The following is a 115,343-nucleotide window of genomic DNA, read 5'->3' on the forward strand; positions in this document are numbered from 1 at the left end:
CTTCCTGTAAACTCATTATTTTATATATTTAAAATAGTCTTTTAAAACTGTATCATTCTCTTTACTTGGCGTAAAGATTTCTAATATTTTTGGTTGATGAGATTCATTAAAGAATCCATTTAATTCGCTTGCAACTATTTCTGTGGCAAATGCTTTATTATACTCAAAACCATAGGTTTTTGCCAAATGTTCTGCCGTTAAACAATGTGGTGTTTCAAAATAGCTTAAAGCATTTGTTGTTTTTGGACCAGGAATTATTTTAAAAATTCCGCCTCCAGAATTGTTAATTAGTACAATTCTAAAATTCTTAGGAATATTTGCATTCCATAATGCATTAGAATCATAGAAAAAACTTAAATCGCCTGTAATTAAAAGGGTTTGGTTTTTACTAGCAAAAGCAGCACCAATTGCAGTGCTTGTGCTACCATCTATACCACTTGTGCCTCTGTTACAAAATACTTGTATGCTATTTTTTATGGTAAATAACTGTGCATAACGTATTATGGCGCTATTGCTAATTTGCAGTTGCGTATTTGCTGGCACTGCATTTAAAACTTGTTCAAAAACCTTAAAATCAGAGTGTTTTAAATCTGCAAAATAACTGGCATGTTTTTTTCTTCTGTAATCTCTAATACTTAACCATTTAGCTTGGTAATTACTTGTAATAGGTGTTACAAATTTATTAAAATTACGAAAAAAATCTACAGGTGTTGTTTGTATAAATTCTGATAAACAGAAAAATGTATTGGTTGCTTTTCTGGCATCAATATTCCAATGATGTTTGGGTTGGTAATCTCTTAAAAAACGTTTGATTCTTTTAGAAACAATCATACCACCAAACGTAACCAAAACATCTGGTTGTAAAGCTTTAAATTCTGCATCTTCTAAAGAAAAAATTAATTGATCTATAGCATTTACAGCTTTATTGTGATGCAGGTTAGAAGTAGTTTCTGTAAGTATTAAAACAGATTCATCTTCTGCATACAAATCTATTAAATTGTGTAACTCTTCATCTGGATAATTTACACCAACAACAATCATTTTTTTTGATGCTGCAGACCAAATACTTGCTAATTTCTGATAGTTGATATGAGAATTGTCTAAAGAACTCAAAGAAATATTCGGGAAATTAAATTCCTGCAATTCAGACACAGTTTCATACAAAGGTTCATCAAAAGGTACGTTTACATGCACAGGACCTTGTTGAGATGTTGCTATTTGTAATGCCTCGCCAATTAATTGGCCGTTTCTGGTTTTAAATTTTGGATTTTCCACCAAATTTGCAGAAAACAAAATATGATTTGCAAATACGTTTTCTTGACGAATGGTTTGTCCATCGCCAATATCTATTAAATGTTTGGGTCTGTCTGCAGAAATAACTACAAGTGGTATATTACTGTAAAACGCTTCTGCAATTGCAGGATAATAATTTAACAATGCAGAACCAGATGTACATAAAACTGCTACAGGTTTTTGGGTTTGTTGTGCAATTCCTAAAGCAAAAAACGCTGCACAACGCTCATCTACAACGCTTAAGGTTTCTATTTCTGGATGATTAGAAAAACCTATAGTTAAGGGTGCATTTCTAGATCCTGGAGAAATAACAACGGTTTCTATATGAAATTGTGTACAGGCAGAAATTACCAGTTGTGCTAGTTCTTTTGCTGGAAAAAAAGCCGTTCCTAACCTCTCTAAAGAAGAGGAATTCTCACTTGATTGAAAATTGCTTTTTTTATTCATTTAGAAAAGAAGATTCCTAATTATTTTAAAAAAAACTCCAAACTTTATGCAATTTGGAGTTTCTGTAATCTATTATTTTGCTATTTGCTGGCAGAAAGGCTTAGCCCTGATTGAGTGGCCTGTTTGAACTCTTTTTTGCTTTTTCTGCAAAAAAAGTGAGTAACGAAAGCAGGAAATAGCTTCTTATTATTGTTAATTTTTAAATTACTAATGTTTCATTTTATGCAAATACTAAAAACCAAACACTAATTACTAAAAACTATTTAGTTTCCTTTTTGGTAATCTGCTAAAAACTTAGCCAAACCACTATCTGTTAAAGGGTGTTTTAACAAACCTTCTATAGCGCTTAATGGTCCTGTCATTACATCAGATCCTAATTTTGCACAATCTATAATATGCATTGTATGACGCACAGATGCTGCTAAAATTTCTGTTGCAAAACCATAATTGTCATAAATCTGACGAATTTCTGCAATAAGGTTTAAACCATCTGTAGAAATATCATCTAAACGCCCAATAAATGGCGAAACATAAGTTGCACCTGCTTTTGCAGCCAATAAAGCCTGACCCGCAGAGAACACTAAAGTTACGTTGGTTTTAATACCTTTAGAAGAAAAATATTTACACGCTTTTACACCATCTTTTATCATTGGTAATTTTACCACAATTTGCGGATTTAAAGCAGCCAAAGCTTCTCCTTCTTTTACCATTCCATCAAAATCTGTAGCAATTACTTCTGCAGAAACATCACCATCTACCAACTCGCAAATTGCTTTATAATGGTTAATAATATTTGCTGCGCCTGTAATGCCTTCTTTGGCCATTAAAGATGGGTTTGTTGTTACTCCATCTAAAATTCCCATGGCTTGGGCTTCTTCAATTTGAGCTAAATTTGCTGTGTCTATAAAAAATTTCATTGTTCTATTTTAATTTGATTTTTTTTTTGGGCGTTTTAACGGGCTTTACACTATATCTTTTTGCTGTTTCCTGAATTGCATTCAGGAAACAGTAAAAAGGATGTCGTTTCAATCCCTAACGCAAAGATAGTTAGTTCTTAACAATTTTAAGAAATTAAACCACACTATTTTAAGCTTACAAGCAAAGCCATAAAATAAAGCGTATTATTACAAAATTACATTTTATAATGCTTCATTAATAACCTTTGGTACCAAATATCTGGCAACAGTCGTTTTAAAACAATCGAAAATTTTTCCATAAAAGCCCCTACTTTGTAGTGAATTTTCGGATTTTTAGTATGTATAATTTTATAAACCGCTTTTGCCATAACTAACGGATTCATCCCAGAATCTACATGAGCATCCATTAAATCTAAGTTTTTTTGATAATTCTCTTTATATGCAGAATTTTCAAAAACAGGTGTATGGTACCTGCCAGCAGCAATATTGGTAGCAAAATCTCCTGGAGCAATATTTACAACGTTTATTCCAAAATTTTGCACTTCCATATTTGTGGCTTCTGTAACAGTTTCTAATGCACCTTTAGAGGCAGAATAAATACCTCTAAAAGGCAAACCCATATAACCTGCAATAGAAGTTACATTTATAATTTTTCCAGATTTTTGCTTTCGCATTTGCGGCAAAACTGCTTTCATAACATTTATAGCACCAAAAAAATTGGTATCAAAAACAGCTTTCATTTTTTCTACAGGTGTATCTTCTATAGCGCCAGTAATGCCCATACCTGCATTATTTACCAAAACATCTAAACGTTTTTCTTTTTTAAGCACAAAAGCTACTGCAGTTGCAATGGTGTCTTCCTTTAAAACATCTAAAGCAATTAAATTAAAATTGTAATTTTCTTGATTTTTAGGATTTCTACTTGTGCCATATACTATATTTCCTTTTTCAGTTAAAAAGGTAGCAATAGCTTTTCCTATTCCAGAAGATGCACCAGTAATTAAAACAATTTTAGACATACCATTAAGTTTAAAGTAAAACTGTAAAGTTAAAAAGTTAAAGTGAAAGAAATAGTTTTGATAACGAAACTTTAGGGCACAAAAAATGGCAAGCTACCTACATCACACTGCTACAACCTAATACCTTTGCTGCATTCCTGCCCTGGAGGATTCAAAGGGAGCTAGTTGTGTAGAACTTGCCGCTGCAAATTTACAATCTTATTTGATTTAAACAATTAAAAAAAGATTAATTTTTTTGTAACATTTTTAATTTATTGAATACTAATATTTTGTTTTGGATAGCTTTCTAAAAAAGTTAAAAAAAAATATGCTATCTCAACGAAATGAATATATTTGTATAACTAACTAAAATTTTATTAAAATGGAAAATCAAGCTAATAGTAAAAGTATTATTTTAAACTACGGATTGTATTTAGGGTTGGCAGTAGTAATAATATCTCTTGTTAAATATGCAATGGGTGCTTTATACACGCAAGAATATTATTCTGGCATTATAGGTTTTGCACTAATGATTGCTTTTGTAGTGCTTGGTATTAAAAAATTTAAAACAGACAATGGCGGCTTTCTTTCTTTTGGACAAGCTGTAAAAGTTGGTATAGGAGTTGCTATGATTGCAGCTGTAATAAATGTGGTGTATATTTATTTATTAGCTAACTTTATAGAACCAGATTTTGCTGTAAACACCGTAGAGGCACAAAAAACAATGATGGCAGATTCTTTTGGCATGACAGAAGGACAAATTGAAGAAGCAACTAAAAGTTCTTTAGAAAATTTTAATTTAAGTTTACTAGGCGGCGCTTTAATTGGGAATCTTTTTATTGGCGGTGTTATATCTTTAATTGCTGGCGCAATTATGAAAAAATCTGAAGAAGAAACCTACTAAAAAGAAAGTTTAAAAGTTTTAAAAACAAAAAGTTTTATTAGTACTTAAGCACTTTGTAATTAAAAACTTTACAACTTAAAATAATATGGATATTTCAATTGTAATTCCGCTTTTAAACGAGGCAGAATCTTTACAAGAATTACACGATTGGATTGCAAAAGTTATGCAATCCAATCGTTATTTATATGAAATTATTTTTATTGATGATGGTAGTACAGATACTTCTTGGCAAGTTATTGAAAAACTATCGCAAAAAAACAACTCCGTAAAAGGCATTCGTTTTCAAAGAAACTTTGGTAAATCACAAGCTTTAGATGCAGGTTTTGCCATGGCAAAAGGTGCTGTAGTAATTACTATGGATGCAGATTTGCAAGACAATCCAGAGGAAATACCAGAACTATACGATTTAATTATCAAAGATAATTTCGACTTAATTTCTGGCTGGAAAAAGAAAAGATATGACAATGTTATTACTAAAAACATACCGTCTAAACTATTTAACGCTGCTGCCAGAAAAACATCTGGTTTAAAATTGCACGATTTTAATTGTGGTTTAAAAGCCTATAAAAACCAAGTAATTAAAGCCGTAAAAGTTAGCGGAGAAATGCACAGATACATTCCTGTTTTAGCTAAAAACGAAGGCTACACAAAAATAGGAGAAAAAGTAGTGCAACACCAAGCAAGAAAATACGGAGAAACTAAATTTGGTATGGATCGTTTTGTAAACGGTTTTCTAGATTTAATTACCATTTCTTTTTTATCTAAATTTGGTAAAAGACCTATGCATTTCTTTGGCCTTTGGGGTACTTTTATGTTTTTATTTGGTACATTTTCTGCTCTTTATATTGGTATTCTAAAACTGTATAAAGTTTACAATGGCATAAAAACAATATTGGTTACAGACAATCCTTGGTTTTATATTGCATTAACTTCTATGATTTTAGGTACTTTATTGTTTTTAGCCGGTTTTATAGGTGAACTTATTATTAAAACCAAAAACAGTGAAAAACACTACAGTATTAAAGAAAAACTAAACTTGTAAATTATATCTTTGTATCTTGAGAGAAAATTATAATAAACTTTTATCAAACTAAAAAAATGAGCGAAATTTTAGACAAAGCAAAACAGTGGCTATCCCCAACTTTTGATGCAGAAACGCAACAAGAAGTACAGCAATTAATTAATGAAAACTCCGCAGATTTAGCTGATAGATTTTATAAAGATATGGAGTTTGGTACTGGTGGTATGCGTGGCATTATGGGCGCAGGAACCAATAGAATTAATAAATATACTTTAGGAAGAGCAACACAAGGTTTGTCTAATTACTTGTTAGAAAATGTAGAAAAAGCACAAAAAAGTGTTGTAATTGCTTATGATTGCAGACATAATAGCAAATCATTTGCAAAAGTTGTAGCAAATATATTATCTGCAAATGGTATAAAAGTTTTTTTGTTTGATGATTTAAGAGCTACACCAGAATTATCTTTTGCTGTTCGTTACTTAAAGTGTGATGCTGGTATCGTTTTAACTGCCTCTCACAATCCGCCAGAATATAATGGTTATAAAGTGTATTGGGCAGATGGCGGACAAATTGTGCCACCACACGACCATGGAATTATTAGCAAAGTAAATACTTTAGATTTTTCTGAAATTAACTTTAATGCCAATGAAGATTTAATAGAAATAATTGGTGCAGATGTAGATAAAGCTTTTATAGCTGCTTCTGTTAAAAATGGCTCTTTATCAGATAAAATTGAACGTAAAAACTTAAAAATTGTATTTACTTCTTTACACGGAACATCTATTATGTCTGTGCCAGATGCTTTAAAAAATGCAGGTTATACAGATGTGCATATTGTAGAAGAACAAAGCAAGCCAAATGGCGATTTTCCTACAGTAAAATCTCCAAATCCAGAAGAACCAGAAGCTTTAGAAATGGCTACAAATTTAGCTCATAAAATTGGAGCAGATATTGTAATTGGTACAGATCCAGATTGTGATAGATTAGGTGTTGCTGTTAGAGATTTAGATGGCAATATGAAGTTAATGAACGGGAACCAAACCATGGTGGTTATGACCAATTTTTTACTAAAAAAATGGCAAGAAGAAAATAAATTAAACGGAAAACAATTTGTTGGTTCTACAATAGTTTCTACAGAATTGGTAAATGAAGTTGCTGCAAGCTACAACGTACAAACCAAAGTAGGTTTAACAGGTTTTAAATGGATTGCTAAAATGGTAAGAGATTTTCCTGAATTAAATTTTATTGGCGGTGGAGAAGAAAGTTTTGGATACATGGTTGGCGATTTTGTGAGAGATAAAGATGCAGTTACTGCTACTTTATTGGCTTGTGAAGTAGCCGCTTATGCAAAACAAAGCGGAAGTTCTTTTTATGAGGAATTGTTACAAATTTACACGAGAAATAATTTTTATAAAGAACATTTAATTTCTATTACCAAAAAAGGAATGGATGGTGCTGCAGAAATACAACAAATGTTAAGCGATATGCGTAACAATCCTATTACAGAAATTGATGGAGAAAAAATAGCAACTCTTTCTGACTACAATAGTTCTATGAAAAGAAATTTAATTACTGGTGAAGAAAGTAATATAGATTTACCTAAGTCTAATGTGTTAATCTATCAGACAGAAAAAGGTACAAGAATTGCAGCAAGACCAAGTGGAACAGAACCAAAAATTAAATTCTATTTTAGCGTTAATACAGCTTTAGACACTAAAGAAAATGCTCTAAAAGTTGAAGCCGAATTAGATGCTAAAATTCAGCGAATTATTAAAGAAATGAAATTGAATTAATGGGCTATTTTAAAGATATTTTAAAATATGAAAGGAAGTATAGAAAATTTACAGTTTTAAATATTGGCTTTAATATATTGTACGCTGTATTTAATGTACTTTCCGTTTTAGCATTTATACCCGTTTTAAATATTCTTTTTGGAAAATCAGAAAAAGTTACGCAAAAACCAATTTACCAAGGAATTAGTGATATTGGAGAGTATTTAGAAGGCAATTTTAATTATTTTATTTCTAATAAAATTACAGAAGAAGGAGAAATAAATGTGCTTCTATTTGTTTGTTTGCTATCACTTTCCTTATTTTTTTTAAAAAATCTTTTTAGATATTTAGCCTCTTATGTAATTACATTTTTAAGAACAGGTATTGTAAGAGATTTAAGAAACAATCTGTATCATAAAATTGTTAGACTACCTATTTCTTACTTTTCAGAAAAAAGAAAAGGAGACATTATTGCGCGCATGACTGCAGATGTGCAAGAAGTAGAAAGTAGTATTTTAACAGCCATAGAAACTTTAGTTAGAGAACCGTTAACGGTTATTATTTCTATATCTATTATGCTATTTATAAGTGTAAAACTAACACTCTTTGTTTTTATATTATTACCCGTTTCTGGTTTTATTATCTCATCAATCAGTAAAAAATTAAAATCTAATTCCGTAAAAGCACAAAAAGAAACAGGTAACTTTTTATCATTTATAGAAGAAACTTTAACAGGTTTAAGAATTATAAAAGGATTTAATGCTGAAAAAATTATTGAGAAAAAATTTAATGACTCTACAGAGAATTTTAAAAAACTAACCAATAATGTTTTCCTAAGACAAAAATTAGCTTCGCCCATGAGCGAATTTTTAGGTTCAGCTACCATAATTACCATTCTTTGGTTTGGAGGTACAGATGTTTTAGAAAATACAAGTTCTTTAAAAGCTGGTAAATTTATGGGGTACATTGTACTATTTTATACCGTTTTAAACCCAATAAAGTTAATTACCACAACTTTTTACAACATACAAAAAGGAGAAGCTTCTGCAGAACGAATTATGGAAGTTTTAAATACACAAAATGATATTGAAGAGAAAGAAAATGCGATTGTAAAAAAAGAGTTTAACCAACAAATTACCTTTAAAAACATTTCTTTTAAATATAAAGATGATTACGTTTTAAAAGATTTTTCTTTAACAATTAATAAAGGAGAAACTGTTGCATTAGTCGGGCAATCTGGTAGTGGAAAATCTACTTTAGCAAACTTAATTACGCGTTTTTACGATGTGAATAAAGGTGAAGTATTAATTGATGGCGAAAACATTAAAAATATTACAAAAACATCTTTACGAGATTTAATGGGTATTGTTTCTCAAGATTCTATTTTATTTAATGATAGTATTGCAAATAATATAAAATTAGGATCGCAAAATGCCAGTGACAATGCTGTTTTAGAAGCATCTAAAATTGCTAATGCAGATGAGTTTATTCAGAATTTACCAGAAAAATATAATTCTAATATTGGAGATAGTGGTAATACTCTTTCTGGCGGACAAAAACAGCGTTTATCTATTGCCAGAGCAGTGCTCAAAAATCCACCAATAATGATTCTTGACGAGGCAACCTCTGCATTAGACACAGAATCTGAACAATTGGTGCAAATTGCTTTAGAAAAGATGATGCTAAACAGAACTTCTTTAGTTATTGCGCATAGATTATCTACCATACAAAAAGCAGATAAAATTATTGTAATGCAAAAAGGTAAAATTGTAGAACAAGGCAAGCATGATGAATTATTGGCTAAAAAAGGCGAATACTTTAAGCTAGTTAACATGCAATCTTTAAGTTAATAGACGTAACTTATCAATATATAATAAAACTAAAATAAGCTTGTAAAAGTTTTATTTTACACAAAATAAAGAAACAAAAAAACGGTTTATTGCATTCGATATGGAATACAATAAACCGTTTTTTAATTAAAAGTTATTTTATTTTCAGCTATTAAAAAGTTCTAGAAAGGTTAAATCCTAAATGAATATCTCCGCCAAAGAAATCTCCAGTAGTTTCTGTAATAAAAGCTTTTTCTACCATTCTTCTAGAATTGGCTAAAATAATCTGAAAAACATGACCACCTGTTTCAATATCAATACCAAAAGCCAAAGAATTTGTAGCATCTATAGATTTTAACTTATCAAATTGAGGAAAATATTCTGCATTTAAAGAAACTCTTTTATTTAATTTGACTCTAGTACCAATACCCAAAGCAAAAATATCATGAGGATCATCAAAAATAGCAGTTAAGTTTCTATGCACATATGTTGGTGTTAATTGAAAAGATAACGAAGAATTTATTTTTTTTGCAATTAAAACCTGTGCAGTGTAAAACAAACTCTCTACAAAACTACGCTCAAAACCTGGTATTGCTTTTTGACTTTTAGCTGCAATACTACCAAATAAAGAAACTGCAACGGGAAAAGAATTTGCCCCAGTTTTTTGCTTTAATAAACTATATTTTAAAAAACCTTCATACGTTTTCTCTACACTTGCTCTACTTAAACCTGCCGTTAAATTATCTGACAAACCATACTCAAAAGAAAAACGAATATTAGAAATATCTAAACCAAATAAGTCTTCTATACCTGTGTTTATTGCACCAAACCTATGTGCAATAATAAATTCTAATTCTTTGTTTTTACGGTTTTCTACAGAATGACCGTTTACAATTCTGGTGCCTTTAAAAGTTGCGGTTACAACATTTTCTGTCTCTGGTGTTTCTGCATCTAGAAGATCTAATAAATCGTCTTGTGCTGCTAGGTGGTAACTAAATAAAGTTAAAAAAGTAAAGGTTAGTATTTTTTTCATGTGTTATTTTTTAAAAGGTTGATGATTGAAGTTAAAGCTTATTTTGATTTGTTTTGCAATGTTTTTTTCTACTACACTTGGTATTTCTACACCAAAATCAGACAAAGTAATAAAGAAACTTCCTTTCATATAAATTGCATCGTCTTTTTTCTTGGCCAATGTTTCTACCGTAAGCTCTTTGGTAACACCATGTATGGTTATTTTACCTTTTACCTGCACTTTAGATTCTGTATTAGAAATTGTTTCAAAATTTAAAATTTTACCTCTAAAAGTTGCTTTAGGATATTTGTCTGACTCTACATAGTTTTCATTAAAATGTTCTTGCATTAATGCTTTTTCAAACATAAAAGATTTCATTAAAATAGAAATTGCCATTTGTTTTTTAGATGCATCTACAATACTTAAAACCTGATTGTTTTTTGCTTCTATATTTTCTAAAGGCGACTCAGAAAAAAAGGTTATTTGTCCACTTTTGGTTAAATATCTTTCTTGCGCATTTATTACAAAGACTGTAAATAGACATAAGAATACTGTATATAAATTTTTCATTACTTTTTTTGTTTTAATTAGTTATTACGCATTTTACAAGTACTACATCCATTAAAAAACCAGTACAAATTCCTTTTAAAGTTATTTGTCGCCCTTTTTTAATTTTAGAAATATTTTTAGTTTCCTGTGGTGTTAAATGACATAAAATAGTTGCAAAATCGTCATTTGTTTGCAAAATTATTATACCTGTGTTATTTTCTATCTTGGTTTCTGAAACAATACCTTTTACTTGTATTATTTTTTCTAAATATTTAGCATTTGCAACAGCTTCATCAGTTGTAAAATCTGCAAGTATTTGGTCTGCAGAAAGTACGACATCTGCCTTTTCTGTTGCAACATTAACATGAGGTTTATTGTAAATTTTATAGCCTATAAATGCTCCAAGAAAAGCTAAAATTAATGCAGAAATTATAATTTTCTTTAGTTTCATATTTACCTTTTAGTTATCTAATGCGCCTTGGCTAACCCAATCTACTATTAATTGCATTTGAGCATTTGGTAAAGGACCTCCTTGAGGCATTGTACCATTACCTACTCTAGTACTTACTCTTTCTGCTCTTGCTTTTACTTCTTCAAAATTTCTTAAATTGGGAAAAATACTTCTTGTAGCTGGAGAATGGCAAACCACACATCTGGCATCAATAATAGGTTTTACATCATCTGCAAAAGAAATTACTGGAGCCATATTTGGGTCTACAACTTCTCCTTCTTCTGCTGGTTCTATTACCATTCTTTCTTCTTCTACATTAGAAACACAAGATGCTATAAAAAGGCCTAAACCAAAAATTATAAATACTCTTTTCAAATTCCACTCATTTTTCATTTTAATATGTTTTAAAAGTTAATATTACAAAGTAACTATATAATGGTCTAATGTTTTCTATTTTACTTACTCAAGAGGAAAATAAAATGTTAAAAAGGAAAAAAAGCACTTAAATATTTTAGAAAAACAACTTATTGCTACATATTTAACCATTGTTTAAACTCGGCCGCCTTATTTTTACTGATAATTATTTCTTCTGAAGTTTTAGACTGTAATAAAATTTTAAGTTGACTATTACCATATTTAATAATTTTATCTATTGCAGTAATGCTAATTATAAATTGTCTATTCGCCCTAAAGAATAATGTATTATTTAAATTGGTATACATGTCATCTAAACTAGCGTTTGTAGTAGATCTTTTTCCACTAAAACATACTACATAAGTAATGGTGTTTTCTGTATAAATATATGCAATTTCTTTAATTGGTATGGGCACCAACTCATTTCTAACATAAGTTAAAATACGTTGTTTTTCTTTTTCTAAAACCTCTTCTGTACCTTCATTCTCGTTCGTATTTTCAATTTCCGTTTGCTCCTCTTCTATTATTTTATCTTTATAAGATAACAAATCTGTATTTAGCTTAGATAAGTTTACAACTTCTGATGTTAACGAGGAGTTTTGAAGCTCTAACTGTTTTTCATATCTACTTCCTATAAAACGTACGGCTACAAAAGACAAACCAATAACCAATATTCCCATAATTAAAAAAATGAGATAAAAATTACTTTTTAAGGTATTCATTTGCTCTGAAATAAGATTCATATTTACATGTGCAGCTACTAATAAATCTACTTTTTTTAAAGGTGCAATATGTATAATTTCTGAAGTTTCTTTTTCTTTTACATTTCTATTTACAAAAATTTCATATAAATCTTCTGAATTATTTTTACCTTCTAAAGATGCCAATAAACTTTGGTTAGAGTTTACATTTTGCCCAATTTTAGTAATATCTGGATGAGCCACCTCTTTACCACTCCAATTAAAAACACTTAAAAACCAACCATCTTTACTGCTTTCTGTAATAATTTCTTGTATATTTTTTACAATATCTTCTTTAGAAACACCTTTGGCAAGTTGATAGTCTAACAAACTTGCTACTTCTTTTGCCTCTCTTCTACTAGATTCTACTTGAACTTCTATAAGCTGATTGGCACTCGCCTTAATAAAATATTGAACTGATATAGAAGCTACAACTAAAAAAACAATAGCTATTGCAATAAAGGTTAAAAAATAAAGTCTATCTTTTTTCATGTATTTTAGTAAAATTGAAAGATAATAATAATCTTTTTAGTTTAAAAACTTCCGCTTAAAATGATTTTTTTCCTTTTGGTAGTAATTATGCGTTTTATTAGCTAAAATTTTGTTTAATTTGACATGATTAAATGAAAACCTTTAAAAAAATACTCTTATTTGTTTCCTTAATAACTCTTATTATTTGGAGTTTTTGGGCTACTTTATCCGTGAATAAATCATCAGAAAAAAATTTAGAAAAAATAAATTCTGATTATAACCTAGATTCAAATGATTTAGTTGCTAATTTTGTAAATAATACTGCCAAAGCAAATGGTAATTATGTAGGCAAAATTATAGAAGTTACGGGTTATGTCAAGCAAATAAGTTTTCTTAATAATAGAAAAACAGTAATTTTATACACTAAAAACCAAAACTATGGTGTTATTTGCGATGTAAGCAATAACCAATTAGATAAGTTAAAAACCTTAAAAAAACATCAAAAAATAACCGTTAAAGGCACTTGCAAAGGATTTTTAATGGATGTAATTTTACTAAACTGTTATATAGATTTAAAAACAAATGAATAAAATAGCGTTTCTTTTATTACTTTTTACAATTTTTAATCCTTCCAAAGAAAATAATAAGCAACAATATATTGCAAGGCAAGGACAAGTTACTTTTTTCTCCTATACTTCTGTAGAAAATATAGAGGCAAAAAACAATCAGGTTTTAAGTATCATAGATTTAGAAAAAAAAGAAATTGCAGTAAGCATGTTAATGCGTGCCTTTGTCTTTAAAAAAGATTTAATGTATGAACATTTTAATGAAAGTTATATAGAATCTGACCTATATCCACAAGCAAATTTTAAAGGAAAACTTGTAGATTTTGATGTAAATTTAGCCAAACAAACTAGTACTATAAAAGGTACTTTAACCATACATGGAATAGCCAAAGAAGTTGCCATAAAAACAATGATAGAAAACAAAAATAATAACTATAAGTTAACGGGAGAATTTATTGCTGCTGTAAAAGATTTTAACATAAAAATACCTGCAATACTTTCTAGTAATATTGCAAAAACAATTAATTTAAAATTTAGATTTCAATACCAGCCTTATGAAAACTAAACACTTCTTTAAAATTTTAAGTCTATTCTTAATCATCTCTGTGAATGTAAATGGGCAAGATTTATTAAAGCAATTGCAAAAAGAGTTACCCAATACTTACCATAAAACCATTGGTACTTTTAAAAGTACCAGAATTGGTTTAGGACACTCTGTAGAAACTAGAAAAAAAGGCGCTTTACAACTTTCTTTATATAACAGATATTGGAACAAACCAACTGCTACCAGTCAGCGTTTTTTGGCAGACGAAGTTACCACACGTTATGGTTTAGACTATGCTTTTACAGATAAATTTACTGCAGGTATAGGTTACACAAATTTTGATAAAATTACAGACGGATTTTTGAAATACAATTTATTTCAACAAACAAAAGGAATTAAAAAAATGCCCATAAGCATTACGCTTGTGCAAACATTTTCTCACATATCTTTAATAAACGCAAATAATGATAATTTTTATGATAGCAATGCTAGCGAAAAGTATGGTTTTGCTAGTCAGCTATTAATTGCTAGAAAAATAAATCGTCTTTTTTCACTTCAAATTGCACCAACATTGGTTTACAGAACAGAAACATCTGTAGCTTCCAATGATCCTGGTACTCATTTTGCTTTAGTTTTTGCTGGTAGACATAAAATTGGTAAACACACAAGTATTGTTTCAGAATATGGTTACGTGGCAAATCCTATTAAATCTGTAGATACTTTTAATACATTTATGGCTGGTATTAATTGGGAAATTGGAGATATAATGGCACAATTTCATGTAACTAATGCTAGAAATTATGCAGAAGATGTGTTTTTAACACAAACGGCAAATAACTTTAATTTTAAGGATCCTAATTTACATTTTGGTGTAAATGTTACCTATATTTTACATACCAAAAAGAACAAAGTGAAATAGTTACACTATAATACCGCAAATAACAAAGCATCCAAATATTATTTGGATGCTTTTTTTAGTTGAATTAACCATATTACTATTTACTCAAATACATTTTTCTTCTAGAATATAAATCGTAAAATTCATCATCTTTTAAACTATCTATAAACAAGATACTTTCTCCTGTAGATTTCATTTCTGGTCCTAAACGCTTATCTACATTAGGAAATTTATTGAAAGAAAATACAGGTTGCTTAATTGCAAAACCATCTAATTGTGGGTTAAATGTAAAGTCTGTTACTTTTTTCTCTCCTAACATTACTTTAGTTGCATAATTTACATATGGCTCTTTATACGCTTTTGCAATAAAAGGCACTGTTCTAGATGCTCTTGGGTTTGCTTCAATAATATAAACGGTATCATCTTTAATAGCAAATTGTATGTTTATTAAACCAACCGTTTTTAATTCTCTAGCAATAGTATGTGTATGATCTTTAATTTGTTGCATTACAAATTCACCCAAATTAAAGGCTGGTAAAGTTGCGTTAGAATCTCCAGAATGAATTCCACAAGGTTCTATATGCTCCATAATACCAATAATGTACACATTTCCATCAGCATCACAAATTGCATCTGCTTCTGCCTCAATTGCACCGTCTAAATAATGGTCTAATAGTAATTTATTTCCTGGCATTCTGCCTAATAAATCAACTACATGTTCTACCAATTCTTCTTTATTGATTACAATTTTCATTCCTTGACCACCTAAAACATAAGAAGGTCTTACCAAGATTGGGAAATTTAATTCATCTGCTAAAGCTAAAGCTTCGTCTGCAGTTTCTGCGATACCAAATTCTGGATAAGGAATTTTATTGTCTTTTAACATTGCAGAAAATCTACCTCTATCTTCTGCAATATCTAGTGCTTCAAAAGAAGTACCAATAATTTTAATACCGTATTTGGTTAATTTTTCTGCTAATTTTAGTGCGGTTTGCCCTCCCAATTGTACAATAACTCCTTCTGGTTTTTCATGACGAATGATATCATAAATATGTTCCCAAAAAACAGGCTCAAAGTATAATTTATCTGCAGTATCAAAATCTGTAGAAACCGTTTCTGGATTACAATTAATCATAATGGTTTCATAACCACATTCTGCAGCCGCTAAAACTCCATGCACACAACAGTAATCAAATTCTATACCTTGTCCAATTCGGTTTGGTCCAGAACCCAATACTATAATTTTTTTCTTATCGGTAACAATACTTTCATTTGCAATGGTAATTTCTCCGTTTGCAGATTCAATTTCGTTTTCGAAAGTTGAGTAATAATAAGGTGTTTTTGCCGTAAATTCTGCAGCACAAGTATCTACTAATTTAAAAACACGTTGTATTTTTAATGTTTCTCTTTTTGTATATACTTCAGATTCTAAACAATCTAGCATGTGTGCTATTTGTCTGTCTCCATATCCTTTTTGTTTTGCTTCTAACAATAAATCTCTTTCTATAGTATCTATTGTATAGGTAGCAATTTCTTTTTGAAGTTGAAACAGCTCTTCATATTGCTTTAAATACCACATGTCTATTTTTGTGATATCGTATATTTTACTTAGCGGAATTCCAATAGCAATGGCATCATAAATCGCAAAAACCCTGTCCCAACTTGCGTGGGTTAATTTATCTATAATTTGGTTGTAATCTGTATAGCCTTTTCCGTCTGCACCTAAACCATTACGTTTAATTTCTAAAGATTGTGTTGCTTTGTGGAGTGCTTCTTGAAAACAACGCCCAATTCCCATTACTTCTCCAACGGCTTTCATTTGTAAACCTAAAGTTCTATCAGATCCTTCAAATTTATCAAAATTCCAACGAGGTATTTTTACAATTACATAATCTAAAGTTGGCTCAAATAAAGCAGATGTAGATTTTGTAATTCCGTTTTCTAATTCGTCTAAAGAATAACCAATTGCTAATTTTGTTGCTACTTTGGCAATAGGATATCCAGTTGCTTTACTAGCTAAAGCTGATGATCTAGAAACACGTGGATTAATTTCAATTGCAATAATTTCTTCTTTTTCGTCTGGCGAAACTGCAAATTGTACATTACAACCACCTTCAAAATCTCCAATAGAACGCATCATATGAATTGCCATATCACGCATTTTTTGGTAAGTTTTATCAGAAAGTGTCATTGCTGGTGCAACTGTTATAGAATCTCCTGTATGAATTCCCATAGGATCCATATTTTCTATAGAACAGATAATTACAACGTTATCATTTTTATCACGCAATAATTCTAGTTCATATTCTTTCCATCCCATCATTGCTTTATCAATCATCACCTCATGTATTGGTGATGCTTCTAAACCTCTTCTTAACAATTCGTCAAAATCTTCTGGATCATATACAATTGATGCCCCTGCACCACCTAATGTATAAGAAGAACGAATTACTAATGGAAAACCAAACTCTTGTGCAATTTCTTTACCTTTTAAGAAAGATGTTGCTGTTGCTTGTGGTGCCATTGGCACGCCAATTTTAAGCATTAATTCTCTAAATTGTTCTCTATCTTCTGTAACATTAATTGCATCAATATCTACACCAATTAATTTTACATCAAAATCTTTCCAAATACCTTTATCATCTGCTTCTATACATAAGTTTAATGCAGTTTGCCCACCCATTGTTGGTAAAACGGCATCAATTTGCGGATGTTCTTTTAAAATCTGAATGATAGATTTTGTAGTTAAAGGCAACAAATACACATGATCTGCCATAGACGGATCTGTCATTATTGTTGCTGGATTAGAATTGATTAAAATAGTTTCTATACCGTCTTCTCTTAAAGATCGTAAAGATTGAGAGCCCGAATAATCAAATTCACAGGCTTGTCCTATTACAATCGGTCCAGATCCTATAATTAATATTGATTTTAAATCTTCTCTTTTTGGCATGATAAATTGTTGTATTATATGAGTTTGTAAAAATAATTATCTGTTAAGTATAAAAAAAGGTGTTACTAAAAATAGCAACACCTTAATTATTAACAAATTGTTAATCATTATATTATCTTTTATGTCTAGATTCTGAAGACACAGAAATTTTCTTTCTTCCTTTAGCTCTTCTTCTAGCTAAAACTTTTCTTCCATTTGCAGAAGCCATTCTTTCTCTGAAACCATGTTTGTTTCTTCTCTTTCTTTTAGATGGCTGGTAAGTTCTTTTCGGCATTATATGTATTTTTAAATGACTTCTTTAATTATTTTAATGCGTGTGCATTATGCTCTTTAAAAGCGTGTGCAAATATACAACTGTTTTTATTTTAGACAAACACTAATTGAAAAAAAATGAAATTATTTTTTATTTCTAATTTATTAAGAATAAATCGCCTGTTTTTTACGAAAGAAACCCAACAAACCAAGCAATAAATTATTGCAATGTAAAGTATAATTTCAAATATAAACCTACGTTTCTAATTTAAAATAACAAATGTTTAGTTTTTATGCATTCATAATCTTAAAAATCTTTTCTACTTTTTTTATTTGACAGAATTTTTAGAGTTAGTACTTTTGCGCAAACCTAAAAACACCATGAGTAATACTAAATACGTTTTTGTAACAGGAGGCGTAACATCTTCACTAGGAAAAGGAATTATTGCAGCATCTTTAGCCAAACTTTTACAAGAAAGAGGTTTTTCTGTAACCATTCAAAAACTAGATCCTTACATTAATATAGATCCAGGAACTTTAAATCCGTACGAACATGGTGAATGTTATGTAACAGATGATGGCGCAGAAACCGATTTAGATTTGGGCCATTATGAACGTTATTTAAACATACCAACTTCTCAAGCAAACAATGTTACCACAGGTAGAATTTATCAATCTGTAATAAATAAAGAGCGTAAAGGTGAGTTTTTAGGAAAAACAGTACAAGTAATACCACATATTACAGATGAAATTAAACGTAGAATTCAGCTTTTAGGTGAAACAGGAGATTACGATATTGTAATAACAGAAATTGGTGGAACCGTTGGTGATATAGAATCTTTACCTTACGTAGAATCTGTAAGACAAATGTTGTGGGAAAAAGGCGAAGAAAATGCCATTGTAATTCACTTAACATTAGTGCCTTTTTTAGCTGCTGCTGGAGAATTAAAAACAAAACCAACACAGCACTCTGTAAAAATGTTAATGCAAAGTGGTGTAAGTCCAGATATTTTAGTGTGTAGAACAGAGCATGATATTTCTGATGATATCAAACGTAAATTAGCCTTATTTTGTAATGTTAAAAAAGAAGACGTTATACAATCTATAGATGCAGAAACTATATATGACGTACCTAATTTAATGTTAGAAGAAGGTTTAGATACTGTAGTTTTAAAGAAATTACAATTAGAATCTACAAAAGAACCTGAGTTAAAGGTTTGGAATCAGTTTTTACAAAAGCATAAGAATCCTATTTCTGAGGTAGAAATTGCCTTAATTGGTAAATATATAGAGTTACACGATTCTTACAAATCTATTACAGAAGCTTTTATACATGCAGGCTCTTCTAATGAAACCAAAGTAAAAGTACGTTGGGTGCATTCTGAAAGTTTAACGCCTAAAAACTTTGAGAAAAAATTACAAGGCGTAAATGGTATTTTAGTAGCACCTGGTTTTGGAGATAGAGGTATTGAAGGTAAAATTAGAGCTGTAAAATATGCAAGAGAAAATAATATTCCGTTTTTTGGTATATGTTTGGGTATGCAAATGGCAGTAATTGAATTTGCAAGAAATGTATTAAATCTTGAAGGTGCTTCTTCTACAGAAATGAACAAAAGCACCAAACACCCTGTGATTAACTTAATGGAAAGTCAAGAAAAAGTAACCGAAAAAGGTGGTACAATGCGTTTGGGTGCTTGGGATTGTAAATTAAACACAAAATCTAACGTATATAAAGCGTATAATTCTGAATTCATAAGCGAAAGGCACAGACATCGTTTTGAATTTAATAACGATTATTTAACACAAATAGAAAAAGCTGGAATGAAGGCTGCTGGTACCAATCCTAAAACAGGTTTGGTAGAAGTGGTAGAAATACCAAAACATCCTTGGTTTGTTGGTGTGCAATATCACCCAGAATATAAAAGTACGGTTTTAAAACCACATCCTTTATTTGTAAACTTTATTAAAGCTTCTTTAAAATACTCAAAAAAAGTATCAAACTAAAAAAGAAATTTAAAGTAACTTTTTAGGAACACTATTTGAACGATTAAGGAGAGTAATAACAAATACAGCAAAATCTACTAATTAGAACAACCTTTTGCTACATTTGTCCGTTTTTATTTCAAAAAAGAAATATTTAATGACAAATTGACAATTTAAAATAACACATGGAACAAAAAAAATTCGATTTAAATTCTTTTATAGGAATGATTCTTTTAGGAGGAATTGTTTTCTGGTGGATGAGTACAAATCAACCAGAAGAAACTTCTACAACAGCGCAAACTGCTGCACCTATAAATAACAACAATGCTTCAACAAATACAGCAATAAGTGAAACTGCTTTTGCAAATGATTCTATAAAACAAGTTGCATTACAAAATAAGTTGGGTGCATTTGCTCAAAGTGCAATTACCGCTTCAGAAGGTGTTTCTATTTTAGAAAACGAAGTTTTAAAATTAACAGTAAGCAACAAAGGTGGCCAAATTATAGAGGCATTAATAAAAAATTACCAAACTTATAATGCTTTACCTTTAAAATTAATTAAAAATAATAACGCATCTTTTAATATTAATTTTGGCACAACAGACAATCGTATATTAAATACTAAAGATTTATACTTTACGCCAACAATTACTAAAAACGGAGCAAATACTGTAGTTTCTTTAAAATTAAAGGTTTCTGAATCGCAATTTTTAGAATACCGTTACGAAATGAAACCTAATAATTATATGGTAGATTTTGCCATAAGATCTCAAGGTTTAAGCAACGTAATTAACGCATCTAACCCTATTAATTTAGATTGGTCTTTAAAAGGTTACAGAAACGAAAAAAGTTTAAAAACAGAAAACACCATGTACTCTCACTTATACTATAAAGATAGTGATGATGTAGATGATATAAGTGCTGGAAAATCTGAGGTTTTAAATGATGTGGATTGGGTTGCTTACAAACAACACTTTTTTACCTCTAACTTATTAACCAACAAACCTTTTAAAAACGCTACAATTACTTCTACAGATTTAGTTCTTAATGAAGAAATAGACACCGTTTTTACTAAAAAATACGAGTTAAAAACTCCTTTAGAATTAGCAAACGGCGAGTTAAATTATGAAATGCAATGGTTTTACGGACCAAGTGATTATAATTTATTTAGCAAAGACCAATTTGCAGGCACAGACTTAGATAAAACAGCAGATTTAGGTTGGGGAATTTTCGGTTTTTTAAACAGAACTATTTTTTACCCTGTTTTTAATTTCTTAAAAGGATTTTTATCTAACTACGGATTAATTATTATATTAATGACAATTGTTGTTCGATTAATAATGTCTCCTTTAGTTTACAAATCTTATTTGTCTAGTGCAAAAATGAAAGTTATTCGTCCGGAATTAACAGCTTTAAATGAGAAATATCCTGGTAAAGAAAACGCTATGAAACGCCAGCAAGAAACCATGGCAATACAGCGTAAAGCAGGCGTTAGTATGTTATCTGGTTGTATACCAGCCTTATTGCAAATGCCAGTTTTCTTTGCGTTATTTAAGTTTTTTCCAACCAACTTATCTTTAAGACAAGAAAGTTTTTTATGGGCACCAGATTTATCTTCTTATGATACTATTTTTAAACTTCCGTTTTCAATTCCTTTTTATGGAGATCATGTTAGTTTATTCCCAATTTTAGCTTCTGTTGCTATTTTCTTTTACATGAAAATGAACCAGAGTCAGCAAGCAAATATGCAAGCGCCAACGCAAGAAGGTATGCCAGATATGAGTAAGATGATGAAGTATATGATTTACTTCTCTCCTATTATGATGTTATTCTTCTTTAACAATTATGCAAGTTCTTTAAGTTTGTATTACTTTATTTCTAACTTACTAACCATAGCAATAATGTTAGTAATTAAGAATTTTGTTATTGATGAAGATAAAATTCACGCACAAATAGAAGAAAATAAAAAGCGACCAGAAAAGAAAAAGTCTAAATTTAGACAACGAATAGATGACGCTATGAAGCAAGCGCAAGAGCAACAAGCACAGCAAAAAAAGAGAAAATAATTACTTTATATAAAGCAACTAAAAGCGTTAATATTTTAAAATATTAACGCTTTTTTTATTGGTTTTTTAATTTTATTCAGAAAAATAATAACTAAATAAACATTTAATGAGTTCAATACTAATTTTATTGTAAATTAATTTTCTGATTTAATTGCCTATTCTTTTTTAACCACAAAGTCTTCTATAAAAAAACCAAATATTTTACCTAACAAAGCTATTGTTTTGGTTTAATTGATTGAATTGTAAGGTTAAATACTAATTATTTAACGGCAATCATACTAATTTCTACATTTACAAATTTTGGCAAATTTGCAACTTCTACAGTTTCTCTAGCTGGTGCAGTATCATCATTAAAATAAGTACCATAAACTGCATTTATTTTTGAAAAATTGTGCATATCAGCAATAAAAATAGAAGATTTAATAACGTTCTCAAAAGTCATTTCTGCAGCTAACAAAACTTGTTTCATGTTTTCCATTACTTGCTTTGTCTCCTCCTCTATGTTATCTAAAACTAATTCTCCTGTTTCTGGATGTATTGCTATTTGTCCTGAAGTATATAAAGTTGTTCCACTTAAAACGGCTTGATTATATGGACCTATTGGCGCAGGCGCCTTATCTGTTTTAATTATTGTTTTTTTCATTGGTCTTTTTATTAAAAAATTAATATGTATAACACCATTAAAATAATCTTCTATCTGGCGGTCTATTTTTATCCCACTTTAAATCTTGTAAAACAGAAGACTTTACACCAATAAAAAAGGTGTAAGAAGAATTTGTACCAAAAGGAACCCAATTAAAATTAAAATTCCAACTATCTAAATCTCTAGAAAAATTAAATCTAGAAAAAGTAAAAGCTCCATTTTTAATATCATAACCAGAAGAATACCCCAAACTCCATTTAGGAGACAAGCTTATATTACCACTAAAAGCTAAACTGTGCACACCAATTTCACCAGGGTCTATACCATTATTTCTATAATTTGTAGAATACGCTAAGTTTATAGACCAAGGTATATCTGCATTATATAATTTGGCTGTTTTATCTTTATCTTGATTGTTGCTATTTTGTGTTTGTTGTTGATTTCCGTTACCAAAACGATTTGTAGGATCTATAACTGCACCAATAACATCTGCAGTATTATTGGGATCTCTATTTTTATCCTTTTCACTATCGCCTTCTTTGTCTTTCTTAAAATCTTCACTAGAAATAGAATAATTTGCACTTAAATTAGCATTACTTAATCTAAAAATACTCGAGTTAAATTTATTTATACGAATAGGACTACCAGAGCTAGAAGCTACCACTTGATATGGATCTAAAGAGCCATTTAAATTCACTGATAATTTATTATTAAAAAGACGTGTTCCTGCAGAAAATGAAACTGGAGCCAAACGCAAACTGTCTGATGCTATATTATAACTAGTGTTAAAATTTAAATTATTAAGTATGCTAATTTTTTCATCTTCAGCATCACTATCAGGATCTTTTGGTGCCAATTTTGCCTCTAAAACATTGTTTAATGAAATTCCTATAGAATTGCTAAGACCAGCTCCTGGAGCACCAAAAATACCATTATCAAATGGTGTATATTCTTCAAAATCATCTGGTGCATTTCCGTTTCTTACCCGTTGTATAAATTTTTCTTCAAAATCTGGTCTATAACCGTAAGATATAGATGGTCTAAATGTATGTCTTATACCTCTTAACCTACCTGTTTTTATTGGAAAAGTACCATAAATATTAGTAGATAAACTTACACCTGCACTATATTCTCCAAATCTTTTAAAACCATTTAAAGTTTCTGTAACTACCTCATCATTAACAGCATCGTATTGTTTTTGAATAAAATCAAACTGCCATACTTCTTCATAATTTATACTAGGAGAAACCGTAAAATATCTAAAAGCCTTAAAGTTGGTATTCGTTCCTGTACGATGTTGCATACCAGACCTAGCACCTTCAAACATTTTTGATGTTAAAAAATCTTCATCTGTAGTATTTATTAAATATTGGCCATCTAACGTATAATTAAAACCAAGTTTTTGAAATGCATTTTTTTGAATTCCGTCTTTTCCCACAAAAGGATAAATTCTATTCATATTTAAATTTAAAGACGGCAAAGTCATTGTAATTACTTGTGTGTTTGTGTTTTGTTGATGAGTGGCCGTAATATTCATATTAAACGGTGTACCCACAAAAGTTTTGCTATAATTTACAGAAGAGTTAAAAGTATTTGTTTGTGTTTGAGAAATGTTAAATTGATTTTGAGATTCTCTAAAAAACCGACTACTACCTAAATTAACCGATGCCGAAAATCTAGAATTTGGGCTTGCCTTTGCATCTTGATTATGTGTCCATCTTATATTAAAATTATTGGTTTTGTTAAAAGTATCAAAACCTCTAATTCCGCTAATATTATTCTCAAAATTAAAATTAAATACTCCGTTAAAGCGGTATCTTTTGCTGTAATTAGAGTTTGCTCTAACACCCCAGCTTCCATTAGAAAAAACATCTGCAGTTAAAGATAAATCTACATAATTATTAATTGCAAAATAATAACCACCGTTTTGTAAACCTATACCTCTAGCGCTACTTCCTGTATCAAAAGTAGGCATTAAAAAACCTGAAACACTAGTTTGTGTAATGGGAAAATAAGCAAAAGGCAAAAATAAAGGTGTAGGCACATCTGCTAAATACATTTGGCTACCACCCACAATAATTTTTTTACCTGGTACAATTTTGGCTTTATTTGTACCTATATAGTAATCTGGATTGTCTTTTTCTGAGGTAGTAAACCTAATTTTACGCACATAAATAGTAGAATCGTTTACCCGTTTGGTTTTTTCGCCATAAGTAAACATTTCTCCTTGTTTGGTTTTTAAACCATAAATTATTGCTTTTTTACTTTTAAAATTATAAATAATAGAATCTTGTTCAGACTCTTCATTACCTTGTTTAAAAATAGGTTTTTGCACATAGCCAGTACTATCTTTAATTCCTCTTGCAAATAGCGTATTATTGGTGTAATCTATTATAATTTCTCCTGCTTTTAAATCAATATCTGTATAAATAATATTTGCCTCATTATACAATGTTACTTTTTTGGTTTTGGCGTTTTGCTTTGTATAATCTGTTGCTACATGTTTTATAACACCTTCTAGCGTTTCTTTTGGCTTAATAGAGTCTTTTACAATAGAATCTGTTTTTTTTCTTAAAATTGTATCTAACTTTTTTGTAAGAATTGTATCTTTTTTATTAACTCTTGAAGAATCTTTTTTAGAAACAGGAAGTACTATTCTTTTTTTAGGTTTAATATCTTGAGTATAAACCAACTTAATTAAAAAGAAGCAACAAAATAAAAGTATGTATGATCGATTTGTTTGCAATGTTAGAAATACTATTTTTGTATATTGAATAAATTATGGCTTAATATTTGAAAGCCTTAAATCAAATATCAAAATTAGTTAAATTTTATTGATGCAATCCCAACAAACACATAAAAATACAAATCTTTTTTTACGAGGTTTATTCTTCGTTTTATTTTTATTACCTTTTGCAATATTTGCTCAAAAGGAATATACCGTTGTTCTAGATGCTGGCCATGGTGGGAAAGATCCTGGTAATACAGGAAACGGTTATATAGAAAAAAATATTGCCTTAAAAGTGGCAAAAAAAGTAGGCGCAAAACTTCAAAAACACAAAGAAGTAAAAGTTATTTTCACTAGAAAAACAGATGTTTTTATAGATCTTTGGAAAAGAGGAGATATTGCAAATAATGCCAAAGCAGATTTATTTGTTTCTATTCATTGCGATTCTTATACACCAAAACCGTACGTTCATGGTGCAGGAACTTTTGTTTTAGGGCTTAGAGGAAATAAAAAAAATCTTGAAATTGCAAAAAGAGAAAATGCTTCTATTTTATTAGAAGATAATTTTGAGAAGCGATATCGGGGTTTTGATCCAAATTCTGCAGAATCTGTAATAGGACTATCTTTATTACAGGAAGAAAACTTAGACAAAAGCTTATCTTTAGCAAGCACTATACAAAATAACTTTTCGTATCAATTAAAAAGAAACGACCGTAAAGTTAAACAAGATAATTTTCAGGTTTTAAGAGAAACCATTATGCCAAGTGTACTTGTAGAACTAGGTTTTTTAACAAATAAAAAAGAAGGTAGATTTTTAAACTCTAAAACGGGTCAAGAACATATGGCTACAGCAATAGCCAATGCTATTTACAAATACATTAAAAATTTACAATTAAATACGGTTCCTGAGCAAGAAAACACAAAAACCATTACCAAAGAACTTGTAATTTATAAAGTACAAATTGCTTCTAGCAAAAACAAGCTAGCTACAAAACCCTATAATTTTAAAGGCCTAAAAAATATTGAAAGAGTTTTAGTAGGAGATTATTACAAATATTATTTGGGCAATTCTACTTCTTACCAAAAAATTAAACTGACACAAAAAGAAGCAAAAAACAAAGGTTTTAATTCTGCATTTATTGTTGCTTTCAAAGAAGGAAAAAAAATAAGCATAAAAGAAGCTTTAAAATTGAAATAATATTAGCGCTTTCTAAAATAAAATATTAGTAATTTTGTGTTTAATATAAACCATAAGTATGAGTAAAGAGTTAAAAACAGGTATTGTAGTAGTAATTATAATTATTGGTGTTATTTGGGGTTTTAATTTTCTAAAAGGACAAAATTTATTTGATACAGGCACCCGTGTTTTTCAAGTAGAATACCCAAAAATTGGTGGCTTATCTACAGCTAGCTTTGTTACTATAAATGGTTTAAAAGTTGGTAAAGTAGATAAAATAGAATTTGATACCGCTGCAGAAACAAGAGGTCATTTAATTGTAACTTTTATAATACAAAACGATTTTCAATTCTCTAAAAATAGTACTGTAAAAATTTACTCTCCAAATCCATTAGCGGGTTCTAATTTAGCAATTGTACCTAATTATGATGGTGAAATGGCAGTTTCTGGAGATTTACTTCAAGGAGAAATGGAAGAAAGTTTATTCACATCTATTGGTGAACGTTTAGATCCGCTGCAATATAAATTAGAAAAAGTAATTGTAAGTGCAGATTCTCTATTTACCAGCGTAAATAAAATATTAAATGAAAAAGCAGTAAATGATATTGATACTTCTATAGCAGATTTATCTGAAACCATAAAACAACTAAAAAAGGCAATTATTTCTGTAAACGTTATGGTAAATGACAATAGCCAAAATTTAAAAACGGCCATTAATAATACCAAAAACATAACCGAAAACGTAGATAAATTAACAGATAGTATTGCCACAGTAGATTTCAAAAAAATTATTACAAAGGCAGAAAATGCAGTTGACAATTTTAATGTGATATCTCAAAAAATTAATAACGGAAAAGGTACTGTTGGTAAACTTATCAATGATGAGAAAATGTATGATAATTTAGAAGCCGCAACAAAAGAGCTGGAAGAATTACTAAGAGATATTAAATTAAACCCTAAAAGATTTATACATTTCTCTATATTTGGTAAAAAAGCCACACCTTTTGAAGAAACCGTAAAAGACTAATTTTATAACTTTAAAATAAAAATGCAATATTTACCTAACATTCTTTTTGCCATTGCCTTAATTTTTGGTGTTGGTTTCTTTGTTCTTAATATTCGTAAACTATCTAGAAATATAAAGCTAGGTAAAGATGTTAATCGCACAGACAACAAACCCGCACGTTTAAAAAACATGCTAAAAATTGCTTTAGGGCAATACAAAATGGTTAGAAGACCACTTTCTGGTATTTTACATGTTATTGTTTATGTTGGTTTTGTTATTATAAATATAGAAGTTTTAGAAATTATAGTAGATGGATTATTTGGTACTCATCGAGTTTTTCAAGGATTTATTGGCAATGCGTTTTATGGATTTTTAATAGGTACTTTCGAAATTTTAGCGGCTTTAGTTTTTATAACCGTTGTTATTTTCTGGACCAGAAGAAACGTAGCTAATATTAAACGTTTTTTAAGCGCAGAAATGAAAGGTTGGCCAAAGAAAGATGGAAATTTGATTCTGTATTTCGAAATGGTTTTAATGACCTTATTTATTGTAATGAATGCCACAGATGTACCTTTTCAAGAAGCTGGTGTTGGTAATCCTATTAGTCAATTTGTTGCTCCTATTTTTAATAATTTCTCTGCAGAAAGTATACATTTAATTGAAAGAACCTCATGGTGGATTCATATTTTAGGAATTTTAGTTTTCTTAAACTATTTATATTACTCTAAACATTTACATATACTATTAGCTTTTCCAAACACCTATTTTGCGAATTTGAATGCAAAGGGACAGTTAAATAACCTAGATTCTGTAACCAATGAAGTAAAATTAATGATGGATCCAGATGCAGATCCTTATGCCACCCCAGAAGCTGGAGCTGAAGAAGAAGTGCCAGAAAAATTTGGAGCATCTGAAGTTACAGATTTAAGTTGGGTGCAATTAATGAATGCTTATACTTGTACAGAATGTGGTAGATGTACCTCTGCCTGTCCTGCAAATTTAACTGGTAAAAAATTATCTCCAAGAAAGATAATGATGGATACCAGAGATCGTTTAGAAGAAGTTGGAAGAAATATAGATGAAAATAAAGGTACTTTTAAAGATGATGGTAAACAACTGCTAAACGATTATATAACACCAGAAGAATTGTGGGCTTGTACAAGTTGTAATGCTTGTGTAGAAGAGTGCCCTGTAAACATAGATCCATTATCTATTATTATGGATATGCGTAGATATTTAGTAATGGAACAAAGTGCAGCTCCTCAAGAATTAAATGCAATGATGAGTAATATTGAAAACAATGGCGCTCCTTGGCAATACAATCAACAAGACAGATTAAATTGGGCAAATGAAGAATAAACAATTTTTTAATTCACAATTATTAATTACGAATTCAAACAATTCGCAATCTATAATTTTAAATTTGTAAATTATGATAGTACCAACAATGGCAGATATGATGGCGCAAGGCAAACAACCAGAAATATTATTTTGGGTTGGTGCTGCCGGAAGTTATGATGATAGAGCAAAAAAAATAAGTAGAGCTTTTGTAAAAATTTTACATCAAGCAAAAGTAGATTTTGCGGTTTTAGGAACCGAAGAATCTTCTACTGGAGATGCTGCAAAAAGAGCTGGAAATGAATTCTTATTCCAAATGCAAGCGTTAATGAATATTGAAGTTTTAAACGGTTACGAAGTAAAAAAAATTGTTACTTGTGATCCACATTCTTTCAATACCTTAAAAAACGAATATCCAAGTTTGGGTGGCAAATATAAGGTTTTACATCATACACAATTCATACAAAATTTAATTGCAGAAGGTCGTTTAGAAATAGACAACCAAAACTTGCAAGGAAAAAGAGTTACATTTCACGATCCTTGCTACTTAGGAAGGGCAAATGAGGTGTATGAATCTCCAAGAGATTTAATTCGTAGATTAGGTGTTAATTTAACAGAAATGAAACGCCATAAAAGAACTGCACTTTGTTGTGGTGCTGGTGGCGCACAAATGTTTAAAGATGCAGAAGCTGGTGATAAAGAAGTAAATATTTTAAGAACAGAAGATGCTTTAGAAACCAAACCAGATATTATTGCTACAGGTTGCCCATATTGCAATACAATGATGACAGACGGAATTAAATTTAAAGAAAAAGAAGACAGCGTTATTGTAAGAGATATTGCAGAATTAATTGCGCAAGCAAATAAATTATAATTATTAATAATGAAGTATTTACTCATATCACTTTTTATTTGTGCTAGTTATTTTACAAGTGCCAAAAACAATATATCAATCCATAAAATAAAGCAAAATACTAAAGATAGTATTCCTAGTTTTAAAACAGATTTACAACAAAAACCATTGGAATACAAAGTGCAAATAGGTGCTTTTAAAACAAGAAATAAAGCTTTAGAAAAATTGAGAAATATTTCTATTTATATAGATGAAAATCTATATAAGTATAGACTTGGAGAATTTAAAACATATAAAGCAGCCAATGCTTATAAAAATGTTGTAAAAAAGCACTATCCAACAGCATTTGTGCAAGCTTTAAAAGGTGGCTTCGAAATTAAAATTTTAGATGCTCTTAAACAAGAAAAGGGTATATGACCAATTTATTTCAAAATAATGTAGTATCTACTTTTCCAGACATCACTAAAATCGATTTTATAAAAATCAATAAGAAATACTTAAAAGTAATTCTTTTAAACATTTCTTTATATTTCTTACTGCTTTTGATAGGTTTAATTCTTTGGGATATTTATTTTTTAAATGAGCAAATACCAAACCAAAAGATTTACATATATCTTTGTTTAATTCTAGTATTTTTATTTCTATACACTGTATTTATTATTGGCTTTTCAAAAAGAAAATATGCAGTAAGAGAAAAAGACATCTCTTACAAAAGTGGTATTTTATTTAAAAAAACAACAACTGTACCTTACAATAGAGTACAACACATAGAAATAGATCAAGGTCCATTTTCTCGCATATTTAAATTGGCTGCTATAAGTGTTTATACAGCTGGAGACTCTAGTGACGATTTAAAAATTAGTGGAATTTTAAAAGAAGACGCCATACAGATAAAAGAATTCATCAGTAATAAAATAGATGGGTAATACAACTGATTTTAAACATTTTACAAAACAATCTAAAAAAGGAATTCTTGTAATATATATCAATTTACTTTACAAGGTTTTTAAAGCGATTTGGGTATTATTATTTTTATTCATTCAAAAGTTTTCTAAAATATCAGAAGATAAACTGGTTTATATTTATGGGTTTATTGCATTCATTTTGCTCTTTTTTTTAATAAGAGCTTATTTAATCTTCAAAAACTTTCAATTTAAAATAGACAAAGAATATTTTGTTTTAAAACAAGGTATTTTTAAAAAAACAAATACTGAAATACCTTTTGATAGAATTCAGAACATTAACTTTAAACAAAATATAATTCAGCAAATTATAAATGTACATGAAGTTAATATAGAAACTGCAGGTTCTACAAAAGCAGAAATTTCTATAAAAGCACTAGCTTTTAATGATGCAAAAGCACTAAAAAATGCCATTACAATTTATGATAAAAAAGAAACAATTGTAGAAAAGGTTACCAAAGAAAAACCATTTTTAAAAATTGGTTTTTTAGAATTATTAAAAGTAAGCTTAACGGAAAATCATTTACAAAGTTTATTATTATTGTTTGCAGTTTTAGTAGGTTTTTTTCAACAAATTAACGATCTTTTTGATGGTCTAGGACAAAAAGAAACTATAGATAAATACATTTCTGAAAATACATCTGCCTTAGAAACAAGTGTTTTTTTAATTGTAGGTTTTCTTATTTTACTAACAATTACGGCGGTTTTAAGTTCTGTAGTTCGTGTAGTTTTTAAGCATTTTAATTTAACAGTTTACATAAAAAATAATGCTTTAGAAATTTACCAAGGTTTAACTACTAAAAAATCGGTTATTTTAAAACGAAACAAAATACAACATATTACAATTGCAACAAATCCTATAAAAAAAATATTAGGCATTTCGTTTATCACTTTTAAACAAGCTATTAGTGGCAAAGTTGCTGGTAAAAAACAAAAAGATAAAATTATAAGAATTGTAGGTTGTAAAACTGAACAAATTAATCAGATTAAAAAATTACTTGCAATTCATACACAATTGGAAGAAATTCCATTTCAGAAATCAAATAAATATTTAAAAATTAGAAATTACATTCGTTCGCTTTTCTTTTTTATTCCTTTAAATCTGTTGTTTTATTTTGGAATGGAAGAATACAATGCGTTTTGGATTAATATTTTAGTTATACCTATGTATTTAATCAGCGTTCATTTTTTCTACAAAAAAAGAATATTTAAATTTTCTGAAGATGTTTTATGTATTGGCTTTGGCATTTTAGAAACACATAACACTTACTTACCTTTTTATAAGGTTCAAAATATAAAGTTGAAACAAACCATTTTTCAGGAAAGAAAAAACGTAGCAGATTTAATTTTTCAAACTGCTTCTGGTAAATTAAAAATACCTTGTATAGATTTAGAAAAAGCTATGTTTATTTACAATTACACATTATTTAAAGTTGAAAGCAGTACAAAATCATGGATGTAAAAAGTTACATAAAAGCAGCCCGTTTAAGAACTTTACCTTTGTCTGTTTCTGGCATAATTATAGGTAGTTTCTTAGGGAATCATCAACTTAAAACAGCAGATTCTATTTTAACTTCAAGCCTTTTTTGGCTTGCCATTTTAACCACAATTGGTTTTCAAGTACTTTCTAATTTTGCCAATGATTATGGCGATTTTAAAAAAGGTGCAGACAAAAATAGAACCGGAGAAGCACGAATGGTTTCTTCTGGAAAAATAACACCAAAACAAATGAAAATAGCAATGATAATTACTACAATTATCACCTTAACAATTGCTTTAAATTTAATTTATGTAGCTTTTGGTAGCGATAATTTTGGATATTCAATCTTATTTTTTGTGTTGGGCATTACCTCAATAATAGCAGCAATAAAATATACTGTTGGCAACTCTGCTTATGGTTATAGCGGCTTTGGAGATGTATTTGTGTTTCTGTTTTTTGGTTTACTCAGTGTTGCTGGTAGTTACTTCTTGTTTACCAAAAACATAAACTTTCAAATATTTTTACCTGCAATAGCTGTTGGTTTGCTAAGTACAGCTGTTTTAAATTTAAATAATTTAAGAGATCATCAAGAAGACAAAAACAATAACAAAAACACATTGGTTGTAAAATTAGGCTTTTCTAAAGCTAAAAAATATCATTATTTTTTAATTATTGCTGCCCTTATAACGGCTTTAGTTTATCTAATGCTTAACTTTAAATCAATTTATCAATTGGTATTTTTAATTGCATTTATACCTTTATTTAAAAATATTATTACCGTTTCTAAAAATACAATTCCAGCAAAATTAGACGGTGAGCTCAAAAAAGTTGCACTTAGCACTTTTCTATTCGCAATTTTATTTGGAGTTCTAAATACCATCTTTTAAAATTAGAAAAATGAAAACAATAAAAATTATCTTAATTATTATTTCTTTATGTATTGTTACTTTTTTAGCCACAGGTTTAATTGTTAAAGAAACCAATTACACGGCTTCTATTACGATTGATAAATCTATAGAAAAAGTGTTTCATAATTTTATGAAAATAGACAGTACTAAAAACTGGATTCCAGAAATACAAACCATAGAAACTGTGGTTAAAAATCCAAGCATAACAGGCAGTACCTATAATATTGTGATTTTAAATAATGAACAAACCTTTAAAATGACACAAAAAATTATGGCCTACATACCCAATGAAAAAGCTACATTTTTTTACGATGCAGAAAATATGCTGAAAAAAGACGATTTTGTGTTTACGCAAGAAAACAATAAAACCACCATTACTTTAAATGCCAATTGCCAAAGCGATTCTTATATTATGGCCTGTATTTTCCCTTATTTTAAAGGTACTTTTAAAGAGCAAAGCGAATTGCATTTAAGTAATTTTAAAACGTATATTGAAGGTCTTTAGGTGAGCCTTATAAGTTTAGAATATTGTAAAAAATAATTTTAAACATACAAAACAACTCACTTATAGCCTTTTTCTGCTCTAAAAAAAATAAAACTATAAAAATGATAAAAGCGAGCTATAAAAAATACTTACTTAATTTTAAAAACCCCAGTGGCACATCTCGTGGCGTTTTAAGAAAAAAAGAAACCTGGTTTATCATTTTAGAAAAAAACGGTAAAATTGGTATAGGAGAAACCGGTTTATTTAGAGGTTTAAGTGCAGATGATGTAGAAAATTATGAAGAGCAATTAATTTACGCTTGTAAAAACATTAACAAAGGACTTGATTTTTTATTAAACGAATTCTTAAAGTTTCCTTCTATTCAATTTGGCTTAGAACAAGCTTTTTTATCATTAGAAAGTAACAATAAATTCGAATTATTTCCATCTGATTTTACCCAAAACAACAAACCAATTGCCATTAATGGTTTAGTTTGGATGGGAGACAAAGCATTTATGAAATCTCAAATTAAAGAAAAATTAAAAACAGGTTTTTCTTGTATAAAAATGAAAATTGGGGCTATAGATTTTGATACAGAAATTGATTTATTAAAGTCTATTCGTAAAGAATTTTCTGCTAATGAAATTGAACTGCGAGTAGATGCAAACGGAGCTTTTCAACCAGAAAATGCATTAGAAAAATTAGAAATTTTATCTAAATTAGATTTGCATTCTATAGAGCAACCTATAAAGCAAGGGCAATTGCAAGAAATGGCAAAATTGTGCGCACAAACACCACTGCCTATTGCTTTAGATGAAGAATTAATTGGCGTTTTTAGTTCGGAAGAAAAAAAGAAAATAATAACAACCGTAAAACCACAATATGTAATTTTAAAACCCAGTTTAGTAGGTGGTTTTCAAGGAAGCAAAACGTGGATAAATATTGCTAAAAAACACCATATTAATTGGTGGATAACTTCTGCACTAGAAAGTAATATTGGTTTAAACGCCATTGCACAATTTACGTTTAGTTTACAAAATAAATTACCACAAGGTTTGGGCACAGGTGGTTTATTTACCAATAATTTTAGCAGTCCTTTAGAAGTAGCTAATGGAACTTTAAAATATAACAATTCCAAAAAATGGAATTTCAATTTAATATAAATGAATTACATACAACAAGTTTTTAAAGGTAAAAACGAATGGTATCATTGGTTAATAACTGTTTGTTTGGTATTATTTGGCTGGCAAATTTTAGGAGCAATTCCTTTAATAATAGTAGCATTAAGTAAAACGGAAAACCTTGCTGAATTTACACGTTTAGCAGAAAATAATTTTACCACGGCTGGTTTAAACAAAAATTTCTTGCTTTTTTTAATGTTATTTATGTTTGCTGTAGGCTTAGTTTTTCTGTGCATTGGTGTAAAATATATTCATAAAAGAAGTATAAAATCTTTAATTACAAGTAGAAAAAAAATAGATTGGCAACGCTTTTTATTTGGTTTTATAGTTTGGGGTATTATTGCCTTTACCATGTCTTATTGCAGTATTTTATTAGCACCAGAAAATTTTATTTGGAATTTTAATGCAAAACACTTTTTTATTTTAGTAGCAATCTCTTTTATTTTTATTCCGTTACAAACCAGTTTCGAAGAACTACTTTTTAGAGGATATTTTATGCAAGGAATAGGCGCTGCAACCACAAAATCTAAATTTCCATTATATTTTATTACGTTACTAATTTCCATAATAATAATTTCTATTTTAAATTTAATGTACGGTTACAATATTTTTAGTATGATAATTGTTTTAGGAATTATAGTTTTTTTAAGTCATTTTGTAATAAGTGAAAAATTAATGAATTCTCTTTTAAATTCCAACTTGAATAAAACCTTGTTTGGCTATTTAAATACGAAGTTAACACCACTTTTAATAACCTCTTTAATTTTTGGTTTATTGCATGGTGCAAATCCAGAAGTTGCCAAATTAGGCCAAATTACAATGGTTTTTTATATTGGTACAGGACTTTTTTTTGGTATTGTAACCTTAATGGACGAAGGTACAGAACTTGCTTTGGGCTTACATGCTATTAACAATATTTCTGCAGCTTTTTTAATCACTACAGATTGGACGGTTTTTCAAACAGATGCATTGTATATTGATACATCAGAACCTTCTGTAACTTGGGAAATGTTTATACCTGTTTTTGTGTTTTATCCATTAATGTTGCTTCTATTTTCTAAAAAATATGGCTGGCAAAACTGGAAAGAAAAACTAGCTGAAAAAATTGAAATGCCCACTAAAATAGATGCTAATTATAAAAATCTAGACGAAATTGGCACCACATAAATTTCATAAAAACTTTACATTAAACAGTTTTTCATTTACTTGTGTTGATGAGCTTCTCTCCTATTCTAAAAATTTAGCTACAGAAAACCAAGAGTTTTTAAAAGCATGGTTTGCGCCAGAACCTTTTCTTATTGTGCAAACATCTGGCTCTACTGGAAAACCAAAACCAATAAAAATTTTAAAGCAACAAATGATAAATTCTGCCTTGGCAACAGGAGAATTTTTCAATTTAAAACCAAAAACAACGGCTTTATTGTGTTTGCCTACAAAATATATTGCTGGTAAAATGATGCTGGTAAGAGCATTAACTTTGGGTTGGCATTTAGATATTATAAACGCAAATACCAAACCTTTAAAAAACAATAATAAAATCTATGATTTCTCTGCAATGGTGCCATTGCAAGTAGAAAATTCTTTAGAAAAATTAAATGCAATAAAACAATTAATAGTTGGTGGTGGCTTAGTTTCTTGTCAATTACAAAAAAAATTACAAAATTGTAGTACAAAAGTTTTTGCCACTTATGGCATGACGGAAACCATAACCCATATTGCTGTAAAGCAGTTAAATAATTTTAATACCATTTATAAAACGGCCTTTTATAAAACGTTACCCAACACAACTATTTATGTTGATGAAAGAAGTTGTTTGGTTATAAAAAATGAAAAAGTTACTAATACAGTTATTTTTACAAATGATGTAGTGCAGCTTACTTCAAATAATCAATTTGAATGGCTTGGACGCTATGACAATGTAATTAATTCTGGCGGAATCAAGCTTCAACCTGAAAAAATAGAAGAAAAATTAAGTGAAATTATACAACACCGCTTTTTTGTTGCAGGTATTAAAGATGCTATTCTTGGCGAAAAATTAATTCTGATTATTGAAAGTGCTGTTGCTAACTTACCAAAAAACATAAAAGATAAAATTAGCGCAGCAAATATACTTTCTAAATTCGAAATTCCTAAAGCAATTTATTTTATCAATACTTTTATTGAAACTGAAACCGGTAAAATTCAACGTAAGGCGACACTTGAACAAATTAAAACTAATTCAACAAGTTAGTTTACTTCAAATTTATATAGGTTAACTCATTCCCTATTTTTAAAATAGAATATCAAACGTAATTTTATAGCAACTTTTAAAACCTATAAAACTATGAAATCATTACTATTTTTTTCTTTAATATGTAACTTATTCTTTTTAAACGCCCAAGAAAAAGAAATTACAGGAACAGTTTCTAGTGCTTCTGAAAGTTTACCTGGAGTTTCTATTCTTGTAAAAGGAACTACAACTGGCACAACAACAGATTTTGATGGAAAATATAAGATAAAAGCAAATATTGGAGATCAATTAATTTTCACCTATTTGGGCTATAAAAAAGTTGTTAAAACTATAGGAAATTCAGCAATTATAAACGTTGTAATGGCCGAAGATGATAGTGTGTTAGAAGAAATTGTTGTTGTGGGTTATGGAATATCAAGAAAAAGTTATACCACTGGGGCAATTTCTTTATTTAAATCAAAAAAACAAACTAATCCTTTACATGCTCAGATATCAAATACGTTAAAAGGCACATTATCAGGATTAAAAAGCAGAAACCAACATCAAAAAAATATTAGAATCAAAGGAGTATCAACAAACAGAAAAAAGCCATTATACATTGTAGATGGAGTTCCTATTAGCAATACCTATAGCAGTTTAGCAGAAAAATTAGACGTTAAAAATATTGAAAAAATAAATATTTACAAATCACAAAAAGCAAAGAAATTATTCGGAATTTCTGCCAAAAACGGCTGTATCGTTATTACTACAAAAAAAGGAAATTACAGAGTAGAAAACGACGAATCTTATGCGCAAATTCATGAAAACAAGTTTAAACATGTACACTTAAATCCGTTTTCTACATTTTCTATTGATGTAGACAAGGCGTCTTACAGTAACGTTAGAAGAATGATTAATAATGGAGAAAAAGTACCCTTTGATGCTGTTAAAATAGAAGAAATGGTAAATTACTTCAATTACAATTATGCGCAACCAAAAGATCATCATCCTTTTGCAATACATACAGAAGTTGCTCAAACACCTTGGAACACCCAAACAAAATTGGTTAAAATTGGCATACAAGGAAAAAAACATCTAAAAGAAAATTTACCAGCAGCTAACCTTACTTTTTTAATAGACGTTTCTGGTTCTATGGGAAGTTCAAATAAATTACCATTACTAAAATCTGCATTCAAGTTGTTGGTAAAACAATTAAGAAAAAAAGACAAAGTAGCTATTGTAGTTTATGCTGGGGCTGCTGGTATTGTTTTAAAACCAACTTCTGGAAACCATAAAGAAAAAATAATGGCAGCCTTAAACCACTTAGAGTCTGGTGGTTCAACTGCAGGTGGTGCTGGTATAGAATTGGCTTATGATCTGGCAACAAAACATTTTAAAAAGAATGGAAACAATCGTGTTATTTTAGCAACAGATGGCGATTTTAATGTAGGCGCATCTGGCAATAAAGCCATGGAAAAACTAATTACCTCAAAAAGAAAAACTGGTATATTTTTATCTGTTTTAGGTTTTGGTTATGGCAATTATAAAGACAAAGAACTAGAAACTTTGGCAGATAAAGGTAATGGAAATTATGCCTACATAGATACCATGCAAGAAGCGCAAAAAGTGTTTGGCCAAGAGTTTGGTGGTACTTTATATACGATTGCAAAAGATGTTAAAATTCAATTAGAATTCAACCCAAATAAAGTAAAAGGTTATCGGTTAATTGGTTATGAAAACAGGTTGTTAAACAATGAAGACTTTATAGATGATACCATAGATGCTGGAGAATTAGGTTCTGGCCATACAGTTACTGCTATTTATGAAATTATTCCGATAAACTCTAATAGTAATTATTTAAAAGAAGTGCCTAAATTGAAATACAATAAGCCTAATCTTAATAATTCAGGTGAATTATTTACCGTAAAATTTAGATATAAAAAACCATCGGAAGAAAAAAGTATAGCAATAACCCACGTACAAGAAGACAAAACAACTATAATTTCTAAAGATTTTCAATTTGCAGCTGCAGTGGCACTATTTGGAATGCAATTGAAAAATTCTAGTTATGGTAACAAAACAAGCTTAAAAGATGTTATTGACTTAGCCATAAAAGGGAGAGGAAAAGACGAAGATGGCTACAGAGCAGAATTTATACGTTTGGTTAAAAGTTATGAAAATGAAATCTAAAAATAACCCATTTATGAAAAGAAAAAAGTCTCAGGTTAATTTAAAACCAAAGACTTTTTTCTTCTAAAATATTGCAGTTTATCTTCAATAAGATTAATTACCCGCAATTTGTAAAATTCTTAAGCTATTTTTTAATTTTGTGCCAATTGAAGTATCAAAAGTTTTCTTTTTGTATTTAGTTACAGGCTGAATGCCCATAATTGCATTGGTTATAAAAACCTCATCTGCTTTTTGTATTTCAAAAGGTGAAATACTAGTTTCTTCAATTGTGTAATCTGGGTTTTTAGTAAGCATTTCAATAACTTTCATTCTTACAATACCTCTAATACAACCTTCTGTTAAAGCTGGCGTTTTTATGGTTGTGCCTTTAATTATAAAAATATTTCCATTGGCTACTTCTGCAACTCCTTTTCTTTCATTTACCAAAATACAATTGTCTAAGTCGTTCTCTTCCGCAAAAATACTTGCTAAAGTATTTAAAATTCTATTGTTGGTTTTTATGGTTGATAAAAGGCCAGAATAATTATAAAAATCCTTAAAAACATCTATTTGGTAGCTACTTTTAGTTTGATAATCTGTAGCAGAAACTTCTATGATATAATCTATTTTATTTGTTTTTGGAGTATAAAAACCACCGTCTTTTCTAAATACATTTAATCTTGCTCTAAAAGATGTTGCTTTATCTTGTACTGCTATTGTTTTTAAAATTTCTTGCTCTAAAAATTCTAATGTAAATTCCATAGGAATTTTCATACGTAACATTCTCATAGAAGCCATTAATCTAAAGTAATGGTCTTCCCAAAAAACAACTTTATTATTTACTACTTTAATGGTTTCAAATATTCCATCGCCATATTTAAAACCTCTATTATCTGTAGTTAATTGTATGTTTTCTTTAAAAAGTAATGTTCCATTAAAATTAATCATCTCCTCTATTTTAAGAATGCAAAATTACTATAATTTGTTATAATTTAATCATAAAAAAACCAGCAATTCTGCTGGTTTTAAATTTGTATAATCTCTTAGTTTATTAGGCGCCAATGGTATGTTTTAACTCATCTATTTGGTTTTCCCATAATTGTTTTGCTTCCTCTACCTCATCTTCATCTTCAGCAAAATCTGTAATAATTAAAGAAACATCTTTAGTTAACGGGTCTACCTGAATTTTTATTTCGAAAAAGCTTTCATCTCCTTCACTTTCTTGCCATTTCCAACGTATTCTTTCGCCAGATTTTTTAGTTATTAAATCTGCCAATTCTTCTGTACCTTCCCAAACAAAACTAAACACTTTACCTCTAGCGTTTACCTTATCTGCAAACCATTCTTGTAAATTAGATGGCGAAGAAATATATTGATATAACATGTTGGGCGAAGCATGTACTGGAATTTCGAGTTCGTATTGTATTTTTTCCATTTATTTTTTTTGGTTGGCTGGCAAGATAAGTATTAATTCTATTTAAAAAAAATTAGCACTCTACTTGCCAGTCTATAAAAAGTAATTATATTTGCACCCGCAAACCAATGGCGAGGTAGCTCAGTTGGTTAGAGCGCAGGATTCATAACCCTGAGGTCGGCAGTTCAAATCTGCTCCTCGCTACTTAAAAATAAAGCAGTTACATAATTTTTGTAACTGCTTTTTTATTATTAGACAACTATCCGATAACATTTTTAATATTGATCCCAAAAAACACTTATTCTAAAAGCTATCTTTTCTAAATATTTTAAATTTGATAAAAAAACATAAAATTAGAAGTAAATAATATATTTTAGTCCTCTATTTTTACCAATATCATTTTAATTATTCTGAAGTATGCAAATTATTACTTTTTTAGGCTTTACCATTTTAGTAGCTTTACTATCTTATTTGGCAACAAGAAAAACAAAAGAAAACTCTTCTGATGGGTATTTTTTAGGAGGCAGAAGTTTAACTGCTGGTGTTATAGCTGGCTCTTTACTTTTAACTAATTTATCTACAGAGCAAATAGTTGGTTTAAATGGTTCTGCTTATACAAGTGGCTTATCTGTAATGGTTTGGGAAACATTAGCTGCTATAGCTATGGTAGTTACAGCCGTTTACTTGCTACCTAAATATCTTAAAAGTGGTTTAACTACGGTTCCTGGGTTTTTAGAAAAACGATTTGATGTAACCACCAAAACTTTAACTTCTATTTTATTTCTATCAGGCTACGTAATTGTACTGCTACCCGTAATTTTATACTCTGGTTCTTTAGCAATTAGTGGTATGTTTGATATCCCTTCTTTACTAGGAGTTACGCATACACAATCTATTTGGATTTGTGTTTGGGGTATAGGAATAATAGGTTCTATTTATGCTGTATTTGGTGGCTTAAAAGCTGTTGCTGTTTCAGATTCCATAAACGCAATAGGGCTATTGGTAGGTGGTGTTTTAATTCCTTTTTTTGGTCTTTTAATGATTGGTGATGGCAGTTTATCTGAAGGTTTAAACATATTGGTAACAGAAAATCCAGAAAAATTTAACTCCATTGGTGGTTCAACAGATCCTGTTCCTTTTCATACCATTTTTACAGGTATGATGTTGGTACAACTTTTTTATTGGGGCACAAATCAACAAATAATACAAAGAGCACTTGGCGCAAAAGATTTAAAAGAAGGACAAAAAGGTTTGTTACTTGCTTCTTTTATTAAAATATTGGGCCCAATAATTGTAGTTTTACCAGGTTTAATTGCTTTCCATATTTTTGAAGGTAATTTAGAAACTGCTGATAGCGCTTACCCCATGCTAGTTAAAAAAGTATTGCCTCAAGAATGGGTTGGTTTTTTTGCTGCGGTTTTATTTGGCGCAATTTTAAGTTCTTTTAATAGTGTTTTAAACAGTTCTGTAACTTTATTTGGAATAGATATTTACAAACAACATATTCATAAAAACGCAAATGAAAAAGAAGTTGTAAAATATGGAAAAACTTTTGGGGTAATTTTAGCTATTGCAGCAATGTGTATAGCTCCTTTAATTGCAAATGCAGGAAGCTTATTTGACTATTTGCAAGAAATTAACGGAATTTATAGTATTCCTATACTAACCATAATTTTTGTAGGTTTTGTAACTAAAAAAGTACCTGCTATAGCCGCTAAAATTGGTTTAATTTCAGGATGTCTATTGTATATCTTTAGTCAGTTTATTTTGCAACCCTATTTTCAACAAACAGCTTTAGAAGAAGCAAAATTACAGGGTATTACAAATGTTACAGAATTAAACCTAATTGAATCTAGTGCTTACCCTCATTTTTTAGATGTAATGGCTGTTTTATTTATTTTAAACATTATAATTATGCTAATTATAGGTAAAATTAAACCTAGAACAACTCCATATGTACAAGAATACACAGCGCAGGTAAACATTTCTCCTTGGAAATATATTAATGAAGCAAGCATACTTATTTGCGCTATTGTTATTGGTGTGTACGTTTACTTTTCTTAGTCTGTTTAATTTAGAATACAAACAAAACTAAAAACTGAATTCAATTTAAATATCGAATTCAGTTTTTGTATATAACATATAAGGAATTAGATAAAAATTATCTAATCAACTTTTTGTATTTGATACGTTTTGGCATTAAATCTCCACCCAAACGTTTTTTCTTATTTTCCTCGTAATCAGAAAATGAACCTTCAAAGAAATATACTTCACTATTTCCTTCAAAAGCTAAAATATGAGTACAAACTCTATCTAAGAACCATCTATCATGACTAATTACAACCGCACAACCGGCAAAGTTTTCTAACCCTTCTTCTAATGCTCTTAATGTGTTTACGTCTAAATCGTTTGTTGGCTCATCTAAAAGTAGAACGTTTCCTTCTTCTTTTAAGGTCATTGCCAAGTGCAAGCGATTTCTTTCTCCTCCAGAAAGCGTACTAACTTTTTTATTTTGTTCGCTACCAGAAAAATTAAAACGACTTAAATAAGCGCGAGAATTTACTTGTTTTCCGCCCATCATTACCAAATCTTGTCCATCAGAAAAATTTTCCCAAATTGTTTTATCGGGATTAATGTCTGAATGTGCTTGATCTACATAGGCTATTTTTGCAGTTTCCCCAACATTAAAGGCACCTCCATCTGGTTGCTCCTCTCCCATTATCATTTTAAAAATAGTGGTTTTACCTGCACCATTTGGTCCAATTATACCAACTATTCCCGCTTGCGGAAGATTAAATTCCAAATTTTCATATAAAATTTTATCATCAAAAGCTTTAGAAACACCTGTAGCTTCAATAACATTTGTACCTAAACGTGGTCCGTTTGGAATATAAATTTCTAATTTCTCATCGACCACTTTTTGGTCTTGACTCATTAATTTGTCGTAATTTTTTAAACGGGCTTTTTGCTTGGTTTGTCTTCCTTTTGCACCTTGCCTAACCCAATCTAATTCTCTTTCTAATGTTTTTTGGCGTTTAGAAGCTGTTTTGCTTTCTTGTGCCATTCTATTCGATTTTTGATCTAACCAAGAAGAGTAATTTCCTTTCCAAGGTATACCTTCTCCTCTATCTAATTCTAAAATCCAACCAGCAACGTTATCTAAGAAATATCTATCATGCGTTACTGCAATTACGGTTCCTTTATATTGTGCTAAATGATGCTCTAACCAATGTACAGATTCTGCATCTAAATGGTTTGTTGGTTCATCTAACAACAAAATTTCTGGCTCTTGTAAAAGTAATCTACATAGCGCAACTCTACGTTTTTCTCCACCAGAAAGCACACCAACTTTTTTATCAGAATCTGGTGTTCTTAAAGCATCCATTGCAATTTCTAATTTGGTATCTAATTCCCAAGCGTTCGCTGCATCAATTTTATCTTGCAACTCTGCTTGTTGATTCATTAGCTTTTCCATTTTATCAGCATCAGAATATACTTCTTCCAAACCAAACATATCGTTGATTTTATTATATTCATCTAAAATTGCTACAGTTTCTGCCACGCCTTCTTTAACCACTTCTAAAACCGTTTTTTCTGGATCTAATTGTGGTTCTTGTTCTAAATAACCTACTTTATAACCTGGTGAAAAAGTTACATCTCCTTGAAAATTCTTTTCTACACCTGCAATAATTTTTAAAAGTGTAGATTTACCTGAACCGTTTAAACCTAAAATACCAATTTTTGCTCCATAAAAAAAGCTTAAATAAATATCTTTTAAAACTTGTTTTCCTGTTGATTGATAGGTTTTAGAAACCTTATTCATAGAAAAGATTACCTTCTTATCGTCACTCATTTTTTATATTTTTAAGTATATATGTAAAACTTAATATTTAGAAATCTATTTTTTAAACTCTACCTTTTAATGCATTAAAAACCCAAGCAATAGCAAAAAAACCTACGCCAACAGATGCAAAACCATAACCTGCAACTTCTTGATATTTAAAAGCGCCCAAGCATATTAAAGCCACTCCCACAAAAATCATTATAAAAGTTGCCCATGCTAGCACTGTATTTTTATTCATTCCCATAATTTTTTCTCTGTAAATTTAATAAGCAAATATCGTTATTTTATCTTCCTAAGCAAAAAAGTATGTTTTCAATTTTTAAAAAAAGTAAAATCCTTTTTTAAAATCTTCTTCCGCCTAATCCTGTTCCTCTTCTATTGTTTAATCCAGATTGTGATGCTGCATTATTATTAGGATTTTTAGGTCTTTCTGGTAGTAATTTTCTTTTTTCTGCCTTTTGATATTTTAACCATTTTTTAAATTGTTTCTTGTTTAAAAAAGATTGTAGTGTGCTGTCTAAGGTCTTTTCATAAGTTTTTACACTATCTCTAAGTGGTAAAATAAGCGTTTCTACTCTTTTTTTAACTTGCTCTGCTAAATCTCTGTCCTTAAATAATTGGTTTCCAAAGGTATTTATGGTTAACTCTAAATCGGTAAGTTTTGGCGTGTTTAAAAAAGATATTTTTTTAATTTTAGTATTGTAATTTCTTAAAGCTTTTATGGTTTTATTTTCAATAACGTCCTTCTTTACCTTTATTTTTTCTGGCACTTCAGTGATGTTATAATAAAAAAGTTGTGCCGCATTTTTTGCATTATATTTTGGCAATTTTGGTTGTTGTTGCGCTTTTAAAAAGGAAACAAAAAAAAGTGCCATTAAAAATAGATAAGTTTTCATTTTAAATAATTTAAGTTGCTAAATTAAACAAACTATTACAATTTTGATGCCAATCTTGCCCCTTGATTTATGGCTCTTTTAGCATCTAGTTCTCCTGCAAAATCTGCTCCTCCAATTACATGTACTTTTTTACCTAAATTTAACAGCGACTGGTATAATTCTTTAAACGGAACTTGACCTGCACAAATAATTACGTTATCTACAGCTAAAACTTTCTGTTCTTCATTTTGAACATAATGTAAGCCTTCATCATCTATTTTTTGGTAAGTAACTTCACCAATAAACTGCACATTTTTCTTTTTTAAATTTGTTCTATGAATCCAACCTGTAGTTTTACCTAAATTACCACCAAACTTGCCTGAACTTCTTTTAAACATAAAAATTTCTCTAGCAGATTTATGAAATTTTGGTTGTAAACCTTCAATTCCAGCTCTAGCCTTTAGCGTTTTATCAATTCCCCATTCTTGCAACCAAGCATCAATATTTTGTGAGGTAGCCTCACCTTGGTGCGTTAAATATTCTGAAACATCAAAACCAATACCGCCAGCTCCAATAACTGCAACACGTTTACCAACAATTTTTTTATGCTTTAAAACATCTATATAACTTAGTACTTTTTTATGGTTGATGCCTTCAATTTTTAATTCGCGTGGTTTTATTCCTGTAGCTAAAATTATTTCATCAAAATCTGAGTTTTGTAAATCTTCTAAATTAATCTTAGTATCTAATTTTAAATCTACCTTATGCAATTCAATTTGTTTGTTAAAATACCTAATGGTTTCATAAAACTCTTCCTTACCAGGAATTTGTTTTGCCATATTAAACTGTCCGCCAATCTCTGAAGCTGCATCAAACAAAGTAACAAAATGCCCTCTTTCTGCAGCAATTGTAGCTGCTGCTAAACCTGCAGGACCAGCACCAACAACTGCAATTTTCTTTTTATTGTTAGTAGGAATATAATTTAACTCTGTTTCGTGACAAGCTCTAGGATTTACCAAACAGCTGGCTACTTTTTGCTGAAAAACATGATCTAAACACGCCTGATTACAACCAATACAGGTATTAATTTCATCTGCTTTTTCTTCTTTTGCTTTATTTACCCAATTTGGATCTGCTAAGAAAGGTCTTGCCATAGAAATCATATCTGCATCTCCTTCTGCTAAAATTTTTTCTGCCGTTTCTGGCATATTTATTCGGTTAGAAGTAATTAACGGAATTGTTAATTCTTCTTTCATTTTTTTTGTAACCCAAGTAAACGCAGCTCTTGGTACAGATGTTGCTATAGTGGGTATTCGAGCTTCATGCCAACCAATTCCTGTATTTATAATGGTGGCTCCTGCTTTTTCAATTTCTTTTCCAAGTTGAACAACCTCTTCCCAAGAAGAACCTTTTTCAACCAAATCTAACATAGAAAGTCTGTAAATAATAATAAATTCTTTACCAACTGCTGCTCTTGTTTGTTTTACCAATTCAATTGGCAAACGCATTCTGTTTTCATAAGTTCCACCCCAATTATCTGTTCTTTTATTGGTTCTTTTTGCAATAAATTGATTGATTAAATAACCTTCTGAACCCATAATTTCTACACCATCATAACCTGCTAGTTTGGCTAAATTTGCAGAATTCACAAAGTCTTTAATGGTTCTTTTTATACCAAATTCTTTTAATTCAAAAGGCGAAAACCTATTTATTGGCGCTTTTATTTTAGAAGGCGCTACATTAAAAGGATGATAACCATACCTACCAGAATGTAAAATTTGCATGCAAATTTTACCACCTGCTTTATGCACTGCTTCTGTTATTTTTTGATGATGTTTGGCATGTTTTTTTGTAGACATTCTTGCAGCAAAAGGCGCTGTCCAGCCTTGTATATTTGGTGCAATTCCTCCTGTTACAATTAAGCCTACGCCTCCTTTTGCTCTTTCTGCATAATAAGATGCAATTCTTTCTATTCCATTTTTTTCTTCTTCTAAACCAGTATGCATAGATCCCATTAAAATTCTGTTTTTTAAGGTTGTAAAACCTAAATCTAAGGGCTCAAAAATGTGCTTGTATTTCATATATAATTTGGAATTAGATGCTCTGTTATAGGAATAAATATTTTAAATTGAAATCTTATCTAAAAACGTGCTTAATTTACTATGCGTGCATAATACTTTGCAAGATATGTTTATTTTTTGAAAAGAAAAAGCCAAAGAATTTGATTTCTTTGGCTTTCTAAACAATGATTTTATTGTTTCCTACATTGGAACATCAATAATAAGTAATTTGCTATTTTGTTGTGCTTTTAATGTTACTTTCTCTACATTTTCTATACCAATTGCATCTCTTTTTTCTAAAAGTTCATCGGCAACAGAAACTTTACCGTCAATTAGAAAAAAGTAGACGCCATTTTTTAAATGATAATCTATTGTAAAATCTGTATCTAAATCTATTAAAGTTAAATATCCTTGTTGGTGTATTGGCAAACTGCCTGCTACCAATTTATCTGATGGTGAAACAACCGTTTGAAATTTATTTTTTCTACCTAAGGCATCAAACATTTTTTGATTGTAATAAGGCGTAACTTCTTGTTCCTCTGGAATAATCCACAATTGTAAAAAATTTGTTTCTTCTGTTTTAGAATCGTTAAATTCTGAGTGTGTTACACCAGTTCCTGCGCTCATAACCTGCACTTCACCAACTTCTATGGCACGTTTATTTCCCATACTGTCTTTATGAGAAAGTGCGCCTGTAATTGGTATCGAAATAATTTCCATATTTCTATGAGGATGTGTCCCAAAACCCATATTTGGTTGTACTAAATCATCATTTAAAACACGTAACATTCCGAAATTATTTCTTTCTGGGTTTTGATATCTCGCAAAACTAAACGTGTGATACGATTTTAACCAACCATGATTTGCCAAACCTCTTGTATTGGCTTTGTGTATTGTTTTTTTCATAATTATCTCTTTTTGACAGCGGTTTACAAAGAAGTTACAAGGGGTTTAAACCCCTTGTTGTTAATACAAATACCCCATTCTACCTGCTTGATAATCTCGCATTGCCTCTAAAATTTCTGTCTGCGTATTCATTACATAAGGGCCATATTGCGTAATTTTTTCTTTGATTGGTTCACCAGACAAAATCAAAATTGTACTTTCTTTTTTAGCTGTAAAATTGATAAAATTACCATCTTTATTAAAAGTAATCATCTGTTTTTCTCCCTTAGTTAGAGTTTCAGAAGAATTTACCAGAATTTCTCCTTCTAACAAGTAAATTAAAGATTGATGATTTTTTGGAAGTTCAATTTCCATTTTTCCATTTTCATCAGCTTTAGCTGTAAAAACATTTACTGCTGTTTGTGTGGCAATTAAACCTTGTTTATCTTTTTGATTGCCAGCAATAATATTTAACTGTACTTTTTTATCCGCAGAAAAAACTTTGGGAATTTGTGCGTCTTCTAAATGTTGATAATTAGGAGGCATCATTTTATCTTTCGCAGGTAAATTCAACCATAACTGGATTCCTTCTAAATCGCCACCTTTTTTTACAAAGGCTTTTGTGGGTGCTTCTGCATGTATTATTCCACGTCCAGCAGTAGTCCATTGCACACCACCTGCTTTTACAATCATTTCATTTCCTAAAGAATCTCTGTGTAATTGCTCACCTTTAAATAATAAGGTAATTGGCTCAAAACCTCTGTGAGGATGTGGCCCTAAATCAAACGGATTGTTAAATTCTGAGATTGCATAAGGTCCATAATGATGCAATAACAAAAACGGATCTACATTTTCTACACCTTGTGTTGGCAAGGGTTGGCGCAATTTTATAGGTCCCATATTTACCAACAGGCTTGCAACTTTATATTGTATGGTTTTTAATTGTTTCATATTTGCATTTAAACCTCTAAATTAAGTTTATTTTGTCGTAAAAAAGTTAAAACATTTCTTAAAAATGCTTTTATTCGTAACTTGTAGTTTTAAAATATTTTAGGTGAATATACAGATAACAATTAACGGAAAATCATATAAAATTAAAGCTGAAAAAGAAATGCCTTTGCTTTGGGCAATTAGAGATCTTGTTGGTTTAACAGGTACAAAATTTGGTTGTGGCGTTGCACAATGTGGCGCTTGCTCTGTTTTAGTAGATGGAAAATTGGTAAAATCTTGCAGTATTTCTGTTGAAGAGATTATTGGAAAACAAATTTTTACCATAGAAGGAACTTCTACAAACTTAGAGTTTTTAAGACAAGCTTGGAATGATGGAAATGTGCCACAATGTGGTTATTGCCAATCTGGACAATTAATTGCAGCAACTGCATTGTTAGACAAAATAGAAAAACCTACAGATGCAGATATTGATACTTTTATGAGCGATAATATTTGCAGATGTGGAACCTACACAAGAATTAGAAAGGCAATACACAAAGCTGTAGCACTTAAAAACGAAGCAATATGAGCAAAATTGAAAAAATAAATAGACGCGATTTTGTAAAGTTGTTTGGTTTGGCAACTGGTGGTATTATTTTAGGTTGTAACATTACTACAGATAAAAAAGCGTTTTTACCACAAGTGGATGGCACTTTTACACCTAATTTATTTGTGCAAATAGAAAAAAACGGAAACATAACTTTAATAGCTTCTCGTTCTGAAATGGGACAAGGAATTAGAACTTCTTTGGCCTCTGCCATTGCAGACGAGTTAGAAGCAGATTGGAAATATATTTCTGTAAAACAAGCAATTGGGCACGAAAAATACGGAAATCAAAATACAGATGGCTCTAGAAGTGTGCGCACAAGATTAAAACCTATGCGTAAAATGGGTGCTGTTGCCAAAATGATGTTGATTACTGCTGCTGCAAAAAAATGGAATGTTACTAAAACCGATTGTAAAGCAGAAAATCATTTTATAATTAATACCAATACAAACGAAAAAATCTTTTTTGGAGATTTGGTTGATGAAGCTTCTCAACTAGAAATACCAAATGAAGAAAACATAAAACTAAAAAAAGTAGCAGACTTTAAATATATTGGAAAAACCTTAAAAAGTGTCGATTTAAAAGATTTTACACATGGTACAGCCACTTATGGCATTGATGTTAGAATTCCCAACATGAAATTTGCTGCCATTGCAAGACCTCCTGTTACTTTTGGAACTGTAAAAAATTTTAAAGAACAAAAGGCAAAAAAAGTAGCGGGTGTAGAAAACATTATTAAACTACAAAGATTTAAACCACCAACAGGAAAATTCTTTGGTATGCTTGGTGGCGTTGCTGTAATTGCGAACAATACTTGGGCTGCTTTTCAAGGAAAATTGGCTTTAGATATTGAATGGGAAAATGGCAAAAACGAAACTTTTGATTCTGAATATTTCAAAAAAACGCTTACCAAAAGAGTTCAAGAAAAAGGAAAACTAGTTCCAGGAAGTCGTGGAAATGTAGAAAATGCTTTTAAAAATGCTACCAAAACAATAGCTGCAACTTATCATGTTCCTTTTTTAGTGCATGCGCCTATGGAGGTGCCCAATGCAACTGCTTGGTTTCAAAAAGATAAAATAGAAGTTTGGGCGCCAGTGCAAGATCCGCAAACTGCAAGAAGTGAGTTATCTCACTTTTTTAATATTCCTGTTGAAAATATTACCATAAATGTTACTTTTTTAGGCGGTGCTTTTGGTAGAAAATCAAAATCAGATTTTGTGGTGGAAGCTGTTGCTATTTCCAAAGAAATAAATGCGCCAGTACAAGTGGTTTGGACGCGTGAAGACGATATACAACATAGTTTTTACCACGCTACAAGTGCACAATATTTAAAAGGTGGTTTAGATAAAAACAATCTGGTTTCTGGTTGGTTACAAAGAGTTGGTTTTCCTTCTATTGTGTCTTCTTTTAAACCTTTGTCCAATTACGCCTCTGGTTTAGAACTCAATCAAGGTTTTACAAACAATCCTTACAAAATCGATAATTTTAGATTAGAAAATGTAAAAGCAGAAGCCAATTTAAGAATTGGGTGGTTGCGTTCTGTAGTGCATATTCATAGTGCTTTTGGCAACAATTGTTTTGTAGACGAATTGGCTTTTGCTGCCAAAAAAGACCCAATTCAATTTCATTTAGATTTAATTGGAAAAGATAGCGTTGTAACAGGAAAATCTAAATTTCCATACGATTCTAAACGCATGAAAGCTGTTTTAAAAGAAACTGCAAACATGGCAAATTGGGAAAAATATTTACCTAAAAATCATGGTTTGGGAGTTGCCATACATTACAGTTTTTACAGTTATGTTGCCACCATTGTAGAAGTTTCTGTAACCAATAAAAAAGTAAAAGTAGAAAATATTTGGACGTCTATAGATTGTGGTTTGGCTTTAAATAAAGACAATATTAAAAATCAGTTAGAAGGTGCTGCCATTTTTGGAATGTCTCTTGCTTTGTATGGAAAAATTTCTACCAAAAACGGAGCTGTGCAACAACATAACTTTTTCGATTACCAAATGACACGCATGAAAGATGCACCCAACATAGAAATTAATATTTTAGACAAAATGCACGAACCACCAACAGGCGTTGGCGAACCCGGAGTTCCTGTAATTGCGCCTGCCATTTGTAATGCCATTTTTAATGCCACTGGAAAACGTGTTAGAAGTTTACCTTTGATGGATTTTGGAATGGTTTAAAAAATGAATATGGAAAATTATCCCTTAGCCATATCACAAATAAAATGTTATTTTTGTAAAAAATAGAATATTTAAGATTTGATAGAAGAAGATAGAAAAATAAGTATTGAGGAATTTGATGGGAAAAAGTATCAAATAAAATTTGTTGAACCTGAAAATAAAGCGATTTTAACTCACTACTTACACAATGTCGATAACAAAGCCTCTAAACATTACAAAAAAGATGCGTTGAATGTTCTAAAGAATTTTGTTGAATATAAAAATGAAGAAAATATATATTTAGCAGAGGAAGAAGCATTACAACATCTACTTTTTGAAGTTGAAAATGTACCTTTTCCAACTCCCAAAAACTATAAATTTAAATTTATTGATTTATTTGCAGGAATCGGTGGGTTTAGATTAGCTCTACAAAATTTAGAAGGGAAATGTGTTTACACAAGTGAATGGGAAAATGCAGCAAAAAAAACTTATCAGAAAAACTTTGGAGAAATACCTTTTGGAGATATCACAAAAGATAGAATTAAAAATTATATTCCAGAAAATTTTGACATTTTATGTGCTGGTTTTCCTTGTCAAGCTTTTTCAATTGCAGGAAACAGAAAAGGTTTTGCTGACACTAGAGGTACTCTATTTTTCGATGTAGAAGATATTATTGCCAAACATAAACCAAAAGTTGTTTTTCTTGAAAATGTAAAGAATTTAGTTACTCACGATAAAGGAAGAACTTTTAAAACTATTATTGAAATTTTAGAAAAAAAATTAGGTTATAAAGTTTATAGTAAAGTACTAAATACAATGACTCACGCAAATGTCCCACAAAATAGAGAGCGTATTTTTATTGTTGCTTTTGACCCAAAACAGGTAACAAATTATTCCGAATTCAAATTTCCAGATAAAATTAAACTTACAAAAACAATACATGATGTTTTAGAAAAAGGGAAACAAGATGAAAAATATTATTATTCTAAGAATCATCAATATTATCCTGAATTAGAAAAAGTTATGAACTCTAGAGATACTGTATATCAATGGAGAAGAGTTTATGTAAGAGAAAATAAGAGTAATGTGTGTCCTACATTAACAGCTAATATGGGAACAGGAGGCCATAATGTACCTTTAATAAAAGATGATTATGGAATTAGAAAATTAACACCAAGGGAATGTTTTTCTTTCCAAGGTTATCCAAAAAATTATGTTCTCCCTAATCTCTCTAATGGAAAACTATACATGCAAGCAGGAAATTCTGTTACTACTATATTGATCGAAAGAATTAGTAATGAAATCATAAAAGTTTTATAAAACTATGAGTATATGGGAGCAATATTCTAAAGAACAAAGAAATGAGTATATCAAGTATCTACAGGTTTATGGAGCATTAACAAACCTTTTTAAACAGAAAAAAGGTAAAATGATACCTTACCTTGATTCTAAATTTCAAGAAACAGTATTTGCAAGAGCTTTCAATGGAAAAAATGTTGATTATGGTAATACACCACATGATGTTTTATCTGTTTTTGGAAACAATAGAATTGGAATAGGTTTAAAAACCTGGATGAATAGTCAAGCTTCATTCCAAAAAGTGATGCAATTAAAAAGTCATCAACAAAGAATAAATGAACTAAAAAACGATGTTGAAGCTATGGCTTTTGTTATTTCAGAAATAAAAAATGAAAAAATGAAAATCGACTATAATCGTTTAGGATTAACTGAAAACAATAACATTTATCATTATATAACTCGAGACAAGGGGCTTTTTACTATAAACGAATGCGCATATCCTTTAGTAAATACAAATAATTTAAAAGATATTAATAAAACTAAAACTTCTTTAACGTGGTCAGATGGAAATAAAGATTACAAATATACTTTTGGTGATTCTCAAGTGTGGCAGAAATTTGATTCACAAAAAAATGACACTCTAATTTTAAATAAGTTTAATGTTGAGATAATTGAAGACCCATTTAGTTTTTTAATGAAGTCTTATTTAAACCTTATTGATTCTTCCAAAACTACTGAAACAGAAATTAGTGAAATCTATCTACCTTTATATTCTTATAAATCAAAAGAAGTAGAAGACAAATCTGGTTTAAATGCCTGGAATGGTGCTCCTAAAAGTGGAAATACTCCAAGACCTCTGAATGAAGTCTATATTCCTATACCTATTGAATTTCACAGAAAAAATTCTGATTTTTTTACAAAAAACATTTTAGAAATTATAAAAATAAGGAAAACTGAAAAAGAAAATAAACCTGAAGTTCGTTTTCATCTTCAATTGCCAAATGGAAAAAAAATACCTGCTCTTTTAACTGGAGATAATATGAAAAACTTTCAATCTGGAAGTAGAAATGAAAAAGATGAAAATGGAAAAAATTATGGGCAAGATGCATTAGGACAATGGCTACTCATTGATGTTTTAGGTTTGAGTGAACGTAAAAAAGTTACGCGTGATTGGTTAGAATTAAAGGGAACTGATTCAGTTCGTTTATGGCGCAAAAAAGATGATTATTCAACAATAAATATCGATTTTGCACCATTTGGTTCTTTCGAAGCTTTTATGAATGACGAATCAATACCTGAAGATGATTAGTCAATAATACCACTAATAACATTAAATAAATTGTGGTTACCGTGCTTTAAATACCATTCTAACTCGAAAGTTTGTCCCTCATCTACTTCTAAATCTTTAGCATACACTAAATGAATTGGAGGAAAAGATAAGCCGGAATTTCCTGGTTGAATTTTTACTCTAGATTTTATACCATCCTCTATAAATTCTAAAACAATATAAAGTTGGTTTGGATTTTCATTTTCTTTTGGTGTTTGGAATTTTACTACTTGGCCTTTTTTTGTTGGTATCATAATTTATATTTTATTTATTTCTTCAAAATTAACCAGTTAAAAAGTCACTCACAACCGACAATAAGTATCAATTTTAATAAATTATAAAGATTTAATAATTTTCAACTTGTGAAGATTGCAACCACATTATAAAAATTGAAATAGTAAAAATTTAAAATTTATGCATAAAAAAAACTCAACTTTCAAAAGTTGAGTTTCTATAATTATTTATATTGTTAGTAAATCACCTAAAACTTATACTCTCCCAAAGGTTTAGGAAAGTCTTCTGGATTTGCTGCTAAATGATAACGAGGATCGTCTATATCTTCTGCAATAACATCTTTAAAAACAGGACTAGATTTATATAAAAGCAACTTACAATCTTCGCTTAAATGTTTTAAGGTAATTTTTTTACCAGCGGCTTGGTATTTTTCTACCAAAGCAAAAATGGCTTCAATGGCAGAATGGTCTGAAACTCTTGCTTCTACAAAATCTATTTCTACATTATCTGGATCTGTTTTTACATCAAATTTTTCGTTAAAAGCAGTAATACTTCCAAAGAAAAGTGGGCCCCAAATTTCGTAAATTTTAGTTCCATCTGCTTTAAAACGTTTTCTAGCTCTAATTTTCTTTGCATTTTCCCATGCAAAAGCCAAGGCAGAAATTATAACACCTACAAAAACAGCAATTGCTAAATCGTATATTACAGTAACCGAAGAAACTACAATCAACACAAAAGCATCTGATTTTGGTATTTTCTTTAAAATTCTAAAACTAGACCAAGCAAAAGTTTCAATTACCATCATAAACATAACACCAACCAAAGCTGCAATTGGCACTTGCTCTATTAATTTATCCGTAAAAAGTATAAAAGTTAATAAAGTTAACGCCATCATTATTCCTGATAAACGTCCACGTCCACCAGCATTTATGTTAATTACGGTTTGTCCAATCATTCCACAACCACCAGTTCCACCAAAAAGACCGCTTAAAATATTTCCTGCACCTTGTGCCACACATTCTCTGTTTCCATTTCCTCTGGTTTCTGTTAATTCATCTACCAAATTCATTGTCATTAAAGATTCTATTAAACCAACAGAAGCTGCTAAAAAAGCATAAGGTAAAATAAAAGTTAGCGTATCTAAATTAAAAGGTAAGTTGCTCCAAAGATCTGTATTTGGTGTTGGAAACTCTCCTTTTAAACCCGTTCCACCACCTTCTATAATGTAAGAACCAACTGTAGAAACTTCTAAACCAGAAAAAACAACAACCAATGTTGTTACTAAAATGGCTGTTAAAGCTGCTGGAATTTTCTTAGTCAATTTTGGTAACAACCAAATAACTGCCATGGTTAAACCTACCAAACCTAACATAATGTACAATTCTGTACCTGTCATAAAAGTACTTACGTATTCTTTTACACCTTCTTTAGAAACTTGTAGAGATTTATGTGAAAACATTTTTACTTGCGCCCAGAAAATTACAATGGCTAATCCGTTTACAAACCCCATCATAACAGAATGTGGAATTAAACGTACAAATTTTCCTATTTTTAAAACTCCTGCTAAAATCTGAATAACGCCCATTAAAATAACACAGGCCATTAAATAGAAAAAACCCATGTTGTCTATGGGTGTATCAAACAACATTCCTTTGGTGTGGCCTTCTGCAATCATCGTTACAAAAATAACAGCTACAGCACCTGCTGCACCAGAAATTAAACCTGGCCTTCCACCAAAAATGGCCGTTATTAAACCAATAATAAAAGCACCAGAAAGCGCCATTAAAGGATCTATTTGTGCCACAAAAGCAAAGGCAACAACTTCTGGAATCATGGCTAATGAAACCGTAATTCCTGCTAAAACATCGTCTTTTGCGTTGGGTGTAATTTTTTTGATAAATTCAGTCATCTTTTTTAGCCTTTATAGAAGTCGGCAAAGATAGAAGGTTTTTTGAGATTACCGCATTTTCAAGTAAGTATCATACACCAAAGCTATGTTTTTGTATGAATTTGGTAATATTTTTTTTATTTCTTCTTCATTTTTAAAAGCTACTTCTGTAATACCTTCTTCTAATTGAGGAATTAATTTACCATCAAAATTAGAAGTCATTAAAAACCAGAATGTTTCTTTTAATTTTATTTTTTCTTCAAAATACACGTGATAAGTTGTTAATAAGGGTTTTATCAACTTCAAATTTGCTATACCACACTCCTCTTCTACTTCTCTAACCGCTGTTTCTTCAATGGTTTCTCCTTTTTCAATTCTTCCTTTAGGTAAATCCCAAGTGCCATTTCTAAAAATAAAAAGTACTTCTTTTTTATCATTTAAAACCAAACCACCACCTGCAGAAACAACTTTTATACCTTGTAACAATTGTTGCCAACCTTCTTCTAAATCTGGTGCATACAAATTTACCCCTTCTAAACTATTATTTTTTAATTGATGTACAATCTCTTCGAATACAATATTTTTAAGAATATACAACGGAAAGTTATTTTCTTTTTGTTGAGAAGAAGTGATAATTATTGGTTTATCATTTACAAAAACTTTATACATTTGCGATATGATTTTGAACAAAGATACTGCAAAAAAAACTGCTGAACTTTTACTGCAAGTAAAAGCGATTAAATTAAATCCTAGTGAGCCATTCAATTGGGCTTCTGGATGGAAATCTCCCATTTATTGTGACAATAGAGTTACACTTTCTTACCCACCAGTACGTGTGTTTTTAAAGGAAGAAATGGCTAAAATAGTAGAAAAAGAATATGGAAAGCCAGACGTTATTGCTGGTGTTGCAACTGGCGCAATTGCTATAGGTGTTTTAGTTGCACAAGAATTAGGAGTGCCTTTTATTTATGTAAGACCAGAACCTAAAAAACACGGTAGAAAAAACCAAATTGAAGGACATTTAGAAAGTGGCCAAAATGTGGTGGTTATAGAAGATTTAATAAGTACTGGTAATAGTAGTTTAAATGCTGTAGAAGCTTTAAAAGAAGCGGGTGCAGTTGTTAAAGGTATGGTGGCTATTTTTTCTTATGGTTTTGACGTAGCAACAGAAAATTTTAAAAATAAAAACTTAGATTTGGTTACTTTAAGTAACTACAATAACTTATTAGAACAAGCTTTAGATAGCAATTATATTTCTGACAAAGAAGTTTTGTTATTACAAGAATGGCGACAAAGCCCTAGCACTTGGCAACAATAAAAACATACCAAAATGAATATTGAAGGAAATACAGTTACTATAAATAAAACACAAGAAGAGACTTTTAACTTTTTTAGTGATTTAAATAATTTTGGAAAAATTATGCCAGAAAACATCAATAAATTTGAAGTTGATGGAGATTCTTTTCTTTTTGGTTTGCCTGGTATGCCAGAAATTAGATTGGTATTAAAAGAAAAAACACCTTTTTCTAATATTACATTAGGCGCTGCTAGCAGTAAATTACCTTTTACTTTAGCTGCAGACTTTACTGCAATAGATGCTCATAAAACCAGTGTAACTTTAAAATTTAATGGCGAATTTAATGCAATGATGGCAATGATGATCAAAAAACCACTAACAAAATTTGTGAGTACCTTGTCAGAAAATATTGGTAAACTTTAAACAAAAGTAATTTCTTTAATTCCAAATTCTTTAATGGTTTCATCTTCTAGCTCCACTTGAAGTTTGCCGTCTATAGAAATACCACGAATTAAACCCATAAACAAAACACTGTTACTATCTTTAAACATAGTTGCAGTGTTTTTTTTATATAAACAATTTAGATACTCTTTTTCTAAATAATCAAATTGTTTTGTTTCTAAACGGTTTAAATAAAGCTTTAAACTGTTTACAAGCTCAATTAATAAGGTGTCTAAATTAAAAGTTTTATCCGTTAATAATTTTAAAGAGCTTACATTTTTTAATTTTATTGAAAAATCAACCTGATTTACATTTAAGCCAATTCCAATTACAGAAGACTTAATTTTAGAACCTTTTAAAATATTTTCAATTAAAATTCCACTTATTTTTTGGTTTCCTGACAGAATGTCGTTTGGCCATTTAATGCGTAGACTTTTTAAAACTTTTAAGTTTAAAACTTCTAATATAGCTAAAGAAACTGCAAAATTCAAATATTTTTGCTGCGCAACATCAAGATTATCAAAAGAAACTAAAACACTAAAAGTAAGGTTTTTATAAGGCTCAGAGAACCAAACAGCCTCTTGCTGTCCTCTGCCTTTAAGTTGCTTATCTGTTACCACTACTGTATAATTTTCTACCGTTTGATTTTGGGCTAATTCTTTTAAAAAAGAATTTGTAGAATTAGTGGCATTAAGTTTGATTATTTTCAACTGTTAAATAAAGTGTAAAGTAGTTTATGAATACGCAAAATAGTCATAAAAAAACAATAACTTTGCACTTAAATTAAAAAAAATTAATGGCGCAAAAACAAGTAAGCACAGACGATTTAATTGCTGCTATCATTGAAGGAATTGAAGATGTAAAAGGAGAAAATATTCAATTATTAGACTTACGAGATATAGAAAACACCGTTTGCGATTATTTTATAGTATGCTCTGGAAATTCCAATACGCAAGTAAATGCAATTTCTGGCTCAGTACAAAAACTAGTCAGTAAACAAATTAAGGATAAACCTTGGCATGTAGAAGGCGAAGGGAATTCAGAATGGGTATTAATGGATTATGTTAATGTTGTGGTTCATGTTTTTCAGAAACATATTAGAGAATTTTACGACATAGAAAGTCTTTGGGGAGACGCTAAGATTACAGAAATTAATCCTGCCTAAAAAAATTATTAAAAAATTATTGATTTAAAGATGAGCAACGCTAATAAAGATAATAAAAACAACAATAATGCACCAAAATTTAAATTCAATGCTTATTGGATTTATGGTGCTATATTTCTAGCACTAATAGGTTTTCAGTTTTTTAGTAGTGGCGATTTGGCTACCAAAAGCATTTCTAAAAACGAATTTAAAGAAGTTTTAAGAGATAATGATATTTCTAAAATAGTTGTTGTAAATAAAAACATTGCACAAATTTTTATAAAAGAAGAATCGCTTAAAAAAGCAAAATACCAAAAATTAAAGAACTCTGCTTTTTACAGACCAGGCTCTTCGTTATACGAATACAATTTTGGAGATTTACAAAATTTTGAAAATGATTTAGAAGAAGCCAGAAAAGAAAATGAGCTTACTTTCGATTTAAAAAATGAAAATCAAACCAGTATGTTTGATACTATTTTAGGACTTTTACCTTTTATTATTTTAATTGCCATTTGGTTATTTTTTATGAGAAGAATGTCTGGTGGTGGCGCTGGTGCTGGTGGTGGTGGCCAAATTTTTAGCATTGGTAAATCTAAAGCAAAACTATTTGATAAAGACACCAAAGTAAAAACAACCTTTGCCAATGTAGCTGGTCTAGAAGGCGCAAAAGAAGAGGTTCAAGAAATTGTAGATTTCTTAAAAAACCCAGAAAAATATACCTCTTTAGGTGGTAAAATACCAAAAGGAGCTTTATTAGTTGGACCTCCAGGAACTGGTAAAACACTTTTAGCAAAAGCAGTTGCTGGTGAAGCAGGTGTACCTTTTTTCTCTCTTTCTGGTTCAGATTTTGTAGAAATGTTTGTAGGTGTTGGTGCTTCTAGAGTTAGAGATTTGTTTAAGCAAGCAGCGCAAAAATCTCCTTCTATTATTTTTATTGATGAAATTGATGCCATTGGTAGAGCAAGAGGTAAAAATAGCATGACTGGAGGGAATGATGAAAGAGAAAATACCTTAAACCAACTGTTAACAGAAATGGATGGTTTTGGTACAGATACCAATGTAATTGTTATTGCAGCAACAAACAGAGCAGATGTTTTAGATAGTGCATTAATGCGTGCAGGACGTTTTGACAGACAAATTTATGTAGACTTACCTAACATTAATGAAAGAAAAGAAATTTTTGAAGTTCACATTAAACCTTTAAAGTTAGCAGATGATGTGAAATTAGAATTTTTGGCACAACAAACTCCAGGATTTTCAGGAGCAGATATTGCAAATATGTGTAATGAATCTGCTTTAATTGCTGCAAGACAAAGCAAAAAATCTATACATCATCAAGATTTTTTAGATGCTGTAGACAGAATTGTTGGTGGTTTAGAAAAGAAAAACAAGGTAATTACACCTAAAGAGAAAAAAGTTATAGCTTTTCATGAAGCTGGACATGCTACCATTAGTTGGATGTTAGAGCATGCAGCCCCATTGGTTAAAGTAACTATTGTACCTAGAGGCCAATCTTTAGGTGCTGCATGGTATTTACCGGCAGAAAGAATGATTGTTCAAACAGAACAAATGTTAGATGAAATGTGTGCTACTTTAGGAGGTAGAGCTGCAGAAAAAATTATTTTTAATAAGATTTCTACAGGAGCTTTAAGTGATTTAGAAAAAGTAACCAAACAAGCGAGAGCCATGGTTACTGTTTATGGTCTAAATGACGAAGTTGGTAACATTACGTATTATGACTCGTCTGGAAACGACGCTTTTGTAAAGCCTTACAGTGATGATACTGCAAAAAAAATAGATTCAGAAATATCTAAAATGATAGAGTCTCAGTATGAAAGAGCTTTAGAAATTTTAGAACTAAATAAAGAAAAATTAACTACTTTAGCAGAACTTCTTCTAGAAAAAGAGGTGATTTTTAAGGATGATTTACTTAAAATCTTTGGAAAAAGACCTTTTGAAGAATTAGACACAGAAATAAAACAAGAAGAAAAAATTGAAGAAGAAATAAGTATTCCAACAGTTCAAACAAAAACTGAAGAATAATTAACACGCTTTAATTAATAAATGAATTTTTTAAAAAAAATTTTTAGCATCCCTGTAAAAGAAACCAAAGAAATTCAAAAACAGGAAGTAAACCTATCTCTTGATGACCTCTTTGTGCATAATTTTATAGAAAAAGGTGGTAAATTTTTATATTGTCAACAAAAAGTAGAAGTTAAAGAAAATCTAAATAAAATACTGTTAGAAAATAACTGGGAGGAGCTGCTGGTACTAAATAAAAACTTAACTACTTTTTTGAATACTAAAAAAGTAACAGTTCACAAGGAATTCACAAAAACAAAACCTGTATTTTCTTCTTGTGAGCATTTAATTGCAGATCATGGAGACATTTTATTCTCATCTAATCAATTAAAAAGTACTAAACTTTCAGAACTCTCAGAAAACTTTATTGTATTTGCAAAAACAAGTCAGTTGGTTAAAAATACAGGCGAGGGATTAACAGGTATTAAAACAAATGCAGAAAATGCATTACCTACCAATATTTCATCAATAAAAAATTACACCACCATAAAAAGTGATGATAATTTTTTAAACTATGGCAATAACAACTCAAAAAACTTATATTTACTCCTTTTAGAAGATTTATAATATGCGTAACCTTTTTAGAAGGAGTTTTTCTGGTATTGTGTATGTAGTGTTGTTTCTAGGTGCCATTCTTTTCTCTAAAGAATCTTACATTGGTTTGGTTGCTATTTTTGGCGTTATTGGTATCTGGGAATTTTCTAAAATGATAAATTTTAAAAGCATTATTCCTTATCTTCTTTTTTTAGCAACTGTATTTCTAATTTTAAAAAGACAAAACAGCTATCCTGTAATTGGTATATTAGTTATTAATTTACTTTCATCTATATATTTAATTTATCAACTTATTTCAAAAAAAGAAATTTCTTTTAAAAATGATAAAACAAAATTGGGCCTAATTATTAGATATGTTATTTTCTCATTTTGTTTTTTAGTTTTATTACCATTTAAAGGCGAAACTTATACACCACATATAATTATTGCTATTTTAATATTAATTTGGGTAAATGATAGTTTTGCATTTTTAGTGGGTAAAAATATTGGTAAAAGAAAGCTTTTTGTAAGCATTTCTCCAAAAAAAACGCAAGAAGGCTTTATTGGGGGTTTTTTATTTGCACTAGTTGCAGCTTATTTTATTAGCCTTAGCTTTAAAGATTTCTCTTTAATTAATTGGTTAATCATAGCAACAATAGTATCTGTAATTGGCACTATAGGAGATTTAGTTGAATCTAAATTTAAAAGACAAGCTAATATTAAAGACAGTGGAAATATTATGCCTGGTCATGGCGGAATTTTAGATCGTTTAGATAGCTTGTTGTTTGCTGCACCATTTGTATATTTGTATATTAATTTTATAATTTAAAAAATGATACGTTTTCATAAAGAAGGATATAAGATTATTGTTATTACTTTTGTAATAGCAATAAGCGCTATTTTATTAGCAGATCAATTTATAGACATTTTTTGGTTACAAAAAACCGTGCAAGTGTTGGTACTTCTTTTAGTTGTTACCGTACTTCAATTTTTTAGAAACCCTGCAAGAAAAACAATTCTTAATGAAAACACAATTGTAGCTCCAGTTGATGGTAAAGTTGTGGTTATTGAAGAGGTTGAAGAACCAGAATATTTTAAAGATAAAAGACTACAAGTGTCTATATTTATGTCTCCAATTAATGTGCATGTTACCAGATATGCTATGAGTGGTATCGTAAAATACAGCAAATATCATCCAGGAAAATATTTAGTAGCATGGCACCCAAAAGCCTCTACAGAAAATGAAAGAACCACAATTGTATTACAAAATAAATCTTTTGGAGATGTTTTGTATCGACAAATTGCAGGTGCTTTAGCAAAAAGAATTGTAAATTACGCTAAAGAAGGAGAACAAATCATTCAAGGTACAGATGCTGGTTTTATAAAATTTGGCTCTAGAGTAGATTTATATTTTCCTTTAGGAACCACATTAAATGTAAAACTTGGCGATAAAGTAAAAGGGGGAACTCAAGTTATTGCTAAAAAATAAATTATGTCCAATGATTTAGACATTACGTTTCAAAAAGCGTTTCAAGAAATATCTAATTTAAAAGAAGTTCTTGCGCCAGATGTAAAGTTAAAGTTTTATGCATATAATAAACAAGCAAATTACGGCAGTAATTCAACTTTTACGGAAACTCCAGATCTTAAAGATGCATTTAAAATAAATGCTTGGATGCAACTAAAAGACATGTCTTCTGAAGAAGCAAAAAAAGAATATATAAAATTAGCAAACTTAATATTAAACACAAAAAAATAAAAACATGAAAAAATTACTTTTATTACTTACTATGGTTAGTGTTGGATTTACTTCTTGCAAATCGGATAAAAAAAATGATAAGGCCTTAGAAAAAGAAACTGCAGCATTTTCTTTAGAAAAAGCTGAAAATGAAATAAACTTTACTGCTTATAAATTTACAGAAAAGAAAGGTGTTGGCGGAGCTTTTAGACAAGTAAAGATAACCTCTGGAGGTGCTGGAAATTCTATTAAAGAGGCTATTAATAATGCCGAATTCTCAATTCCTATTAGTAGCTTATTCACAAAAAATTCTGGTAGAGATTATAAAATTCAGAAATTCTTTTTTGGAATGATGAAAAACACAAAATTACTTTCAGGTAAATTACAGTTAGAAAGCGATACCACAGGAAAAGCTACTATTGTAATGAACGGAGTAACAAATACAGTGCCTTTTTCATATACAATTGTTGACAATACTTTTGCAATGAGTGCAACTATGGATGTTAGTAATTGGAATGCATTAGATGCTTTAGCTTCTTTAAATAAAGTTTGCGAGACATTACATACAGGCGCAGATGGTGTTTCTAAAACATGGAGCGAAGTTGCATTAAACATAACTTCTAAATTTTAATTTTTTGTAACAACAAAAAATAGGTATTAAGCTATCAACTTAAAAGTTGGTAGCTTTTTTTTATGGCGAAACTTGTCTTAACAGTAGCTTTAAAATCATTAGTTTTCTTTGTACAAAAGACAAAATAAAATAAATAGCAGGAGCATAAAAAGATGCAATTGCATCTATATTTCTTGAAAGTTTTCATCAAAAGAATTAAAAGACAAATCTTTAAAGATTTGTCTTTTTTTATAAGTTTTGTAAAGCTTCTTTTAAATTAGCGTATTTGAATTGGTAATTATCACTTATTTTTTTGGAAGACAATCTACTTCCTTCTAATAATATTATCGCCAATTCACCAAAAATCAATTTTAACAAAAAACCTGGAACTGGTAATGGTAAAAATGGTCTTTTAATTACTGATGCTAGTATTTTAGAAAAGGTTTTACTTGTATGATATTCTGGCGCAACAGTATTGTAAACTCCGGCTAACTCCTCTTCTACCGCTTTTATGTAAATACCACAAAGGTCGTCTATATGAATCCAAGCCATATATTGATTGCCAGAGCCTAAAGGAGAAATTATTGGAGTTTTCATTTTTTCTAAAGCGCCACCTGTTTTAGACAATACTATACCTGTTCGTAAAATTGTTACTGGTATTTGTAATTCAGAAAATTGATGTGCAGCTTGTTCCCACTTCACACAAACATCACCTAAAAAATCTTTACCTGCATTATCACTTTCTGTATAAATATCAGTTGTAGTTTTAGCTCCATAAAAATTACTACCTGAAGCAGAAATAAATCCTTTTAAAGGAATTTTATTTTCTTTTACTTTTTGAAATAATAAATTAGCAGTTTCTACTCTACTATCTATTATTATTTTTTTACGATCCTCTGTCCATCTTTTATCTGCAATACCTGCTCCTGCTAAATGAATAATATAATCTATATTTTCTAACGCTTTTACATCAATATAACGCTTAGAAACGTCCCACTTATATTCATTTTTTGCATCTGGGTTTCTAGTAAGAATTCTAACTTCATGTTTTCTATCTGTTAACAATTGTGTTAAACGTGTGCCTACTAAACCAGTACCTCCTGTAATTAATATTTTTGCCATAGTGTAAAGATAAAAAACCGTAATCTATAAAGATTACGGTTTCACTTAAAAATAAGTTAAGAAAAAATGCTATTTAATTTCTTTTAAAGCATTTGTAATTAAAGTTTTTAAATGCGCTTTGTGTGCTTTTGTAGCTATATTACCTCTGTTATTACTAACCCACTTCTTAATAGTATCTAAATTATAGATAGCCATAGATTTTGCTGCAACAGAATATCTACTACTTGTTCTTCCTGTAATAAAACTTATTAAACCTTTGGCATAGGCTGCCTGTAAATTTTGTCTAAAAGAGTTTACACTTCCATAAATATCTTGTTTAAAAATGGCATTATTTAAATCTGTCATAAATGTGGCTAACTTATATTCATTGCCATATAATGCAGAATTTGTAATTCTTTGTAAAGTGTTTGGATGCATAATATGCGCTAAAACTCTAGTTTGATAACTTAAAACTTGTTCGTGAATTTTAGGATCTTCTGGCCCACCAAAGAAATTGTAACCTCTTCTTTGTCTTGCCAAATAATTGTATAAATCTTTTGGCGCAGTAAAAGCGTCTGGCGCAAAAACATACTTTTTTAACGCATTCATTGCTCTTTTTTGATCTGTTAAACTTACAGGTGTATAAGGTTGTGTTGCTCCTTTTTGGTTTGGTTGCGCCCTATCTACATAAACGCCACCAATAAATCTAGAAATAACGCCTGCAGCAGTTGCAGATTGTCCGCTTAAAATATAATAAGCTTGCCTTAATTGCTCATAAGATTCTCCTTTATTTACAAAACGAGATTTTATATCTTTCATCATTTTATTCACCAATTCAATTCTATCTACAGAATATCCTATTTGGTCGTTAGACAAATCTCCAATCATAACTCTTGGATCTATTGCTTTACCTGGAGCACGCATATCATCTGCATCATTACCAAAAATTAATTGTGGTTCTGTAGATCTTTCTAATAATGCGTTCTTTTCTTCTTCAGTATTAAAAGGTGTGTAACCAAATTGAATAGCCCAAATATCATAAGGACCAACAGCCATATCATAATATTGTCCTTGTTTGCTTCTATCTGTTGTTAAATTAATGCCTGCATAATCCATTACAGAACCTGTTAACGCTTTGCCTTTAATAAAATTAGCATCTGCCAATTGCTCTGGAGAAAATAATTGACTCGCCTTCATGTTATGATTCAATCCTAATGTATGACCTACTTCATGCATTATTAAAGATTTCATTCCTTCTTTTTTCATGCCTTCCATTTCTAGATCTGAAGCGCCTGCAGCAGCCAAAACTGTTTGACCAAATAAAGTGTTTTCATGCATTAAATGCCCTTTAGAGCAATACATATGATTTTCTTTATTTTCAAAAAACTTGTTTTGTTCTTCCTCTTCCGTTAAAATATTTAAACTTAAAGCAGCAGCATTATTAAAAATTCTGTCGTAATAAACACGGTTTGTAAAGTGTACATATTCCAACATAATATCAGCCCCTAAAATCTCACCAGTTCTTGGGTTTACAAAACTTGGTCCATAACCGCCAAAAGGAGGGTTTGGAGAAGAAGTCCATCTTAAAACATTGTAACGCACATCTCCAGCATCCCAAGTAGCAGTATCTGACTGTACTTTTACCTCCATTGCATTTTTAAAACCTGCTTTTTCAAAGGCTTTATTCCATGCTAAAACTCCTTCTTTAATGGTTTCTCTAAACTCAAAAGGCGTTGTATTTTCTATCCACCAAGTTATGGGTTTAACAGGTTCAGATATTGCCAAACTAGAATCTTTCTTTACCAATTTCCAACGGTGAATAAAATCTCTATAATTTACAACATCTGTAGAAGTCATATCATTGGTTTCTGTAGTAAAAAAACCAACTCTAGCGTCATCTAACCTTGTTTTATAATCGTCTTTTGGCATCTTCATAAATGTATGAAATACTTTAACGGAAACCCCTTTATTATTTGCAATTGCTTTTCCTGCTCCACCTCTTGCAGATGAATTACTAAATACATATTCTGTTTTTATATTTGTATTTTCTGGGTAATTTTTTATTTCTTCGATTTTAGATTTACCTTTATCTAATCTACCCAAAGAAAAACCAAAAAGAAGTTGACCAAAAGATCTAGGTCTTTTAATTGTTGTAAAAGTCTCAGATAAAAATAAACCGTCTGCGGCTATTAAATATTCTCCTGTTTTCTCATCTTCTGCCAAAATCTTTCCAGAAGTAATTACGGCATCACTTGTATTAGCTTTTGCAGATTTTGAAATAGGGTTTTTCTTATCAAAATAAAAAGCCATATTAGGAAATACAAATTCTAACCGATTAAAATATTTTTGAACATTAAACACAGAAGAACCTTTGTAAGAACCTCTAAATTGACCAGCCTCTGTAACACCATCTGCAATTTGAGAAAAATAAATAAAATCTTTATTGAGTTGCTCTTTTTTTATAATTAATTGAAGACCGCCTGTTACAGTATCTTGATAAACCGTAAATAAACCTGCTATTTTTTTACTACTTTTAGTTAAGTCTTTTATTGATTTGCCTTTCTTTTTAGGTTTTGTTTTTTTAGTTGGCGTTTTTATAATTTCTTCCTTTTTCTTTTTCCAAAATTGTGCGTTTGTCTCTTGAACTCCTATAAACATTACAGAAATAAACAAAACATAAATTAGTTTCACAGATTTTAATTGATTCATTTTCATTGTAGTTGTATGGTTATTTAATTTTTTGGAAAAATAAATATAGTCCTTTAAGTTCTTGTTAATATTATAATAAAATTGTAAAAAAAGTGGAATTAATAAGAAATAACTGCAAAAATTGAAGAAACAATAAAGCGAAATATTAAAGCTATGTTAATCTTTTTAATGCTTTCTAATTAAGCCGTATTTTTAGGGTGATGAAAAACAACAATAAAAGAAAAGGATTTGTATTTAAGACTTATGAGGCAGAAAACAAATCTCCTTTTGAGAAACTTTTTGAAATTTTTAAAGAACTGATAACACATACTTCTGGTGATTTTGATGAAGCTATTGATTGGTTGCGTTCTTTAGATAAAGAATATAATTTAACCGATAAAAATTATACTATTGATGATTTTATTGAAGATTTAAAAAAGAAAGGTTACATAAAAGAAGAGATTAAAGGAGATGGCACTGGAGGCACAAAAATTACTCCAAAAACAGAACGCGCCATACGCCAACAAGCATTAAACGCCATTTTTGGTAAAATAAAAAGAAGCGGCGCTGGAAATCATAAAAGTAAATCTCCTGGCATTGGAGATGAGCATACTGGAGATTTTAGAGCTTATCAATTTGGTGACGCTTTAGACAAAGTTTCGGTTACAGAAAGTATAAGAAACGCACAAATTAATAACGGAACAGACAATTTTAGTTTAACTGAAAATGACTTAGTGGTTGAAGAAACACTTCATAAAAGCCAAATGAGTACAGTGTTAATGATAGATATTAGTCATTCTATGATTTTGTATGGTGAAGATAGAATTACACCCGCCAAAAAAGTTGCCATGGCTTTGGCAGAATTAATTACAACACGTTACCCAAAAGATACCTTAGATATTATTGTTTTTGGTAATGATGCTTGGTCTATAAAAATTAAAGATTTGCCCTATTTACAGGTAGGTCCTTATCACACAAATACAGTTGCTGGTTTAAATTTAGCAATGGATTTACTGAGAAGAAAAAGAAACACAAACAAACAAATTTTTATGATAACAGACGGTAAACCTAGTTGTTTGCGTTTACCAGATGGCCAATATTATAAAAACAGTAATGGATTGGATAAATACATTGTAAATAAATGTTATGCAATGGCACAACAAGCCAGAAAATTACACATTCCCATTACTACTTTTATGATTGCACAAGATCCTTATTTAATGCAATTTGTAAGAGCTTTTACACAGGCCAACCAAGGAAAAGCATTTTACACAGGCTTAAAAGGTTTAGGAGAAATGATTTTTGAAGATTATGAAACCAATCGAAAGAAAAGGATACGATAAAATCACAAACATCTTTTTCAAAGAGAAGACTTTTATAAAGTTTGAAAAAATCCCATCCAACCTTCCCAAAGGGAAGGCTTTTAGAAAGTTTGAGAAAAATAGAAAAATAAGAATATTACTAACACACAGATAAACACAACAGTTCCCTTTCCCTTGGAAAGGGTTAGGGATAGGAAAAAAAATATGATAGAAAATATAAAAACACTAGGAGAATTAAAAAAATCTGGATATCAACCAAAATCTATAAAAGATGAATTGCGCGAAAACTTAATCAGTAAAATGATGAGTAAAGAAACCGTTTTTAAAGGAGTTCATGGATATGAAAACACGGTTATTCCAGAATTAGAAAGAGCCATTTTAAGTAAACATAATATTAACCTATTAGGTTTACGCGGACAAGCAAAAACACGTTTGGCTAGATTAATGGTAACCCTTTTGGATGAATACATTCCTGTTGTAACAGGTTCTGAAATTAATGATGATCCATTGCAACCAATTTCTAGATTTGCAACAGAATTAATTGCAGAAAAAGGAGATGAAACCCCAATTAGTTGGTTGCATAGAGATGACCGTTTTGCAGAAAAATTAGCAACGCCAGATGTAACTGTAGCAGATATTATTGGAGATGTAGACCCAATAAAAGCTGCCAATTTAAAACTTTCTTACGCAGATGATCGTGTAATTCACTATGGAATGATTCCTAGAGCAAACCGTTGTATTTTTGTTATAAATGAATTGCCAGATTTACAAGCTAGAATTCAAGTTGCCTTGTTTAATATTTTGCAAGAAGGCGATATTCAAATTAGAGGTTTTAAACTACGTTTGCCTTTAGACATGCAATTTGTGTTTACAGCAAATCCAGAAGATTACACCAACAGAGGTAGCATTGTAACTCCTTTAAAAGACAGAATTGGTTCGCAAATATTAACGCATTATCCAGAAGATATAGAAACTGCAAAAACCATTACCCAACAAGAAACAAGCAAAGCAAGTGCACAAAAAGAGTTTATAAAAGTGCCAGAATTGGCAAAAGATTTATTAGAACAAGTTGTTTTTGAAGCTAGAGAAAGTGAATATATAGATGCTAAAAGTGGTGTAAGTGCTCGTTTAAGTATTTCTGCTTTTGAAAACCTTTTAAGTACTGCAGAACGCAGAGCTTTACTTTCTGGTGATAATGAAACCATGATTCGCCTGAGTGATTTTGATGGAATTATCCCTGCAATTACAGGTAAAGTAGAGTTGGTTTATGAAGGTGAACAAGAAGGGGCACAAGTTGTTGCAGAAAACTTAATTAAAAAAGCTGTACAAACGCTTTTTCCTACTTATTTTCCTGAAATTAAAAAATTAGAAAAACAAGGAGAAGAAACACCATATGACGAAATTGTTTCGTGGTTTTTTAACGCACAAGAAGATTTTGAATTGTTAGATGACCATACAGAGGCGCAGTATAAAGCAGAATTGGATAAAATAAAACCATTAAACAGTTTTCTTAAAGAGTACCAACCTAATATGGTTAATAAAGATGCCTATTTTGTAAAGGAATTTGTACTATGGGCTTTAGTTGAATTTAAAAAATTATCAAAATATAGATATGCAGAAGGCACACAATTTAAAGATCCTTATGGTAGCTTTATGAGTGGATTGTAAAATTTATTTGTTTTTAGACACGATCCTAAAACCTCACATGTTTAAAACTTGTGAGGTTTTTTTTATTAAAATCAATCTAGTTTAAAAATTCTTAAAGTATCAAAATTTCTTCGTTTTAGGTTTTCGCACATTATAAAAGCCTTATCTATTTTTTGCTGACTACTTTTAAAACGTAAAACTCCATAAATTATGCTTCTTTGTTTTCCTGGGGTCAAAGTTTCAAAAATTTTAAATGCTTCAACATCTGTTAAAAAAACCTCTTCTAACTCCTCTGGCATTTCAACACCATATTTTGTTTTATCTTCAAAAAGTTGCATTTCAAAAATATCTCCTAGAGACAATCCCAATTCTTTTTGTTTGGCTTTACTAAACATCATTTTATAATCTCCAGAATTTTTATCTTTTTTTACTGCTGCATAAAAATTTATAGATATTTTTTTAACAGTAACTATTACTTGTACTCTACCCATTTTTTTTGTTGCAAATGGTAGAAATATTTCTTTGGGTATAAAAATGGTGTACAGATTTACTAAAGAAACTTTAAAAATGGGTGATTTCATAAGAAACGGATAAAAAAAATTGACATCTAATTAAAAATGTCAATTTATCAAAAAACAACTTAATCTAAAAAAAACTCACTTTCAATAACTCTTAAAAATTGAAAGTTAAAAGATTTAAACTATGATCTAAAGTTTTATCTAATTCTGTTTTAAAAATTTTATGTATCGATTGGTAAATGTTATTTCCCAATTCTAATTCTACAGCATCCTTTTTATATAAAGCAATATTAAATTCATCTTTTTGAGCATAATTTTTATACATGTCTAAATTTGTATCGCCATTAAATGTTTTGTTTGATAGTGAATTATTAATATAATTTTGCATTAAAATCTTATTCACCAAAGCAATATTTGCATTTACCTCTAAGTTATTAGAAATTACATTGTTAATTTCAGTACCTGCTTTTACAATTGTTTTTGTTTCACTATCAAAAGATGTATTTTTAAACTCTTTATAAAAAGGAAACTTTCCCTCTGAGTTATTTATTGATTTTATATCTTTTAAAACAAAAACTTCTGTTTTTAGTTCCTCACCAAACTTTATAGAAGTGTGGTTTTTAAAATGCCTCTCTTCTAAATCTGCAGCAGAAATACTTTTTAAGTTAGCATCTGTACTTTGTGCAAATGAAAGATTAACTATTAAAATCGCGGTAATTAGAAATACATTTTTCATATCTGATTGTTTTATACTCAAATTTAATAGTAATACTGTTATTTTTAGATAAAAAGCTATTGATTTATCTTATTATAAAATAATTTTAGCCTATAATTAAATAACATACGAAAAAAACATTTTTATAATTTACCAATTACAAACCTGTTAAATTCTTTTTTCATTAAAATAAATGGAATAATTTATGAGTTTTACAAAAGTAAAATAAAGCTTTTTTTTTATTGTCTTAGTATTCTTTTTTAAATTATAAAATCCTTATTTTAGGGCAAATAAGATAAATTAAATACATGGCTCAAAAAAAAAATATAGTAAAAAACAATATAAAATTATTGTCTTTTGATATAGATAACACATTAATAGACTTTCATACATTTAAGAGTAACTTCACAAAATCATGGATAAAACATGGTAAAGATTTAGATATAATTCTTACCTATAATACTGGTAGATTAATAGATGATGTCTTAAATTTAATAGAAAAACGCATCTTACCAGAACCAGATTATATAATTTCTGGTGTAGGTACGCACATTTATAATTACAGAAAAAAAAGCGTAGAAAAAGAATTTAACGATATTTTAGATGATGGTTGGCAACTAGAAGATGTTGAGAAACTAATTAATAAAATAAACCATCCTATAAGTGAACAACCAACTAAATACCAACATTCTTATAAAAGAAGTTATTTTTTTCATGATGCTAATGAAACTTTAATAGAAAGTATAGAACAAGATTTCTTAGATGCTGGTATGGATGTAAACGTAATTTATTCTGGCAATAAATTCTTAGACATCTTACCCAAATGGGCCAATAAAGCAAATGCCTTGCAATGGCTTTTAAGAAGGTTAAGTTTACAAACCAACCAAGTTTTGGTTGCTGGAGATAGTGGTAATGATTCTGCCATGTTCGATCTTAAAAATGTTGCTGGTATTGTAGTTGCAAATGCCCACGAAGAACTTTACAAATACACAAAGCATAAGAGCGTTTATCATACAGAGAAAGAAAAGGGAGATGGCATAATAGAGGGACTAATTTACTACAACATCTTCCCTAAAGATGCTATTAACTCCACAAAAATAGACCATTCAGAAGATTTTTTCATTAAAAAAGAGTTAGATAATTTAGCCTTAGAAGATGATAGCGAAAAAATAGAATTGATACAAGAAGGGTATAAAAAAGCAATAGAAGCCTTAAGAAAAAACATAACTCCTCTAGGTTTTTCTGCTTGTTCTATAAAAGATAATATTCCAAATGGTACAGATGAAAACTACCATTCTGTCTGGGCAAGAGATGGCGCTATAACTGTTATAGGTTCTCTTTCTCTAGTTGATGATGAGGAGATTCATAAATGCCAAAGACAAACTCTTATTACGCTTCTAGAGCATATTTCTAGAAACGGACAAATACCTTCTAATGTTCGGTTAAAAGATAATGAACCAGATTATTCTGGAGTTGGTGGTATCTGCTCTATAGATAGTGGTATTTGGGTGGTAATTGCATTTTACGAATATGTAAATGTTACTAAAGATTTTGAGTTTTTAAGAAAATACATTGCAGATATTAAAGAAACCATGCGTTGGTTGGGTGCTCATGATAGTAATAACGACGCATTATTAGAAATCCCAGAAGCTGGAGACTGGACAGATTTGTTTGGTAGAAGTTATAACATTTTATACGATGAAATACTCTGGTATAGAGCAAATGTTTGTTTTGGTAGAATGTTAGAAATGCTTGGAAATCATGAAGAGGCAGGAGAAAATATTAGATGGTCTCAAGTAATTAAAAAAGAAATTGTTCAAAATTTTTGGCCATCTACACAGCAACAATTATTTTCTTCGGTTTCTTTTGCAGAAAAACAATTCACGTTAGGAGATACTTCTTATTTAATTGCACAAACCACGCCTTTTGATTTTAGCTGGCGTTGTGACATTTTAGGAAATGTACTTGCTTTTTTACACGGTACAATAGATGCAGAAAAAGCGCACCAAACTTTTAAATTTATGCTAGGAGTTGGTGTAAATGATCCTTTTCCTGTAGCAAATGTATATCCTGTTGTAAGTCCTGGAGATCCAGATTGGAGACCTTATTACACAGTTAACCTTTTAAATTTACCAAACCATTACCATAATGGAGGTATTTGGCCTTTTGTAGGTGGTTTTTGGGTAAAATATGTAAACAAGTTAGGTTTTAGAGATGTTGCTATATCAGAACTACACAAACTGGCACTTATTAATAAAGAAGGTATTAATAACGAATGGGAATTTACAGAATGGGCTCATGGAACAACAGGTAAACCAATGGGTAAAGCTTACCAAGCTTGGTCTGCAGCACAATATATTTCTGCTTACCACGATTTAAAAATAACAAAAACTAAAAAATAGTAAACATGAAATCAATTTTAATGATATCTCTACATGGGTATGTTGGAGCAAATGCAGAATTAGGAAAACCAGATACAGGAGGACAAGTAGTTTACGTTTTAGAATTAGCAGAAAGATTTAGCAGATTGGGTAAATCTGTAGATTTAATGACAAGACAATTTGAAGATCAACCAGAATATGATGATGTGAATGAGAATTATAGTGTATGGAGAATCCCTTTTGGAGGCAAAAAATTTATCCGTAAAGAAGACATGCACGATCATTTAAAAAAGTTTGTTACCAATGCACTAGCTGCCATTAAAAAAGAAAACAAAAAATACGATGTAGTGTATTCTCATTATTGGGATGCTGGTTGGGCGGGTCAAAAAATTGCAGAAGAATTGGGTATTTGTCATGTGCACACTCCACATTCTCTAGGTTGGTGGAAACAACATACAATGGGAAGTGATATGGATGAGAAAGACATGGAAAAAACCTATCGCTTTAAAGAACGTATTCGAAAAGAATACTTTGTATATCAAATGTGTAATTTTGTGATAGCAACTACCCTACCTCAAGTAGATTTATTGGTACAACAATATGATATGCTTCCAAAAAATTGTAGTATGATTCCTCCCGGTATTGATGAAAACAGGTTTTTTCCTGTTCCTTCAAAAGAAAATGATAAAATCAGACAAAAGTATGACATCAGTCCTTCTGATGTTTTAGTTTTAGGAAGAATGGCGCACAATAAAGGATACGATTTATTAATAAATGCTTTACCAACACTTTTTGAGTTATCTCCAGAATCTCAATTAGTTGCTGCAATTGGTGGAGACTCTAAACAAGATAGAGATGGTATTGAAAAACTAAAAAAAGTAGCCTCTGAAATTGGTGTAATGGATAAAATTAAATGGAAAAACTATATTGAAGATGATGATTTGGCAAATGTTTACAGATCTGCCAGTATTTTTGCAATGCCTTCTAGATATGAGCCATTTGGTATGGTTGCTATAGAAGCTATGGCTTGTGGTACACCAAGTGTAGTAACAGTTCATGGTGGTTTATGTGATTTGATTGATTTTGGTAACCAAGCATTATTTGCAGACCCACACAGACCAAAAGAATTTGGTGCTATGATGGCAATGCCGCTTTTATATCCTAATTTAAGAAATGAAATGTCTGTAGAAGGTGCGCGTTTTGCAAGAAGAAACTTTGGGTGGACAGGGATTGCTAAAAGAATGTTAGCCGTTTTTTCTAGCTCTATAAATCAGAGAACTTCAGAATCTAATATCTATTAAAACATGGCTAAAATTGTTTGTTTTGGTGAAGTTCTTTGGGATGTTTTTCCAACTCATAAAAAAATTGGAGGTGCACCTTTAAATGTAGCCACACGTTTGCAGTCTTTTAATAATGAAGTTGCTATGATAAGTGCCATTGGTAATGATAATTTAGGCGAAATCATTTTAAATTATCTAGATAAACATCAAATTAATAGAAAACAGGTACAGATTTTAAATGATTTTGAAACAGGAAAAGTTGCGGTTACTTTAAATGAAAAAGGGGCAGCAAAGTACACCATAGAACATCCAAAGGCTTGGGACAAAATAACAGTTACAAAAGAAGCATTAGCACTTGTAGAAAATGCTGATGCTTTTGTTTTTGGAAGTTTAATAACAAGAGATTCAGTATCAAAAAACACTTTATATAAATTTTTAGAAAAAGCAAAATATAAAATTTTTGATGTGAATTTACGTGCACCTTTTTATGAAAAAAGTATTTTAATTCAGTTGATGAAAAAAGCAGATTTCATTAAATTTAATGATGAAGAATTGTATGAAATTGCACTATATTTAAATTCTCCGTTTAAAAATCTAGAACAAAATATCTATTTTTTATCCAAAGAAACAAACACCAAGCACATTTGTGTTACCAAAGGAGAACATGGCGCTGTTTTACTTTATAACGATACGCTATTTTATAACAGTGGTTATCAAATAAAAGTAAAAGACACTGTAGGTTCTGGTGATTCTTTTTTAGCAACTTTGGTTAGTAATTTACTAGATAATAAAAACCCGCAAAAAGCAATAAATAAAGCCTGTGCAGTAGGCGCTTTGGTTGCACAAAAAGAAGGAGCAAATCCTTTAATTTTAGATGCGGAAATTAAAGTTTTTATGAACGATTAAAGCTTTCTACAATTAGATTTTTAAAGGGAAATCTATGTTTATTTTTCTATACAAAAAGTTATTTATTATGTGCATACTTCCCTTTTTTATATTTTTTAGAAGGAATTCCATTCAGTATAAAAGGTATAGAAACCAAACCATTTTTTGAAGAATTGTAAAGTACAAAATGCAAATGAGGTCCAGTAGAAAAACCTGTGTTACCAGAGTACCCAATAACTTGCCCTTTTTTAATAAAATCGCCTTTTTTTACAAGGACACCATCTTTTTTTAAATGCGCATATAGCACAAAAGTACCATCCTTATGATAAATTAGAATTTTATTTGCTTTGGGCAAATATTTTTTAGAAGTTCCACCTTCATTAGAATCACTTTTAGTTTGTATAACCAAACCATCTCTTATTGCACAAACCTCTTGCCCAATATTCATTTTAAAATCTATAGCATATTTAGAAGTAGTTTTTTTATGACTAAAACTGCCATTATTGCCTTGCATAACCTTATAGCGTTTTCCTTTTAAAAAAGGAAGTCCATAATTATATAAAGTATCATATTTTTTAGAATAAGAACTACCATATTGTAATTTAAACTTGTAATTTTTATCAATTAAAATGGTATCTGTTTCTGAAGTATGAAATTTTAGAATATGAAGTGTGTCTGGTTTTTCAAAATCTATAAAAGATACTTCTTTATTTCTTAGGTCTTCAATTTTTAAAAATGTTGTAGAAATTACTGGATTATTTACAACCACAAAAATTGAATCTTTTACTAGTTTAAAATCAATATATTTAGGTCTCTTATAAACTTCCTTATGAGAACATGAAAATAAAACCAAACTAAAAACAACAATTCTAAAAATCATTTAACGCATAATTTTATTCGGAAAAACAACCACACTTTCGTGTCCATTTTCTCCAACAGCTGCAACTCCAAAAAAGAAATTATCTATTACAATACCTTCTAAGGTAAATTCCGTATTTTCTACATATCTAGAATTGTCCCAAGTTGGTGATGTTGTATCTCTCCAATAAATTTTATAACCTTTAGCACCTTTTACTTTGCTCCATTTTAATTTTACGCTTGCTTCTACAATACCACCAATTGCAACTTCTTTTGGCGCTTCTGGCGCCCAAGCCAAACTTGCCAAATTAATGGCATTTACAGCAGTTAACTTTTTAGCATACGGAAAATTTACATGTTCAAAAGTATCTCCATAACTAATACCATTTTCTGTTCTAATATCCTGATGTTGTTGTGTATAATTTTCATGAGCTTCCATAATTCTAATACCAGCAAAACCTAAATCGTTAAAAGGTCTGTGGTGACCACCTCTTCCAAAACGGTCTAATCTATAAATCATCATAGGATTCATTTCTGGCATGTATGTTTTTACATTTTTATGAATATATCTTGCCAATTGTCTAGAAATACCATCTACTTCTCCTCCATAAAAACGACGTAATTTGCGTTGTCTTTCTGTTTCATTTGCTGGCACAGGTTCAGAGAAAATTCTAAACGCTCTGTTGTCTATTACGCCATCTACACCTTTTATATTTCCAATCATATCATTATTTAGAATTCCAATAATATCCCAACCTTTATCTTTTGCATATTTTGCTAAACCTGCACCACCAAATAAACCTTGTTCTTCTCCTGATAAACCTACATAAATAATACTACTTTCAAATTGATATTTACTTAAAACTCTTGCTGATTCAATGGTACCTGCCATACCAGAAGCATTATCATTTGCACCAGGTGCATCTGTAGTAAAATCCATAGTGTCACTTGCGCGGGAGTCTATATCTCCACTCATTATTACATATCTATTTGGATATTTTGTCCCTTTTTGTATAGCAACTACATTTACAACATAAGCGTCATGTGGCACTCTAGAACCCATTTCTGTTGTTACCAAATCTTTTTGATAAAATACATTGATACAATTATTACAATCTGATGAAATTTTATCGAATTCAGATTTTATCCAACGTCTTGCTGCACCAATTCCTCTTGTATTAGAAATCGTATCAGAAAAGGTATTTCTTGTTCCAAATTCAGTTAAAGTTTTTACGTCTTTCTTAATTCTATCCGCAGAAACTGCGTTAATTATGTCATAAATTTTAGCATTGGTTTGAGCAAAAGAAATTGCTGTAAATAATGTAAATAGCAGAATTGTTATTTTTTTCATTGTATTTCTATTTAATAAGGATTAACTTTTAAGGTACCAAAACGGAATTTCAATAATATCTTTTTCAGAGATTTCTTTAGTTTCTTCATCTTTTTCAGAGCGTTTTATAGTTAGTAAATGCTTACCTTCTGATAATTTATTTAAGAGTTCTATGTGTTCAAACCCTAATTGTGAATTTACTTCGGTTATTAAAAAATCTGTTTGAATAGGATTTCCATCAATTTTTAATTTATAAATGGCATTTAATTTATTTAAATAGTTTGTTTCTAAACTATCTGAAACAGTAAAACGAGACTTAAAAAAACTACTTGTAAACCCTCTAAGATCTTTAATAGGTTTTAGATTTGGATATTGTTGTAAAACAATTTTTTCTATTTTACTTCTAAAAGGAATAAAGATATTTAAATAAGGTTTTGTTATAATTTTATCTTGAATTGCCGCTTTTTTAACAAATTGATTCTTGCACATTTTACGGATATAATTATTTTGATAACTATAATTTTTTGAAGAATGTGATTTCGTTAAAATAAAACTAGACCTCACATTTGTTACCGTTGAAAAATAAAAGGCAGAAAGATAAATTGGAAATAAAATTAATAACAATCTGCGACCAAATTTATTGTCTAAAAAATTATAAACCAATGGTCTGTATAAAAAAGATAATGTTAAAACACTAAAAACTTTATAAAGAGGAAAATATAAAAAAGATATCCATTCTACTTTTTTTAAATAACCTTGGGTAATAAAATCTATAAAAACTAAAAACGCTAAGAAAAAATATCCTATTGCAAAGAATCCTAATAGCATAAAACCAAGCATTTTAGAAAAATAACCCGTTTCTATAAAGAAGGCACCAACTAAAAATATTACCCCAATTACCATAAAAAAGGAAATTATGTAAAACAAATACAAAAAAGTAACAGCAAATAAAACACTACAGTAATTTTCTAAAGTACCTATATATTTATCAAAAGAACCTACTTTCTTTTTTAAGTGATTTGTAAAACGACTTTTATAGTTTAGAGCTTCATAATCAATATCACTTGAAACATATCTGAGGCCTATGGCACCAATCCATAAACCTCTTAAAACAACGTGAATAATTAGATTTACAATTAAAACTTTACATGAAATTCCGGCAACAACATATAATAATTTTGTGTAACTTTCATTAGCAACAGAAGACAATCTATAATATTCTATTGGGTCTAAAGCCTGAAATAATCCAAAAATAGCAAAACCAGAAATTAGCAACTCTAATTGCCAACTTTCTTGTTGTAATTTCTCTAGTAGTTCTTGAAACTTATTGTTCGTATAATCGTTTTTCACATTCAAAAAATTTCTTAAATATACAGCGTTTATCAAACAGAAAAAAAACAATAACAAAATTTTAAAGTATATTTTTTTCTAAGGAAGACTAGGATTACTTTTTTACCAGTCACCAAATAAATAAACAATTGTAAATCTAAAAAACTTGTATTTGGTAAATTACTTTTATTTGTTATAACATTTAGCAAGTTTAGGGATTAACATATTTCAAAATCTTAAGAACAAAATGTTGTGTCATTAAGTGAGGAAATTTGAGCGTTTAAAATGTTAAATGATTAGGCATTTACTAAGCAAACTAAAAGTCTTATTCTGAATCTTTGTAAGTAATAAAATTCTTGTTTTGCCCATATTAAATTTAAATTAGATGTTAATCTTAATGCATATTTTGTTTTTCTCGCCAAAATTATTTTTACAAAAAGTTAGGGATTAATTGATGGGAATTGTCTAAACCAAATAAATACGACACAAAAGATAGTTCCTTCTGCGCGATGATTTTTATCAATTTTTAGGTTTTTCGCTTTAATTAAAACCTTGATTTAAACAAGTAGGTTTTTTATGATTGATAAAAAATATACAAAACAATTATTAAATTGATTTTACCAATAGTAACATCAATTAAATTTGCCTTTTTTAGTAAAGATATTTTAATAGTAATTGTATTTTTATATTCTAAAATAATGCAAATCTAATTTTTCAATTTCAACAAATGAAAATAATTATTTCTCCGGCAAAATCTTTAGATTTTGAAAGTAAAGTACCTACAGAATTATATACTCAACCTCGTTTTTTAGACAAAAGCGAAAAATTAAACAAAAAGTTAAAAACGCTTTCCAAAAATAAATTAAGTGATTTAATGAAAATTTCTGCTGATTTATCTGCTTTAAATTATGACAGAAATCAGAATTGGGAAACACCATTTACAACAGAAAATGCAAAACAAGCCATTTACTCTTTTACAGGTGCTGTTTTTCAAGGAATTGATGTAAATTCTTTATCCGAAGATAAAATACCTGTTTTACAAGACAAATTGCGAATTTTATCTGGTTTATATGGCTTGTTGAAACCTTTAGATTTAATACAACCTTATAGGTTAGAAATGGGAACGCGTTTAAAAGTTGGTAAAACAGAAAATTTGTATAAATTTTGGGATAATGACTTGGCAAATTCTTTAAATGAAGAATTAAAAGATGATGAATTGTTAGTAAATTTAGCCAGCACAGAATATTTTAAAGCTTTACCAAAAAAGACTTTAAAAGTGCCAATGATTACACCTGTTTTTAAAGACTTTAAAAATGGCGAATATAAAACCATAATGACGTATGCAAAAATGGCCCGTGGTTACATGGTACGTTATATTATAGATAATAATGTAGAAACTATAGAAGATTTAAAAGGCTTTAATATAGAAAACTATCGTTTTTCTGAGGAACTATCTAGTGGGAACGATTTGGTTTTTACAAGGTAAATGAAAAAGCTTTTCAAATTAACCTTCTTCATTTTAATCTTTTGTTTAGTTAGTATTTTTGTCTCAAATTATTCCATAGAACAAAATGCACAAACAAAAATATTTTCCGAAGTAAAAAATATTCAGAAAAACAAAGTCGGATTGCTTTTAGGAACTGCTAAAACTTTACAAAACGGACAACTAAATTTATACTACAAATATAGATTAGACGCTACAATTGCACTTTTTAAAGCAAAAAAATAGCATTTATAGTTATTAGTGGAGATAATAGCTCTAAAATTTATGATGAACCTACAGATTTTAAAAATGATTTGGTAAAAGCCGGAATTCCTGAAAATAAAATATTTTTAGATTTCGCAGGTTTTAGAACTTTAGATTCTGTGGTTAGAATTAAGGAAATTTTTGATCAAAACTCAGTAACAATTATTTCTCAGCAGTTTCATAACGAAAGAGCCATTTATTTGGCAGAACATTTTGATATCAAAGCAATCGGATTTAACGCAAAAAATGTTTTTAACAGATATGGTTTTAAAGTAAAACTTAGAGATTACTTAGCCAGAGTAAAAGTGTTTGTAGATATTATTTTTCAAGTAGAACCTAAATTTTTGGGTGATAAAATTGAAATCAACTAACAAACTACAGACTAAAAACCATCAACAAGAAACCAACAACTAAAACCTAACAATCTGCCAAACCAACATGTATTGCCAAACCACCTTGTGAAGTTTCTTTGTAGTTTTTGTGCATATCTTGTGCAGTTTTCCACATAGTATCTATTACTTTATCTAAAGGTACTTTTACTTCTTTAGGATCTGTTTCTAAAGCCATTTCAGCTGCATTTATTGCTTTAACTGCGCCCATAGAGTTACGTTCTATACAAGGTATTTGTACCAACCCACCAACAGGATCACAGGTTAAACCTAAATGATGTTCCATTGCAATTTCAGCTGCAACCAAACACTGTGCAGGTGAGCCACCTAACAATTCTGTTAACGCTGCTGCTGCCATTGCTGAAGACACTCCTATTTCTGCCTGACAACCACCCATTGCTGCAGAAATTGTGGCATTTTTCTTAAAAATACTGCCAATTTCTCCAGCTACTAATAAGAATCTCTTAATATGACTAAAATCTGCATTATGATTTTCTATGACTAAATAATACATTAAAACAGCAGGAATTACACCTGCACTTCCATTAGTTGGTGCAGTAACCACTCTTCCTAAAGATGCATTTACTTCATTTACAGATAATGCAAAGCAACTTACCCATTTTAAAATTTCTCTAAATTGCACTTTAACATTTCTAATTGCATCAATCCATTCTTTAGGGTTTGTATATTGTGCACCTTTTATTAGTTTTTCTTGAATACCAAAAGCGCGTCTTTTTACATGTAAACCTCCGGGAAGTTTTCCTTCTGTATGGCAGCCAATGTACATAGATTCTAACATGGTTTCCCAAATTCTATTCAATTCAAAATCTATTTTTACTGCAGATCTTAATTCTAATTCGTTTTTTAAAACAATTTCAGAAATTAATAAATGGTGTTGCTCACAATATTTTTCTAACTCCTTTGCTCTATTTATAGGAAAAGGAAAATTTTTAGTATTGATTTCAATAGCTTCTTCTATATGATTTTTTTCTTGAACAATAAAACCTCCACCTATAGAAAAATAAGTATCGGTCGTAATTTCTTTACCTTTAAAAAAACCTCTAAACGTAACACCATTTGCATGAAACGGTAAAAACGTCTTTTTAAAAACTATAGAATCCTTAAAAAAAGGAATTGTTTTGCCTCCTTTAAATAAAATTTCTTCTTGTGTATTTATCCTTTCTACTATAATTAAAATATCTTCAATTGGTATGTATTCAGGATCTGCTTCACTTAAACCCAATAAAATCGCTAAATCTGTTGCATGTCCTTTTCCTGTTAAAGATAAGGAGCCATATAAATCTACTTTAATAGCATCAATTTTAGCAAACAAACCTGCCGTTTTTAGTTTAGCAACCCATTGTTGTGCTGCTCTCCAAGGACCTAAGGTATGGGAACTAGATGGACCAACACCTATTTTGAGCATATCAAAAACACTAATAAATTGAGACATTCGTAAAAAATATTGTATTTGTAGTATAAAAATAAAAAATCTAACTTAATTAAGTTAGATTTTTAAATAAATTATAAAGTTTATTATATTTTTAGAAACCGTAAACTGCTTCTTTATCAAACTTTTTCATTAGCATATAATACACTACTGCTCTGTATTTTTTTCTTTCAGATTTACCAATTTTTTCAATTACTTCTTCAATGGCTTCATCTAACGCTGCACTATCTTCTAAACCTAATTTTTTAATTAAAAAGTTATTTTTTACAGTTGCTAATTCTTTTGCATCAGAACCAGAAACAGTTTCTGCATCGGCTTTATAAATAGATGGTCCTAAACCTTTTGTTACTGCTGCTAATAATTCTGTATTAGAACGTAGGTTTCTATCATCCATAAACTGCTTGTATAAAGCCACTTTTTCGTCAAATTTACTCATTGTCTTAATTTTAGTTATTGGTTACATTATTTTAATTCTTTATGAATCATTCAAATATAGGAAAATAATTTAGGTTTCCAAATAAGGAAAGATTTCTACTATTTAGACACAACAATATGTCACGATGTCACATTTTTTATCAGAAAAAAACAAAAAACTGACATTTTCTTAGTAAAAAACTGTTGGCATACACTTTGCTTAATGTAAAACGTAAAATTGAATTAAAAATATTATTAAAATAAATATTATGAGTAAAATAATTGGAATCGATTTAGGTACAACTAACTCTTGTGTTTCTGTAATGGAAGGTAACGAGCCTGTGGTAATACCTAATGCAGAAGGAAAAAGAACAACACCATCTATAGTTGCATTTGTAGAAGGTGGTGAACGTAAAATTGGTGATCCTGCAAAAAGACAAGCGGTAACTAACCCTACTAAAACAGTTTATTCTATTAAACGTTTTATGGGAAATAAATTTTCTGAATCTTCTCAAGAAGTAAAAAGAGTACCTTATAAAGTAGTACAAGGAGATAATGATACGCCTAGAGTAGATATTGATGGTCGTTTATACACACCACAAGAAATATCTGCAATGGTATTACAAAAAATGAAAAAAACAGCAGAAGACTATTTAGGTACTGATGTAACTGGTGCTGTTGTTACTGTGCCTGCATATTTTAATGATGCACAAAGACAAGCTACTAAAGAAGCTGGTGAAATTGCTGGTTTAAAAGTAGAAAGAATTATAAATGAGCCAACTGCTGCTGCTTTAGCTTATGGTTTAGACAAAGCTAATGACGATAAGAAAATTGTTGTTTTTGATTTTGGTGGTGGTACACATGATGTTTCTATATTAGAATTAGGAGATGGTGTTTTTGAAGTACTAGCTACAGATGGTGATACACATTTAGGTGGAGATGACGTTGATGAAAAAATAATAAACTGGTTAGCAGAAGAGTTTATTGCTGACGAAAACATGGATTTACGTAATGACCCTATGGCATTACAACGTTTAAAAGAAGCTGCAGAAAAAGCAAAGATAGAATTGTCTTCTTCTTCTTCTACAGAAATTAACTTACCTTATGTTACAGCTACTGCAAGCGGCCCAAAGCACTTGGTAAGAACATTATCTAGATCTAAATTTGAACAATTAATAGACGATTTAGTTAAAAGAACAATAGAACCTTGTCAAAAAGCATTAAAAAATGCAGATTTATCTACTTCAGAAATCGATGAAATTATCTTAGTTGGTGGTTCTACAAGAATACCAGCAATACAAGAAGCTGTAGAAAAATTCTTTGGTAAAGCGCCAAGTAAAGGTGTAAACCCAGATGAAGTTGTTTCTTTAGGTGCTGCAATACAAGGTGGTGTTTTAACTGGAGATGTAAAAGATGTATTGTTATTAGACGTTACACCATTATCTTTAGGTATAGAAACTATGGGGAACGTTTTCACAAAGTTAATTGATGCAAACACAACCATACCAACCAAAAAATCTCAAGTATTTTCTACAGCTGTAGATAATCAACCTTCTGTAGACATTCATGTTTTACAAGGAGAAAGAGCAATGGCTGCAGACAACAATACAATTGGTCGTTTTCAATTAACAGATATTCCTCCAGCACAAAGAGGTGTACCACAAATTGAAGTAACTTTTGATATTGATGCAAACGGAATAATTAAAGTATCTGCTGCAGACAAAGCTACAGGGAAATCTCAAGACATTCGTATAGAAGCTTCTTCTGGTTTATCTGAAGAAGAAATTGAGAAAATGAAGCAAGAAGCAGAAGCAAATGCTGATGCTGATAAAGCGGCTAAAGAAACTGCAGAAAAAGTAAATGGCGCAGATTCTATGATTTTTCAAACAGAAAAACAATTAAAAGAATTTGGAGATAAATTATCTGCAGATAAAAAAGAGCCAATTGAAGCTGCTTTAGTAGAACTAAAAGCTGCACACGAATCTAAAGACTTAGCACAAATAGATGCTGCTATGGAAAAGATTAATGAAGCTTGGAAAGTTGCCTCTGAAGAAATGTATGCTGCAGAACAAGCTGCTGGTGGCGCTAATCCTGGTGCAGAAGCACAAGGACAACCAGAAGCTAGTGCAGATCAAGGAGATAATGTAGAAGATGTAGATTTTGAGGAGGTAAAGTAAGCAGAGAACAAGAATTTCTTTTTAGAAATTCTTTGTGAATCGCTTATCCCGCTGAAAAGCGGGATCTTTAAAAAATAAGTAATTAAACTTATTACAAAGACAAAGTAGAATCTTTTAAAATAAGTAATTAAACTTATTACAAAGACAAAGCAGAATCTTTAAAAAATAAGTAATTGAACTTATTGTAAAGACAAAACGAAATCTTTGCAAAAAAAGATAATTAGACAAATAGCTGCAAAAGCAGAATCTTTAAGGAAATCTATAATTGATTTATAATCTATTCGAGAATCCTTCTGAACAAAGTTCAGAGTCTATATATATCCAAAACGCAATCATTAATTTGATTGCGTTTTTTTGTGTATTTAAATCGAATAACTAAATTTACTTTGAATTAATAAGTGAAATATAAATTTTGAAAACCTACAACAAAACCAACTTTTTTAAACATACGTTCTGCGAGTTTACCCAAATTAATGATTTTCAATTTCCAGAAAACACAAACTATAAAAGTAAATCTGAAAGCGTATATTTTTATACTGAAGATGGTGTGTATAGAAAATCGAATCATTGGGGAAGAGTTGCCAATTGTAGATGGAAATTAATTACTGATGATGATTATAAAAATCAACAAATAGTCATTGGTTTTGCTAAATGGACAGACTTCTACCCGATTAATTCTAAAGAGAAATATTTTTTTATTGAAGTCGATTTTAATAAAAAAATTGCCAAAATTAAACCTAAAAGAAAAACTCCTAATTTTTTATTTACATTTTCTGAAGCTCAAAAAAGAATAAATCAAATTAACCATTTATTTAAAGATGATAAATGGGCGAAGTATTACGATTTAGAGATTAATGAATTATCTAAACAAATAATTACTCCTTTTATTTCTTCTGATAAAAGTTTACAAGAAATAAAACAAAGTTTCAAATAGAGAAATCTCTAGTTTTCAGTAAATTTGTGAGGCTAAAATCTAAGTTTAAAAACATCTAATCACCAAAAATGAACATTCCACAAACAAGTTTTCCTAGAGTTGTAATTATTGGCGGCGGTTTTGCAGGTTTAGCAGCTGCAAGAGGTTTAGAAAAGCAAGAACTACAAGTTGTGTTATTAGACAAGCATAATTACCATACCTTTCAACCACTACTTTATCAAGTTGCCACTGGTGGTTTAGAACCAGATTCTATTGCTTTTCCGTTAAGAAAAAGATTTAATGATGTTGCTAATTTTTACTTTAGATTGGCAGAAGTCTCTAAAATTAATCCTGCTAAAAACATAATAGAAACTAATATTGGTAATTTAGAGTATGATGAGTTGATAATTGCAACAGGTTCTACCACTAATTTTTTTGGCAATAAAAATGTAGAAAAATATGCAATGGAAATGAAATCTATACCACAAGCTTTAAATATTAGAAGCTTGGTTTTAGAAAATTTTGAAGAAGCATTATTAACATCAAGCTTTGAAGAAAGAAAAGCATTAATGAACTTTGTTATTGTTGGTGGTGGACCAACAGGCGTAGAATTAGCAGGAGCTTTAGCAGAAATGAAAAAAGGAATTTTGCCAAAAGATTATCCAGATTTAGACATTAGGCAAATGCAAATAAACCTAATACAAAGTTCTGGCTGTTTGTTAAAAGGAATGAGTGCAAAAGCTTCTGAAAAAGCAGAAGATTTTTTAATAAATCTAGGTGTAAATGTTTGGAAAAACCTACGTGTTTTAGATTATGATGGAAAAATAGTTACTACCAAAGGAGCAGATCATTTTAAAGCAGCAACCGTTATTTGGGCAGCAGGTGTAAAGGGAGAAACTATAAACGGTTTAAATGCAGATTGTATTGTAGAACGCGCAGAAAGAATTAAAGTAAATGCTTTTAGTAAAGTAGAAAACTACACAAATATTTATGCTATTGGAGATGTTGCTTGTATGGCTTCAGAAAAAAAACCATTTGGCCACCCAATGATGGCACAACCTGCACTGCAACAAGGTACGTTAGTTGCTAAAAACATTATAGCCAAATTACAAAATAAAAATGAAACACCTTTTGTGTATAATGATAAAGGTTCTATGGCTACAATTGGCAGAAATAAAGCTGTGGTAGATTTAGAAAAATGGAAATTTCAAGGAATATTTGCTTGGTTTGTTTGGATGTTTGTACATCTTTTTTCTTTGATCGGTTTTAGAAACAAAGCCATTGTATTTTTAAATTGGGTATACAATTATATTCGATTCGACAGGGAAACTCGCTTAATTATTAGACCTTATAAAAAGAAGGCATCAATTTAAAAAAGAAAAATGGCGAATAAAAGCATGATAAAATGTGCCAATTGTGGCCTTTTTAATACAGATACTAAAATCTGTACAAACTGTAATACTTTATTAAATCCCAGAGAAAAGGAATTAACTTTAAAAAAAGAAGCCGTTAAAAAAGCAGAAATTGCTAAAGTTATTTACGATAAAGAAAACCCTAATTTTGCAGAACGTTTAAAACAACATCCATTTTTTTTATATAAAATTATTGGTTGGATTCTTTATTCCGCTTTTATGACCATAAGCATTATTGGCTCTGGTTTGGCATGGTTTATTGCAATGATTGCCGCTGGTTAATATGAAAAATATTTTAAGAAACTATGTGCTAATTTCTTTTTTACTGGGTAGTTTTATTTATTTTGCTTCTCAATTAAACCTGCAATTACCAAGATTTATTCGTTTTTATGCAAACGATTTTTTAATTGTACCAATTGTATTATATAGCGCTTTATGGATTTTAAAAAGAACTAAAAACAACCCTAACTACAAAATTTCTATACCTCTTATCATTTATATATGCTTTTTGTACAGCATTCTTTTTGAATTTATTTTTCCAAATTATTTAGCAAGATATACCAAAGATTATACAGATATTCTTTTATACTTTGCTGGAGGACTTGTGTTTTATCAACTTCAAAAATTAGTAAAATGAAAACTTTTAAAATTGCAAAAGAAAATATAACGCGTTTAAACTTGGCTTTACACTATATTGAAGAGAATTTACCCGAAAAATTAACCTTAGAAGTTATTTCAGAAAAAGCTCACTTCTCTCCCTTTCATTTTCATCGTTTATTTTCTTTAGTAATTAAAGAAACGCCTAATAATTATAGCATCAGAAAAAGGTTAGAAAAAGTAGCATCCTTTTTTTTACATCAAAAAGAAAAAACAATAACAAAAGTAGCAGAGGCTGTTGGTTTTGGTAATTTATCTTTGTTTTCTAAAGCTTTCAAGAAATTTTATGGCATTTCTCCAAATAAGTTAGATCATTTGTAATTGTATAAGAAGCTATTTCCTGCTTTCCATTATATCTTTTTTACTGGCAGTTCTCGCACAAATTTGCTGAAAAAGCAAATTCACTCAAACTGCCATTAAAAAAGGATGCCATTTCAATCAGGGCTAAAACTTGTTTGCAAACTTGTGTCATTAATTAATATTTAAAGTTTTTATTTACTAAGGTGTGTCACTCTGAAATAATCTTCTATCGATTATAATTTTATGTAAGACAGTTTAAACCTAACAAACTTTATGAGGAACCTTTGAAACCTTGAAATATAAAAAACCAACAATTCAGTCTTAAAAAACAAAAATTCGGTATGTTTCTTGTTTTAAAATCTTAAAAAACATCAGATATTTACATCATCAATAACAATTAAAACAACTATCATGAAAAAAATAATTTTAATAATAACAATTGTTTTTAGTGGTTTATTTACTACAAATGCGCAAGAAGCAGAAAAATTTAGTATTACAGTAAATATTACTGGCTTAGCATCTAACAAAGGCAAAGTGTTATTAGCTTTATATAATAAACAAGAAAACTTTTTAAATAAGCGTTTTAAAGGTGGTATGTCTAAAATTACAGACAAAAAAGCAACCTATGTTTTTGAAGGGGTTGTTAAAGGAGAATATGCCATTTCGTTTTTTCATGACGAAAACAATAACAATAAAATGGACACAAATTTTGTAGGAATTCCAAAAGAAGATTATGGTTGTTCTAACAATGCAACAGGTTTTGTGGGACCACCAAAATACAAAGATGCAAAGTTTCAATTATTAGAAAACAAAGAAATTAGCATCGAAATATAAAAAAACTCTAAACTGTAATCGTAAGATTCCTACGGAATGACAAAACTGGGTGGAAACTGCGCAAAAACTGGGTAGAAACTTGTTTAAAACTGCATAAAACTAAAAAAACTGTTTGCCAAGAAAGATTAATAGCACTTAGCCTGAAACATAAAGTTTGTCTCGCTGTAAGCGTCTCACACAAAAAAGTTCTAAACTGTAATCGTAAGATTCCTACGGAATGACAAAATTGGGTAGAAACTGCGCGAGAACTTGTTTAAAACTGCATAAAACTAAAAACTGTTTGCTAAACAAAGTTAATAGACATAGTCTATAACATACAGTTTATCTCGCTGTAAGCGTCTCAAACAAAAAAAGCTCTAAACTGTAATTATAAGATTCCTACGGAATGACAAAACTAGGTAGAAACTAGATGAAAACTTATTTAAAACTGCGTAAAACAAAAAAAACTGTTTACTAAACCAAATTAATAGCACATAGTTTATAACATACAGTTTATCTCGCTGTAAGCGTCTCAAACAAAAAAACTCTAAACTGTAATTATAAGATTCCTACGGAATGACAAAATTGGGTGGAAACTTCGCGAGAACTTGTTTGAACTTCATAAAACTAAAAACTGTTTGCTAAACAAAGTTAATAGCACATAGTCATAACATACAGTTTGTCACGCTGTAAGCGTCTCAAACACACAAATTCTAAACTGTAATTATAAGATTCCTACGGAATGACAAAATTGGGTGGAAACTGAGTGGAAACTAAGCGAAAAAATTTTTGGACTGGTTAAAACTAATAAAACTGTTTTCTAAACAAAGTTAATAGCGCATAGTTTATAACATACAGTTTGTCTCGCTGTAAGCGTCTCACACACAAAAACTCTAAACTGTAATCGTAAGATTCCTACGGAATGACAAAACTGAGTGGAAACTGCACGAAAACTTGTTTGAAACTAAGTAGAAACTGGCTAGAAACTTATTTAAAACTGCTTGAAAACGGAGCTAAAACTTATTGCAAACTGAATAAAAATTAAACTCCTAATATCTTATCAACCAAACTTTGCTTTGCGATTTCATCATTACCAAAAAGCCACTGTAAAACATTATCGCTCCAGATTTCTTCTTTTTCTGTTTCAGAAATAATATTTTTTTCAATGGCCAAATCTAAAATTTTTCCTGGATAAGAAGATTGTCTATCACTTTCCATTTCGCCTAAAGGATAAGGATCATCTAAACCCATTAAAACCTGACTTGTACCTTGTCTTTTAAACATTAAATCTAAAGAATCTGTATCGTGTACCAACGTATCAAAAAATATATTTTTATGACCAATTGCTTTTCTTGGGTGCGTTTTTCCTTCAAATAAATCGGGTCTTCCATCAAAACCTTGTATGCGTCTTCCAAGATTCATTTGTGCCAATTGGCCTCCGTGTGCAAAACATGTTCTAATATTTTTATACCTTTCTTGCATTCCATTTAAGGTGTAGTAATGATAGGCATCTCCACATTGTGCCAACATCCAAATTAAATGAAAACGCCAATTGGTATTTTCTAATTTTATCATTTTATCTCCATCATAAGGATGAATTTCTATGGCTAATTTATATTGATCTGCCAATTCAAAAATACGATCGTTTTCTTTATCAAAAACACAACGCCATTGCCCAATAGAATCCATAAAATGTGTTGGCAAACACAATACTTTTAAATCTAATTCTTCTACACAACGTTTCATTTCATCTAAAGCACCATAAATAAAACCAGGATGCACTACAAAACCACAAGTAAATTTATCTGGATGATTCTTTTGCACTTTCCCATTAAAATCATTCTGAAAACGCAAGGCTTTTTTCATTTCTTCTAAACGCAAACCATTACCATACAATTGAGATAAATTTAAAACTACAGCATGGTCTATTTTGTTGCGTTCCATCCATTTTAATTTTTCATCTAAAAAAAAACTAGAATGTGTTACAGGTCTTTTCCAACCTTTTTGCAACATGTGTTTACGCTCATCATCTACCCAAAAAATTTCCTTTTCCTTCATAAATTGAGGAATTTCTTCTGGATAAGGTAATAAATGAGAATGTCCGTTAATACGTAGTTTTCTTTTTTTCATTTTATTATGATTCGTTTTTTTATAACAGCTTACTTCAATCGTTCCTCATTTGTAATGATGTATTTTTTATGAACGCTACTCTTTTTTTAAATTTTTATGCTTTACTAGTTTATTATATCTATCAAAAATTGCTGGCATATCTGTTTCTATATTCTCTAAAGTAAAAGCTTCTTCATATACTAAACTCGTATCTTCGTCTGCATACCATTGTAATTTATCTTTTACACCTGCTGGTCTAGGATATTCTATTACCAAACCTACTGTATTTGCTTTCCTTTGGGGAGAATGCGGAATTTTTGGTGGTAAAAAGAAAATTTCTCCTTCTTTAATAGCAATATCCTTTTTCTTACCATCTTCTATTACTTTTAAAATAATATCTCCTTCTACTTGATAAAAAAACTCTGGTGTTTCATTGTAATGATAATCTGTTCTGTTGTTTGGACCGCCAACAACCATTACAATAACATCTGCATCTTTCCAAACCACTTTATTACCAACTGGTGGTTTTAATAAATGACGGTGTTCATCTATCCACTTTTTAAAATTTAAAGGTTGTACTAGTTTACTCATAATTAAAATTCCCTGCTAATCTTATCAAATCTAAGATACTTCTAATTGGGTTAAAATTGAAGTTATTATTGTTCTTAATATTTTATGCTTTAAAGCCAAATCTGTAAATTTTCTACTTTCTTCCTTTTGGGAAGATTATGCTAAACTTAAAGGCCCGCAATTTTATCTTCTTCTAAAATAGTATTGGTTTCTGCAATTACTTTGTCTAAAACAATTTTCAATTCGTTTTTACTCATTTCTAAATGTGTGTGAACCTCATCTCCAGCAATTAAATTTAATAAAGCTTTGTCTTGTGCTCTTCCTCTTTTCATGGCTTCATTATATCCAATATGCTCATTGAACGTTACTAAAGAATATTTAGACAAATATTGTTTAGGAAATGTTTGCTCTAAATCCATTTCTATCTTACGTTTTTCTTTAAACAGCGGATTTGCAACATGATCTCTCATTTCAAAAAAGTTGTCTATTGCTAAATCTGCAATGGCATCTGTATCTTTTTTACGTTTTTTCTGATAAGTTTTAAAAACGGCTTCCCAATCTAAAACTTTTTTGCTTTCTTCAAAATGATTTAGCACTTCATCTAACACAAAAACATCTTCAAAAGAAGCATTCATTCCTTGGCCGTAAAATGGCACAATGGCATGAGAAGAATCTCCCATTAACAGTGTTTTATTTTGATAGGACCAAGGACTGCATTTTATGGTTCCTAAAGGGCCCGTTGGATTGTTTGTAAACTCTTCTAAGATATTAGGAATTAATGCCAAAGCATCTGGAAATTCTTTTTGGAAAAACGCTGTAATTTTTTCTTCTGAAGTTAAATTTTCGAAATTAAATTCGCCTTCATTATAACTTAAAAATAAGGTTACTGTAAAACTACCATCCATATTTGGTAGTGCAATTAACATAAAATCGCCACGTGGCCAAATGTGTAAATGTGCTTTACTTATTTGATGATTACCCGTTTTATCCGCAGGAATTTCTAATTCTTTGTAACCGTGATTTAAGTAGTTTTGAGAATAACTAAATAAAAATTTTCGTTCAGAAATATAACTTTTTCTTAAAGAGGAACCAGCGCCATCTGCTCCAAAAATAACGTTTGCGTTTACGGAAAACTCTTCTTTTGTATTGTAATCTTTAAAATAAGCTATTGTGTTTTCTATAGCTACATTTGTACACTTTTTATTAAAATGAATAGTTACATTTTCGTGCTTTTCTGCTTCATCTAATAAAATAGCATTTAAATCTCCTCTAGAAATGGAATTGATGTATTCATTTGCTCTACCAGAATAGTTAGATGTAAATGTATTTCCTTGTCTGTCGTGCATTAATCGTCCGAACATTGGGATACAGATTTCGCGCGCTTTTTCTTCCATACCGCACAAACGTAAAGCTTTTAAACCTCTATCTGATAATGCTAAATTGATAGATCTTCCTGCAGAAATATCTACTTTTCTTAAATCTGGTCTGCTTTCATAAACGGCAACTTTGTAACCTCTCTGGGCGAGTCTTAAAGCTAGTAAGCTTCCACATAAACCTGCGCCGATGATTAAAATCTCGTCCCACCCCTTTACTAAGAGAAGGGCTTTATCACTCTTATAATTAACACTTAAATTATCTTTGTTCACCATAAAATTTATTTAAATATTATTTTCGGTATGAGTTTCCTTTTCTTTGGAAAGGATTAAGGATAGGATTTTGTTAAATTGTTCCATTATAAATTTTTATTACTAGATTAATTATAATCACAATCAACAACAACATACCAGGATATGATATATAATCCCAAAACCCTTTTTCCTTTTTGTTTTTCATAAAGTATTATTTGCTCTAATTTAATTTATGCTTTAAATATTGATAATCTTCATATTCCAATTGAAAATCTGATACTGAAATTTCTTGTATTTTATCATCTTCATTCTGAAAACTTAACAAATCACTTTTTGTATTAATTTTTATTTTAGAAAAATCTTTATATCTAAAATTTACTGTTATGTTATCTTTAATGCAAAACAATATTCTTTTGTCTGTAATGATCAAATAATCGTTTTCGTTTTTCATAAATAAACTTAAAATACCAAACAATTGATATTTCCAAAAACCAATATCTCGTTTTGTTTTTATCTTAGCAATTATTTCTTCTCCTTTAATATACTTGTAAAAAATACTCATTTATTAAAAAACTTTTTAAGAATTTATTTGTTTAATTTTCGGTATTTGTTTCCTTTCCTTTAGAAAGAATTAAGGATAGAAATTTAACCATTCTATATACATCTTCAAAAGAATTATACATTGGTGTTGGTGCACAACGTATTACATCTGGCTCTCTCCAATCTGTAATTATATGATGTTCTGTTAGTTTTTTATGTAAACTTTTATTTGCATTTTTAACCCGAATAGATAATTGACAACCTCTTTCTTTTGAGTTTTTTGGTGTAATGATTTTTATATCTTCTGAACCAATTGCATTGATTAAAAACTCAAAATAACCTGTTAATTTTTCTGATTTTTCTCGCAAAGTGTCCATTCCAACCTCATCAAATAAATCTAAAGATGCTTTTATGGCTGCCATAGATAATATTGGTGGATTGCTTAATTGCCAGCCTTCTGCGCCTTCCATAACATCAAAAGGTTGTCTCATATTAAAACGCGTTGTTTTGTTATGATTCCACCAACCTGCAAAACGCGGAATTTCTTTATTTTTTGAATGTTTTTCATGCACAAAAACTCCAGATAAACTTCCTGGTCCAGCATTTAAATATTTATAGGTACACCAAGCTGCAAAATCTACTCCAGAGTCGTGTAAATTAGGTTGAATGTTTCCTGCTCCATGAGCCAAATCAATACCAACAACACAATTTTTAGCATGCCCAATTTCTGCTATTTTTTTTAAATCTAAAAACTGACCTGTATAATAATTTACGCCACCAATTAACAATAACGCAATTTCTTCTCCTTGTTCTGAAACTATTGTTTGTAAATCTTCAATTCTTAATAATTCCTCTCCTTTTCTTGGTTTCCATTCTATAACATCGTCCTCAGAAAAACCATGAAATTTTAATTGAGATTGTACAGCATATCTATCAGAAGGAAAAGCATCACTCTCAATTACAATTTTATATTTTGTTTTTGTAGGCCTGTAAAAACTAACCATTAACAAATGTAAATTTGTGGTAAGTGTATTCATAACCACAACTTCTATAGGTTTTGCACCTACAATTTTGGCCATTTTTCCTGTTAAATATTCATGATAATTCAACCACGGATTTTTTGCCTCAAAATGACCTTCTACTCCTAAATTTGCCCAATCTTCTAGTTCTTGATTGATATATTCTTTGGTAGATTTAGGTTGTAATCCTAATGAATTTCCCGTAAAATACAACCAATCTTTGCCTTCTTTATCTTTAGGAATATGAAATTTTTCTCTTAGATAAGCAAGCTTGTCTTCTTTATCTAATTTTTGTGCAAACGCTAAATTATTTTGATACTTCATTCTAAAAAATGCTTGTTATCAAATATAAAACAATCTGAATTTAGAATTAAATAAATTACTACCTTTATTTTTTATCAATTTAGAATATAAAATGACAAAATTTCTGAAAACTTTTGCCTTAGTTTTATTATTAATAAGCACTGCCTGTAATAATAAAAATAAACTTAGTGAACAACTAGAAAGCATACATAGTGCGATTAAAAACGAATTTGCACCAGACAAACGTGTGGCTATTTATGATATTAATTTTAAAACTAAAAACAGTAAAATTGTTGCTTATGGAATTACAGATTCTAAAGAAGGATATCAAAAACTTTTAGATAGTTTAAAGTCTTTAGATGTAGATTTTATAGATAAAATTCGTGTTTTACCAGATGAAATTATTGGAGATAAAATGTATGCTGTGGCTAGAAATTCTGTAATAAACATTCGCTCTAAACCCAAACATTCTGCAGAATTAGGCACACAAGGTTTGTTAGGCATGTCTTTAAGAGTTTTAGATAAAGAAGGTGATTTTTATAGAATTCAAACTCCAGATAATTATATTTCTTGGGTAGATAAAGGTGGAATTACCAAAATGAACAAAAAAGAATTTGATGCTTGGAAAAACTCTAAAAAAGTGATTTTTACTAAAAATTTTGGATTTGTATATGCTGATAAAAATGAAGAATCTAACATTATTTCTGATATTTCTTTAGGTGGTCTTTTACAATATCTCTCTGAAGATACTTCTTTTTATGCAGTAAAATATCCTGATAATAGAACTGGTTTTGTCAAAAAAAGTGAAGGATTATTATATGATAATTGGTTAAACAATTTAGCATACAACAAAAATAATATTGAAAAAACTGCTAAAGCTATGCAAGGTTTTCCTTATTTGTGGGGAGGCACTTCTGCTAAAGGAATGGATTGTAGTGGTTTTACAAAAATGGTGTATTTAATGAATGGTTTTGTAATTCCTAGAGATGCTTCTCAGCAAATAAATGCAGGAAAAAAAGTAGATTTAAAGCTAGGTTTTTCTGATTTACAAAAAGGAGATTTATTATTTTTTGGTAAAAAAGCAACTTCAGAAAAAAAACAACGTGTTACCCATGTTGGTATTTGGTTAGGAAACGGCAAACAAGAATTTATACATGCTTCTGGAAATGTGCATATTTCTTCTATGGACAAAACACAACCAAATTATGATGAATTTAATAAAAACAGATATTTAGGAAGCAAACGTTATTTGGATGTAAAAGATAAAATGATTTTAGATTTGAAAGAAAAAAATTAAGTTTTAGATTATTGCTATTTTTTTCTAGCAAAGACGTAAATGTTTTAAATGAAAAGTCCTCACAGGTTTCAAAAACCTGTGAGGACTAGATTTTAATATAAAACTAAACGTTATTTTTGATAAGAATACACAATAGTTTCTGACTCTTGTTGAAAGCTAAAAGTTAATAAGTTATCTGAAGTTAATGTAAAAACTTGTGTGTCTCCAGCTACTGAAAAATTAAAAGTACTATTTAAATTATCCCTCCAAGTACCAGAACTCGTTTGAATAGCACAATTATTATCTTCAAAATGATTTGTAATTGTAAAGGTTTTGTTTGTACGTACTTCTATTTTATCTTTAGATTTACAATCATTAATAAAATTTTGTCCCATTGCTGTTATGGAAATTAGTTTCCATTCGCCAATTACTGGACTTGTTACTACTACTGGTGGCACAACTTCTATGGGGTCTTCCATACTATTAGTACAACTAAAAGAAACTACTAAAAGGACTACTAATATTAATGTTTTTTTCATAATTTTTATATTTTAATTTATTCTAAGAGTTATATTTTCTTTGATGTGATTGAAAGAGAATCTATTTTTTTTATTAACTTTATTCAGCTACTGTTGATGCTGTGATTTCTTCATCAGTTATAGAAATAATAATATCTCCTTCATCTCCAATGAAATTACTTTTATCAATAACTAACAAACTAAATAATTCACTAGATTGAAATCTACCCACCATTTCTGTTCTATTATCAGACAATTTCAAGGTAAAATAACACCTATCTGAAGGTATATTTATAATTTTTGCTAGATTTGGTTTCCACCTTTTTTCATCAACAAAAAATGGTGGAGAATTGTTTATACCTGCTTTAATACCCTTAACTGTTGTAGAATCTGTGGGTATAAATACACCATTAAATTTACCTGCAATTATAATTTTAGCGTTTAATTCTTTATTTGTAGCATTACTAAAACTAAATTGAAACCCTTCAAATTCTTTTTCTCCTCCAGGGTCTTCACAAGAAAAAAAAGATATAATTAAAAAAAATATTAATACATTTTTCATTTTAATAAGGATTAAAGTTAGCGTCTTTAGATATAAAGCAGGCATTAATTATAATTGTTGTAGTATTTACTACTGGGCAATCCAAATCCACAACAATATCAATTAATGGGTTAACATTTTCTACTAGATCATTATTGTTGCTATTAGAATCATTTATACCGGTTTCAAGATCGAGATAAGAAAATTCTTGGTTAGAACAATTGGAATAGTCATAAGTTGTTTGAGTGTTATATCTTTTAGCTGCTATTGGCCCTCTTATATAGACAGCTAAATTATTATTTTGTTCTAATATTTTATTTTTTACCTCAAGCTCTGTGAAATTTAAATTTTTTATTGATTCTATTAAAAATCTTTTGGCAACTATATAGCAACTCTGTTTTTCTACTTTATTAAAAGCATAATTTTTCAAATCTGTTTTACTCGGTTTCCTTAAACCAACTATCCAACCAAACAATTTACGATAAGTAGTATTATCATTCCAAATTTCTCTCCCTATAAAATTATTATGTAAATCCATCTGCCTAGAATCAACTGCGTTAGTATTAGAACAAAGCCCTATTTCTCTTGCATCAGTGACTAATTTAGCAAAACTTAACCGACTCATTTTAGATGAAACTGTAAAATAATATTGAGCTAGTAAAGAGTTCCACAAAATGTGTCTGTAAGCATCTCTTCTAGAATCGCCATTTGGTAAATTTGGATACTGATCAGAAGACCATTCCACTGATCTTGATCCAGCTAAGTGATAAGAAATAGATGCTCTTACCCAACCAAACCCGCTAGCACTTGCGGATAAAATTGTACACAAAGCAATAATAGTTTCATTATTAGTTTTAGAAAGTGTACTATGTTTATTGTCTAAATGGTCATAAATTGTAGGATTATTTGCAATTTCTAATAACACCATATAATCTAAATTCTGAGAATAATATTCATCTATAACCTGATTATTAGGCTGTATATCTTCATCTGTAAAGTTATCAAAATCAAAAATCACCATGTCCACATTTAGTGAATTTTCATCTTCCAAGCCTACTGAATTATAGTTTTCAATTTTTTCGTAAGGAAAATTAACCAATACCACTTTAGAAGCCTCTAATATTGCATTTGGGCCAGGTAATTCTTCTTCTATTTGTTGAGTTTTTGCTTGCGTACCTTTTGCAGTAGTATTTCTTAATTTATTATAAAGTATTTTTAGATATTCTAAGGTGTGTTCTTCTTTTAAGTCTTCTTCTGTAGCAGAAAACCTATGATTTACAAGGAAACCTTGATAGTAAATTTCTTTAGAATCACCATAGTTTTTAGTATCTTCTAATAAGTTAGTTGAACTAGATATCTCTATAAACTCATCTTCTTTTTGGCATCCCATTAAAAAGAAAAGTAGTATAAATGGAATTAATAGAAAGTTTTTTCTGTAAGTTTTTTCTGTAAGTTTTTTCTGTAAGTTTTTTCTGTAAGTTTTTTCTGTAAGTTTTTCATAAATTATATTTTTTTACAAACATATAAACTTAATTAATGTTAAAAAAGAGGGAAAACACCTGTTTTTTTTTCTAGCAATAATTTAACTTCTAATCTAATATAGTAATTTTAATTTTATTTTGTTAGAATATTCTTAAAAAACACTTGTTTAATTCTTAAAAACTATAGCTCATAAAAAGGTTTACCCCAGATAGAGGCTTTGTTTGAGCTCTCACGCTTTTGGGCGTGAAGCGAGTGCCGAAAGCTGGAAATAGGTTCAAAAAAAACACCTTTCAATTAAAAAACTGAAAGGTATTTATAATATGTAGTTTTAATGAACAGATTGCTTCGTACCTCGCAATGACTTTAAGAATCTAATACAACACTCTAAATTTAATTGTGCCTTCTACAGCTCTTAATTCTTCTAAAACTTCTCTGTTATATTCTTTATCTAAATCTGTAATTACATAACCTACTTTTGGGTCTGTAGATAAATATTGCCCGTTTATATTTAGATTATATTTTGCTAAAATCTTATTTATTTTAGCCATTACACCAGATACATTTTTATGAATATGTAAAAATCTATGTGAATTTGTTTGTCTTGGTAAACGAATGTTTGGGAAATTTACAGCATCTACAGTGTTACCAGAATTTATATATGCCATAATTTTACTTGGTACAAAATCTGCTATATCTCTTTGTGCTTCTTCTGTACTTCCACCAACATGCGGCGTTAAAATTACGTTTGGCAAGCCTTTTAATTCTGTATAAAATTCGCCATTTTTTCTTGGCTCTTCTGGATATACATCTACTGCAGCACCTGCTAATTTACCACTTTTAAGAGCAGCAACTAAAGCAGGAATATCTACTACAAAACCTCTTGCTAAGTTTACCAAATGTGCGCCTTCTTTCATTTGAGAGATTTCTTTTTCTCCGAAGAAATTTTTATTGGCAGCATTATCATCTACATGTAAAGTTACTACATCTGAAATATTAAGTAATTCTTCTAAAGTATTTAATTTGGTTGCATTACCTAAAGCCAATTTGTCTTCTACATCATAGATAAAATTTGTCTGATTTATGAATTTTATTTCAAAACCGTCATATTCATCTTCAACATTAGTGTTTTCACATGAAAGGCTAATTATTATTGTAAAAATTATAAAAAATATTTTTCTCATTATCGATTATTAGGATTAAAATTAATATTTTTTGAATAATAACAATTATCCAAAAGAACAGTAGTGTATACTTTACGAACACAAAGGTCGTTAGGTAGTAATGTATCACTATTTAAATCATCTAAACTTGTTATTCCAATATCGTTATTTAAAGGTATTAATGCTTCTTTATTATTTATATTTATACCTCACAATACCTAGTAACATTTTAAATATTATTTTATCATAAATTTTCTTTTGAATATTCCTGCTTTAATTCTTCTTCTGTAGCAGTAAATCTATGATTTACTAAAAAACCTTGGTAGTATATTTCTTTATATTCGCCATAATTCTCACTTTCTTCTAATGTATTAATTGAGCTAGTGTTCTCTATGAATTCTTCTTCTTTTTGGCATCCCATTAAAAATAAAATAAATGGAATTAATGCAAAGTTTTTTCTGTAAGTTTTTCATTTAAATAATTTTTTATGAAAATAGTACTTTTTACTATCACAAAAAAAGAGGAAAACACCTATTTTTATTATTCTTATCAATGTGAGAAATAATTTTTAATTTGTTTGTTTATTGTAATTTATGTTTAAATCTATAATTTCACACTCCGCTTTTTGTCTCATATATACATAGAAAGTAAAACTTTTCTAATCATAAAAGCTTCTTAAAAAGTCTAGCCCGGATTGAAACGGCATCCTTTTTTTTGATAAATAGCCTTTAGTATCTGTAAAAAAACTGCTGTTATTTATAAAGCTATAACTATTTTAAAATGTCTAAATTAAAAAAAAGATATAGTGGAAAGCTGGAAATAGCTCCAAAAAAAAAGCCTTTAAAAATTAAACGATTTCTAAAGGCTTTTGTTTTTAATCTAATTTCTTAGCATTGGTAACTTTTTGTTTTGTTAAAGCAATATCTATAACTTGTTTCATATCTGTTACGTAATGAAAAGTAAGCCCTTTTAAATAGCTTTCTTTAATTTCTAAGATGTCCTTTCTATTATCATCACACAGAATTATTTCTTTAATATTTGCTCTTTTAGCTGCTAGTATTTTTTCTTTAATTCCGCCAACTGGTAACACTTTACCACGTAGGGTAATTTCGCCAGTCATGGCTAGTTTATTTTTAACTTTGCGTTGAGTAAAAGAGGAAATTAAAGAGGTTAACATGGTAATACCTGCACTTGGCCCATCTTTTGGTGTTGCACCTTCTGGAACGTGAATATGCACGTTGTAGTTTTCTAAAATTTTTGGTTTAACACCAAACGTTTCTGCGTTTGCTTTAATATATTCTAGGGCAATTGTTGCAGATTCTTTCATAACTTTACCTAAATTACCTGTAATAGAAAGGTTTCCTTTTCCTTTAGATAAAATAGATTCTATAAATAGAATATCTCCACCAACACTTGTCCATGCTAAACCTGTAACTACACCTGCAACACCATTATTCTCATATTTATCTCTATTTCTTGGTGTGCCTAAAATTTCTTCTACTTTTTTGGTAGTTAATGCAATTTCATAAGCTTCTTCTAATGCAATAGATTTTGCGGCAAAACGTACCACTTTTGCAATTTGCTTTTCTAAACCTCTTACTCCAGATTCTCTTGTATAACCTTCTACAACTGTTTCTATTTGTGCTTTACCTAATTTTAGATCTTTGGTTGTTAAACCGTGTTCTTTTAATTGTTTAGGCAATAAATGTCTTTTGGCAATTTCTACTTTTTCTTCTAAAGTATAACCTGTAACATTTATAATTTCCATTCTATCTCTTAAAGCCCAGGGAATTTGACCTAAGTTATTAGCAGTTGCAATAAATAGAATTTTAGATAAATCGTAACCAACTTCTAAATAATTGTCATAAAAAGCTTCGTTTTGTTCTGGATCTAAAACCTCTAACATTGCAGATGAAGGATCTCCTTGATGACTTTGCCCTAATTTATCAATTTCATCTAAAACAAAAACAGGGTTAGAACTTTCTGCCTTTTTTAAATTCTGAATTAAACGCCCAGGCATTGCCCCAATATAGGTTTTTCTATGGCCACGAATTTCTGCTTCGTCTCTTAAACCGCCTAAAGACATGCGCACATATTTTCTACCCAAAGCTTCTGCTACAGATTTTCCTAAAGAAGTTTTACCAACTCCTGGAGGACCGTACAAACAAATTATTGGCGATTTCATATCTTTTCTTAACTTTAAAACAGCCAAATGTTCTATAATTCTGTCCTTTACTTTTTCTAGACCAAAGTGATCTCTATCTAGTATTTTTTGACCTCTTTTTAAATCGAATTTATCTTCTGTATATTCTCCCCAAGGCAATTCTAGCATTAACTCTAAATAGTTTCTTTGCACGCCAAACTCTGCCATTTGCGGATTCATACGTTTTAAACGTCCTAATTCTTTCTCAAAAACGGCAGCAACTTCTTTATTCCATTTTTTAGTTTTTCCTTTTAAGCGCATTTCTTCTAACTCTTGGTCATTAGAAACGCCACCTAATTCTTCTTGTATGGTTTTTAATTGCTGATGCAAATAATATTCTCTTTGTTGCTGATCTAAATCTTCTCTTGTTTTAGATTGAATATCATTACGCAACTTTAATTTTTGAAGCTCTTTATTTAAATTTTTCAAGGTTAATAAAGCACGTTCTTTTAAATTATCTTGCTCTAAAATAGTTTGCTTTTTAGCCACAGGCAAATCCATATTAGAAGATATAAAATTGACTAAAAAAGAATTTGATTTTATATTTTTTAGTGCAAAAGATGCTTCTGATGGTAACATTGGGTTTTCTTTAATTACCTCTAATGCCTGCTCTTTAACTGCATCTATAATAGCCTCAAACTCTTTTTTATCTGCTATATCTTTATCTTCTACGGCTTCTTTTACGGTTGCTTTTAAATATGGAGTATCTTGAATAATTGTATCTATTTCAAAACGTTTTTTACCTTGTATAATAACCGTTGTGTTGCCATCTGGCATTTTTAAGACACGTAAAATCTGTGCAACAACACCTGTTGTGTTAATGTCTTTTAAAGTTGGCTCTTCTACCTCTTCATTCTTTTGAGCTACAACCCCAATTACTTTATCGCCTTTGTTGGCATCTTTAATTAATTGTATAGATTTATCTCTACCAGCAGTAATAGGTATAACCACACCTGGAAATAAAACGGTGTTTCTTAAAGGTAAAATTGGTAAGGTTTCTGGTACGCTTTCATTATTAATGATTTCTTCATCTTCTGGAGTCATTAAAGGTATCAACTCAGAATCTTCATTCAACATATTTTGAAGCGACATATTGTCTAATCTCATTACTTTTGGTTTGCTCATGTGCTATATATCTGTCATACTGACATTGCATTTTAGAAAACTAAAAAACAACGTGTATTTATTATTTTTAAAGTACTGATAATTAAGTTTATATAAAATAAATTCTCGATTATCAATACTATAAAAACAATTGTTATGCCAAACAAAAAATATATTAATCTTAAAACATTATCTTAGAACAAAAAGTATAAAATGAATTTTAATTATTTAATGTTTGCACATTTAATAACAGTTTTACCCTGTGTTTTAATTGGTGCACTTTTACTTTTGATAAAAAAAGGAACAAAATTGCATAAGAATATGGGTAAATTATATATGATTTTAATGCTAATTACTGCTTTTATAACCTTATTTATGAAAGCACAAGTTGGGCCTAAATTTTTAAATCATTTTGGTTGGATTCATCTTTTTAGCGTGCTTACCTTTTACAGCATTCCCACAGCTTTTTTTGCTGCTAGAAAAGGAGACATAAAAACGCATAAACGAAAAATGATACTGCTTTATTTTGGTGCAATTGTTATTGCTGGCGCATTTACTTTTTATCCTGGTAGATATTTACATTCGTTATTTTTTAATTAATGATGAAATTTATGATGGTTTAAAATTAAAAAATTAATTGCTAACCATTATTTTTGCCTAGATGAAAAACAATAAGCAAACTACAAAAAAGTTACAACGAGCGGTTGCAGAAGCCATTCAACAATTTTCTATGATTGCAAATGGAGATAAAATAATGGTGTGTCTTTCTGGTGGAAAAGATAGTTATACGCTGCTAAACATGATGTTACATTTTAAAAAAGTAGCGCCCATTTCTTTTGAAATTATTGCCGTTAATTTAGATCAAAAACAACCTGGATTTCCTGAACATATTCTACCAAAATATTTAACCAACCTAGGCGTAAATTTTAAAATTATTGAAAAAAATACCTATAAAGTTGTTATGGAAAAAACACCAGAAGGTAAAACCACCTGTAGTTTGTGCTCTCGTTTAAGAAGAGGAACTTTATATGAGGCTGCAAAAGATTTGGGTTGTAATAAAATTGCATTGGGCCACCATAGCAATGATATTTTAGAGACTTTTTTACTGAATTTTCTTTTTGCTGGGAAATTAGAAACGATGCCTCCAAAATTTTTAAATGATGCTGGTGATTTAGAAGTTTTAAGGCCTTTATCTTTTTGTAAAGAAAGTGATATAGAAAACTATTCTGCTGATCAAAAATTTCCTATAATTCCTTGTAACTTATGTGGTTCTCAAGAAAATTTACAACGTAAAAAAGTAAAACAAATGATTACTAGTTGGGAAGCTGAAAGACCCAATACCACAGCTGTTATGATGAATGCTTTACAAAATGTATTTCCATCTCATTTATTAGATCATAAACTATATGATTTTAAGAAATTGAAAAGTAAAGTAGTAGAAAAAAGTATGTTTTAAAAAATTACTTCTAAAAACTAATAGTTTCTATATTTTGCGGTTTGCTCAAAAACGCTTTCTAAGATGCGTTGTTCTATTGCATCAAAATCTAAATTTCTTCTCTTCTTTACGGCTGTTGCCACTTCAAAAACTTTATTGGTTTTGTATTCTGTAAAACCTGCTGCACCACCCCAGCTAAAAGAAGGTACAAAGTTTCTAGGAAAACCACTACCAAAAAGATTTGCGCTAACGCCAATAACGGTTCCTGTATTAAACATAGTATTAATACCACATTTAGAATGATCTCCCATCATTAAACCACAAAACTGTAAACCTGTTTTTGCAAAACGTTCGGTTTCATAACTCCACAATTTTACTTCAGCATAATTATTTTTTAGATTAGAATTATTAGTATCTGCTCCTAAATTACACCACTCTCCAATTACAGAATTCCCTAAATAACCATCGTGTCCTTTACTAGAATAGCCAAAAATTACTGCATTACTTACCTCACCTCCTATTTTAGAAAAAGGACCTACAGTAGTATCTTTATAAATTTTTGCACCCATTTTAAGCACTGCATTCTCGCACATTGCAAAAGGACCTCTTACAGCTACGTTCTCCATAACTGTGGCATTTTTACCTATATAAATAGGGCCTTCTGTAGCGTTTAAAGTGGCAAATGTAATTTGCGCACCTTCTTCTATAAAAATATTTTCTTTGTTTAAAACTTGTACCGTTTCTGGAATAGGTTGTGATGTTTTACCTGCCGTAATTAATTTAAAATCTTGTTGAATTGCTTTACCATTAAACGTAAAAATATCCCAAGTGTTTTTTATTTGAATTAAATCTTCTTCAAATTCGATTTGCTTGTAATCTTCAAAAATTACTTCTTCTTGTTTATCCGTAGAAAAAAAAGCAACAACATCATCTCCTTTAAAAATCGCTTCATTTTCAGAAAGATTTTTTATCTTTTCTATTAAAGATTCCGTAGGACAAAAAGAGGCATTAATTAAAATGTTTTCTGCCATTTCTACCATAGGATATTTTTCTTCTAAATACTCTTCTGTTATGGTAGTTGTAGTTAAACCTAAATATTTTTCCCACTTTTCTCTTATCGTTAAAATACCTATTCTAATATCTGCTACTGGTTTGGTATATGTAAATGGTAAGAGTGCATTTCTAACAGCACCATCAAATAAAATGTAGTTCATTTTGCTTTTTTAAAAACACAAATTTAGTTTAAAATAGTCATAAAAAAAACCGAATGCCAAATGCAATCGGTTTTTAAACTTGAATTCCTAAAAAATTAATTTTTTATAAACCTTTGTGTTCCTATTTTGTCTGCAGTAGATACTTTTAAAAGATAAATTCCTTTAGACAAAGAATTTACATTAATACTGTTATTTGCATCAGAAATATTACGTGTTAATGCCAATCTACCTACAGCATCATAAAACCCTACTTTAGCATTTTCTGTACCAGTTGGCAATTGTAACGTTATTCTGTCTGTTGCAGGGTTTGGAAAACTACTAAATTCTAAACGGTTTGCTTCTGCTATACTTAAAGAAGGTGTTGCAGAATTTGCTGTAACAACTTGATCCTGTCCATCGAAAGCACTTCCGTTTCCATTCGCCGCGTTTACTGCTGTATAAAAAGTTACCTTACCTAAATCTGTTGCTGGAGATCTCCATGTAAAAGACCAATCTCCAGAAGAAGATGGTGATGAATGTGTAATTCTGTCGCCGCTTACTCTAGAACCATTTCCTGCAGTAAATGCACCTACTTTAACATTAGCGTCTGTTTCTGCAACTAACTGAAAACCATGTGTATTAGAAGAAGATGTTGTGTTTACATTAATAGTATAATCTTTATTTAATTCGTAACCAGTTACAGGTATATCTGATGTAATTTCTACAGAAGCGTCAAAATCCCCTCCACTATGACATTGAGCACAAGTATTGCCTCCATCTCCGGGAGATCCAGAACGTCCATCTGTTCTTCCGCCAGAACTTGATATAAGTAAAAAAGCAGATACAGGTATTGCTAAAAGTAAAAATTTAAAAAAGTAGTTTTTTTTCATAATGATTTAAATTAAAGTGAAATTATTTGAAATTTGTCGATTAACGATTTGAAACTTACACAAAAACTTTATTTTAAAGGTGTAAACTTTTGTTAAAAAAGCACATAAACTTTAAAACCCTGTGATTGACAGCGACAAAGTAACTATAATTAATAATTTTTAGAAATAAAAAACTATTGAAAGGGAATATATACCTTTAAAGAGGAGAAATAATTGGTTAAATATTATAAACAAACCTGAAAATAGATTTGTATTTTTGAGCCATGAAAAAAATTATAGGCGTATTACTTACCACAATACTAATTATAACAGCACTTTATTACTGTTTTATCTATTTTATAACCTATAGTAATGGATTTAGATCTGGCGAATTAATAAAAATAAGCAGAAAAGGGGTTTTGGTAAAAACTTGGGAAGGAGAAATAAGTCAAGGTATTTCTGGAGCTCAAACTTTTTCTTTTTCTGTTGAAGATAAAAATATGGAGGTAATTAAAAAGCTGCAAAAATATCAAGGCAGGTATGTAAAATTATCTTACAAAGAACGTTATAAAACTTTTTTTTGGTTAGGAGATACCAAATATTTTATAACAGCAGTAACACAAGAACAATCTCCTCATTTTAGAAGTAAAAACCATACAGATGATTAAAAAGTTTAAATATATTAAAGATTCTCAAATAACAATTACAGAACTAATGTTGCCATCTCACTCTAATTTTAGTGGAAAAATTCATGGAGGCCACATTTTAAATTTAATGGATCAAATTGCCTTTGCATGCGCGTCTAAACATTCAGAAAACTATTGTGTTACTGCTTCTGTAAACAAGGTAGATTTTTTGAATCCCATTGAGGTTGGTGAATTGGTTACCATGAAAGCTTCTATAAATTTTACTGGAAGAACATCTATGGTTGTTGGTTTAAGGGTTGAATCTGAAAACATAAGAACAGGAGAAACAAAACATTGTAATTCTTCTTATTTTACCATGGTTGCTAAAGATGAATTTGGAAAAAGTACGCCTACACCAGGTATTATTTTAACTTCAGAAGCACAAATTAGACGCTTTACAAGATCTATTGTAAGACAAAAGGAAGGACGAAACAGAACGTCTAGATTTAATAGCAATGTTTTTAAATCTGAACATTATATGGATTTATTAAAAGATAGCAATTCTAAAATTGAAATTAATAATTAAAATATTTTAAACACCAAATTGGGTTAAATGATGGTCTAAATGTTTGTAAAAAAGAGTATTCCATTCTTTGGCTGTTAAAGCTCCAAAAGAATCTGATACTTTGCCCTCAAATTCAGACGTCCCTAATTCTTGAGTTTTAATAAGTGCACCAATTAACCTTTGCTTTTCTTCTTCGAAAAAACGCTCATCTGTAATTTTAAATTGTGCCGAAGTTTTGCCATTTTTAGAAAATGGTTTTTCAGAAACTACGGCTTTTTTAATAAAAAGTTTTAAAAATAATTTTACCAATGCATTTGGTTTAGCATGTTTTTGAGTGTAAACCATCTCATAGGGTACGCATAAATGTGCTAACATTTGTTGTACATTCATTTTACCCCAATTAGGTTTGGTTTCTGCTGTTAAGTTTTCTATTCTGGCAATTACTTCTTTTACAATCTCTTTTTCAAAAATGTTTTTCATAGCTTTTTTTTTAATGCATCAATTTAAATAATAATTCTTTTAAAACATCTGCTGTAGTATTATTTGCTCCAACTCCTTTACTTTTAACATCTGCCTCTCTAAGAAATGCTATATTTTGCGCCACTTTTCTCATAGGATAATTTCTTGCAGCTACAAAATACTCGTCCACAAAATAAGGGTTTATTCCTAATTTTTTGGCAACAGTGCTTTTAGATTTATCTTTTAAACCATGAAAAAGTAATAATTGCGTAAAAAAACTATTTAGTAAAGAAATAGTCATTACAATTGGGTTTTTCTTAGGATTTTCTATAAAGTAGTTGATAATTCTATTTGCGCTAACTATATTTTTTTCACCTACCGCTTTCTTCAATTCAAAATTATTAAAATCTTTAGAAATTCCAATATTTTGCTCTATATGTAGGTCTGTTATAATGGTCTCTTGGGGCAGAATTAACATTAATTTACTTAATTCGTTAGAGATTTTACTTAAATCTGTCCCTAAAAATTCTAAAAGCATTTGTGCAGCTTTGGGTTCTATTTTATAGTTTTTACCACTTAAAACTCTACGGATCCAATCTGATACTTGGTAATCTTTTAATTTATTACTTTGGAAAACAATTCCATTTTTTGCAATAACTTTATGTAACTTTTTACGCTTGTCTAATTTTTTGTATTTGTAATTAAAAACTAAAACAGTTGTAGGTTGTGGGTTTTCTGCATACGCAACTAATTTTTCTATATTTCTACTTAAATCTTGGGCTTCTTTTACAATAATTACTTGCCTTTCTGCCATCATTGGGTAGCGTTTTGCAGCAGCCACAATTTCTTCTACAGATACATCTCTACCATACATAATTTGCTGATTAAAGCCTTTATCTGCTTCATCTAAAACATTTTGTTCTATGTAATCAGAAATTTTATCTATATAATAAGGCTCGTCTCCCACTAAAAAATAAATGGGTTTTAAATTGCCCTTTTTAATATCGCTAACAATTGTTTTTATTTCATTCATAAATTAAATTGAAAAATGTTTTCAACCAAAAGTGACAGATTTTACTGAAAATAATTGATATTTTTGTGCAATGCAAAAGTTGAATTTACCTTCATTTCACTTCAAAATCAAAAATAGCGAAAATAAGACGCTCATTTTTGATATTTTGAGAAAAAAATTCTTGGTTTTAACTCCAGAAGAATGGGTTCGTCAACATTTTGTTTATTTTTTATTAGAAACTAAAAAATATCCAAAATCTTTAATTGCTTTAGAAAAACAATTCACAATTAATAACCGAAAAAAAAGAACAGATATTTTAATATTTGATAAAAATGGAAAGCATGATATTATTGTAGAATGCAAAGCGCCTTCTATAAAAATAACACAAGATACTTTTGACCAAATTGCGCGTTACAATTTGGCATTAAAAGCAAATTATTTAATAGTTACCAACGGCTTACAACATTACTATTGCAAAATGGATTTTGAAAATGAGGCTTATATTTTCTTAAGAGAAATACCAGATTATAACTGATTTAATCTTTTAAGTACCGTTCTTTTAAGATATTTACATGGTGTTTTTGATGACCAGAAAAAAGATAGCCTAAAGCCCTAACAGACATTTTATTTTCTGATGCCACGCCTATTCTTAACAATGCTTCTTTAGAAAAACTATTATACAATTGTATGGTAGATTTTCTTAGAGTTTGCATTTCTTCTAACATCTCTGCAAAGTCTCTATCATTTGCATTATCGTTATTAACAAAAATATCCTGATCAAAACCTGGTAAATTTGTTTTATCGTTTCTAGCAAAACACAATGCTCTATAATTAAAAATTCTTTCTGTATCTATAATATGTTGCACCACTTCCTTTATGCTCCACTTGCCTTCCTCGTAACTAAATTCTTGCTTATTTTTTGGCAAACCTGTTAATAAAGTATCAAATTCGTTTTGAGAGCTTTCTAAATTTTCTACGATAGATTTTTCAACTACAGCGACTAATTTTAAATATTGTTCAAAATAAGGGGCGTATTCGTTTTTAGGTATCATATGATTTATTTTAAATGTAAAACTGTTAAAATTGTTTTGATTATAATTACAATATCATTCTTAAAAGAATAATTATTTACATAAGCTGTATTTAATTTCACTTTTTCTGGCCATAAAACAAAATCATTAAACTGTTTTGCATCTGTTTGTTTTGCCAATAATTCTTCCTCATTTGCAAACTTTAAAGTTGCTAAAGAGGTTAAGCCTGGTTTTACGTTTAAAATTATTTTATTTGCGCCATCTAAAACATCTGCATACCCTTTTATATCTGGCCTAGGCCCAACAATGCTCATACTGCCCAAAAACACATTTAAAAGTTGTGGCAATTCGTCTAATTTATTTTTTCGAATAAATTTACCAAATGGCAATATTGTTTTACCAGATTTTAAGCTTTTTATTTTAAAAATTAAAAACAACTTTCCTTTTTTACCAACTCTTTTCTGCACAAAAAAACCAAATTCCTTATGCACAATTGTTGAAATAATAAACAAAACAAAAATTGGAATAATGCATAACATTATTCCAATTAAAGATAAAAAAATATCTAATAATCTCTTTAAAATTCTTTGTTTTAAGGACAGCAAACTTATTTAGTTTTAAAAAAACCAATTATTTTTTGAAAAAAACTTTGTTTTTCTTCATTTTCATGATAGCCATAACCATATCTTCCATAGCCATAACCATAGCCGTAGCCATAACCATAACCGTAGCCATAACCGTATTTACTTTTTATAGAAAAATCATTTAATACATAACTAATGTTGGTTACTTCTTTGTTGCTGTACTTATCATCAATCATCTTCATCATACCTTTTTCTGTATAATTTTGTCTGATAACATAAATAACTGCATCAGAATATTTAAACAATTCTAATGCATCTGATACTAAACCAACTGGAGGTGTATCTATAATAACATAATCATATTTTTGTTTAAGCTCTGCTATCATTTTATCTGCTGCATCACTTAACAACAACTCAGACGGATTAGGAGGTATAGGTCCAGAAAGTATTAAATCTAAATTAGGAATTTTTGTAGGTGTAATAACTTCATCTAAAGTTTTTTGCTTTATTAAATAATTTACAACTCCAACGTCATTAGGTAAATCAAAATCATCATATATTTTTGGTTTTCTTAAATCTAAACCTAACAAAACTGTTTTTTTTCCACTTAAAGCAAAAACAGTAGCCATGTTAATAGAAATCATTGTTTTACCCTCTCCACTTACAGAAGATGTTAATATTAAGGTTTTAGAATCGTCTTTATGAGATGTATTTTTATATAAAAATTGAATGTTAGATCTTAAGGCTCTAAAAGATTCTGCTACAGAAGATTTTGGTCTTTCAAATACGGCTAAATTATTGTTTCCTGTATTTTTACCTACAACACCCAAAACTGGTATGGCATAATTGTTTTGTATTTCTTCTGCCATATGTACTTTATTATCTAATAATTCTCTGATAATAATATAAAACAAAGGAAAAATAACGCCCAACATTAACGCTACTAAATAATTAAAATTTGGATTAGGGTAATTTGGACCCTGTCCTAAATCTTTAGCTGTATCAATTATTTTAACATCAGAAACATTAGCTGCAATTGCAGTACCTGCCTCATACTTTTTTTGTTTTAAATAATTATAGTTTGCCTCAGAAATTTCATAATCTCTTTGAAAAGTTAGTAAACCTTGTTCTTGTTTTGGTAATTTTTTCTTTTCAGTTAAATACTTTTTTAAACTAGCATTTAATTTTCTTAGTCTACCTGCATTTAGTCTTAATAAAGAGTTGATGTTTTCTAGAAGATTATTTTTTACAATTTTAATCTCTCTAGACATTTGTATAATGTCTGGATGATTGTCTTTCACTAGATCTCTTAACACCTCTCTTTTACTAGATTTTAATACCAACTCATTAATTAAATTAGTAATTTTGGGATCTTCTATTTGTAAGGTTGCTGGTACTAAATTATCTTTATTAAAAGTTGTATTACTTTTTAAATAACTATTTAAATTGGTTAAATAATCATTATAGTTTTGTAATTGTAATTTTTCTTTTTCTAAAATAATTGTTTCTCCAAAAATTTCTGTCCCTTGAGAAGATAAATCGAAAATATTATTGGTTTCCCTGTAATTTCCTAAATCTTTTTCTAACTTTTTTAAATTTACAGCCTCTGCTTTAAATAAAGTATCTATGTACGCTTGCGTTCTAACGGCATATTCTATTTTTTGAATTTGTTTTACAGAATCTAAAACCTTTACAGTCGCATTTAAATAAGCTTCTATTCTTTTTTTGTTTCTACCCTGCAATTGCAGTTTTAACATAGAAGCTGCGTTTGTGATGCTGCTTACGCCTACACCTCTGTTGCCAGATACAGTGCCATCAAAACTTGCAAATTTTATATAATATTTTTCTCCAATTGTAAAAGGTTTAATTTGCTGAAGCTTAAAGTTTAAAAAAGGTGTGCTAATTGTTTCGCCTACTTTATAAGTCTTAGAAAAAGACTTTTGCGAAGATGGTCTAGAATCTATAGTGTTTGTATCATAATGAATAACAGAATTATTACCAAATTCGTTAAAATCAAAAGAAAGTTTAAATGTATCTTCTCCAACAAATTCTATCTGTATTAACTTATTTAAAATTTGAGATTTATTAGTGTTTAATTTAATTACAAAAGGAGTGTAGCCATATTTGTCTTCTAATCTAAATTTACCTTCTTGTAAATATTCTATAAAAAAATTAAGTCTTTTAACAACTAT

108 protein-coding genes, 1 tRNA gene, 1 other RNA gene and 1 pseudogene (2 of these 111 cut by a window edge) are annotated in these 115,343 nt (G+C 29.7%); 58 read left to right on the forward strand and 53 right to left on the reverse strand.

Annotated features, from left to right (window positions below; genetic code table 11):
- From Q0762_RS06440 to ffs, 5 genes are all read right to left on the reverse strand, one after another.
- Window positions 1-16: the 5' end (the start) of a DNA-binding protein gene (locus Q0762_RS06440; protein ID WP_298764993.1), read on the reverse strand. The gene continues 473 nt to the left of window position 1, outside the view; only the first 16 of its 489 coding nucleotides appear in the window; its start codon is at window positions 14-16; its stop codon lies off the left edge, out of view.
- Window positions 16-1,740 (reverse strand): 2-succinyl-5-enolpyruvyl-6-hydroxy-3-cyclohexene-1-carboxylic-acid synthase, encoded by a 1,725-nt coding sequence (menD, locus tag Q0762_RS06445; RefSeq protein ID WP_298764995.1) that lies wholly within the window; start codon window positions 1,738-1,740, stop codon window positions 16-18. The genes Q0762_RS06440 and menD overlap by 1 nt, the downstream gene beginning before the upstream one ends.
- A 263-nt stretch (window positions 1,741-2,003) precedes the next feature.
- Window positions 2,004-2,657: a fructose-6-phosphate aldolase gene (gene fsa / locus Q0762_RS06450; RefSeq protein WP_298764998.1), complete on the reverse strand. Its 654-nt coding sequence runs from the start codon at window positions 2,655-2,657 to the stop codon at window positions 2,004-2,006.
- 215 nt (window positions 2,658-2,872) lie between these two features.
- Window positions 2,873-3,676, reverse strand: a complete 804-nt coding sequence (locus Q0762_RS06455; RefSeq protein WP_298765003.1) for an SDR family oxidoreductase — start codon at window positions 3,674-3,676, stop codon at window positions 2,873-2,875.
- 83 nt (window positions 3,677-3,759) lie between these two features.
- Window positions 3,760-3,858, reverse strand: an RNA gene (gene ffs, locus Q0762_RS06460) — signal recognition particle sRNA small type.
- Between the two features lie 179 nt (window positions 3,859-4,037).
- Between ffs and Q0762_RS06465 the strand changes: the two genes are divergently transcribed.
- The 4 genes from Q0762_RS06465 to Q0762_RS06480 all read left to right on the forward strand — a co-directional run bounded on the left by Q0762_RS06465 (window position 4,038) and on the right by Q0762_RS06480 (window position 9,202).
- Window positions 4,038-4,559 (forward strand): DUF4199 domain-containing protein, encoded by a 522-nt coding sequence (locus Q0762_RS06465; RefSeq protein WP_298765005.1) that lies wholly within the window; start codon window positions 4,038-4,040, stop codon window positions 4,557-4,559.
- 85 nt (window positions 4,560-4,644) lie between these two features.
- The gene (locus tag Q0762_RS06470) at window positions 4,645-5,601 is read left to right on the forward strand and encodes a glycosyltransferase family 2 protein (protein ID WP_298765006.1); all 957 of its coding nucleotides are present in this window, start codon (window positions 4,645-4,647) and stop codon (window positions 5,599-5,601) included.
- 56 nt (window positions 5,602-5,657) lie between these two features.
- Window positions 5,658-7,373, forward strand: coding sequence for a phospho-sugar mutase (locus tag Q0762_RS06475; RefSeq protein ID WP_298765012.1), 1,716 nt, complete (start codon window positions 5,658-5,660; stop codon window positions 7,371-7,373).
- Window positions 7,373-9,202 carry an ABC transporter ATP-binding protein gene (locus tag Q0762_RS06480; protein WP_298765015.1) on the forward strand — a complete coding sequence of 610 codons (1,830 nt, stop codon included), beginning with the start codon at window positions 7,373-7,375 and terminating at the stop codon, window positions 9,200-9,202. Before Q0762_RS06475 ends, Q0762_RS06480 begins: the two co-directional genes overlap by 1 nt.
- Window positions 9,203-9,353: 151 nt before the next feature.
- Here the strand turns inward: Q0762_RS06480 and Q0762_RS06485 are convergent, their stop codons facing one another.
- The 5 genes from Q0762_RS06485 to Q0762_RS06505 form a co-directional block, all read right to left on the reverse strand.
- Window positions 9,354-10,214 carry a DUF5777 family beta-barrel protein gene (locus Q0762_RS06485; protein ID WP_298765017.1) on the reverse strand — a complete coding sequence of 287 codons (861 nt, stop codon included), beginning with the start codon at window positions 10,212-10,214 and terminating at the stop codon, window positions 9,354-9,356.
- Window positions 10,215-10,217: 3 nt separating this feature from the next.
- Window positions 10,218-10,763: a YceI family protein gene (locus tag Q0762_RS06490; protein WP_298765020.1), complete on the reverse strand. Its 546-nt coding sequence runs from the start codon at window positions 10,761-10,763 to the stop codon at window positions 10,218-10,220.
- 13 nt (window positions 10,764-10,776) lie between these two features.
- A complete protein-coding gene (locus tag Q0762_RS06495; protein WP_298765023.1) occupies window positions 10,777-11,193 on the reverse strand; it encodes a hypothetical protein in 417 nt (138 codons plus the stop codon).
- Window positions 11,194-11,202: 9 nt separating this feature from the next.
- Entirely contained in the window at window positions 11,203-11,568 is a 366-nt protein-coding gene (locus Q0762_RS06500) for a hypothetical protein (protein WP_298765026.1), read from the reverse strand.
- A 155-nt stretch (window positions 11,569-11,723) separates the two neighbouring features.
- Window positions 11,724-12,839, reverse strand: coding sequence for a LytTR family transcriptional regulator DNA-binding domain-containing protein (locus Q0762_RS06505; RefSeq protein ID WP_298765028.1), 1,116 nt, complete (start codon window positions 12,837-12,839; stop codon window positions 11,724-11,726).
- A gap of 131 nt (window positions 12,840-12,970) precedes the next feature.
- On the opposite strand from Q0762_RS06505, the gene Q0762_RS06510 reads away from it, so the two are divergent.
- Genes Q0762_RS06510 through Q0762_RS06520 form a run of 3 tightly spaced genes read left to right on the forward strand, consistent with a single transcriptional unit; the run spans window position 12,971 to window position 14,847 of the window.
- Window positions 12,971-13,408, forward strand: a complete 438-nt coding sequence (locus Q0762_RS06510; protein ID WP_298765029.1) for a hypothetical protein — start codon at window positions 12,971-12,973, stop codon at window positions 13,406-13,408.
- Window positions 13,401-13,949 carry a YceI family protein gene (locus Q0762_RS06515; protein WP_298765031.1) on the forward strand — a complete coding sequence of 183 codons (549 nt, stop codon included), beginning with the start codon at window positions 13,401-13,403 and terminating at the stop codon, window positions 13,947-13,949. The genes Q0762_RS06510 and Q0762_RS06515 overlap by 8 nt, the downstream gene beginning before the upstream one ends.
- Entirely contained in the window at window positions 13,939-14,847 is a 909-nt protein-coding gene (locus Q0762_RS06520) for a DUF5777 family beta-barrel protein (RefSeq protein ID WP_298765032.1), read from the forward strand. Before Q0762_RS06515 ends, Q0762_RS06520 begins: the two co-directional genes overlap by 11 nt.
- A 76-nt stretch (window positions 14,848-14,923) precedes the next feature.
- On the opposite strand, the gene carB is transcribed toward Q0762_RS06520, so the two are convergent.
- Window positions 14,924-17,779: a carbamoyl-phosphate synthase large subunit gene (gene carB, locus Q0762_RS06525; RefSeq protein WP_298765035.1), complete on the reverse strand. Its 2,856-nt coding sequence runs from the start codon at window positions 17,777-17,779 to the stop codon at window positions 14,924-14,926.
- A 112-nt stretch (window positions 17,780-17,891) separates the two neighbouring features.
- Entirely contained in the window at window positions 17,892-18,053 is a 162-nt protein-coding gene (gene rpmH, locus Q0762_RS06530) for a 50S ribosomal protein L34 (protein WP_088324822.1), read from the reverse strand.
- Between the two features lie 359 nt (window positions 18,054-18,412).
- Between rpmH and Q0762_RS06535 the strand changes: the two genes are divergently transcribed.
- A complete protein-coding gene (locus Q0762_RS06535; protein ID WP_298765046.1) occupies window positions 18,413-20,035 on the forward strand; it encodes a CTP synthase in 1,623 nt (540 codons plus the stop codon).
- Window positions 20,036-20,199: 164 nt separating this feature from the next.
- The gene (yidC, locus tag Q0762_RS06540; RefSeq protein WP_298765053.1) at window positions 20,200-22,080 is read left to right on the forward strand and encodes a membrane protein insertase YidC; all 1,881 of its coding nucleotides are present in this window, start codon (window positions 20,200-20,202) and stop codon (window positions 22,078-22,080) included.
- Window positions 22,081-22,339: 259 nt separating this feature from the next.
- Here yidC and Q0762_RS06545 read toward each other — a convergent pair whose 3' ends face one another.
- Entirely contained in the window at window positions 22,340-22,723 is a 384-nt protein-coding gene (locus Q0762_RS06545; RefSeq protein WP_298765054.1) for a Rid family detoxifying hydrolase, read from the reverse strand.
- 37 nt (window positions 22,724-22,760) lie between these two features.
- Window positions 22,761-25,415, reverse strand: a complete 2,655-nt coding sequence (locus Q0762_RS06550; RefSeq protein ID WP_298765056.1) for a putative LPS assembly protein LptD — start codon at window positions 25,413-25,415, stop codon at window positions 22,761-22,763.
- Window positions 25,416-25,560: 145 nt separating this feature from the next.
- Between Q0762_RS06550 and Q0762_RS06555 the strand changes: the two genes are divergently transcribed.
- The 13 genes from Q0762_RS06555 to Q0762_RS06615 all read left to right on the forward strand — a co-directional run bounded on the left by Q0762_RS06555 (window position 25,561) and on the right by Q0762_RS06615 (window position 39,239).
- Window positions 25,561-26,649 carry an N-acetylmuramoyl-L-alanine amidase gene (locus tag Q0762_RS06555; RefSeq protein ID WP_298765057.1) on the forward strand — a complete coding sequence of 363 codons (1,089 nt, stop codon included), beginning with the start codon at window positions 25,561-25,563 and terminating at the stop codon, window positions 26,647-26,649.
- A 58-nt stretch (window positions 26,650-26,707) separates the two neighbouring features.
- Window positions 26,708-27,655 (forward strand): MlaD family protein, encoded by a 948-nt coding sequence (locus Q0762_RS06560; RefSeq protein WP_298765060.1) that lies wholly within the window; start codon window positions 26,708-26,710, stop codon window positions 27,653-27,655.
- A gap of 21 nt (window positions 27,656-27,676) precedes the next feature.
- Complete coding sequence (locus Q0762_RS06565; protein ID WP_298765063.1) at window positions 27,677-28,993, forward strand: (Fe-S)-binding protein; 1,317 nt, start codon at window positions 27,677-27,679, stop codon at window positions 28,991-28,993.
- Window positions 28,994-29,066: 73 nt separating this feature from the next.
- The gene (locus Q0762_RS06570; RefSeq protein WP_298765065.1) at window positions 29,067-29,846 is read left to right on the forward strand and encodes a (Fe-S)-binding protein; all 780 of its coding nucleotides are present in this window, start codon (window positions 29,067-29,069) and stop codon (window positions 29,844-29,846) included.
- Window positions 29,847-29,855: 9 nt separating this feature from the next.
- On the forward strand, window positions 29,856-30,242 hold the full coding sequence (locus Q0762_RS06575) for an SPOR domain-containing protein (RefSeq protein WP_298765067.1): 387 nt from the start codon (window positions 29,856-29,858) through the stop codon (window positions 30,240-30,242).
- A complete protein-coding gene (locus Q0762_RS06580; protein ID WP_298765069.1) occupies window positions 30,239-30,751 on the forward strand; it encodes a PH domain-containing protein in 513 nt (170 codons plus the stop codon). Before Q0762_RS06575 ends, Q0762_RS06580 begins: the two co-directional genes overlap by 4 nt.
- A complete protein-coding gene (locus tag Q0762_RS06585) occupies window positions 30,744-32,249 on the forward strand; it encodes a PH domain-containing protein (RefSeq protein ID WP_298765071.1) in 1,506 nt (501 codons plus the stop codon). Before Q0762_RS06580 ends, Q0762_RS06585 begins: the two co-directional genes overlap by 8 nt.
- On the forward strand, window positions 32,240-33,154 hold the full coding sequence (menA, locus tag Q0762_RS06590; protein WP_298765074.1) for a 1,4-dihydroxy-2-naphthoate octaprenyltransferase: 915 nt from the start codon (window positions 32,240-32,242) through the stop codon (window positions 33,152-33,154). Before Q0762_RS06585 ends, menA begins: the two co-directional genes overlap by 10 nt.
- A 10-nt stretch (window positions 33,155-33,164) precedes the next feature.
- Complete coding sequence (locus tag Q0762_RS06595) at window positions 33,165-33,680, forward strand: SRPBCC family protein (RefSeq protein WP_298765075.1); 516 nt, start codon at window positions 33,165-33,167, stop codon at window positions 33,678-33,680.
- A gap of 101 nt (window positions 33,681-33,781) precedes the next feature.
- Entirely contained in the window at window positions 33,782-34,822 is a 1,041-nt protein-coding gene (locus Q0762_RS06600; protein ID WP_298765079.1) for an o-succinylbenzoate synthase, read from the forward strand.
- Window positions 34,823-36,007, forward strand: a complete 1,185-nt coding sequence (locus tag Q0762_RS06605; protein WP_298765081.1) for a CPBP family glutamic-type intramembrane protease — start codon at window positions 34,823-34,825, stop codon at window positions 36,005-36,007.
- A complete protein-coding gene (locus Q0762_RS06610; RefSeq protein ID WP_298765084.1) occupies window positions 35,994-37,070 on the forward strand; it encodes an AMP-binding protein in 1,077 nt (358 codons plus the stop codon). The genes Q0762_RS06605 and Q0762_RS06610 overlap by 14 nt, the downstream gene beginning before the upstream one ends.
- Window positions 37,071-37,163: 93 nt before the next feature.
- Complete coding sequence (locus Q0762_RS06615) at window positions 37,164-39,239, forward strand: von Willebrand factor type A domain-containing protein (RefSeq protein ID WP_298765085.1); 2,076 nt, start codon at window positions 37,164-37,166, stop codon at window positions 39,237-39,239.
- Between the two features lie 93 nt (window positions 39,240-39,332).
- Here the strand turns inward: Q0762_RS06615 and Q0762_RS06620 are convergent, their stop codons facing one another.
- Window positions 39,333-40,166 (reverse strand): aminotransferase class IV, encoded by an 834-nt coding sequence (locus Q0762_RS06620; RefSeq protein WP_298765087.1) that lies wholly within the window; start codon window positions 40,164-40,166, stop codon window positions 39,333-39,335.
- Window positions 40,167-40,269: 103 nt separating this feature from the next.
- Entirely contained in the window at window positions 40,270-40,653 is a 384-nt protein-coding gene (locus Q0762_RS06625; RefSeq protein WP_298765088.1) for an START-like domain-containing protein, read from the reverse strand.
- Between the two features lie 109 nt (window positions 40,654-40,762).
- On the opposite strand from Q0762_RS06625, the gene Q0762_RS06630 reads away from it, so the two are divergent.
- Window positions 40,763-40,836 (forward strand) — tRNA-Met (locus Q0762_RS06630).
- A gap of 213 nt (window positions 40,837-41,049) precedes the next feature.
- Complete coding sequence (locus tag Q0762_RS06635; protein ID WP_298765090.1) at window positions 41,050-42,696, forward strand: solute:sodium symporter family transporter; 1,647 nt, start codon at window positions 41,050-41,052, stop codon at window positions 42,694-42,696.
- Window positions 42,697-42,793: 97 nt separating this feature from the next.
- On the opposite strand, the gene ettA is transcribed toward Q0762_RS06635, so the two are convergent.
- From ettA to Q0762_RS06665, 6 genes are all read right to left on the reverse strand, one after another.
- Entirely contained in the window at window positions 42,794-44,485 is a 1,692-nt protein-coding gene (gene ettA / locus Q0762_RS06640) for an energy-dependent translational throttle protein EttA (protein ID WP_298765093.1), read from the reverse strand.
- 52 nt (window positions 44,486-44,537) lie between these two features.
- Entirely contained in the window at window positions 44,538-44,714 is a 177-nt protein-coding gene (locus Q0762_RS06645) for a CAL67264 family membrane protein (RefSeq protein ID WP_298765094.1), read from the reverse strand.
- Between the two features lie 103 nt (window positions 44,715-44,817).
- Complete coding sequence (locus tag Q0762_RS06650; protein ID WP_298765095.1) at window positions 44,818-45,372, reverse strand: hypothetical protein; 555 nt, start codon at window positions 45,370-45,372, stop codon at window positions 44,818-44,820.
- A gap of 35 nt (window positions 45,373-45,407) precedes the next feature.
- Window positions 45,408-47,432 (reverse strand): NADPH-dependent 2,4-dienoyl-CoA reductase, encoded by a 2,025-nt coding sequence (locus Q0762_RS06655; protein WP_298765097.1) that lies wholly within the window; start codon window positions 47,430-47,432, stop codon window positions 45,408-45,410.
- A 180-nt stretch (window positions 47,433-47,612) separates the two neighbouring features.
- Complete coding sequence (locus tag Q0762_RS06660; protein WP_298765099.1) at window positions 47,613-48,317, reverse strand: pirin family protein; 705 nt, start codon at window positions 48,315-48,317, stop codon at window positions 47,613-47,615.
- 60 nt (window positions 48,318-48,377) lie between these two features.
- Complete coding sequence (locus Q0762_RS06665; RefSeq protein ID WP_298765101.1) at window positions 48,378-49,247, reverse strand: pirin family protein; 870 nt, start codon at window positions 49,245-49,247, stop codon at window positions 48,378-48,380.
- 103 nt (window positions 49,248-49,350) lie between these two features.
- Here Q0762_RS06665 and Q0762_RS06670 point away from each other — a divergent pair, with 103 nt between their 5' ends.
- The 4 genes from Q0762_RS06670 to Q0762_RS06685 all read left to right on the forward strand — a co-directional run bounded on the left by Q0762_RS06670 (window position 49,351) and on the right by Q0762_RS06685 (window position 54,612).
- The gene (locus Q0762_RS06670) at window positions 49,351-49,815 is read left to right on the forward strand and encodes a (2Fe-2S)-binding protein (RefSeq protein ID WP_298765103.1); all 465 of its coding nucleotides are present in this window, start codon (window positions 49,351-49,353) and stop codon (window positions 49,813-49,815) included.
- Entirely contained in the window at window positions 49,812-52,025 is a 2,214-nt protein-coding gene (locus Q0762_RS06675) for a molybdopterin cofactor-binding domain-containing protein (protein WP_298765106.1), read from the forward strand. The genes Q0762_RS06670 and Q0762_RS06675 overlap by 4 nt, the downstream gene beginning before the upstream one ends.
- 78 nt (window positions 52,026-52,103) lie before the next feature.
- Window positions 52,104-53,324: a DNA cytosine methyltransferase gene (locus Q0762_RS06680; RefSeq protein WP_298765108.1), complete on the forward strand. Its 1,221-nt coding sequence runs from the start codon at window positions 52,104-52,106 to the stop codon at window positions 53,322-53,324.
- Between the two features lie 4 nt (window positions 53,325-53,328).
- A complete protein-coding gene (locus Q0762_RS06685) occupies window positions 53,329-54,612 on the forward strand; it encodes a restriction endonuclease PLD domain-containing protein (RefSeq protein WP_298765110.1) in 1,284 nt (427 codons plus the stop codon).
- Here the strand turns inward: Q0762_RS06685 and Q0762_RS06690 are convergent.
- The 3 genes from Q0762_RS06690 to Q0762_RS06700 form a co-directional block, all read right to left on the reverse strand.
- Entirely contained in the window at window positions 54,609-54,884 is a 276-nt protein-coding gene (locus Q0762_RS06690) for a hypothetical protein (protein ID WP_298765112.1), read from the reverse strand. The genes Q0762_RS06685 and Q0762_RS06690 overlap by 4 nt on opposite strands.
- 227 nt (window positions 54,885-55,111) lie before the next feature.
- Window positions 55,112-56,773 (reverse strand): SulP family inorganic anion transporter, encoded by a 1,662-nt coding sequence (locus Q0762_RS06695; RefSeq protein WP_298765115.1) that lies wholly within the window; start codon window positions 56,771-56,773, stop codon window positions 55,112-55,114.
- 48 nt (window positions 56,774-56,821) lie between these two features.
- Window positions 56,822-57,421: an NUDIX domain-containing protein gene (locus tag Q0762_RS06700; RefSeq protein WP_298765117.1), complete on the reverse strand. Its 600-nt coding sequence runs from the start codon at window positions 57,419-57,421 to the stop codon at window positions 56,822-56,824.
- 7 nt (window positions 57,422-57,428) lie between these two features.
- On the opposite strand from Q0762_RS06700, the gene pyrE reads away from it, so the two are divergent.
- Window positions 57,429-58,070 carry an orotate phosphoribosyltransferase gene (pyrE, locus tag Q0762_RS06705; RefSeq protein ID WP_298765119.1) on the forward strand — a complete coding sequence of 214 codons (642 nt, stop codon included), beginning with the start codon at window positions 57,429-57,431 and terminating at the stop codon, window positions 58,068-58,070.
- A 12-nt stretch (window positions 58,071-58,082) separates the two neighbouring features.
- Window positions 58,083-58,472, forward strand: a complete 390-nt coding sequence (locus Q0762_RS06710) for an SRPBCC family protein (RefSeq protein WP_298765121.1) — start codon at window positions 58,083-58,085, stop codon at window positions 58,470-58,472.
- Here Q0762_RS06710 and Q0762_RS06715 read toward each other — a convergent pair.
- Window positions 58,469-59,200 (reverse strand): biotin--[acetyl-CoA-carboxylase] ligase, encoded by a 732-nt coding sequence (locus tag Q0762_RS06715; protein WP_298765123.1) that lies wholly within the window; start codon window positions 59,198-59,200, stop codon window positions 58,469-58,471. The genes Q0762_RS06710 and Q0762_RS06715 overlap by 4 nt on opposite strands.
- 86 nt (window positions 59,201-59,286) lie before the next feature.
- On the opposite strand from Q0762_RS06715, the gene rsfS reads away from it, so the two are divergent.
- From rsfS to Q0762_RS06750, 7 genes are read left to right on the forward strand one after another with little or no spacing between them, the layout of a single operon-like run.
- Window positions 59,287-59,655 carry a ribosome silencing factor gene (gene rsfS, locus Q0762_RS06720; protein WP_298765125.1) on the forward strand — a complete coding sequence of 123 codons (369 nt, stop codon included), beginning with the start codon at window positions 59,287-59,289 and terminating at the stop codon, window positions 59,653-59,655.
- Window positions 59,656-59,685: 30 nt separating this feature from the next.
- Complete coding sequence (gene ftsH, locus Q0762_RS06725) at window positions 59,686-61,677, forward strand: ATP-dependent zinc metalloprotease FtsH (RefSeq protein WP_298765127.1); 1,992 nt, start codon at window positions 59,686-59,688, stop codon at window positions 61,675-61,677.
- A gap of 21 nt (window positions 61,678-61,698) precedes the next feature.
- A complete protein-coding gene (locus Q0762_RS06730; protein WP_298765129.1) occupies window positions 61,699-62,283 on the forward strand; it encodes an LUD domain-containing protein in 585 nt (194 codons plus the stop codon).
- Between the two features lies 1 nt (window position 62,284).
- A complete protein-coding gene (locus Q0762_RS06735; RefSeq protein ID WP_298765131.1) occupies window positions 62,285-63,079 on the forward strand; it encodes a phosphatidate cytidylyltransferase in 795 nt (264 codons plus the stop codon).
- A 3-nt stretch (window positions 63,080-63,082) separates the two neighbouring features.
- Window positions 63,083-63,739 (forward strand): phosphatidylserine decarboxylase family protein, encoded by a 657-nt coding sequence (locus tag Q0762_RS06740; protein ID WP_298765133.1) that lies wholly within the window; start codon window positions 63,083-63,085, stop codon window positions 63,737-63,739.
- 3 nt (window positions 63,740-63,742) lie between these two features.
- Entirely contained in the window at window positions 63,743-64,009 is a 267-nt protein-coding gene (locus Q0762_RS06745; protein WP_298765135.1) for an acyl-CoA-binding protein, read from the forward strand.
- Window positions 64,010-64,013: 4 nt separating this feature from the next.
- Window positions 64,014-64,619, forward strand: a complete 606-nt coding sequence (locus tag Q0762_RS06750; RefSeq protein WP_298765137.1) for a YceI family protein — start codon at window positions 64,014-64,016, stop codon at window positions 64,617-64,619.
- Window positions 64,620-64,847: 228 nt separating this feature from the next.
- On the opposite strand, the gene Q0762_RS06755 is transcribed toward Q0762_RS06750, so the two are convergent.
- Window positions 64,848-65,720: a TIGR01777 family oxidoreductase gene (locus Q0762_RS06755; RefSeq protein WP_298765139.1), complete on the reverse strand. Its 873-nt coding sequence runs from the start codon at window positions 65,718-65,720 to the stop codon at window positions 64,848-64,850.
- 69 nt (window positions 65,721-65,789) lie between these two features.
- Entirely contained in the window at window positions 65,790-68,408 is a 2,619-nt protein-coding gene (locus Q0762_RS06760; RefSeq protein ID WP_298765141.1) for a zinc-dependent metalloprotease, read from the reverse strand.
- 200 nt (window positions 68,409-68,608) lie between these two features.
- Here Q0762_RS06760 and Q0762_RS06765 point away from each other — a divergent pair, with 200 nt between their 5' ends.
- Window positions 68,609-69,730 (forward strand): VWA domain-containing protein, encoded by a 1,122-nt coding sequence (locus tag Q0762_RS06765; RefSeq protein WP_298765146.1) that lies wholly within the window; start codon window positions 68,609-68,611, stop codon window positions 69,728-69,730.
- Window positions 69,731-69,913: 183 nt separating this feature from the next.
- A complete protein-coding gene (locus Q0762_RS06770; protein ID WP_298765148.1) occupies window positions 69,914-71,377 on the forward strand; it encodes a magnesium chelatase in 1,464 nt (487 codons plus the stop codon).
- Between the two features lie 71 nt (window positions 71,378-71,448).
- Here the strand turns inward: Q0762_RS06770 and Q0762_RS06775 are convergent, their stop codons facing one another.
- The gene (locus Q0762_RS06775; RefSeq protein ID WP_298765150.1) at window positions 71,449-71,937 is read right to left on the reverse strand and encodes a YdeI/OmpD-associated family protein; all 489 of its coding nucleotides are present in this window, start codon (window positions 71,935-71,937) and stop codon (window positions 71,449-71,451) included.
- Between the two features lie 91 nt (window positions 71,938-72,028).
- On the reverse strand, window positions 72,029-72,610 hold the full coding sequence (locus Q0762_RS06780) for a hypothetical protein (protein WP_298765152.1): 582 nt from the start codon (window positions 72,608-72,610) through the stop codon (window positions 72,029-72,031).
- Window positions 72,611-72,897: 287 nt separating this feature from the next.
- On the opposite strand from Q0762_RS06780, the gene Q0762_RS06785 reads away from it, so the two are divergent.
- Genes Q0762_RS06785 through Q0762_RS06795 form a run of 3 tightly spaced genes read left to right on the forward strand, consistent with a single transcriptional unit; the run spans window position 72,898 to window position 77,156 of the window.
- On the forward strand, window positions 72,898-74,991 hold the full coding sequence (locus Q0762_RS06785) for an HAD-IIB family hydrolase (RefSeq protein ID WP_298765155.1): 2,094 nt from the start codon (window positions 72,898-72,900) through the stop codon (window positions 74,989-74,991).
- A 5-nt stretch (window positions 74,992-74,996) separates the two neighbouring features.
- Entirely contained in the window at window positions 74,997-76,271 is a 1,275-nt protein-coding gene (locus Q0762_RS06790; protein ID WP_298765157.1) for a glycosyltransferase, read from the forward strand.
- A 3-nt stretch (window positions 76,272-76,274) separates the two neighbouring features.
- Window positions 76,275-77,156, forward strand: coding sequence for a carbohydrate kinase (locus Q0762_RS06795; RefSeq protein WP_298765159.1), 882 nt, complete (start codon window positions 76,275-76,277; stop codon window positions 77,154-77,156).
- Between the two features lie 58 nt (window positions 77,157-77,214).
- Here the strand turns inward: Q0762_RS06795 and Q0762_RS06800 are convergent, their stop codons facing one another.
- Genes Q0762_RS06800 through Q0762_RS06810 form a run of 3 tightly spaced genes read right to left on the reverse strand, consistent with a single transcriptional unit; the run spans window position 77,215 to window position 80,673 of the window.
- Window positions 77,215-78,015: a M23 family metallopeptidase gene (locus tag Q0762_RS06800; protein ID WP_298765160.1), complete on the reverse strand. Its 801-nt coding sequence runs from the start codon at window positions 78,013-78,015 to the stop codon at window positions 77,215-77,217.
- A complete protein-coding gene (locus tag Q0762_RS06805) occupies window positions 78,016-79,344 on the reverse strand; it encodes a M28 family metallopeptidase (RefSeq protein WP_298765162.1) in 1,329 nt (442 codons plus the stop codon).
- Between the two features lie 21 nt (window positions 79,345-79,365).
- Window positions 79,366-80,673, reverse strand: a complete 1,308-nt coding sequence (locus tag Q0762_RS06810) for a hypothetical protein (RefSeq protein WP_298765164.1) — start codon at window positions 80,671-80,673, stop codon at window positions 79,366-79,368.
- 706 nt (window positions 80,674-81,379) lie between these two features.
- On the opposite strand from Q0762_RS06810, the gene yaaA reads away from it, so the two are divergent.
- Genes yaaA through Q0762_RS14010 form a run of 3 tightly spaced genes read left to right on the forward strand, consistent with a single transcriptional unit; the run spans window position 81,380 to window position 82,770 of the window.
- Entirely contained in the window at window positions 81,380-82,138 is a 759-nt protein-coding gene (yaaA, locus tag Q0762_RS06815) for a peroxide stress protein YaaA (protein WP_298765166.1), read from the forward strand.
- The gene (locus Q0762_RS14005; protein ID WP_366940987.1) at window positions 82,139-82,381 is read left to right on the forward strand and encodes a hypothetical protein; all 243 of its coding nucleotides are present in this window, start codon (window positions 82,139-82,141) and stop codon (window positions 82,379-82,381) included.
- Window positions 82,382-82,416: 35 nt separating this feature from the next.
- Complete coding sequence (locus Q0762_RS14010; RefSeq protein ID WP_366940988.1) at window positions 82,417-82,770, forward strand: ElyC/SanA/YdcF family protein; 354 nt, start codon at window positions 82,417-82,419, stop codon at window positions 82,768-82,770.
- A gap of 46 nt (window positions 82,771-82,816) precedes the next feature.
- On the opposite strand, the gene Q0762_RS06825 is transcribed toward Q0762_RS14010, so the two are convergent.
- The gene (locus tag Q0762_RS06825; RefSeq protein WP_298765167.1) at window positions 82,817-84,241 is read right to left on the reverse strand and encodes an L-serine ammonia-lyase; all 1,425 of its coding nucleotides are present in this window, start codon (window positions 84,239-84,241) and stop codon (window positions 82,817-82,819) included.
- A gap of 91 nt (window positions 84,242-84,332) precedes the next feature.
- Window positions 84,333-84,674, reverse strand: coding sequence for a DUF2853 family protein (locus tag Q0762_RS06830; protein ID WP_298765169.1), 342 nt, complete (start codon window positions 84,672-84,674; stop codon window positions 84,333-84,335).
- A gap of 247 nt (window positions 84,675-84,921) precedes the next feature.
- Between Q0762_RS06830 and dnaK the strand changes: the two genes are divergently transcribed.
- From dnaK to Q0762_RS06865, 7 genes are all read left to right on the forward strand, one after another.
- Window positions 84,922-86,829, forward strand: coding sequence for a molecular chaperone DnaK (dnaK, locus tag Q0762_RS06835; RefSeq protein WP_298765171.1), 1,908 nt, complete (start codon window positions 84,922-84,924; stop codon window positions 86,827-86,829).
- Window positions 86,830-87,241: 412 nt separating this feature from the next.
- A complete protein-coding gene (locus tag Q0762_RS06840) occupies window positions 87,242-87,763 on the forward strand; it encodes a hypothetical protein (RefSeq protein WP_298765175.1) in 522 nt (173 codons plus the stop codon).
- A 68-nt stretch (window positions 87,764-87,831) separates the two neighbouring features.
- Complete coding sequence (locus Q0762_RS06845) at window positions 87,832-89,115, forward strand: NAD(P)/FAD-dependent oxidoreductase (RefSeq protein WP_298765177.1); 1,284 nt, start codon at window positions 87,832-87,834, stop codon at window positions 89,113-89,115.
- Between the two features lie 9 nt (window positions 89,116-89,124).
- On the forward strand, window positions 89,125-89,436 hold the full coding sequence (locus Q0762_RS06850) for a hypothetical protein (RefSeq protein WP_298765179.1): 312 nt from the start codon (window positions 89,125-89,127) through the stop codon (window positions 89,434-89,436).
- A gap of 1 nt (window position 89,437) precedes the next feature.
- Window positions 89,438-89,791 (forward strand): hypothetical protein, encoded by a 354-nt coding sequence (locus Q0762_RS06855; protein ID WP_298765180.1) that lies wholly within the window; start codon window positions 89,438-89,440, stop codon window positions 89,789-89,791.
- The gene (locus tag Q0762_RS06860) at window positions 89,788-90,132 is read left to right on the forward strand and encodes an AraC family transcriptional regulator (RefSeq protein ID WP_298765182.1); all 345 of its coding nucleotides are present in this window, start codon (window positions 89,788-89,790) and stop codon (window positions 90,130-90,132) included. Before Q0762_RS06855 ends, Q0762_RS06860 begins: the two co-directional genes overlap by 4 nt.
- 390 nt (window positions 90,133-90,522) lie before the next feature.
- On the forward strand, window positions 90,523-90,945 hold the full coding sequence (locus Q0762_RS06865; protein WP_298765184.1) for a DUF2141 domain-containing protein: 423 nt from the start codon (window positions 90,523-90,525) through the stop codon (window positions 90,943-90,945).
- A gap of 1,020 nt (window positions 90,946-91,965) precedes the next feature.
- Here Q0762_RS06865 and Q0762_RS06870 read toward each other — a convergent pair.
- The 5 genes from Q0762_RS06870 to kynU form a co-directional block, all read right to left on the reverse strand.
- A complete protein-coding gene (locus Q0762_RS06870) occupies window positions 91,966-93,054 on the reverse strand; it encodes an amidohydrolase family protein (RefSeq protein WP_298765186.1) in 1,089 nt (362 codons plus the stop codon).
- A 75-nt stretch (window positions 93,055-93,129) separates the two neighbouring features.
- Window positions 93,130-93,624 (reverse strand): 3-hydroxyanthranilate 3,4-dioxygenase, encoded by a 495-nt coding sequence (locus Q0762_RS06875; RefSeq protein WP_298765187.1) that lies wholly within the window; start codon window positions 93,622-93,624, stop codon window positions 93,130-93,132.
- A gap of 146 nt (window positions 93,625-93,770) precedes the next feature.
- The gene (locus tag Q0762_RS06880; RefSeq protein WP_298765189.1) at window positions 93,771-95,252 is read right to left on the reverse strand and encodes an NAD(P)/FAD-dependent oxidoreductase; all 1,482 of its coding nucleotides are present in this window, start codon (window positions 95,250-95,252) and stop codon (window positions 93,771-93,773) included.
- A gap of 199 nt (window positions 95,253-95,451) precedes the next feature.
- Window positions 95,452-95,793 carry a hypothetical protein gene (locus Q0762_RS06885; RefSeq protein ID WP_298765191.1) on the reverse strand — a complete coding sequence of 114 codons (342 nt, stop codon included), beginning with the start codon at window positions 95,791-95,793 and terminating at the stop codon, window positions 95,452-95,454.
- 31 nt (window positions 95,794-95,824) lie between these two features.
- A complete protein-coding gene (kynU, locus tag Q0762_RS06890; RefSeq protein WP_298765193.1) occupies window positions 95,825-97,114 on the reverse strand; it encodes a kynureninase in 1,290 nt (429 codons plus the stop codon).
- A gap of 91 nt (window positions 97,115-97,205) precedes the next feature.
- Between kynU and Q0762_RS06895 the strand changes: the two genes are divergently transcribed.
- Window positions 97,206-98,390 (forward strand): C40 family peptidase, encoded by a 1,185-nt coding sequence (locus tag Q0762_RS06895; protein ID WP_298765194.1) that lies wholly within the window; start codon window positions 97,206-97,208, stop codon window positions 98,388-98,390.
- 110 nt (window positions 98,391-98,500) lie between these two features.
- Here the strand turns inward: Q0762_RS06895 and Q0762_RS06900 are convergent, their stop codons facing one another.
- The 6 genes and pseudogenes from Q0762_RS06900 to lon all read right to left on the reverse strand — a co-directional run bounded on the left by Q0762_RS06900 (window position 98,501) and on the right by lon (window position 105,398).
- On the reverse strand, window positions 98,501-98,908 hold the full coding sequence (locus Q0762_RS06900) for a lipocalin family protein (protein ID WP_298765195.1): 408 nt from the start codon (window positions 98,906-98,908) through the stop codon (window positions 98,501-98,503).
- A gap of 79 nt (window positions 98,909-98,987) precedes the next feature.
- Window positions 98,988-99,449: a hypothetical protein gene (locus Q0762_RS06905; protein ID WP_298765197.1), complete on the reverse strand. Its 462-nt coding sequence runs from the start codon at window positions 99,447-99,449 to the stop codon at window positions 98,988-98,990.
- A gap of 1 nt (window position 99,450) precedes the next feature.
- A complete protein-coding gene (locus Q0762_RS06910; RefSeq protein WP_298765199.1) occupies window positions 99,451-100,818 on the reverse strand; it encodes a hypothetical protein in 1,368 nt (455 codons plus the stop codon).
- A gap of 463 nt (window positions 100,819-101,281) precedes the next feature.
- Window positions 101,282-101,971: pseudogene (locus Q0762_RS06915) on the reverse strand (NAD(P)-dependent oxidoreductase); the annotation flags it as partial.
- Between the two features lie 343 nt (window positions 101,972-102,314).
- On the reverse strand, window positions 102,315-102,491 hold the full coding sequence (locus Q0762_RS06920) for a hypothetical protein (RefSeq protein ID WP_298765201.1): 177 nt from the start codon (window positions 102,489-102,491) through the stop codon (window positions 102,315-102,317).
- Between the two features lie 453 nt (window positions 102,492-102,944).
- Window positions 102,945-105,398, reverse strand: a complete 2,454-nt coding sequence (lon, locus tag Q0762_RS06925) for an endopeptidase La (RefSeq protein WP_298765203.1) — start codon at window positions 105,396-105,398, stop codon at window positions 102,945-102,947.
- A 192-nt stretch (window positions 105,399-105,590) separates the two neighbouring features.
- Between lon and Q0762_RS06930 the strand changes: the two genes are divergently transcribed.
- Both Q0762_RS06930 and ttcA read left to right on the forward strand, forming a co-directional pair.
- Window positions 105,591-105,977: a DUF2306 domain-containing protein gene (locus tag Q0762_RS06930; protein WP_298765204.1), complete on the forward strand. Its 387-nt coding sequence runs from the start codon at window positions 105,591-105,593 to the stop codon at window positions 105,975-105,977.
- A 61-nt stretch (window positions 105,978-106,038) separates the two neighbouring features.
- Window positions 106,039-106,833, forward strand: a complete 795-nt coding sequence (gene ttcA, locus Q0762_RS06935) for a tRNA 2-thiocytidine(32) synthetase TtcA (RefSeq protein WP_298765206.1) — start codon at window positions 106,039-106,041, stop codon at window positions 106,831-106,833.
- Window positions 106,834-106,850: 17 nt separating this feature from the next.
- Here the strand turns inward: ttcA and Q0762_RS06940 are convergent, their stop codons facing one another.
- Window positions 106,851-108,026 carry a GlmU family protein gene (locus Q0762_RS06940; RefSeq protein WP_298765208.1) on the reverse strand — a complete coding sequence of 392 codons (1,176 nt, stop codon included), beginning with the start codon at window positions 108,024-108,026 and terminating at the stop codon, window positions 106,851-106,853.
- Between the two features lie 95 nt (window positions 108,027-108,121).
- Complete coding sequence (locus Q0762_RS06945) at window positions 108,122-108,895, reverse strand: choice-of-anchor V domain-containing protein (protein WP_298765210.1); 774 nt, start codon at window positions 108,893-108,895, stop codon at window positions 108,122-108,124.
- 263 nt (window positions 108,896-109,158) lie between these two features.
- Between Q0762_RS06945 and Q0762_RS06950 the strand changes: the two genes are divergently transcribed.
- Window positions 109,159-109,542: a 6-phosphogluconate dehydrogenase gene (locus Q0762_RS06950; protein ID WP_298765212.1), complete on the forward strand. Its 384-nt coding sequence runs from the start codon at window positions 109,159-109,161 to the stop codon at window positions 109,540-109,542.
- Entirely contained in the window at window positions 109,535-110,086 is a 552-nt protein-coding gene (locus Q0762_RS06955) for an acyl-CoA thioesterase (RefSeq protein WP_298765214.1), read from the forward strand. Before Q0762_RS06950 ends, Q0762_RS06955 begins: the two co-directional genes overlap by 8 nt.
- Before the next feature lie 6 nt (window positions 110,087-110,092).
- Here the strand turns inward: Q0762_RS06955 and Q0762_RS06960 are convergent, their stop codons facing one another.
- On the reverse strand, window positions 110,093-110,545 hold the full coding sequence (locus Q0762_RS06960; RefSeq protein ID WP_298765216.1) for a DUF1569 domain-containing protein: 453 nt from the start codon (window positions 110,543-110,545) through the stop codon (window positions 110,093-110,095).
- 10 nt (window positions 110,546-110,555) lie between these two features.
- Window positions 110,556-111,557 carry a DNA polymerase III subunit delta gene (gene holA, locus Q0762_RS06965; protein WP_298765218.1) on the reverse strand — a complete coding sequence of 334 codons (1,002 nt, stop codon included), beginning with the start codon at window positions 111,555-111,557 and terminating at the stop codon, window positions 110,556-110,558.
- A 70-nt stretch (window positions 111,558-111,627) separates the two neighbouring features.
- Here holA and Q0762_RS06970 point away from each other — a divergent pair, with 70 nt between their 5' ends.
- Window positions 111,628-112,071 (forward strand): type I restriction enzyme HsdR N-terminal domain-containing protein, encoded by a 444-nt coding sequence (locus Q0762_RS06970; RefSeq protein ID WP_298765220.1) that lies wholly within the window; start codon window positions 111,628-111,630, stop codon window positions 112,069-112,071.
- A gap of 1 nt (window position 112,072) precedes the next feature.
- Here Q0762_RS06970 and Q0762_RS06975 read toward each other — a convergent pair whose 3' ends face one another.
- The 3 genes in view from Q0762_RS06975 to Q0762_RS06985 are tightly spaced (at most 5 nt apart) and all read right to left on the reverse strand, a layout consistent with a single transcriptional unit that may run on beyond the window.
- A complete protein-coding gene (locus Q0762_RS06975) occupies window positions 112,073-112,588 on the reverse strand; it encodes a DinB family protein (RefSeq protein WP_298765222.1) in 516 nt (171 codons plus the stop codon).
- A gap of 5 nt (window positions 112,589-112,593) precedes the next feature.
- Window positions 112,594-113,172, reverse strand: coding sequence for a sugar transferase (locus Q0762_RS06980; RefSeq protein WP_298765224.1), 579 nt, complete (start codon window positions 113,170-113,172; stop codon window positions 112,594-112,596).
- A 2-nt stretch (window positions 113,173-113,174) separates the two neighbouring features.
- On the reverse strand, window positions 113,175-115,343 hold the 3' portion of the coding sequence (locus Q0762_RS06985) for a polysaccharide biosynthesis tyrosine autokinase (protein ID WP_298765225.1). It continues 303 nt past the right edge of the window; 2,169 of the gene's 2,472 nt are visible here — the last part of the coding sequence; its start codon lies beyond the right edge, outside the window — the gene reads right to left on this strand; its stop codon occupies window positions 113,175-113,177.

Origin of the sequence: uncultured Polaribacter sp., from assembly GCF_947495205.1 — a bacterium.
In the GTDB taxonomy this organism is placed as follows: Bacteria; Bacteroidota; Bacteroidia; order Flavobacteriales; family Flavobacteriaceae; genus Polaribacter.

Bases quoted from the DNA above. Each gene is read 5' to 3' on its own strand.
- menD (WP_298764995.1), bottom strand. From the start codon at position 1,740: ATGAATAAAAAAAGCAATTTTCAATCAAGTGAGAATTCCTCTTCTTTA.
- fsa (WP_298764998.1), bottom strand. From the start codon at position 2,657: ATGAAATTTTTTATAGACACAGCAAATTTAGCTCAAATTGAAGAAGCC.
- Q0762_RS06455 (WP_298765003.1), bottom strand. From the start codon at position 3,676: ATGTCTAAAATTGTTTTAATTACTGGTGCATCTTCTGGAATAGGAAAA.
- Q0762_RS06465 (WP_298765005.1), top strand. From the start codon at position 4,038: ATGGAAAATCAAGCTAATAGTAAAAGTATTATTTTAAACTACGGATTG.
- Q0762_RS06470 (WP_298765006.1), top strand. From the start codon at position 4,645: ATGGATATTTCAATTGTAATTCCGCTTTTAAACGAGGCAGAATCTTTA.
- Q0762_RS06475 (WP_298765012.1), top strand. From the start codon at position 5,658: ATGAGCGAAATTTTAGACAAAGCAAAACAGTGGCTATCCCCAACTTTT.
- Q0762_RS06480 (WP_298765015.1), top strand. From the start codon at position 7,373: ATGGGCTATTTTAAAGATATTTTAAAATATGAAAGGAAGTATAGAAAA.
- Q0762_RS06485 (WP_298765017.1), bottom strand. From the start codon at position 10,214: ATGAAAAAAATACTAACCTTTACTTTTTTAACTTTATTTAGTTACCAC.
- Q0762_RS06490 (WP_298765020.1), bottom strand. From the start codon at position 10,763: ATGAAAAATTTATATACAGTATTCTTATGTCTATTTACAGTCTTTGTA.
- Q0762_RS06495 (WP_298765023.1), bottom strand. From the start codon at position 11,193: ATGAAACTAAAGAAAATTATAATTTCTGCATTAATTTTAGCTTTTCTT.
- Q0762_RS06505 (WP_298765028.1), bottom strand. From the start codon at position 12,839: ATGAAAAAAGATAGACTTTATTTTTTAACCTTTATTGCAATAGCTATT.
- Q0762_RS06510 (WP_298765029.1), top strand. From the start codon at position 12,971: ATGAAAACCTTTAAAAAAATACTCTTATTTGTTTCCTTAATAACTCTT.
- Q0762_RS06515 (WP_298765031.1), top strand. From the start codon at position 13,401: ATGAATAAAATAGCGTTTCTTTTATTACTTTTTACAATTTTTAATCCT.
- Q0762_RS06520 (WP_298765032.1), top strand. From the start codon at position 13,939: ATGAAAACTAAACACTTCTTTAAAATTTTAAGTCTATTCTTAATCATC.
- carB (WP_298765035.1), bottom strand. From the start codon at position 17,779: ATGCCAAAAAGAGAAGATTTAAAATCAATATTAATTATAGGATCTGGA.
- rpmH (WP_088324822.1), bottom strand. From the start codon at position 18,053: ATGCCGAAAAGAACTTACCAGCCATCTAAAAGAAAGAGAAGAAACAAA.
- Q0762_RS06535 (WP_298765046.1), top strand. From the start codon at position 18,413: ATGAGTAATACTAAATACGTTTTTGTAACAGGAGGCGTAACATCTTCA.
- yidC (WP_298765053.1), top strand. From the start codon at position 20,200: ATGGAACAAAAAAAATTCGATTTAAATTCTTTTATAGGAATGATTCTT.
- Q0762_RS06545 (WP_298765054.1), bottom strand. From the start codon at position 22,723: ATGAAAAAAACAATAATTAAAACAGATAAGGCGCCTGCGCCAATAGGT.
- Q0762_RS06555 (WP_298765057.1), top strand. From the start codon at position 25,561: ATGCAATCCCAACAAACACATAAAAATACAAATCTTTTTTTACGAGGT.
- Q0762_RS06560 (WP_298765060.1), top strand. From the start codon at position 26,708: ATGAGTAAAGAGTTAAAAACAGGTATTGTAGTAGTAATTATAATTATT.
- Q0762_RS06565 (WP_298765063.1), top strand. From the start codon at position 27,677: ATGCAATATTTACCTAACATTCTTTTTGCCATTGCCTTAATTTTTGGT.
- Q0762_RS06570 (WP_298765065.1), top strand. From the start codon at position 29,067: ATGATAGTACCAACAATGGCAGATATGATGGCGCAAGGCAAACAACCA.
- Q0762_RS06575 (WP_298765067.1), top strand. From the start codon at position 29,856: ATGAAGTATTTACTCATATCACTTTTTATTTGTGCTAGTTATTTTACA.
- Q0762_RS06580 (WP_298765069.1), top strand. From the start codon at position 30,239: ATGACCAATTTATTTCAAAATAATGTAGTATCTACTTTTCCAGACATC.
- Q0762_RS06585 (WP_298765071.1), top strand. From the start codon at position 30,744: ATGGGTAATACAACTGATTTTAAACATTTTACAAAACAATCTAAAAAA.
- menA (WP_298765074.1), top strand. From the start codon at position 32,240: ATGGATGTAAAAAGTTACATAAAAGCAGCCCGTTTAAGAACTTTACCT.
- Q0762_RS06595 (WP_298765075.1), top strand. From the start codon at position 33,165: ATGAAAACAATAAAAATTATCTTAATTATTATTTCTTTATGTATTGTT.
- Q0762_RS06600 (WP_298765079.1), top strand. From the start codon at position 33,782: ATGATAAAAGCGAGCTATAAAAAATACTTACTTAATTTTAAAAACCCC.
- Q0762_RS06605 (WP_298765081.1), top strand. From the start codon at position 34,823: ATGAATTACATACAACAAGTTTTTAAAGGTAAAAACGAATGGTATCAT.
- Q0762_RS06615 (WP_298765085.1), top strand. From the start codon at position 37,164: ATGAAATCATTACTATTTTTTTCTTTAATATGTAACTTATTCTTTTTA.
- Q0762_RS06620 (WP_298765087.1), bottom strand. From the start codon at position 40,166: ATGATTAATTTTAATGGAACATTACTTTTTAAAGAAAACATACAATTA.
- Q0762_RS06625 (WP_298765088.1), bottom strand. From the start codon at position 40,653: ATGGAAAAAATACAATACGAACTCGAAATTCCAGTACATGCTTCGCCC.
- Q0762_RS06635 (WP_298765090.1), top strand. From the start codon at position 41,050: ATGCAAATTATTACTTTTTTAGGCTTTACCATTTTAGTAGCTTTACTA.
- ettA (WP_298765093.1), bottom strand. From the start codon at position 44,485: ATGAGTGACGATAAGAAGGTAATCTTTTCTATGAATAAGGTTTCTAAA.
- Q0762_RS06645 (WP_298765094.1), bottom strand. From the start codon at position 44,714: ATGAATAAAAATACAGTGCTAGCATGGGCAACTTTTATAATGATTTTT.
- Q0762_RS06650 (WP_298765095.1), bottom strand. From the start codon at position 45,372: ATGAAAACTTATCTATTTTTAATGGCACTTTTTTTTGTTTCCTTTTTA.
- Q0762_RS06655 (WP_298765097.1), bottom strand. From the start codon at position 47,432: ATGAAATACAAGCACATTTTTGAGCCCTTAGATTTAGGTTTTACAACC.
- Q0762_RS06660 (WP_298765099.1), bottom strand. From the start codon at position 48,317: ATGAAAAAAACAATACACAAAGCCAATACAAGAGGTTTGGCAAATCAT.
- Q0762_RS06665 (WP_298765101.1), bottom strand. From the start codon at position 49,247: ATGAAACAATTAAAAACCATACAATATAAAGTTGCAAGCCTGTTGGTA.
- Q0762_RS06675 (WP_298765106.1), top strand. From the start codon at position 49,812: ATGAGCAAAATTGAAAAAATAAATAGACGCGATTTTGTAAAGTTGTTT.
- Q0762_RS06685 (WP_298765110.1), top strand. From the start codon at position 53,329: ATGAGTATATGGGAGCAATATTCTAAAGAACAAAGAAATGAGTATATC.
- Q0762_RS06690 (WP_298765112.1), bottom strand. From the start codon at position 54,884: ATGATACCAACAAAAAAAGGCCAAGTAGTAAAATTCCAAACACCAAAA.
- Q0762_RS06695 (WP_298765115.1), bottom strand. From the start codon at position 56,773: ATGACTGAATTTATCAAAAAAATTACACCCAACGCAAAAGACGATGTT.
- Q0762_RS06700 (WP_298765117.1), bottom strand. From the start codon at position 57,421: ATGTATAAAGTTTTTGTAAATGATAAACCAATAATTATCACTTCTTCT.
- pyrE (WP_298765119.1), top strand. From the start codon at position 57,429: ATGATTTTGAACAAAGATACTGCAAAAAAAACTGCTGAACTTTTACTG.
- Q0762_RS06710 (WP_298765121.1), top strand. From the start codon at position 58,083: ATGAATATTGAAGGAAATACAGTTACTATAAATAAAACACAAGAAGAG.
- rsfS (WP_298765125.1), top strand. From the start codon at position 59,287: ATGGCGCAAAAACAAGTAAGCACAGACGATTTAATTGCTGCTATCATT.
- ftsH (WP_298765127.1), top strand. From the start codon at position 59,686: ATGAGCAACGCTAATAAAGATAATAAAAACAACAATAATGCACCAAAA.
- Q0762_RS06730 (WP_298765129.1), top strand. From the start codon at position 61,699: ATGAATTTTTTAAAAAAAATTTTTAGCATCCCTGTAAAAGAAACCAAA.
- Q0762_RS06735 (WP_298765131.1), top strand. From the start codon at position 62,285: ATGCGTAACCTTTTTAGAAGGAGTTTTTCTGGTATTGTGTATGTAGTG.
- Q0762_RS06740 (WP_298765133.1), top strand. From the start codon at position 63,083: ATGATACGTTTTCATAAAGAAGGATATAAGATTATTGTTATTACTTTT.
- Q0762_RS06745 (WP_298765135.1), top strand. From the start codon at position 63,743: ATGTCCAATGATTTAGACATTACGTTTCAAAAAGCGTTTCAAGAAATA.
- Q0762_RS06750 (WP_298765137.1), top strand. From the start codon at position 64,014: ATGAAAAAATTACTTTTATTACTTACTATGGTTAGTGTTGGATTTACT.
- Q0762_RS06755 (WP_298765139.1), bottom strand. From the start codon at position 65,720: ATGGCAAAAATATTAATTACAGGAGGTACTGGTTTAGTAGGCACACGT.
- Q0762_RS06760 (WP_298765141.1), bottom strand. From the start codon at position 68,408: ATGAATCAATTAAAATCTGTGAAACTAATTTATGTTTTGTTTATTTCT.
- Q0762_RS06765 (WP_298765146.1), top strand. From the start codon at position 68,609: ATGAAAAACAACAATAAAAGAAAAGGATTTGTATTTAAGACTTATGAG.
- Q0762_RS06770 (WP_298765148.1), top strand. From the start codon at position 69,914: ATGATAGAAAATATAAAAACACTAGGAGAATTAAAAAAATCTGGATAT.
- Q0762_RS06775 (WP_298765150.1), bottom strand. From the start codon at position 71,937: ATGAAATCACCCATTTTTAAAGTTTCTTTAGTAAATCTGTACACCATT.
- Q0762_RS06780 (WP_298765152.1), bottom strand. From the start codon at position 72,610: ATGAAAAATGTATTTCTAATTACCGCGATTTTAATAGTTAATCTTTCA.
- Q0762_RS06785 (WP_298765155.1), top strand. From the start codon at position 72,898: ATGGCTCAAAAAAAAAATATAGTAAAAAACAATATAAAATTATTGTCT.
- Q0762_RS06790 (WP_298765157.1), top strand. From the start codon at position 74,997: ATGAAATCAATTTTAATGATATCTCTACATGGGTATGTTGGAGCAAAT.
- Q0762_RS06795 (WP_298765159.1), top strand. From the start codon at position 76,275: ATGGCTAAAATTGTTTGTTTTGGTGAAGTTCTTTGGGATGTTTTTCCA.
- Q0762_RS06800 (WP_298765160.1), bottom strand. From the start codon at position 78,015: ATGATTTTTAGAATTGTTGTTTTTAGTTTGGTTTTATTTTCATGTTCT.
- Q0762_RS06805 (WP_298765162.1), bottom strand. From the start codon at position 79,344: ATGAAAAAAATAACAATTCTGCTATTTACATTATTTACAGCAATTTCT.
- yaaA (WP_298765166.1), top strand. From the start codon at position 81,380: ATGAAAATAATTATTTCTCCGGCAAAATCTTTAGATTTTGAAAGTAAA.
- Q0762_RS14005 (WP_366940987.1), top strand. From the start codon at position 82,139: ATGAAAAAGCTTTTCAAATTAACCTTCTTCATTTTAATCTTTTGTTTA.
- Q0762_RS06825 (WP_298765167.1), bottom strand. From the start codon at position 84,241: ATGTCTCAATTTATTAGTGTTTTTGATATGCTCAAAATAGGTGTTGGT.
- Q0762_RS06830 (WP_298765169.1), bottom strand. From the start codon at position 84,674: ATGAGTAAATTTGACGAAAAAGTGGCTTTATACAAGCAGTTTATGGAT.
- dnaK (WP_298765171.1), top strand. From the start codon at position 84,922: ATGAGTAAAATAATTGGAATCGATTTAGGTACAACTAACTCTTGTGTT.
- Q0762_RS06845 (WP_298765177.1), top strand. From the start codon at position 87,832: ATGAACATTCCACAAACAAGTTTTCCTAGAGTTGTAATTATTGGCGGC.
- Q0762_RS06850 (WP_298765179.1), top strand. From the start codon at position 89,125: ATGGCGAATAAAAGCATGATAAAATGTGCCAATTGTGGCCTTTTTAAT.
- Q0762_RS06855 (WP_298765180.1), top strand. From the start codon at position 89,438: ATGAAAAATATTTTAAGAAACTATGTGCTAATTTCTTTTTTACTGGGT.
- Q0762_RS06860 (WP_298765182.1), top strand. From the start codon at position 89,788: ATGAAAACTTTTAAAATTGCAAAAGAAAATATAACGCGTTTAAACTTG.
- Q0762_RS06865 (WP_298765184.1), top strand. From the start codon at position 90,523: ATGAAAAAAATAATTTTAATAATAACAATTGTTTTTAGTGGTTTATTT.
- Q0762_RS06870 (WP_298765186.1), bottom strand. From the start codon at position 93,054: ATGAAAAAAAGAAAACTACGTATTAACGGACATTCTCATTTATTACCT.
- Q0762_RS06875 (WP_298765187.1), bottom strand. From the start codon at position 93,624: ATGAGTAAACTAGTACAACCTTTAAATTTTAAAAAGTGGATAGATGAA.
- Q0762_RS06880 (WP_298765189.1), bottom strand. From the start codon at position 95,252: ATGGTGAACAAAGATAATTTAAGTGTTAATTATAAGAGTGATAAAGCC.
- Q0762_RS06885 (WP_298765191.1), bottom strand. From the start codon at position 95,793: ATGAGTATTTTTTACAAGTATATTAAAGGAGAAGAAATAATTGCTAAG.
- kynU (WP_298765193.1), bottom strand. From the start codon at position 97,114: ATGAAGTATCAAAATAATTTAGCGTTTGCACAAAAATTAGATAAAGAA.
- Q0762_RS06895 (WP_298765194.1), top strand. From the start codon at position 97,206: ATGACAAAATTTCTGAAAACTTTTGCCTTAGTTTTATTATTAATAAGC.
- Q0762_RS06900 (WP_298765195.1), bottom strand. From the start codon at position 98,908: ATGAAAAAAACATTAATATTAGTAGTCCTTTTAGTAGTTTCTTTTAGT.
- Q0762_RS06905 (WP_298765197.1), bottom strand. From the start codon at position 99,449: ATGAAAAATGTATTAATATTTTTTTTAATTATATCTTTTTTTTCTTGT.
- Q0762_RS06910 (WP_298765199.1), bottom strand. From the start codon at position 100,818: ATGGGATGCCAAAAAGAAGATGAGTTTATAGAGATATCTAGTTCAACT.
- Q0762_RS06920 (WP_298765201.1), bottom strand. From the start codon at position 102,491: ATGGGATGCCAAAAAGAAGAAGAATTCATAGAGAACACTAGCTCAATT.
- lon (WP_298765203.1), bottom strand. From the start codon at position 105,398: ATGAGCAAACCAAAAGTAATGAGATTAGACAATATGTCGCTTCAAAAT.
- Q0762_RS06930 (WP_298765204.1), top strand. From the start codon at position 105,591: ATGAATTTTAATTATTTAATGTTTGCACATTTAATAACAGTTTTACCC.
- ttcA (WP_298765206.1), top strand. From the start codon at position 106,039: ATGAAAAACAATAAGCAAACTACAAAAAAGTTACAACGAGCGGTTGCA.
- Q0762_RS06940 (WP_298765208.1), bottom strand. From the start codon at position 108,026: ATGAACTACATTTTATTTGATGGTGCTGTTAGAAATGCACTCTTACCA.
- Q0762_RS06945 (WP_298765210.1), bottom strand. From the start codon at position 108,895: ATGAAAAAAAACTACTTTTTTAAATTTTTACTTTTAGCAATACCTGTA.
- Q0762_RS06950 (WP_298765212.1), top strand. From the start codon at position 109,159: ATGAAAAAAATTATAGGCGTATTACTTACCACAATACTAATTATAACA.
- Q0762_RS06955 (WP_298765214.1), top strand. From the start codon at position 109,535: ATGATTAAAAAGTTTAAATATATTAAAGATTCTCAAATAACAATTACA.
- Q0762_RS06960 (WP_298765216.1), bottom strand. From the start codon at position 110,545: ATGAAAAACATTTTTGAAAAAGAGATTGTAAAAGAAGTAATTGCCAGA.
- holA (WP_298765218.1), bottom strand. From the start codon at position 111,557: ATGAATGAAATAAAAACAATTGTTAGCGATATTAAAAAGGGCAATTTA.
- Q0762_RS06970 (WP_298765220.1), top strand. From the start codon at position 111,628: ATGCAAAAGTTGAATTTACCTTCATTTCACTTCAAAATCAAAAATAGC.
- Q0762_RS06975 (WP_298765222.1), bottom strand. From the start codon at position 112,588: ATGATACCTAAAAACGAATACGCCCCTTATTTTGAACAATATTTAAAA.